Raw genomic sequence first — 112,941 nt, 5'->3', positions numbered from 1 at the left:
GTCGTGGCCGGCCGCGCGCAGCAACACCAGCTCGCGCATGGCGGTGCGCATCACCCACTCGCCCAGGTCGATGATCAGGCCCGAATACTCGGCGATGGGGATGAAGCGGTCCGGCGAGATGAACTTGCCGTCCGGCGTCTGCCAGCGCAGCAGCGCTTCCGCGCCCATCGGCCGGCGGGTGACGAGGTCGATCTGCGGCTGGTAGACGACGAACAACTGGTCCTGGCCGAAGGCCGTGCGCAGCGCGTGCATCATGCGCACCCGCTCGCGGATCTCCACGCCCATGCTGCGCGAGAAATAGAAGTGGCCGGCGCGCTGCTGCAGCTTGGCGCGCTTGAGGGCGATGTCGGCGTCCTTGAGCGCATCGGCGCCGCTGCCGTCATGCTCGTTCAGGCGCACCAGGCCCAGCGTGGCCGACAGCCGCACATCCTGGCCGTCGATGTTGAACGGGGTCTGGAACAGGCCGAGGATGCTGGCCGGATTGACCTGGGTCGAGTCGCCCAGCACGCAGAAGATGTCGCCGCCGATGCGCGCCACCGTCAGCTGGTCGCCCAGGCGCGACTGCAGGCGCTGGGCCACGGTCACCAGCAGCGTATCGCCAAACTGGTGGCCGAGCGCGTCGTTGGTTTCGGCGAAGTGGTCGAGGTCCACCAGCGACAGGGTGGACGTCTCGCGGGCCGGGCTGGCCAGCATTTCGTCCAGGATCTCAATCAGGCGGGTGCGGTTGGGCAGCTTGGAGAGCTGGTCGTAGAAGGCCGCGTTGTGCAGGTGCGAGACCAGCTCCACGTTGTCGAGGCCGACGGCCACGTTGCTGCAGAACACTTCCAGCAGGCGCTCGTCGATGTCGGTCATGGCGCGCTGCATGTCGAGGAAGGCGACGAAGTCGCGGCTGGCCTTGCCGGCGAAGTAGAGCGTGATGTAATCGGGGCCGTACAGGTTGCGCCGTTCCGTCAGCGACTGTTCCATCGCCGCGTACATGCGCGGGTCGGCCTTGGCCGTCAGCTGCAAGCCTTCCAGGTGGCAATAGTTACCGGCCGTGGCCATCACCAGCCACTCGTCGCAGCCATCCTCCGGGCACTCGCGCACGCACAGTGCGCCGCTCGCCTGCTGGCCCATCAGCGAGGCCGACTGGTGCAGCACGCCGGCGGCGAAATTGTGCACGCCGTGCAGCGTCATCAACTCGGTGCTGGCCTGCACGATCTGGCTCAGGCCGCGCCGGCTGTCGCTGATCTTGCGGATTTGCTCGTAGGAGCGGATGGCCGCCGTCACCGTCGTGTACAGCTTGATGCGGGTCAGCTCGGACTTGGTCTTGTAATCGTTGATGTCGAAATCGCGGATGGCGTCGATCTCGGGCGCGTAGCCGGGCTGGCCGGTGCGCAGGATGATGCGCACGTCGGCCAGTTTCAGCGTTTCGCGGATGTAGCGCACCAGGTGCAGGCCGGCGTCGTCCTGTTCCATCACCACGTCGAGCAGGATGACGGCGATTTCCTGTTCATGCTGGAGCATCTCGCGCGCCTGGCTGGCCGAATACGCGTGCACGAATTCGAGCGGCCGGTGCTGCATGTCGAGGTTGCCCAGGGCGAAGGTGGTGGTCGAGTGCACGTCCTCATCGTCGTCGATGATCATGACCCGCCAGACACTGCGCACACCGCCAGCTTCCGTCGTCGCCGGGTGCTCTTCTAAGAATACCAGATCGTCGTGATCGTCCTTGGATTGCTCAAGGGGGGTGATCGATGGGGGCATGTGTCGCATCTCCAGGATATCTTGGTGTTCTCGGATTAAGTATATAGCGAATTGTTCCAGAGAACGACGTTTTCAGCAGTTTCCGGGCGGCATAAAGTGTCAAAGTGCAAGTTTTGTCTGAAAGGCGACAACAAACGCGGCCGCGAATTTGGTACTGGTGCGTACCATGTTGTCAAAATGCCGCCTGGCGGGCACGTCCGGGGCTGTGGACTGGTAAAATGACCGCTTCCTACCTTCCACCATGACGATATCTATGTCCGGCAATACCTTTGGCAAGTTGTTTTCCGTAAGCACTTTTGGTGAATCCCATGGCCCCGCGATCGGCTGCGTGATCGACGGCTGCCCGCCGGGCCTGCCCCTGACCGAGGCCGACATCCAGCCCGAGCTGGACCGCCGCAAGCCCGGCACGTCGCGTCATGTGACCCAGCGCCAGGAGTCGGACACGGTGGAGATCCTGTCGGGCGTGTACCAGGGCGTCACCACCGGCACCCCGATCGCGCTGCTGATCCGCAACGAGGACCAGCGCAGCAAGGATTACGGCAACATCGCGGAAAGCTTCCGTCCCGGCCACGCCGACTACACCTACTGGCACAAGTACGGCGTGCGCGACCCGCGCGGCGGCGGGCGCTCGTCGGCCCGGCTGACGGCGCCCGTGGTGGGCGCGGCCGCCATCGCCAAGAAATGGCTGCACCAGCAATACGGCACCGTGTTCAAGGGCTGCATGAGCCAGCTCGGCGACATCGCCGTGCCGTTCCAGGGTTGGGAGCACGTGGCCGACAACCCGTTCTTCGCCGCCAGCGGCGACGCCGACCTGATCGCCCGCATGGAGGCGGCCATGGACGAGCTGCGCAAGGCCGGCGACTCGATCGGCGCGCGCATCGACGTGATCGCGCAGAACGTGCCGGTGGGCCTGGGCCAGCCGATCTACGACAAGCTCGACGCCGACATCGCCTACGCCATGATGGGCATCAACGCCGTCAAGGGCGTGGAGATCGGCGCCGGATTCCGCTCCGTGGCCCAGAAGGGCTCCGAGCATGGCGACGAGCTGACCCCGCAAGGTTTCATCGGCAACAACGCCGGCGGCGTGCTGGGCGGCATCTCCACCGGCCAGGACATCAGCGTCTCGGTCGCCATCAAGCCCACCTCGTCGATCCGCACCCCGCGCCGCTCGATCGACAAGGACGGCAATCCCGTGATGGTGGAGACGTTCGGCCGCCACGATCCCTGCGTCGGCATCCGCGCCACGCCGATCGCCGAGGCCATGCTGGCCCTGGTGCTGATGGACCACGCCCTGATGCACCGCGCCCAGTGCGGCGACGTGCACGTCACGACCCCGGACATCGCGCTGACGGCGCGCTAAGCGCCCCCCGAAACCGGGGTCAGGTCATGCCCTCGCGCAAGTTGCGCGAAGGCATGACCTGACCCCGGTTTTGGCTGCGCGCCGCGTAGGGCACTCCATGCCCGCACAAGCCATCAGCTTCGCCCTGTTCCTGTGCGCTTACTACGCGCACGCGGGCACCTTCTCCACCTACGCCACCCTGTTCTTCGCCGGCAAAGGCATGAGCGTGGGCCAGATCGGGGTGCTGATGTCGATGATCCAGGTGCTGCGCATCGTCGGTCCCAACGTGTGGGGCTACGTGGCCGACCACAGCGAACGGCGCGTGTGGGTGCTGCGCATGACGGGCGTGGCCGCGCTGACGGCGTTCTCCGGTTTCTTCTTCGGCCAGACCTTCGTCCAGTTCCTGCTGGCGATGGTGCTGCTCAACCTGTTCACCAGCGCCCAGGGGCCGCTGTGCGAGGCGCTGATGCTGTCGGAGATGCGCGGCGACCTGACCTATTATGGCCGCATCCGCCTGTGGGGCTCGATCGGTTTCATCGCCAGCGTGATGGCGGCCTCGTACGCGCTCGACGCGTTCGGCATCATGGCCCTGCCGTGGATCGCCGGCGGCCTGTTGGTGTGCGTGCTGCTGGCCAGCCTGCGCCTGAAGGACGTGCCGCGCCCGCGGCACAAGACGGTCCCGCCGCCGTTGAGGACCTTGCTGCGCCGGCGCGAGGTGATCGCCTTCTTCTGCTCGACGGCGCTGATGGTGTCGGCCCACACGGCGCTGTACACGTTCTACTCGCTCTATCTGGAACGGCTTGGCTACAGCAAGACCTTCATCGGCACCATGTGGTCGCTGGGGGTGGCGGCGGAAGTGCTGCTGTTCTATTTCCAGGCGCCGCTGTTCCGGCGCTGGGGCGCGCGGCGCCTGATGTATGTGGCGCTGGCCGTGGGGGTGCTGCGCTTCGCGCTGATCGGCGCCGCGCCGCGGCACGTGGCGCTGCTGGCGGGCGCCCAGTTGCTGCACGCGGCCACGTTCGCGCTGCACCACTCGGCGTCCGTGACCACCTTGCAGCGCTGGTTCTCCTGGCCGCTGCAGGCGCGCGGACAGGCGCTGTTCATCAGCCTGTCGTATGGGATAGGCGGCTCGCTCGGGGGCTTGTTCCTGGCCCAGTGCTGGCAGCGCATGGGGCCGCAGTCGGTGTACTACGTGGCGGCGCTGATGGTGATGGGGGCGGCGCTGGCGGCCACCCTGTCGTTCCGCTGGCAGCGCGTGGACGGTCCGCGTTAGCCGGGCCGGCCGCCGCGCCGCTCAGACGCCGCGGTTGATGACCACCGCTTCGAGCTTGTGGCGGCGCTCCACGGCTTTCACCACCAGCGCGCGCATGTCGTTGAGCAGCGCGAATTCCGTCTGGCTCAGCTGGATGGCCGGGAAGCTGTCGTCCCAGTCGCCGTACAGGAAGCCGGCCGGCTGGCCGTTCGACGACAACGGCAGGATGACGAAGCTGCGCGCGTCGGCCATGGTGTCCTTCCACCACTGCGGCAGCTTGGCGGCGAACTTGGCGTCCTTGGCGTTCTCGATGAAGATCACGCGGTCGCTGTTGAGCGCCGCGTGGAACACGTTGGGCTCGTAGCTGTCGGAGAAGGTCATGGCCGGCAGGCGTTCCTTGACGCCCTCGCCGAAGCAGATCTTGGCCGCGTACTGGCCTTCCCGGCGGTTGCGCACGAAGGCCACGGCGCGCGAGAAGTCCAGGCCCTGGTAGGCGGTTTCGAGCGCGATCGACACCATCTGGCCGGGGCTGGCCGTGTCGAGCACGTCGCGCATGTCGGCCAGGCCGGACATGAGGATCTTGTTGCCCTCGGCCCGCTGGCGGGTGCTGGCCAGCGCGCGGGCGCGCCGTTCGGCCGGGCGCGACAGGGGGGCGATGGTCAGGTCCTCGGCCGCCACGATCTTGGCCTGCTCGATGGCGGCCATCAGGTGGTCGGGCTCCACGCCGAGCATGCCGGAATAGCGTTCCGTCAGTTTCTGCACGGCGGCCGCGCCGGCCGCGTCGTCGTGCCACAGCGAGTCGGCGCACAGGGCCGACATGGTCGACAGGCCGGCGATCCAGTCGGTGGGACTCACGTCCGCGCCCGGTTCCACCGGCTCCAGCTTGCGCATGCCGTTGATCAGGCTTTGCGGCAGGCCCCAATGGCGGGCGGCCGCGTGGCCGATGTCCTCCAGGCTCAGGCCCAGCACCTCGGGCGCGATGTCGTCCACCGTCGAGCCTTCCGCGTCGGCCCGCTGTTGCAGGTCGTGCCAGCGCTCGGGCATGTAGAAGGTCAGCATCATGCGTCCCAGCGTGTGCAGCATCGAGCACACCACGGCCTCCTCGGCATGGCGGCTCTCGGCGCTGGTGGCGATCTGCTGGGCCACGATCCCGGCCAGCACGGCCTTTTCCATTTCGATGTGGGCGATGCCGGTGTCGGGCGAGGAGGCCGACAGCTCCTCGATCAGCTTGAGCCCCAGGGCCAGGTGGCCGATGGCCTCCGTGCCCAGCACCAGCACCGCCTTCGAGACGGTGTTGACGTGCTGGCCGAAGGCCGAATACATGCCGCTGTTGGCCAGCCGCAGCACCTTCTGGGTCAGGACGGGGTCCGACAGCACGGTGCGCGCCATGTCGAATTCCTGCTCGTCCTCGCCGCGCATGGCGCCCAGGATGGCCGTGATGGCCTTGGCGAAACCGGGCATGTCGCCCTGGCGGCGCGTGCAGTCCCACATCTCGGCCAGGGTTTTGTCGCCCAGCGGGGTGGGGGCCTTGAAACCGGCGTTCATTGGTGCACCTGGCGCAGTTCTTCCGGCAGCAGGTTGGCGTAGGTGCTCTCCTTGAGGGCAGTCATCGCCACGTTGGCCGGCATGGGCTTGCCCGTCAGGTAGCCCTGGATGTACTGGCAGCCGCGCTCGTCGAGGTAGTGCAGCTGTTCTTCCGTCTCCACCCCCTCGGCCACCACCGACAGGTCCAGGTGCTTGGCCAGATCGAGCACGGCGTTGCAGATGGCGCCGTCCTTCTGCGAGCCGGGCAGGTCGCGGATGAAGGTGCGGTCGATCTTGAGCACGGAGATGGGGAAGCGCTTGAGGTAGGCCAGCGACGAATAGCCGGTGCCGAAATCGTCGATCGCGATGCGCGCCTTGCGCAGCGCCATTTTCGACAGGATGGTCTCGGCATGGACCGGGTCCACCATCAGGGTGCCTTCTGTAATTTCTAAAACCAATTGCTCACCAGATAAGCCAGAGAATGCGAGCGCGTCATCGAGCACGTCAAGGAACTTGTCGTTGCGGAACTGGCGCGGGCTGATGTTGACGGAGATGTACAGGCGCCGCTTGGCCACTTCCTCGAACTGCTTGAGCTGCACGCTGGCCGCCTTCAGCGCCCAGGCGCCGAGCAGGTTGATCAGGCCATTGGTCTCGGCGATCGGGATGAAGCGGGCCGGCGGCACCATGCCCAGGGTCGGGTGCTTCCAGCGCATCAGGGTTTCGAACCCCTGGATCTCGCGCGTGCGGGCGTCCACGATGGGCTGGTAGTACAGCAGGAATTCGCCTTCGCGCACGGCCTGGAACATGGCCGCCTCCAGCGAAATGTCGTGTTCGGGCGGGCCGCTGTGCTTGGGGCTGTAGACCACGCAGCGGGCCTTGCCCGTCTCCTTGGCGCGCGACATGGCCGCGTCGGCCAGCGCCACCAGCCGCACTTCGTCCTCGGCATGGTGGGGATAGACGGACACGCCGACCGAGGCGCCCACGTAGATGGTGTGGCTGTCGACCTCGAACGGCGATTGCAGGGTGGCGATCAGGCGCCCCGTGACCAGTTTGATCTGGGCCTCGGTGCTGGTGCCGGGTAGCACGGCGACGAACTCGTCGCCGCCTACGCGGGCCAGGGTGTCGCTGTCGCGCAGCGTCTTGCGCAGGCGCGCGGCGGCCATGCGCAGCACGGCGTCGCCGACCGGGTGGCCGAGGCCATCGTTGACTTTCTTGAAACCGTCGAGGCCCACCGTGGCCACCGCGAAGCCCTGGCCGGAGCGGCGCGCGTTGGCGATCACCATGCGGATGCGGTCCGACAGCAGCAGGCGGTTCGGCAGTTCGGTCAGGCCGTCGTGGGTGGCCATGTGGCGCAGCCGTTCCTCGGTCGCGTGCTGGACCGACATGTCGCGGCCCACCACCAGCAGTTCGGGCACCTGGTCCAGATTGAGGAAGCAGGACACGCGCAATTCGAACCACACTTCATGTTCCGGCGTTTTCAGGCGCACTTCGACCAGGCTGGGGGCCAGCGATTGCAGCACTTCGGCCAGCGCCGCCTTGAGCGCCGGCTGGTCGGGGGACGCCACGTGGGCCGCCAGCAAGTCGCCGTGCAGGTCGTGCGGGCTGGCGATCAGGGTCACGGCCCGCTTGCTGGCGAACAGTACCTGACCCGGTTGATTGAGTCTGAAAACAACATCGCCTGCCTCTTCCATGAGGTGATCTAATTCATGCCGCAGATCGCGTTGGGGCAGGGATGGGGAACTGGAAAGCATCGTAACGATCTAATCTCTCATTTTGTCACGTAACAAATTTTACAACGTTTGGCTGCGTACCACCGGGCGGGCGGCACGGCTGACTTGCAAAACCAGAACGAAATGTATCACTGATGGGAACGCTTTCACATGAAAAAAGACAACATCTGCGCATGTTTTGATGAAATCGGCCCGCTTCTGCAGAAAAATCAGGCGCCAGAGGGGGAAGGGCTGAATATTTTTTAAAATTTCGTCCACTCTACGAGCAAATGCTCGGTATTTGCGCTGTGCCGGGGCTTGTCTAAAATCAAAGAAGCTGAAGGTCTTTTTTATTTATTCAAGCAAGCGCTTGATTCGTTTATTCTTCCGGGCTAGGCTGTCGACATCGCCACCCCGGCCCTGGTCCCTATTTTATTCTGGAGCAAAAGATGAATGCCTTCGACACCCACGCCGTCAGCAACACGGTTGCCCCGTTCGAGAACGTCAACCTGTTTGCCTGCGACCCCGCGTTGCGGGAGGCGCTGGAGCGCGAAGGCGGCGCCAGCCAGACCGCGTCGCTGCATGCGCTGGGCGAGCGGCTGGGACGGGCCGAGGTGCTGGACCTGGCCCGGCTGGCCAACCTGCACACGCCGCGCCTGCACAATTTCGACCGCGGCGGCCACCGCATCGACGAAGTGGAATTCCATCCCTCCTGGCATAGCCTGATGGCGCTGCTGATCGAAAACGGCGCCCATGCCTCGCCGTGGGAGGGGCAGGGCGCCGGCGGCCAGGTGGCGCGGGCGGCCCGCTACATGCTGTTCGGGCAACTGGAGAACGGATCGCAGTGCCCGGTGACGATGACCTACGCATCCGTGCCGGCGCTGCGCCAGGCGCCGAGGATCGCCGCCAAGTGGCTGCCCAAGATCCTGTCGCGCGAATACGATCCCCGTTCGCTGCCGATCGAGCAAAAGCGCGGCGCGCTGGTGGGCATGGGCATGACGGAGAAGCAGGGCGGCTCGGACGTGCGCGCCAACACCACGCTGGCCGAGGCCCTGCCGCCCGGGGAAGGCCGGTGCCTGTTCGGCGACGACGGCGAGGACGTCTGGCGCATCGTCGGCCATAAATGGTTCTTCTCGGCGCCGCAGAGCGACGCCCACCTGATCCTGGCGCAAACGGAGGCGCAGGGCAGCGCGGGCCTCAGCTGCTTCTTCGTGCCCCGTTTCCTGCCCGACGGCCAGCGCAACGCCATCCGCGTGCAGCGCCTGAAGGACAAGATGGGCAACCGCTCCAACGCCTCGTCCGAGGTGGAGTTCACGGGCGCCTATGGCTGGCTGGTGGGCAAACTGGGGCGCGGCATCCCGACCATCCTCGAGATGGGCAGCCACACGCGGCTCGATTGCGTGCTGGGCAGCGCCGGCACCATGCGCGCCGCGCTGACCCACGCGCTGCACCACGCGCGCCGCCGCCACGCGTTCGGCAAGGCGCTGTCCGAGCAGCCGCTGATGCGGAACGTGCTGGCCGACCTGGCGCTGGAATCGGAGGCGGCCACCGCGTTCGCGCTGCGCCTGGCGCGCTGCTACGACGAGGGCGCCGATCCGGCCCAGGCCCTGCTGGCGCGCGTGCTGACGCCGGCCGGCAAGTACTGGATCTGCAAGCGCGGCCCGGCGTTCGGCGCCGAGGCGATGGAGGTGATTGGCGGCAGCGGCTATGTGGAGGACTGTCCGCTGGCGCGGCTGTACCGCGAACTGCCGGTGAACTCGATCTGGGAAGGATCGGGCAACGTGATGTGCCTGGACCTGCTGCGCGCGCTGGGCAAGACGCCGGCCGCGCGCGACGCGCTGGCGGCCGAACTGGCGCTGGCCGGCGACGCCAACGCCGACTACGCGCGCTACACCGGCGCGCTGCTGGCCGACCTGGGCCGGCCGCAGACGGACGAATACGGCGCGCGCCGGCTGGCCGAGCGCATCGTGGTGGCGGTGCAGGCCGGGCTGCTGCTGCGCCACGCGCCCGCGTACGTCGCGCAAGCCTTCGTCGCCTCGCGCCTGGCGCATGACGTCGGCGGCGCCTTCGGCCGGCTGCCGGACGGCGTCGATTGCGCCGCCATCCTCGCGCGGGCGCTGGTGGAGGCGGCATGAATGGAATTAATTTTCATGAAACAGTTCCCTCGTGGCGTGCGGGCTGGGATAATGCGGCATACAACCGATGACGGCAACGCGCCGCCGTCCCGTACCCCTGGGCACGGCGGCCTCCGTCCACCTATTGCGAGCCCATAACAATGAAACAAGATCCGCGTTTCCCCAACCTCTACATCACCAACCATCCCCTGATCCAGCACAAACTGAGCCACATGCGGGCCAAGGACACGTCCACCCGCACGTTCCGCGAGCTGTTGAAGGAGATCACGCTGTTGATGGGCTATGAGATCACGCGCGATCTGCCGCTGACCACCCGCACCATCGAAACCCCGCTGATGACGCTGGACGCCCCCGTCATCGCCGGCAAGAAACTGGCCATCGTGCCCGTGCTGCGCGCCGGCATCGGCATGAGCGACGGCCTGCTGAACCTGATCCCGTCGGCCCGCGTGGGCCACATCGGCGTCTACCGCGACCCGGAAACCCACCAGCCGGTCGAATACCTGGTGCGGCTGCCCGACCTGGCCGAGCGCACCTTCATCCTGTGCGATCCGATGGTGGCGACCGGCAATTCGGCCGTGCACGCGGTGGACGTGCTCAAGTCGCGCGGCGTGAAGGACGAGCAGATCATCTTCCTGGCCCTGGTGGCCGCGCCGGAAGGCATCACCGTGTTCCAGAACGCCCACCCCGGCGTGAAGATCTACTGCGCCGCGCTGGACTCGCACCTGAACGACCACGCCTACATCGTGCCTGGCCTGGGCGACGCCGGTGACCGCATCTTCGGCACCAAGGGCTGACCGAGCGCCATGGCCACGCTGACCGACCAGGAGTTCCACGCCCGCATGCAGGCGCTGAGCGACAAGTTCGCCGCCACCGTCCCCGTCACGCTGGACAAGATCGCGCACGCGCTGGACGCCTGTCGCGCCGACGGGCCTGCGGGGCCCGGTGCCGGCCATTTGCATGCGTTGCACGAATTGCTGCACGGGGTGGCCGGCTCGGCCGGCACCTTCGGCTATGGCACGCTGGGCCAGTATTGCCGCGTGGTCGAGCAGCAGATGCGTGCCGTGCTGGCCGGACAGGCCGAGTGGCCGGTGGTGGCGGTTCAGGTGGAGGCGCTGCTGCAATGGGCGGCCCGCGATCCGCGCGCACCGTCGTGGTAATCCGGTCAAGTGTGGCGCGTTAGCCATTCTTTTTGATTCAGCTCAAACCTAACGCCGATTTTCGGGCTATAGTGACACTGTTACCTGTTAAAAGAGCAAGGCTGAGGTCGCTAAAGGGCGCGAAGTTGCTGGTCATCGACGCGCTAAGTGCCGGTTTTTACAGCTGTTTTTAGCCTCTTGCATTTATTTTTGCGAAAACGTGCTTTTCTCTTGTAATTGGGTATAATGCGGGATCGTTTAGATTCAAGAGTAGTGCAGTTTGTCTGTCATTTCTTTCTTGCCTCAAACGATATCACGGGCGCAAGCCCAACTTAACTGAAATAGGAATTGTAATGGCAACTGGTATCGTAAAATGGTTCAATGACTCGAAGGGTTTCGGCTTTATCACCCCTGACGAAGGCGGCGAAGATCTGTTCGCTCACTTCTCGGCGATTCAGTCGACCGGCTTCAAGTCGCTGCAAGAGAACCAACGTGTTTCTTTTGAAGTGACCGCTGGCCCTAAGGGCAAGCAAGCTTCGAACATTCAGCCACTGTAATACGCTGAGTCAAACGACATAAAGAAATCCTCGGTATCCGAGGATTTTTTTTCGTCTCAAGGTTTTGGTTTTGCCATCCCTCGCCATTATTTCCATGCCTTGCGCCAATAATCGGGCTGGGCATAGGTGTGGCGCAGGAAGTCAACGAAGGCGCGGATGCGCAGCGGCAGGTGACGGCGCTGCGCGAACACGGCGTAGATGTCGTTGCCCGGCGCCGAATACTGGTCGAGCACCGTCTGCAGCTGGCCCGACTCGATCTCGCTACCCACTTCCCACATTGAACGCCAGGCCAGGCCCTTGCCGGCCAGCGCCCAGTCGTGCAGCACCTGGCCATCGTTGCAGCCCATGTTGCCCGTCACCTTCAGGGTCACGATCTTGCCGGCGTCGCGGAAGGTCCAGCCGCGCTGGCTGCCCTCGCTGCTGATGGCCAGACAGTTGTGCTTGGACAGCTCGGCCAGGGTCTTCGGCTCGCCGTAACGCTTCAGGTAGCTGGGCGCGGCCACCAGCACCCGCTCGTTGTCGGCCAGTTTGACGCTGACCAGGTTGGAATCCGACAGGCTGGCGATGCGGATCGCCACGTCCACCCCTTCACCGATCAGGTCCACCACGCGGTCGTTCAGGTTCAGCGTGCATTGCACGTCGCGGTGCTCGGCCAGGAAGGAGGGCAGCAGCGGCGCCACGTGCTGGCGGCCGAAGCCGGCCGGCGCCGAGATCATCAGGTGGCCGCTGGCGCGCGCGCTGCGCTCGGCCACGGCCGATTCCGCATCCTCCAGTTCGGCCAGGATGCGCTGGCAATCCTCAAGAAAGGCCGCGCCCTCGTTGGTCAGGGCTAGTTTGCGCGTCGTGCGTTGCAAAAGTTTCACACCCAGACGGGCTTCCAGCGCGTCGAGACGGCGGCCTATCATGGCCGGGGCGATGCCCTCGGCACGGGCGGCGGCCGACAGGCTGCCCTTGGAAACGACTTCGACGAAGGTGGAGATTTGCCTGAACTGACCCATGGATGCCTGTTGCCTGTCACTTGTGTGAAAAACGCAAAGATGAAGTGATTTTTAGTCTTGTTTGCATAACTAAATAGTGAATATACTTGAAAACAGATCGTGATGTAACCGAGTCGGAATACTAAAAGAATCGGTGAGCAACAAGATTAGCAACGCTTATACTTTCGGATAGCAGTTCACTTTACCTTATACGGAGAGACATCCATGACGACCATCAACGTACCGGCTGGTATGCAAATTACGGGTGAGATCAAGCCCGGCTACGAACAGATTTTGACGCCGGAAGCGCTCGCCCTGGTGGTCAAGCTGTCGCGCGCGTTTGAACCGCGCCGCCAGGAACTGCTGGCCGTGCGCGTGGAGCGCGCCAAGCGCCTGGACGCCGGCGAGCGTCCCGACTTCCTGCCCGAGACGGCCCACATCCGCAACGGCGACTGGAAGATCGCCCCGATCCCCAAGGCGCTGGAATGCCGCCGCGTGGAAATCACCGGCCCGGTCGAGCGCAAGATGGTCATCAACGCCTTCAACTCGGGCGCCGACAGCTACATGACCGACTTCGAGGATTCGAACACCCCGAACTGGGACAACCAGATCACCGGCCAGATCAATATGTTCGACGCCGTGCGCCGCACCATCTCGCTCGAGCAGAACGGCAAGTCGTACAAACTGAACGACAAGATCGCCACCCTGGTGGTGCGCCCACGCGGCTGGCACCTCGATGAGAAGCACGTGCTGGTCGACGGCAAGCGCATCTCGGGCGGCATCTTCGACTTCGCCCTGTTCATGGTCCACAACGCCAAGGAGCAACTGGCCCGCGGCGCCGGTCCTTACTTCTACCTGCCGAAGATGGAATCGCACCTGGAAGCGCGCCTGTGGAACGACATCTTCGTCATGACCCAGAACGAACTGGGCCTGGCGCAAGGCACCATCAAGGCCACCGTGCTGATTGAAACCGTGCTGGCCGCGTTCGAGATGGACGAGATCCTGTACGAACTGCGCGAACACAGCTCGGGCCTGAACGCCGGCCGTTGGGACTACATCTTCTCGTGCATCAAGAAATTCAAGCTGGACAAGGACTTCTGCCTGGCCGACCGCGCCAAGGTGACGATGACCTCGCCGTTCATGCGCGCCTACGCCTTGCTGCTGCTGAAGACCTGCCACAAGCGCAACGCGCCGGCCATCGGCGGCATGGCCGCGCTGATCCCGATCAAGAACGATCCGGAGAAGAACGAAGTGGCGATGGGCGGCGTGCGCAACGACAAGGCACGCGACGCGACCGACGGCTACGACGGCGGCTGGGTGGCCCACCCCGGTCTGGTCGACCTGGCCATGGCCGAGTTCAAGAAAGTGCTGGGCGACAAGCCCAACCAGATCGAGAAACAGCGTCCGGACGTGAACGTGACGGCCGCCGAGCTGCTGGACTTCAAGCCGGAAACGCCGATCACGGAAGCGGGCTTGCGTTACAACATCAACGTCGGCATCCACTACCTGGGCAGCTGGCTGGCCGGCAACGGTTGCGTGCCTATCCACAACCTGATGGAAGACGCGGCCACGGCCGAGATCAGCCGCTCGCAAGTGTGGCAGTGGATCCGTTCCACCAAGGGCGTGCTGGAAGACGGCCGCAAGGTCACGGCCGAGATGGTGCGCGCCATGATTCCGGAAGAGCTGGCCAAGGTCCAGCGTGACGCGCCAGGCGGCGAAGGCCCGACCTACCCGCGCGCCGCGCAGATCTTCGAGGAAATGTCGACGTCCGAATCGTTCGCCGAGTTCCTGACCCTGCCGCTGTACGAAGAAATCTAAGGTCCCGAGCCTAAAGAAACCGGGGTCAGGTCATGCCGTCACGCAGCTTGCGTGAGGGCATGACCTGACCCCGGTTTTGCGTTTGGTGCCCGGATCCGCGCGGGTGGCCGTCAGAAGTCGTTCTTCCACAGCCGCAGGGCCGTGAACGTGGCCAGCGCCGTGTCGCCCGGGGACAGCCGGTCGGCCTTGACCAGTTGCGCGGCGATGGCCGGGTCGCGGTAGCGCAGGAAGGGGTTGGTGGCCTTCTCCACGCCGAGCGTGCTCGGCACGGTGGGCACGTCGTGCTCGCGCCGGTCCGTCTCCACCGCCACGCGCTCCTTCAGCGCTTCATTGTCCGGGTCCACCACGCGCGCGAAGCGCAGGTTGGACAGCGTGTATTCGTGGGCGCAGAAGATCTTGGTGTCGTCGGGCAGGGCGGCCAGCTTGCCAAGCGAGCTGATCATCTGTGCCGGCGTCCCTTCGAACAGCCGGCCGCAACCGCCCGCGAACAGGGTGTCGCCGCAGAACAGCCACGTCGGTTCGTCATCGACGGGCTCGCGCACGTAGGCGATGTGGCCCATGGTGTGGCCGGGCACGTCCAGCACGGACAGGCGCAGGTCCAGGCCGGGCACGTCGATGCGCTTGCCTTCGCCCACCGGCAGCGTGACGCCGGCGATGCGTTCGTTGCGCGGCCCGAAAACAGGAACCGGATAATGCTGCAATAATGCAGGCACACCTCCGATATGGTCAGCGTGGTGGTGGGTGAGTAAAATGGCAGTGAGCTTGAGGTCGTGCTCCTTCAGCGCCGCCAGGATGGGCTTGGCGTCGCCGGGATCGACCACGGCCGCATGCTTGCCATCATGTATCAGCCACAGATAGTTGTCTTGAAAAGCAGGGACCGTGAGGACGTGTAACGTGTGGGGAGATGAGATGGTCATTGGGTCACGAAAGGCTAGACATGGATAACGCTGCATCCGACCAATCCATTATAGCGCTGGACGGCTGGCTGCAAACCCCGGCAGGCAGGTACTTGTGTGCGTGGGAACAAACCTGCCTTGATAATCTGACGGCGGACATCTTCGGTTTCAATGCCCTGCAGATCGGCATGCCGCAAATTAATGCGCTGGCCGCCAACCGCATGCCTTACCAGTGGCTGGCCGACAACCGCGTGCGCCCGCGCAGCGTGGGCGCGGCGCCGGAGGACATGCCGCGCCAGGTGGCCGTGGCGCTCGACTACACCGAATTGCCGTTCGCCTCGCAAAGCATCGACCTCGTCGTGCTGCCCCACGTGCTGGAGTTTTCGACCGAGCCGCACCAGGTGTTGCGCGAAGTGGAGCGGGTGCTGATTCCCGAGGGCCAGGTCATCATCTGCGGCTTCAACCCGGCCAGCCTGTGGGGCGCGCGCCAGGCCGTGGGGCGGGTGACGGGCTCCGATTTCCTGCCACGGGCCGAGGAGCTGATCTCTATGCCGCGCATGCGCGACTGGTTGAAATTATTGAATCTGGGCGCCAGCCAGAGCCACTTCGGCTGCTATGCGCCCGCCTGCCGCACGGAAAAGTGGCTGCACCGCTACGCCTTCATGGATAATGCGGGCGCGCGCTGGTGGCCGTATCTGGGCGGGGTCTACATCGTGCAGGCCATCAAGCGGGTCAAAGGTATGCATTTAATCGGTCCGGTATGGACCAAACGAACGGCGGCGGCCCCGGTGGCCGTGCCGGTCACTAACAAGAGGCGGAAACAGCAGGATGGATAAAGTCGATATTTTTGCCGATGGCGCATGCAAGGGCAATCCCGGCACGGGCGGCTGGGGGGCGTTGATGGTGGCCGACGGGGCGGAAAAGGAAATTTTCGGCGGCGCGTTGAACACCACCAATAACCGGATGGAATTGCAGGCCGTGATCGAGGCGCTCAACGCGCTCAAGCGCCCGTGCGCCGTCACGCTGTACACGGACAGCCAGTACGTGCAGAAGGGCATCAGCGAATGGATCCACGGCTGGAAGGCGCGCGGCTGGAAGACGTCGGCCAAGGAGCCGGTCAAGAACGAGGATTTGTGGAAGGCGCTGGACGCGGCCCAGGCCGTGCACCAGGTCGAATGGCGCTGGGTGCGCGGCCACAACGGCCACCCCGGCAATGAACGGGCCGACATGCTGGCCAACCGCGGCGTCGATTCCGTGCGCAGCAAGCGCTAGGCAGGCGCCTTCGCGCCAGCACGGGGCCGCGCTTTGTTATACTGCGCGGCTCGCTTCAGCAACCGATCATTCAGGCAGACCTCATGCGTCAAATCGTACTCGATACCGAAACCACCGGCATCAATCCCAAACTGGGCAACCGCATCATCGAAATCGGCTGCGTCGAACTGCACAACCGCATGTTGACGGGCAATAACTACCACGTCTACATCAACCCGGAGCGCGATTCGGAAGAGGGCGCGTTGAACGTGCACGGCCTGACGACGGAGTTTTTGAGCGACAAGCCCAAGTTCCATGAGATCGTCGAGGAATTGCGGGCCTATGTGGCCGGGGCCGAGGTGATCATCCACAACGCGCCGTTCGACCTTGGCTTCCTGAACCATGAATTCAAGCGCCTGAACCTGCCGGACTTCACCGACCACGTGGGCAAGGTGATCGACACGCTGGTGCAGGCCAAGGAGCTGCATCCCGGCAAGCGCAACTCGCTCGACGCCCTGTGCGACCGCTATGGCGTGTCGAACTCGCACCGCAAGCTGCACGGCGCCTTGCTCGACGCGGAGTTGCTGGCCGACGTCTACCTGGCCATGACGCGCGGCCAGAACAGCCTGGGCATGGATGTGGAGGAGGAGGTGAGCGCCGGCGGCGCCAGCCTGGAGCCGGTGGCGCTGGCCGACATCATCGTCATGCCCGCGTCGGAGGCCGAACTGGCGGCCCACGAGGATACCTTGAACGGGCTGGACAAGGCCGTCAAAGGCAGTTGCATCTGGCGCGCCCTGAGCGCGCCGCCGGCCGCATGAATGAAATTTTCGGGAATTTTGGCGGCAGCCCTTCCATTTTCCTGAAGTTGTATGCGATAATTCGCCCCGCTTCGGGAGGTTAGCTCAGGGGTAGAGCACTGCATTCACACTGCAGGGGTCGCAAGTTCGAAACTTGCACTTCCCACCAGAATTCATGAAAAGGCTTACGGTTGATTCCGTAAGCCTTTTTTCATTTCCGCCGCCGTGCCGGGTTGGCTGTCGCGCGAGAAAGGATGAGAATTCGGCGCGCCCAATATGGTTATAATTGAAAAATTGAATTAACGATCAATCTTTTCCGTTCAACCTCACTGGGTAGCCGAGCATGACCACCATCGTCGCCATTCCCGCCGGCCGCACGGCCCCCTACACGCCATCCGCCGCCCAGGCGCTGGACCAGGCCGCGCCCGCGACTGCCGGTCCCGCGCCCGCCGGGGCGGTCAAGCTGAGTTCTGAAGGGCTTGCCGCCATCCGGCGCGACGCCGTTCAGGGGGCGGACCCGGACGCCACACCGCTGCTGTGGGAATCGCCGGCGCGCGACAAGGTCACTTCGCTCATCGCCCGCAACTTCTTCGCGCCTTCCGTGGCCGGACGCTTTCATGGCTTGGGCAGCGCCTTGCTGGAGCGCTTCTACGGCGACGGCGCCGATGTCGCGCAAGCGGCGCGCCAGCCCCGCAACGGCCCCGATCTGTATTCCCCGGCGGCGGCCGCCGCCCTGTCCCGGCCTGTTGCGCACGGGCAGGGCGACAACCAGGTCGCGCTCACCATCGCCACCACGAGCGGCGCGCAAGTGCAACTGATGCTCGACAGCGGCGACGATGCCCTGGCCGTGCAGATGAAGACTGCGGGCACCCTGAACCAGGCCGAGCGCGAGGCGCTCGCCAAACTGGCCGACGCCTTCCAGAACGCCATCGATGGCGTGGCGCAGAACCCGCCCCAACTGAAGCTGGGCGGTTTGCTCGAGTTCGATCCGACCGTGCTCGCGTCGGTGGACTTGCACTCGGTGGTCAAGGTGGCGACCGAGCCGGAAACCACGCAGACGCTGGCGTTGCACGCCGACAGCGCACACCGCAAAGTCAGTTTCAGCGGAACCGCCGGTGCCGTGAACGTCAACGTGGACATGAGCCAGGTGGCCGCCCTGGGCAACAAGGCGCAGCAGGCGAAGGCGGTCGGCAGCTACCTGCAACAGGTCGATCTGGCCGCCGTGCGCGGCCATGGTGATGCGGGGCTGGTGGCGATGTTCAAGGATGCGTTCGCGGAAATGAACAGCGGTTACGACGCGGCCAGCCTGCCCGTGGCCGACAGCGGCCGCGCCGGCAAGCTGACCCTGTCCGGCGAGGACCATGCGCTGCTGACGGGCCTGGCCGATTTCGACGCGGCGATCACGCAAACGTCGAAGTCCATCAACCGCATGCGCCCGACCGAGTATGACGGTTTTTCGTATCAGGTATCGCAAACCACCAGCATCGGCGGGCGCAGTCAGGGCGACCGTTTCATCGCCCAGCACCAGCGCGCGCAACTGAGCGCCAGCTACCACATGCCGGCCGTACCCGGCGGCCAGCTGCGGCTCGATGGCGGGGCGGAGGACCAGAACTACGATTACTATCAGATCAATGACAATGCCAGTTCGGACGCGCTGATGGCGTACGACCAGGGCAAGCTGAAAACGGCGTCGCTGCGCCAGTCGGCCACGCTGTCGTCCCACGTGATGAAGTACGCGATGGGGCACCTGATCGCGGACCGCACCACGCCGGGCCAGCGCAGCGTGCAGCGCGACCTGGTGGAGGCGCTGGCGCCCGATCTGAAGGGCGAGCGCCAGCGCTCGTTCGATGAGATCCAGCGTCGCCAGCAGCAGTTGCAGGAGGTGGCGGGCCTGGTGCCGTTGCAGGCTTACGGCGCCGAACCTGGCAACTAAGTAAGCGTGCAACATACATTTTTTCGGCAATGTTGAAAAATGGTCTTCCCAAGCTGCTCGATTATGTGTGATAATTCGCCCCGCTTCGGGAGGTTAGCTCAGGGGTAGAGCACTGCATTCACACTGCAGGGGTCGCAAGTTCGAAACTTGCACTTCCCACCAGAATTTAAAAAAAGGCTTGCGTGCGAACGCAAGCCTTTTTTCATTTCCACGGCCGCCAGCTTAATGCGCGGCGGTTGGCGCGCCCACCGTGTCCTTGATCAGTTTGACGAACTCGGGATCGACCGCGCCGATCTTGCCCGTGCGTCCCAGCACGCGGCCGTCGCTGTCGAGCAGCACCAGCACGGTGCTGTGGTTGTATTCGCCGCTTTCCAGCCGGCGGTACTGGATGTCGAGCGTGGCGGCGATCTTGCGCACGCTGGCCGCGTCGGTGCGGGCCACGGTCCAGTGGGCCGGGTCGAGCTCGCGCTGGCGCGCCACCTTCTTCAAGGCCTTGATGTCGTCGCGGGCCGGGTCGAAGGTGATCAGCAGCATCGCCAGGCGGTCGCGGGTGTCCTGGTCCAGCGCCTGCTGGGTCTGGCGCATGGTGTCGATCAGCATCGGGCAGACGAACTCGCACGAGTTGTAGAACATGCTCACCACGACCGGATGGCCGCGCAGGTCGCGCAGCTTGAACGGCTTGCCGTCCTGGTTGTTCAAGGTGGCCGGCAACTGGTAGAGCGAGGTGGCCGGCAAGGCCGCCGCGGGCGCCGCCGGCGCGTCCGTGGCCGACGCGGGCAGGGCCAGCGCGCACAGCGACGACAGCAGCAGGGCGGACAGATGGGTACGGACAGTGGGGTTCATTTTTCTTCCTTGGTCATGGTCAAGCTGCGGGCGCAGCGGAAGCCCAGGTCGTTGGTGCTGTCGGCGCCTTTGAGCGAGGACAGCAGCGCCACCCGCATCAGGATGGCGAAATTGTCGCGGTCTTGCAGGCTGATGGCGCCCGCGCCGCAGTATTGCAGTTTCTCCGGATCGCCCTGGTCGCGGCTGTCGGCGCTCACCAGCAGGGCGTTGAAGTCGTCCACCCATTCCCAGATCAGGCCGTGCACGTCGCGGATGCCGTAGTAGTTGGGCTGTCCGCCCACCGCACCATGGCTGCCGTTCGACGCCTGCGAATACCAGGTCAGGATGCGGGCCCGCCAGGCGGGATCCTTGCGCGCGTCGGGCCGGTGCTCGTCGGCCGCCGCCACGTATTCCCATTCGTACCATGTCGGCAGACGGGCCTGCTCGCTTTCGCAGAACGCCTGCGCCGCGAACCAGCTGACGTTGGTGACGGGCTGCCGGGCTAGCCCTGCACCCTCGCCGGCGCCATCGTACTGGCGCAGATAATTCGCGTCGACAAAGATGGGGGGCGCCGTGCCGCGTTGCCATTCGGGATGGCTGGCGATGAAGGCCTGGAACTCGCTGTTGGTCACCGGCTCGCTGCGCATGGCGAAGCGGTCCACCTTGACGGGCGGGTTGCCGGCGTTGCCGCCGGAGAGCACGGTTTCAAACCGGCCGGCCGGCACGGCCACGTAATCGGCCGCGCCACTATCGGCCCCCGGCGCCAGCAGCGATGCCGCCAGCGCCAGGGGGAGTGCCAGGTGCGAACGCAGGTTCACGGCGCGATCCCCATCAGTGGGCGGCCTGCGCCTTGGGCGCCGGCTTGGCCCGCACCGCCTTCACCTCGGCGGCCTTGATCTGGCCGCCCTTGTTGTCCCAGCTGTTGAGCACGTAGGTGAGGATGTTGGCCACCTCGTCGTCGTTCAACTGGTTCATCGGCGGCATGACGGAGTCATACTGCTTGCCGTTGACCTGCACCTTGCCCGTCAGGCCGTGCAGCACGATGCTCATCGCGCGCTTGGGGTCGGCGTTCAGGAAGTCGGACTTGGCCAGCGGCGGGAACACGCCAGCCAGGCCCTCGCCATTGGACTGGTGGCATACCGAGCAGGTGCCGGCGAACAGCGACTTGCCGGCGTTGATCTGCTCCTGCACGGTCAGGTTGCCGCTGGCGGCGGCGGCGGCGGCCGTCGTCACCGATTTCAGGTTGGGCGCGGCGCGGTCGCCGAGGTAGACGGAATCGACTTCCTTGCCGGAGTAGATGGTCTTGTCTTCCGGTCCGTCCACCTTCAGGATGGCCAGCGCGCCCTTGTTGAAGGCGCGGAAGATCGAGTGGTCGACCATCACATAGCTGCCCGGCACCTTGGTGGTGAATTCCGCGATGGCGGCGCCGCCGGCCGGAATCAGCGTGGTCTGCACGTTGGTCTGGCTGTTGGTGCCGCCCTCGAAGCGCACGCGGTCGAAGATGGCGCCGATCACGTGGAAGCTGGACACCATGTTGGGGCCGCCGTTGCCGATGAACAGGCGCACCGATTCATTGGTCTTGGCCTTGATCGCGTTGTCGCCCGTGAGCGCGCCCTCGGCGCCGTTGAACAGCACGTAGGTGGGCCGCTCGTCGATGGCTTTTTCCATGTCGAACGGCTGCAGGCCTTTTTCGCGGTACTTGCCGGTGGTGTAGAAGTCACCCTGCATCACGTAGTACTCGTGATCGACGGGCGGCAAGCCTTCCGGCGGTTCCACGAGGATCAGGCCGTACATGCCGTTGGCCACGTGCATGCCGACCGGGGCCGTGGCGCAGTGGTAGACATAGATGCCCTCGTTGAGCGCCTTGAACGTGAATTGCGATTCATGGCCGGGGGCCGTGAAGCTGGAGGCGGCGCCGCCGCCGGGGCCCGTCACGCCGTGCAGGTCGATGTTGTGGGGCATCTTGCTCGATGGATGGTTCCGCAGGTGGAACTCCACGGTGTCACCCTGGCGCACCCGGATGAAGCTGCCGGGCACGGAGCCGCCGAAGGTCCAGAACGTGTAGCTGACGCCTTCCGAGATTTGCATCTGCTTTTCCACCACTTCCAGGTTGACGATGACCTTGGCCGGGTAATGGCGGTTGGTGGGCGGCGGCACCATGGGCGGGCTGGTCAGCACCGCCGTGATGGGCGCGCCCTGCGGCGGGCCGAAGTCGCCCGGGAATTTGCCGGCTTCGGCCGCGCGGGCCGAGGGCAGGGCGGCCAGCAACGCCGCGCAAAGGCCGGCGGCGCGTAGCAGGGTGGACATGGACAAGATCGAAGTTTGCATAACGGTACCCCTTTTCTTATAGTGTCGGCCTGACCGCGCCGGTTACGTTGGCAAGCTTTTAAATATCATGTATACAACGTTGGTCTTGATGCGTGTCAAAGACTGCTACAGGTATACCTGATGGGTTGGTGGGAAAAGTTGACCCAGATCAAATCGGCAACAGATCGGCACGTCCGGGAGGGATTGCGCTGCGGCAAAGATACAATCTATTACATCTTTCAAATAAAACCTTGTCTACCTGAAATGTTTGGATTTCGTTTAGTCCATAACCAGACCGCACGCAGGGCACGCGCCCACGGCGGACTGGGCATGACCAACAATGGCCAATAGCCACAACATTGAAGAAATGGGAAAAGACATGATGAAAAATAAGAACATCGCCCTGGCGGCGCTCGCCCTGTGCGCCTCCTTCTCCGCCGCCGCCGCGGACGAAGCGATCAATCCCTCCTGGTACATCCAGCCCAGCGTCAACGCGATGAAGCCGGACGGCGATTTCGGCGTGGACAAGCACGGCTTCGGCGCCGGCCTCAAATTCGGCAAGGCCGTGAGCGACAACTGGGACGTGCAACTGGGCACCACCTACGCCCGTTCCCGCGACAACGGCCAGCGTTACCAGCAAAACACCTTCGGCGTGGATGGCCTGTATCTGTTCTCCCGCTCCGCCTTCCGCCCGTTCCTGCTGGTGGGTGCCGGCATGGAGCATGACAAGGCCAACCTGAACACGGTGGGCCAGTTGTCCAAGAATTCCCCGTTCCTGAGCGCCGGCCTCGGTTTCCAGGCGTCGCTGAACGACCAGTGGGCGATGCAGGCCGACCTGCGCGACGTGCATGGCTTCATCCGTGGCGATGAATTCGGCACCAGCAAATCGAACAACTACTACCTGACCGTGGGCCTGAACTACGCGTTCGGCAAGCCCGCCGCGCGTCCCGCGCCGGTGGCGCCCGTGGTGGCGCCGCAGCCGGTGGCTGAAGTGGCGCCGCCGCCACCAGCGCCGGTCGCGCCGCCGCCACCACCGCCAGCGCGCTTTGAGAAGGTGACGATGTCGGCCACCGAACTGTTCGACTTCGGCAGCGACAAGCTGCACGCCGGCCAGCCGAAACTGGACGACATGGCCCGCTTCCTCAACGATAACGCCAGCGTGGAGCACGTGGTGGTGACCGGCTACGCCGACCGCCTGGGCAGCAGCAAGTCCAATCACGCGCTGTCGCTGCGCCGCGCCGAAGCCGTCAAGGCCTACCTGGTGGGCAAGGGCGTGGCGGCCAGCCGCATCAACACGGCCGGCAAGGGTGAGGAACAGCCGGTCGTCAAGTGCGACAACAAGAAGCAGAAGCGCGCCGACCTGATCAAATGCCTGGAGCCGAACCGCCGCGTGGAGATCGAGCAGATCACCGTGGAACGCCGCGTCAACTAAGTAACACGGCCCGCGCCGCGCCACCTGGCGGCGCGGGCCGCCACCACCTCACCGAATCTGGAGTATCACATGAACAAGCAATCCATCCTGCTGGCGGCCATGCTGGCCACCGCCTTCGTCACCTCGCACGCTTCGGCGGCCAGCCAGGGCGCCAGGGACGCGGCGGCCCGCTATGACAGCGACAAGAAGCTGTGCGCCGATGAACGCGAAGCGTCGCTGCGCATGCAATGCCTGCGCGACGCCAAGGCCACCTACACCAAGGCGATGGAAGGCACCCGCGCCAACGGCCACGCCGTGTGCGCCGATTGCGGCAAGGTCACCTCGGTCCACGTGACGGAGCAGGCCGGCCAGGGCGGTGCGCTGGGCGTGGTCGCCGGCGGTGTGGCAGGCGCGCTGCTGGGGCACCAGGTGGGCGGCGGCACCGGCCGCGATCTGGCCACCGTGGCCGGCGCGGCGGGCGGCGCCTACGCGGGCAACAAGGTCGAGCAGAAGATGACGGCCAAGAAAGTGTGGACCGTCGCGGTCCAGTACGAGAACGGCCACCAGGCCCGGTTCACGTTCGAGAAGGACCCCGGCATGGTCGCCGGCGACAAGGTGAAGAACGCCGGCCACAGCATCGTGCGTTACTGATCGACCGCTACGCGCATCCCAGGGACAGCCCCTCGGGGTCTGTCCCTTTTGCCGGGCCATTCGTCCGATGCGACGATGTGCATGGCGACGCCTGCGGTTACACTGGTGGCACCAGTCAATCACCAGGGGACACAACGCATGGGCATACTGTCGGGCATACGTATCATCGAAATCGCCGGGATCGGACCGGCTCCCTTCTGCGGCATGCTGCTGGCCGACATGGGGGCGGAAGTGATCCTGGTCGAGCGATCAACCGGCAAGTCCGGCGATCCGCTCGACATGGGCGACAAGAACATCACCAACCGTGGCAAGCGCTCGCTGGCGCTGGACCTGAAAGACCCGCAGGCCATCGCCACCGTGCTGACGCTGATCGAAGGCGCCGACGCGCTGATCGAAGGCATGCGTCCCGGCGTGATGGAGCGCCTGGGCCTGGGCCCGGAAGCCTGCCTGGCCCGCAATCCCAACCTTATCTACGGCCGCATGACCGGCTGGGGCCAGGACGGCCCGCTGGCCAAGGCGGCCGGCCACGACATCAACTACATCGGCCTGTCCGGGGCGCTCTGGTATAGCGGGGCGCCCGACCAGGCGCCGCTGGCGCCGCCCACGCTGGTGGGCGACATCGGCGGCGGCGCGCTGTACCTGGCCATGGGCGTGCTGGCCGGCGTGCTCGGCGTGCGCAACGGCGGCGCCGGCCAGGTGGTCGACGCGGCCATCGTCGACGGCAGCGCCAACATGATGAATTTGCTGTTGTCGCTGCACGCGGCCGGCATGATGCCGATGCGGCGCGGCGAAGGTCTGCTGGACGGCCCGCACTGGTACGGCAGCTACGTCTGCCAGGATGGCCTGAGCGTCACCATCGGCGCGCTGGAACCGCAGTTCTACGCGCTGCTGCTGGAAAAACTGGGACTGGCCGGCGATCCCGAGTTCGCCCGTCCCTACGACAAGCGCTGCTGGCCGTCGTTGCGCCTGAAGCTGACGGCGCTGTTCCTGTCCCAACCGCGCCAGCACTGGAACGACCTGCTGGAAGGCAGCGACGCCTGCTACGCCCCGGCGCTGTCGCCGGTGGAGGCGCAGGCCCATCCCCATATGGCGGCGCGCGCCATCTACAGCGAACGCGATGGCGTGCTGCAGGCCGCGCCCGCGCCCCGGTTCTCGGCGGCGTCCCATGTGCCCGGCGCCGTGCCCCGGCGCGGCGAGCATGGCGCGGCCATCCTGCGCGAAGCCGGGTGCACGGAGGCGCAGATCGCCGGACTGCTCGCCCCGCGCGACTGACGGACCGGAACGCAGTGCAGCATCCGGCCCTGTGGATGGCCGCCAGCCGGTCATGAAATGGCAAGCCATCGTCATGAAATGGATGGGCGGGGCGGGGCGCGGGCCGCTACCATGGAGGGGATTTTCGCAACACCACACTGGGGAAAATTCGGTCTTCGGGCTGTAACATGGGTCGTAAAATTGACATCGGGCCGCGAAAGCCCCAGACTTCCTGTCGGAAATGACGCACTGCGGCATAATATGTCCGTCCCGGCGCCCGCGCGCCGGCGTGCACCAGCCCTTCGATTACCCGCTTTTAAGGAATTATCATGATTAAAGACGTAGTTGTACTGAGCGCCGCCCGTTCCCCCATCGGCACCTTCGGCGGTTCGCTGGCGGAGATGGAACCGGCCGAACTGGCGGGTATCGTGATGAAGGAAACCATCGCCCGCTCCGGCGTCGAGGCCGCGGCCATCGGCAACGCCGTGGTCGGCACCTGCATTCCGACCGATGGCCGCTATGGCTACGTGTCGCGCGTCGCCTCCGTGCAGGCCGGCATGCCGATGGACTCCATCGCCATGCAGGTCAGCCGTCTGTGCTCGTCCGGTCTGCAGGCGATCGTGACGGCCGCGCAGGGCGTGATGCTGGGCGATTTCGAATACGGCATCGGCGGCGGCGTGGAAGTGATGTCGCGTGGCGGCTACATGCTGCCGGCGCTGCGCTCGGGCGCGCGCATGGGCGACACCAAGGCCATCGACATGATGACCTCGATCCTGACCGACCCGTTCGGCGTGGGCCACATGGGCATCACGGCCGAGAACCTGGCCGTCAAATACGGCATCACCCGCGAGCAGCAGGACGCGTTCGCGCTGGAGTCGCAGCGCCGCGCCGCGCTGGCCCAGGCCGAAGGCCGTTTCAAGTCGCAGATCGTGCCCATCGTGCGCCAGACCCGCAAGGGCGAAGTGGTGTTCGACGCCGACGAGCACCTGAAGCCTGCCACCACGCTGGAATCGCTGGCCAAGATGAAGCCCGCCTTCAAGAAGGACGGCACGGTCACGGCCGGTAACGCCTCGGGCATCAACGACGGCGCCGCCTTCATGGTGCTGGCCGACGCCGCCCTGGCTGCCCAGCGCGGCCAGACCCCGATCGCCCGCATCGTCAGCTACGCCGTCGCCGGCGTGCCGAACGACGTGATGGGCGAAGGCCCGATCCCCGCCAGCCGCAAGGCCCTGGCCAAGGCCGGCCTGAAGATGGACCAGATGGACGTGATCGAGTCGAACGAGGCGTTCGCGTCCCAGGCGCTGGCCGTCGGCAAGGTGCTGGAACTGGATCCGGCCAAGACCAACCCGAACGGCGGCGCGATCGCGCTGGGCCACCCGGTTGGCTGCTCGGGCGCCTTCATCGCCACCAAGGCGATCTACGAGCTGCAACGCACCAACGGCCGTTACGCGCTGGTGACGATGTGCATCGGCGGCGGCCAGGGCATCGCCGTGGTGTTCGAACGCTGCTGATCGACGTTCGTTAGCGTCGGACCGGCGCCGCGCCGGATGTCCGCTTCAGGCGGCATCCCGCGCGGCGTCTTTTTTTTCCGTGGCTCGTGGGGTCGGCTATACTGCCCCGCAGGCCCGGCGCTCCACCCGGGCGACGTTCAACCAACTGAAGGAACCGCAGTATGAATTTGACTGACAAGGTAATCATCGTGACGGGCGGCGCCCAGGGTATCGGCCTGGCCATCGCCGAGCGCTGCGCCGTGGCCGGCGCCAGCGTGGCCATCTGGGACCTGCGCGCCGACGCCATCGAGGCGGCCGTGGACCACGTGCGCGCCAAGGCGGCGGGCGCGCAGGTGGCCGCGCAGGTGGCCGGTTACGCGGTGGACGTGTCGGACCTGGCCAGCGTGCAGGCGGCCGCCAAGGCCACGCGCGAACACTTCGGCCGCGTCAATGGCCTGGTCAACAACGCCGGCGTGGTGGCCGACGCCCAGCTGACCAAGATGAGCGAGGCCCAGTGGGACCGCGTGATCGACATCAACCTCAAGGGCGTGTTCAACTGCGCCAGCGCCAACGTGGACGCGCTGCTGGCCACGGCCGGCGCCATGGTCAACATCTCGTCCATCGTGGGCTTGTCGGGTAATTTCGGCCAGACCAACTACGCGGCCGCCAAGGCCGGTGTGCTGGCCATGACCAAGACCTGGACCCGTGAACTGGGCCGCAAGGGCGTGCGCTGCAACGCCGTCTGCCCCGGCTTCGTCAACACCCACATCGTCAAGGACATTCCGGCGCCCGTGGTCGAGGAGATGCTCAACATGATCCCCCAGCGCCGCATGGGCCAGCCGAGCGAGATCGCGTCGGCCGTCGTGTTCCTGCTGTCGGACGAGGCCAGCTACATCAACGGCGCCACGCTGGAAGTGGCGGGCGGCCTGACGCTGTAAGCCGCCGCACCGGCCCGCCGTTCTAGTCGGACTGGCGGGTCGGCAGCGGCGAGGCGGAAATGCGTTGCACCGTCATCACCAGGTCGGAATAGCTGCTGCGGTAGTTGTGGCCTTTCGCCTCCACCGACCTGGTGTCGATCAGTGACACATCCTTGCGGTGCACATAGCCCAGCCGTGGCGCCATGTAGAACTGCACCGTGCGCGGCACGGAGCGCACCACGTTCTGGGTCTTGCCTTCGCAATTGCTGGACACGCATTCGAGCGTCTCCACGTAATCGATCACCACGTCCACGTTCACGTTGTAGGTGCCCACGCTCAGGCGCACCGGGCTGCCGGGTAGTTGCGTGAGCATCAGCCGCAGCTTGCCGTTCTTCGAGGACTTGAGCTCGAACACGCCGAGCGCGTTGGGCTTCTCCTTGAAGCCGGCCTGGATCTCCGACAGCTTGAAAATCTGGAACAGGTTCTTCTGATACGACATCAGGCGCCGCGTCTCATCCTCCACTTCCTGTCTTTGCACGGCTTGCCGGGCCTTGCTTTCCTCCTCATCTTCCGTCGCCGGCTGTTGCGCGGGCTGCGGCGCCGGCGTAGGCGTGGCGGCGGGGGGGCGGCGCGGCACGTCGGCCGGGTTACGCGGCGGCAGGCGGGTAACCTGTGGCTCCTGCGTGGCGCAACCGGCCACCAGCACGGCCAGACTGATGCATGTTGTTCGATACAGGACGTTCATGGAGGCCTTTCTCGTTCGTCAGTTAGCCGTTGCCGGTGGGGGCGCGGATGCGGCGGGCGTTCTGGCCGCAGCGGGCGCGTTCCTCTTGCTGGATCGGGCGGCGCCGGGCGCACTGGCCGGGGCTGAGGCCGCAGTTGCGGCAGCGGAGGCCGGGCCAGCCGCCGCCGTCGCCGCGGCGGGCGACGATGCGGCCGATAGGACCGATGCGGCCGGTGCCGCGGATGCCGCGCTGGCCGTGACCGGCGCCGGCGCCGGTGCTGGCGGCGTGCGGGCGATGCGGAAGCCCACGCGCGGATCGGTGCTGGCGCGGTCGCCGAAGGTGCGCGCCACCGGGCGCACGTCGCCGGCGGTGGAGTCGAAGGCGCCGCCTTTCTGCACGCGCTTCTTGCAGGCCGCCGTGGACTGGGCCGGCGTCATCTTCGGATCATCGGCGTGGCTGGCATGCCAGCAATCGTCCACCCATTCGTAGACGTTGCCCACCATGTCGTACAGGCCGGCGTAGGCTTTGAAGCTGCCCACCGGCGCGGGCCGATGGAAGTCCAGGTGGCTGGCGCACTGGCCGCAATGGGCGTTGTCCTGGCCCGCGCGGTCGCCCCACGGGAACGTGGTGCCGGCGCCGGCCCGTGCCGCGTATTCCCATTCCGCTTCCGTCGCCAGACGGTAGCTGGCGCCTGTCTTCTTCGACAGCCAATCGGTGTAGCCCTTGGCCGCATCCCAGCTGATGCCGGTCACGGGCAGCTTGTCCAGGTCCGGGCCGGACATGCCTTGCGGCGCCGGGCAGGCCCGCTCCTTCACGCACAACTGCCACTGCGCATAGCTGATTTCCTGGGCCGACAGCTCGAAGGCGGCGACCGGGGCCGGTTTGCCGCCCAGTTCCTCGGGCAGCGTGCCCGGCTCGCCGGCCAGGGAACCCATGCGGTAGGTGCCGGCCGGGATGGCGACCATGGCCGGGCAACCGGGCGTGCCGTCGGCCAGCTTGAGCGGGCAGGGCGGCGGCGGCGGCGGGGCCGGCGGCGCCTCTACGACGGGGGCCGCCGCTTCCGCCGGGGTGGACGCGGCGGCGACGGCCGGTTCGGCCGGCGCGGGCTCGGGGGCCGCTGCCACCACGGGCGGCGGCGGGGCGACCGCCGCCACCGGCGCGGGCTTGGCGCCGGGCGGCGGGGGCAGGTAGGGGATGTCGAACGGCAGCGCGTTGTTCCACCACAGCCAGCCACCACCGCCGCCGGCGCCGAGGACCGTCAGGCCGAATACGCTGAGCAGCACCGCCTTCCAGCGGCTTTTGCGCGGCGGCGCGGCCGGCGGCGCCTCCGTGGCTGGCAGGCCCGTGGTGCGGGATTGGGTGGGGCTGCCCGTGCGACCGGCGCCGCCCTGGGTGGCCACGCCCGGTTGCGTCACGGCGCCCGACTGGGTGGACAGGGACCGTGGCGCGGAGGCCCGTTGCGGCTGTTCGATGCCCAGCAGCGTCCGGAACTCGCCCACGTTCTGCGGCCGCTGTTCGGGCCGCACGCCGAGCGCCACGTCGATGGCGCGCAGGAATTCCGGGCTGTAGCGGTCGGCGGCGCTCTCGGACAAGGGCGTCAGCGAGTCGGACACGAGGCGGGTGAGGGCGGCCGGCGGCACCTTGTCGGTGATGATGAAGTAGACCACCGAGGCCAGCGCGTAGAAGTCGGTCCACGGCCCCTGCGACATATTGGTCATGTCGCCGTACTGCTCGATGGGCGCGTAGCCGGGTTTCAGGATCACGGTCAACGCCTGCGTCATGTCGCCGATCACGCGCCGCGCGGCGCCGAAGTCGAGCAGCAGCGGGCGGTCGTTCTCCAGCATCAGGATATTGTCGGGCGCGATATCGCGGTGGTAGCACTGTTTCGCGTGCAGCACCTCCAGCGCGTCGAGGATGTGGGCCAGGAAGTTGCGCAGCCAGTCCTCCTGCGCCAGCATCTGGTGGTCTTCCTTGAGCAGCTGCTTGAGCGTGGGCGCCTGGTAGAACGGCATCGCCATGTAGCCGGTGCCGTTGGCTTCCCAGAAGCGGTAGACCTTGACCAGGCACGGATGGTCGAACTGGGCCAGCAATTGCGCCTCGTTGACGAAGCTGTGCAGCCCGACCTGGAACGTCTCGGCGTAGTGCTCCGACAGCATGGTGACCTGGGTGCCGCCCACGCGGCCGGCGAAAGCGGCCGGCATGTATTCCTTCACCGCGACGTCGCGTCCCAGCGAATGGTCCTTGGCGTGGTAGACGATGCCGAAGCCGCCCTGTCCGACCACGCAGGTGATCTCGAATTCGCCCAGCTTGGTGCCCGGCTGCAGCGCATTGGGGAATGCGGAGCCGGAGGCCAGGACGGTGTGGTCATTGTCACTGTTAGGTGGTGGGTTCATATGATACTTAACCGTGTGAAGGTTGAATTCATCGCCACCGCGCCGGCCAGTGCCACTGTGCCCGTACGATGGAAAAACCGGCGCTACCAGTACCAATTGCTTGCAGACTGCGAGCATGCTGTTCAAATGCTCATATGGTCCGTTAGGCACGAGTATAAACGAAGACTTGCCCGCCCAAACGAGTTGTGCGCATAATTGCTGCGAATATAAGAAAAGCAATGGCGCAGGCCAGCCTCCCGCCCGGAAGCGGCTTACCATCCTCAAGTCACACGGACCGATTGATGCCCATTACATTGACCGTGCAAACCCATCGTGCCGCGCCTCCGGCGGAGCCCTTGTCGGCCGTTTTCGACCGGCTGGGCGGCACCATTGGACGGTCGCCCGGCAATGGCCTGGTGCTCGAAGATCCGGGAAAGTACATCTCCCGCAATCACGCCAAGATAGAGTTCCAGGATGGCGCTTACTGCCTGGCCGATATCGGCGCCAATCCGAGCCTGGTCAACGGCCGGCCAGTGGGCAACGGGCGCCAGGCGCCTCTCAACGACGGCGACACGGTGGTGATCGGCCCTTATCTGCTGGCGGTGGTCGTCACGCCGGAGCCGGGCATGGCGGGGCAGGGCGCGGCCGGCGGTGCGACCATGTACGGCGCCGCCGCCTCATCCGCCGCGCCGGCGCTCGATGCGCTGGCCGCTTCCAGTCTGCTCGACTGTGCGGTGACGCCGGGCGCCGATCCACTGAACGTGGATTGGCTGGCGCCGCAGGACGCGGTGACGCGTCAGGTGACTGTGGCCAGACCCGTGCCCAGGGTGGAGGTGCGGCCCGCGTTTCCGGCTGCCGACAGCCCTGTGGCGCCGGCCCAACAACTGTACCCGCAGCCGTCGCCGGTGGCCGCATCCCCCGCGCCGTCGTTCGCCATTCCCGACGATTATGATCCGCTGGCGGATCTGCTGCGGCCCGCCGCGCCGCCTGCGCAGGTCGCGCCGCCTGTGCCGCCTGTGTCGGTCGCGCCGCCGGTGCCGCCTGTGCAGGTCGCGCCGCCAGTGCCGCCAGTGCTGCCAGTGCAGGTCGCCCCTCCCGCAGCCGTCAGTGTGGTAATGGATGAGCCGCCCGATCTGCCGGCCGCGCCCCCAGCGGCCCCCTTGGCAGGAGAACAGACGCCGGCCGTCGGCACCGCACCGCTGCCACCAATAGAAGCGTCGCGCGTTGTGGAGGCGCCGGCTGCCACCAGCGTCGCGCCGCCGGTGCCTGCACCAGCATCGGCATCTGCGCCGGTATCTGCACCGACACCGGCCGCTGCGCCGGCATCTGCGCAGGCACCGGCCGCTGCGCCGCCGGGCGCCGCGCAGCAAAGCGCCGCCGATGCCGTGCTGCTCGACGCGCTGCTGCGTGGTCTGGGCATGACGGGGATGAAAGTCGAGCGACCGGCCGCCGAATTTGTCGAACTGGTGGGCGCCATGCTGCGCGCGGCCACCACCGGGACCATGGGCGTGCTGCTGGCGCGCACCATGACCAAGCGCGAAAGCCGCATGGCCGTCACCATGATCGCCAGCCAGGCCAACAACCCGCTCAAGTTCTTCCCCGACCCCACCAGCGCGCTATTCCAGATGCTGGGCAAGCCGGGCAAGGGCTATATGCCCCCGGTGGCGGCGTTCGAGGGCGCCTTCGACGACATGAAGGCGCACGAAATGGCGCTGCTGGCCGGGATGCGCGGCGCGCTGGAGGGCATGCAAGCCCATTTCGATCCGGCCGAGATCGAGCGCACCATGGCGCTGCCGTCCGTGATGGACAAGATGTTGCAGGCGAACCGCAAGGCCAAACTGTGGGACCGCCACGTCGAATCCTACCGCCAGTTGGTGCAGGACGCCGACGAGGAATACCAGCGCCGCTTCAGCGAGCAGTTCGCGCGCGCTTACGAGGAGCAGATCGCGCGCATGCGCAAGAGCCGGACCTGAACACCACAACCGAACGTCGTGCCGTCATCCGCTTACCGGAGGTCATGTCATTGTGAGTACCAACGATCCGCAGCCGCCGTCGCCCGACGACGAGCGCACCATCCTGATTCCCAGCCCCGGCGGCAAGCGCGGTGCCGCCGCCTCCGCGCCCGCGCCGCAAGCGCCACCACCCCAGGCCGCGATGCCGTCACCGGGTTCGGCACCCAGCGCGGCGGCCGGCATACCCGCCATGCCCCGCATCGGTGGTTATGGCCTGAATCCGCTGGTGGCGGCGGCCAGTCCCCTGCTCGACCTGGTGCTGCCGCTGCGGCACATGGCCGCCTATCCGCAGGTGGAGCACCTGCGCCAGCAACTGGTCGCCGGCATCAAGAGCTTCGAGCAAACCGCCAAGGCGGCCAAGGTGCCGACCGACGCGATCGCCGTGGCCCGCTACTCGCTGTGCACCTTCCTCGACGAGACCATCTCCGCCACGCCGTGGGGCAGCGGCGGCGTGTGGTCGAGCCGCAGCCTGCTGGTGACGTTCCACAACGAAGCCTCGGGCGGCGAGAAATTCTTCCTCGTCCTGCAGAAGCTGTGCCAGGACCCCGGCACCCACATCGACGTGCTGGAGCTGATGTATTTGTGCCTGTCGCTGGGCCTGGAGGGCCGCTACCGCGTGCTCGATGGTGGCCGGGGCCAGCTCGAAATCCTGCGCGAACGGCTGCTGGAACTGATCGCGAGGCAGCGCGGCGCCGTGGAACCGGCCCTGTCGCTGCACTGGCGCGGGGCTGGCGGCAAAGGCGAGGCGTTGTGGCGCATGCTGCCCGTGTGGGTGGTGGCGGCCATCGCGCTGTCGGTGCTGGTGCTGCTGCACATGGCCTTGAGCTTCAGCCTGAGCCGCGCTTCCACGCCGGTGCACGCGCGGCTGCACGGCATCGCCGTCGCGGCCTGGCCGGCCACGGCCGCCGCCGCGCCATTGCCCGCGCCGGCACCGGCCGCGCCGGCCAGGGTGGCCAAGTTCCTGGCGCCCGAGATCGAACAGGGACTGGTGAGCGTGAGCGAGCTGCCGGACCGCTCCATCATCACGTTGATGGGCAATGGCGTGTTCGCGCCCGGCAGCGCGGAAGTGACGCCCAGCTTCGTGCCGCTGCTGCAGAAGATCGGCGACGCGCTGCGTCCCGTCGATGGCAAGGTCAAGGTGGTGGGCCACACCGACAACACCACCGGCTTCTCCACCCGCTATCCGTCGAACTGGGATTTGTCCAAGGGCCGCGCCGCGACGGTGGCGCGCATGCTGGGCGAGCGGGCCGGCCCGCCCGAGCGCTACAGCGTGGAAGGGCGCGGCGACACGGAGCCGGTGGCCCCCAACGACAGCGCGGCCAACCGCGCGCGCAACCGGCGCGTGGTGATCATGCTGCTCGTGCCGCCATCGGCCTGACCCTTCCCGCAACCGAAAACTGGACGAATACAACGATATGAAGCGTATCTTTTCCTGGTTGTTGCGGCCCGCGCCGCTGTCGCTGATCGGCGTGCTGCTGTTGTCGCTGGTGATCTGGTTCGAGGGGCCGCTGCTGGCCTTCAACGGCAAGGAGCCGTTCGCGTCGACCGGCGTGCGGTGGTTCTGGATCGTCCTGCTGCTGTTGATCTGGGCCGGCTACTTCCTCTACAAGTGGATCGCGGCCCGCCTGGCCAACGCCAGGCTGGCCGCCGGCGTGGCGGGCGCGCAGCAGGCTGCGAGTCCGGAAACGCTGGAATCGCAGGCCGAGGTCACGCTGCTGGGCAAACGCCTGCAGGAGGCGATGGAGATCCTGCGCAAGAGCAGTGGCCGGCGCGGCGGCCAATACCTGTACCAGCTGCCCTGGTATATGTTCGTCGGCGCACCGGGCGCGGGCAAGACCACGGCGCTGGTCCAGTCGGGCCTGAACTTCCCGCTGGCCGACGCGCTGGGCAAGAACGCGCTCGGCGGCGTGGGCGGCACCCGCAATTGCGACTGGTGGTTCACCGACGAGGCGGTGCTGCTCGACACGGCCGGCCGCTACACCACGCAGGACAGTCACGAGGAGGTCGACCAGGCCGCGTGGCGCGGCTTCCTGCAACTGCTGCGCAAGCACCGGCGGCGGCGGCCGATCAACGGCGTGATCCTGGCCGTCAGCGTGGCCGACCTGCTGCAACAGGGCGAGGCGGCCCGCAAGCAGCAGGCGCTGGCGATCCGCGCCCGCCTGCAGGATTTGCATGAGCAGCTGGGCATGCGCTTCCCCATCTACGTGATGGTCACCAAATGCGACCTGCTGGCCGGCTTCACGGAATTCTTCGGCGAGATGGGCAAGGAGGAACGGGGCCAGGTGTGGGGCATGAGCTTCCCGCTGGTGGAACCGGAGCAGGTGATGGCCTCGCTGAACGCGTTCCCGGCCGAGTTCCAGTCGCTGGAGCGGCAACTGCAGGCGCGCCTGCTGCAACGCATGCAGGGCGAGCGCGACATCCAACGGCGCGCCCTGTTGTACGGCTTCCCCCAGCAATTCGCCGGCCTGGGCGACGTGCTGCAGGCCTTCCTGACGGACGTGTTCCAGTCCACGCGCTACGAAACGGCCGCCTTGCTGCGCGGCGTCTACTTCACCAGCGGCACCCAGGAAGGCCACCCGATCGACCGCGTGATGGGCGCCATGGCGGCCGCCTACGGGCTCGAACGGCAAGCCTTGCCGGCCAACGCCGCCAGCGGCCGCAGTTACTTCCTGACCCGGTTGCTGCGCGAGGTGATCTTCGCGGAAGCCGAGGTGGCGGGCGTGAACCGCCAGTTCGAGCGCCAGCGGCGCCGGCTGCAATGGGGCGCCACGATCGCGATCGGCCTGGTGCTGGTGCTGGGCGCGGCCGGCATGGTCACCAGCTACGCGCGCAATAGCCGTCTGGTGAGCCAGGTCGACCACAAGGTGCCGGAGATCGCCAAGCTGGCGCAAGCCGTCACGCCAGACACCAGCGCCGCGCAGACCTTGCCGCTGCTGGACGCCGTGCGCGACCTGCCGGCCGGTTACGCGGCCCAGGGCCAGGACGTGCCGTTCCTGATGACGCTGGGCCTGTACCAGGGCGACAAGCTGGGCGCCGGCGCACAGTCGCTGTACCTGCGCACGCTGCGCGCCACGCTGTTGCCGCGCATCGTGCACCGCATGGAGCAGCAACTGCGGCGCGGCAGCGCCAACAACCTCGACTACCTGTACGAAGTGCTGCGGCTGTATCTGATGCTGGGCGACACCCGGCACTACGACGCCGCCTCCATCGCCGGCTGGGTGGAACTGGACTGGCTGCGCAACATGAACGACGCCAGCCCGGCCCAGCGCGAGGCCCTGATGGGCCACGTGGCCGCGCTGTTGAAAGCCTATCCCAGCTTCGAGCTGCCGCAGCAGCTGGATGCCCAACTGGTGGCCGACACACGCCTGGCGCTGGCCCGCATGCCATTGGAGCAGCGCCTGTACAACGGCCTGAAACGATCGCTGGCCCGCGCCCAGCTGCCTGAATTCAGCGCGACGGCGGCCGGCGGGCGCGACGCGCCGCAAGTGCTGGTGCGCCGCAGCGGCGAGGCGCTCACGCGCGGCGTGCCGGGTATGTTCTCGGTGGCCGGCTACGCCAAGTTCCTGGAACTGAGCGGGCAGGCGATGGATGACGTGAGCCGCGACAACTGGGTGCTGGACCGTCAGGAGGCCGTGACGGGCAAGGCCGGCGACGAGCAAATCCGGGCCGCGCTGCTGCAGCTGTACTACAACGACTACATCGCGGCATGGGACCGTTACCTGGCCGACCTCAGCATCGTGCCGTTCGCCTCGCTCGACCAGGGCGCGCGCGTGACGTCGATCCTGTCGAGCGTCGATTCGCCGCTGCGCAAGGTGCTGGTGGCGGCGGCCCGCGAGACGACACTGACCACCAGCGCGGCCAAGAAGCCCGAATCGTCCGTGCTCGCCTCGCTCAAGGACAAGAGCGACAGCTACAAGAAGCGCCTCGAAGGCGTGCTTGGCATGGGCGAAGGCGACGGCGCCCCGGCCGCCGCCGCCCAGCAAAATCCCGTCGACGCCCATTTCGACGACCTGCACCGCATGGTGGCCGGTTCGCCCGCCCCGCTGGACGGCTTGCTGGCCATGCTGCGCGACGTGGCCACCTATTTCGACGCGGCGGCCGCCGCCAAGCGGGCCGGCCAGCCGCCGCCGCCGGGCGACGCGCTGGCCAAACTGAAGCGGGAAGGGGACGGCAAGGCCGCGCCGCTGGGCCAGATGCTCAAGAATATCGACAGCGGCGGCGCCGGCCTGACCATGGGCAGCGAGCGCGAACGCCTGAACGCCTTGTGGACGGCCAGCGCCGCCCAGTTCTGCCGCCAGGCCATCGCCGGCCGCTATCCGCTGGTGCGCCGCGCCGCGCAGGAAGTGACGCAGGACGACTTCGGCCGGTTCTTCGCGCCCGGCGGGATGGTGGACCAGTTCTTCCAGCAAAACCTGCTGCCCTACGTGGACATGGGTGGCCGTCAGTGGCGCTGGCGGCCCAACGGCGACAAGGTCACGCTCGGCATTCCGCAGGACGTGCTCGACAACTTCCAGCGCGCGGCCCAGGTGCGCGACGCCTGGTTCGCCAGCGGCGGCAAGCAGGCGTCGATGCGCTTCGACCTCAAGTTGCTGAGCGCCGATCCGGCGCTGAGCCAGGTGACGCTGGAGATCGACGGCCAGCCCGTGCCGTTCGGCCCGCCGGCCACGGTGCGCGGCGCGTCATTGCAAGTCCCGAGCGGCAAGGGCAGCGGCCTGGTGCGGCTGGAGACCACGCCCGCCGGCCGGACGTTGCGCACGGAAGGCGCGTGGTCATGGTTGCGCATGGTCGATCAGGGCACGCTGGAGCCGACGCCGCAGGGTGAGCGCTTCAAGCTGACCTACGATCTGGACGGCCACAAGATCAGCTACAGCCTCACGGCCAGCAGCGTGATCAATCCGTTCCGGCGCGAGGCGCTGGAGGGCTTCCGCTGCCTGGACCGGCTGTGACGGCGCCCGGCGTCGAGGCTTCAGGGCGGACAGCCGCCGTCGTCGCACGGCAGGCCGTCGCGCCCGTACTGGTTGCGGGGGTTCCACAGCATCCAGCCGTTGCTGCCGGCCGCGCGCGCCGCCTCGATCTGGGCTTGCACTTCGTCGGCGTCGAACTTGCGGCGGTCGAACGCGTAATCGGTGAAATCCTGCAACCACGGGCGGAAGTGCGCGCCCGGCAGGCCGGTGCGCTGCTTGGCCTTTTGCAGTGAACGGAACACGATGTCGTACGGATGCTCGACCGGGTTGGGCGTGCCCGGCAAGCCCCACGTGAAGCCGGACGGATACAGCATCGGGCAGACATAATCGACCGCCTGCACCAACTGGGTGATTTCCTGCCCGATGGCCGTGTCGTCCGGATTCCATAGCACGTAGCCGAAGATGTCGGCGGCCACGAACACGTTGTACTGCGCCAGCCGCTTGCGGGCCGCGTTCAGGAAGCCCGTGATGGCGGCCACCCGGTTGGCCTGCGTGTTGGGCTGGGCGAAGCGCAGGCCGGGCGCGTCGGGGAAGCGGACGTAATCGAACTGGATCTCGTCGAACCCCAGCCGCGCCGCCTCCTCGGCCACGTCCAGGCTGTAGCGCCAGCCTTCCTCGCGCATCGGGTCCAGCCAGGCCAGGCCTTCGCGGTCGTGCCACAGCGCGCCGTCGGCGCCATGCAGCGCCAGTTCGGGACGGGCCGTGGCCAGCAGGTCGTCTTTGAACACGACGATGCGGCCGATCAGATAGATGTTCTTCTGCCGCAGCAGCTTGATCATGGCCGGCATGTCGGCGATGGTGCGCACCTTCTGCGCCCCTATCGTGCTGGCCAGCGGCAGGGCGCTCAGGTAGGGAATCAGGCCCCGGTCGCCCTTGATGTCGATCACCAGCGCGTTGAGCGCGGTCTGCTCCTCCAGCTTGAGCGCGGCGTCGCGCAGCACGCCGCTGCCGATGCCGTACACCGACAGGTACACGGCCTTGGGCTGGAACGGCGCCAGCACGATGCGCTGCGGCTGTTCCGGGCCGGCCGGCACGGCCAGCTGTCTGCGCTCGTAGCCGGCGGCCCGCACGGCCAGCGCGCCGGCCGACAGCGGCAGCTGGAAGTGACCCGCCGCGTCGGTGCGGGTGGTGAGCGCGCCGGAGGTGACGATGGCGCCCGCCAGCGGCGCCTGATCCACCTTGCTGAGCACCGTCCCTTCAATGGCCAGCGCCGGCTGGCCGATGGCGAGCATGGACAGGACGAGGGCGGCCAGACGCAACGCGCGCCGCCGCCTCATCGAGGCACCGGCGGTGGGTGGCCAGCATCGGACCCCGCGCCGGCGCCCGCACTGGCGTCGGCGCCGGCATGGACAGCGGCGGCGGCAGCCGGTTTAGCACCCGGTTCGGCGTTCGGTTCGGCACTGGTGCGCGCGCCGTTGCTCTCCAGGAGCGCCGTCAGCGTGCCGCGTTCGACCACCTCCGTCTCCAGCAACCGCTTCGCCAGCGCGTCGAGCACGGGGCGGTGCTGCTCCAGCGTGGCGCGCACGCGCGTGCGCGCGTCGGCCAGCAACTGCGTCACTTCCGCGTCGATCATGCGGGCCGTGCGTTCACTGTAGCCCTTGTGCGCGCCGGGCATGCCGCCCATGCCGTTCCACCAGCCGTTCTGGCCGGGCTGCTCATACGTGGCCAGGCCGATCCGGCTGCTCATGCCGTACTGGCTGACCATCTGCACGGCCAGTTCCGTGGCCCGTTGCAGGTCGTTCTGCGCGCCGGTCGACACGTCGCCATACACCAGTTCCTCGGCCACGCGTCCGCCCAGCAGCACGTCCAGCCGTTCCAGCAGCTCGCTGTAGCGCATCAGGTAGCGGTCCTCGGTCGGCGTCTGCTGGGTGTAGCCGAGCGCCGCCACGCCGCGCGGGATGATGGAAATCTTGGCCACCCGGTCGGCATGGGGCCGCAATTCGGCCACCAGCGCATGGCCCGATTCGTGGTAGGCGACGGTTTCCTTCTCCGTCCGGTTCATCACCCGCGTCTTCTTCTCGATGCCGCCGACGATGCGGTCCAGCGCCTGTTCGAAGTCGGTCATGTCGATCTGGTCCTTGTCGGCGTTGGCCGCGTGCAGGGCCGCCTCGTTGACCAGGTTGGCCAGGTCGGCGCCCGCGAAACCGGCCGTGGTGGCGGCCAGCCGTTCCAGGTCCACGTCCGGCCCCAGCTTGACCTGCTTGACGTGCACGCCGAGGATCTGGCGACGCCCGTTCAGGTCCGGCCGGTCCAGCGCGATGTGGCGGTCGAAGCGGCCGGGCCGCAGCAGGGCCGGGTCCAGCACCTCCGGGCGGTTGGTCGCGGCCATGATGATGACGCCCGTGTTGGCGTCGAAGCCGTCCATCTCCACCAGCAGCTGGTTGAGCGTCTGCTCGTGCTCCTGGTGGCCGCCCATCGAGGCCAGGCCGCGCGCCTTGCCCAGCGCGTCCAGTTCGTCGATGAAGATGATGCACGGCGCCTGTTGCTGCGCCTGCTCGAACAGGCTGCGCACGCGGGCCGCGCCCACGCCGACGAACATTTCGACGAATTCCGAACCGCCGATCGAGAAGAACGGCACGCCGGCCTCGCCGGCGACGGCCTTGGCCAGCAGCGTCTTGCCCGTGCCCGGCGCGCCGACGATCAGCACGCCCTTCGGTATGCGTCCGCCCAGGCGCCGGTAGCGTTCGGGATGCTTGAGGAATTCCACGATCAGCATCAACTCGTCGCGCGCCTCGTCGATGCCGGCGATGTCCTTGAACGTGACGCCGGTATCCTTCTGCATGTAGACGCGCGCCTTGCTCTTGCCCACTTCCATCAGCCCGCCGATGCCGCCGCCGGCCGGCATGGCCAGGCGCCAGAACAGCAGCAACAGCAAGCCGGGCGCCAGCCACGACAACAGCATGGGCAGGCGGCTCTCCTCCTCGGCCGTGTAGCTGATGTGCGACGCCTCCAGGTCTTTCACGAGGTCGGGATCGGCCACGCGCAGGGTGGTGAAGCCGGGCCGGGTCTTGGCGGCGGCCCGCACCGCGTTGGCGCGCTCCTGGCTCAGCGGCGGACTGAGTGGCCCGTCGACCAGCGCGCCGCTGACCTGGCGTTCGCTGACGGACAGGTCGCGCAGCTTGCCCGCGTGCAGCAGGGCCTTGAACTCGCTGTAGGGCACAGGCACGCCGGGCGGCGCATTGCCGAACATGAGCCACAGCGACATGACGAGCAGGCCGATGGCCCAGTACCACGAGGCGCGCGGTATGCGGTTGGCGGGTGGCGGCACGGGGGAGCGCTTGGGTGGCTGGTCGGTCACATTCATTTCCTGTGTGGCAAGAGTTCTACACCTGTCGAAGTTAGTGTATCCGCAAGCGGCGCAAAGTGACGCAAATCATGCGTGACGCGATCAGAATTGTTGTCTTGGTAAGATATGCTGCTATTTGTGAATTTGATACAGGTCAATGCAATATCATTTTCATCAGTCCACCATGGGCGGACGACTTGACAAGAACGGGACGTGAAATCGCTCCCGTCCAACCCAGCCAAGAGGAGAGATGCGATGACCCATCAACCCGGCAACGGCCACGCGGCCGCCCGTCAGCACCATGGCCGCTGAACGCGAAGCGCTGTCGGTGGTCGATCATGCGTGGCTGCGCATGGACCGTCCGACCAACCTGATGATGATCTGCGGCCTGATGACGTTCGCCGGCCGCATGGACCTCGCGCGGCTCAAGACCGTGGTGCGCCAGCGCATGCTGTGCTTCCACCGCTTCCGCCAGCGCGTGGTGTGGGATCGCGGCGACGCGTACTGGGAGACGGACCCCGGCTTCGACCTCGACTGGCACGTGCGCCAGCTGGCGTTGCCGCGCGGCGCCGGTCAGCGGGGGCTGGAAAAGCTGGCCGGAGAGCTGGTCAGCACGGCGCTCGACCCCAGCAAACCGATGTGGCAGATGCACATCATCGACATGGACGCCAACCACAGCGCGATGCTGCTGCGCATCCACCACTGCTACGGCGACGGTTTCGCGCTGGCGCACGTGATGGGCGCGCTGACCGACAGCAGCGCCACCCACCATGCGTTGCCGTCGCCGGACCTGGACGGCACGCCGCCGCCCCGGGCCGCATGGGAGAAGGTGCTGGGCCAGGTGACGGAGCTGGCCGGCGACGGCGTGCGGCTGGCCCGTTCGGCCTATGGCCTGGCGGCCGACTGGAGCGGCCATCCCGAACATGCGCTGGCGGCCGCCCGCCGCGGCATCGACCTGGCCGCCGAACTGGGCGTGATCGCCGCCATGGAACCCGATTGCCCCACGCGCTTCAAGGGACCGCTGGGCGTGATGAAGCGCGTCGCCTGCGCGCGCACGCTGGCGCTGGACGAGGTCAAGGCGGTGGCCAACGCCCTGTCTTGCTCCGTCAACGACGTGCTGCTGTCGTGCGTGACGGCGGCGCTGCGCGGCTACCTGCTCGACCAGGGTGATCCCGTGGACGGCGTGGAGATGCGGGCGCTGGTGCCCGTCAACCTGCGTCCGCCGGGCCCGGTGCAGGAGCTAGGCAATCGCTTCGGACTGGTCTTTATGGGCCTGCCGCTGGGCGAACCGGACGCGCTGCGCCGCACGCGCGAGGTGCACGCGCGGATGGAAGCGCTCAAACATTCGCAGCAGGCCACGGTGGCGTTGGGCATCCTGGCCTGCATGGGCGCCGCCCCCGACGGGCTGCGCGAGACGCTGGTGCAGGCGCTGGCCGCCAACGCCAGCGCCGTCGTCACCAACGTGCGCGGCGCGGAGCAGGCGCGCTACCTGGCCGGCCAGCGCATCGAGCGCCAGGTGTTCTGGGTGCCGCAGTCGGGCGGCATCGGAATGGGCATCAGCATCCTCAGTTATGCCGGCCAGATCAACCTGGGCGTGATGACCGATGTGCAGCGCGTGCCCGATCCCGAGGTGTTGGCCAGCCACATCGTGACCGAATTCGAATCGCTGCTGCTGCGCTGCCTGACCATGCCGTGGCCGGGGCGCCTTGCCGCCGATGTGGGCAGGGCGTCCGTCACCACGCCGCCACGGCGCAAGCGCGGCGGCGCGAAAACACCGAGGACAGAAACCGAACGCACCCCATGAACAAGAAAAAACTGACCATCGCCAGCGGCGCCGTGCTGCTGGTGTCCGCGTTGTACTTTGGCGGCGCTTTGCCGCAGTGGCACCGTGAACACGCGGGCCAGGCCATCCACCTGTCGGGCAATATCGAGGCGCATGAGAGCGTCCTCAGTTTCAACGGCCTGCAGGCGCGCGTGGTGCAACTGCCGTTTAACGAAGGGCAGTGGGTGGGCAAGGGCACGGTGCTGGCCGTGGTGGACCAGCGGGAATTGAACCAGCAGGTGGCCGTGGCCGCCGCTGGCGTGGCCGTCCAGCGCAGCCAGCTCGACATGGCGCTGGAAAACGTGGCCGCCAGCCGCAAGACGGTGGAGGCGGACGCGGCCACCGTGGCCCAGCGCAAGCTGGACATGGAGCGCAGCCAGGCCCTGCAACGCCAGGGCTTCCTGGCCACGGCGGCGCTCGACAACGCGGCCACGGCGCTCAAGCAGGCGCGCGCCCAGCTTGAACGCGACCGGGCGTTGGAGCTGGTCGCGCAGCGCAGCGTCAAGGTGGCGCAGGCCGGCGTGCACAGTGGCGAACAGACCGAGCAGCTGAGCCGCATCATGGCCGGCTACGCCACGCTGGTGGCGCCGTTCGACGGCGTGGTCCTCACGCGCCAGGCCGAACTGGGCGAGGTGGTGGCGCCCGGCACCCCCGTCATCACGCTGGCCGACCTCGATCACGTCTGGCTGCGCGCCTACCTCAACGAGACGGACCTGGGACGCGTGCGCCTCGGGCAGGAAGTGGCCATCACCAGCGACAGCTTCCCCGGCAAGCGCTTCACCGGCAAGCTGTCGTTCATCGCGCCCAAGGCCGAGTTCACGCCGCGCAGCGTGGAGACGCACGCCGAGCGCGTCACACTGGTGTACCGTGTGAAGATCGACATCGACAACCGCGACCGCAAGTTCGTGCCGGGCATGCCGGCCGATGCCGTGCTGGCGCCGGCCCAGCCATGACGGAGCCGTCCGCGCAAGGTTCACCGCCATCACCGCCGCCACTGGCGCTCGATGTGCGCGGCGTGAGCAAACGCTTCGGCGCGCTGACGGCCGTGGACAACGTGAGCTTCTCGGTGCGCCAGGGCGAGATCTTCGGCCTGGTGGGGCCGGACGGGGCGGGCAAGACCACCACCATGCGCATGCTGGCCAGCGTGATGCGGGCCGACGCGGGCGCCATCCGCATCGACGAGGTGGATGTGGTGGCCGATCCCGAACGCACCAAGCGCCACGTGAGCTACATGCCGCAGCGCTTCGGCCTGTACGACGACCTGACGGTGGACGAGAACATCCGCTTCTTCGCCGACCTGTTCGACGTGCCGCGCAAGGTGTGGGAGGAGCGCGCCGTGCAGCTGCTCACAGCCTCGCGCATGATGCCGTTCCGCCAGCGCCTGGCCGGCCAGCTGTCGGGCGGCATGAAGCAGAAGCTGGGCCTGACCTGCGCGCTGGTGCACGCGCCGCGCGTGCTGCTGCTGGACGAGCCCACCACCGGCGTCGATCCCGTCTCGCGGCGCGAGTTCTGGCAGATCCTGTATTCGCTGCGCGCCACCGGCGTGGCCATGGTGATCTCCACCGCCTATCTGGACGAGGCCGAGCGCTGCGACCGGCTGGCCCTGTTCGACGAGGGCAGCATGATGTACTGCGACACCCCGCAGCAGCTCAAGCGCGAACTGCCCGGCGCCATCGTGCGCGTGGCGAGCGCGCGCCCGCGCGAGGCGGCGGCCGCCATCGAGCCCGTGGCCGGCGTGCGCGGCGTGCTGCTGGTGGGCGACGGCGTGCACGTGCACGTGGACGACGCGCAGGCCTGCCGCGAACCGCTGAGCCGGGCCTTGCAGGCGGCGGGCGTGGAGGCCGGTCCGGTGGAACAAATCGAGCCGACGATCGAGGACCTGTTCGTGGCCCTGCTCGAACGCAAACACAGGGGCGCATGATGGACACCCAGCCAGCCATCCAGGTGGAGCGCCTGAGCAAGCATTTCGGCGACTTCCACGCGCTCGACGAGGTCAGCTTCGACGTGCGCCGGGGCGAGATCATGGGCTTCCTCGGCCCCAACGGCGCCGGGAAATCGACGCTGATCCGCGTGCTGTGCGGCCTGCTGCGCCCCAGCGGCGGGCGGGCCGTGGTGGACGGCATCGACATCGCCAGGGACCCGGAGGCCGTGCGCCAGCGCATCGGCTACATGTCGCAGAAGTTCTCGCTGTACGGCGACTTGAGCGTGACCGAGAACCTGCGCTTCTTCGGCGGCATCTACGGCGTGGCGCGCAACGCCATCGACGAGCGGGTGGCGTATGCGGTGCGGATGGCGGGCCTGGAGGGCAGGGAGGATGCCCTCGTCACCACGCTGGCCGGCGGCTGGAAGCAGCGGCTGGCGCTCGGTTGCGCCATCCTGCACCGGCCGCGCGTGCTGTTCCTCGACGAGCCCACGTCCGGCGTCGATCCCGGCTCGCGGCGCCGCTTCTGGAACCTGATCCACGACCTGAGCGCGGACGGCGTGAGCGTGCTGGTGTCCACCCACTACATGGACGAGGCGGAGTATTGCATGCGCATCGCCATGATCGAATCGGGCAAGCTGGTCGCGCTGGGCACCCCCAACGAATTGAAGCACCAGTCGATCGGCGGCGCGCTGGTGGAGCTTGAATGCGCCAATCCCGGCGCGGCGCTGGAAGTGCTGTCCGATGCACCCGGCGTGCACGACGCGGCCGTCTTCGGCAATGCGCTGCATCTGCTGGTGGACGACGCCGCGCGCGACGGCGCCGCCATCGTCGCCCTGCTGGAGCGGCACGGCCAGCCCGGCGCGCGCTGGCGCGCCATCGAGCCGGGCATGGAGGACATGTTCGTGCATCTGGTGCGCCAGTCGCGCCAGCGCAATGGCAAGGCGGCGGCGGGAGCGCAGGCGGGAGCAACGTCGTGAAGCTGCGCCGCATCGCCGCCATCGCCCGCAAGGAGACGTTGCAAGTGCTGCGCGACCCGCGCAGTCTGATGATCGCCTTGCTACTGCCGCTGATGCAGATGTTCATGCTCGGCTACGGCGTCAACCTCGACGTCGACGCCATCCCCATCTGCGCGTTCGACCAGGAGGGCAGCCAGCAAAGCCAGGACCTGCTGGCCCGCTTCGCCAGCTCGCGCTACTTCCAGCCGCCCGTGACCGCCCGCAGTCATGCCGACGTCACGCGCGACCTCGACGCGCGCGTCTGCACGGTGGCGCTGGTGATCCCGTCCGGCTTCTCGCGCAACCTGGCCGACCAGGGCGCGGCCACCGTGCAGCTGCTGGTGGACGGCACCGACTCGAACACGGCCAACATCGCCGCCAACTACGCGCGCCTCGTGGTGGGCGGCTACGCCAGCGAAGTGCAGTTGAAGGCCATCCAGCGCCAGGGCGGCCGCATCCAGACCCAGACCCCGGTGCTGGTGCAGGCGCGCGTGTGGTTCAACGAGGAACTGGAGAGCCGCAATTTCATCATTCCCGGCGTGGTGGCGCTGGTCATGGCCATCGTGGGCGCCCAGCTCACGTCGCTCACCATCGCCCGCGAGTGGGAGCGCGGCACGATGGAGCTGCTCGTCTCCACCCCGGTCAAACCGATGGAACTCATGATCGGCAAGCTGGCGCCGTACTTCGTGCTCGGCATGCTGGACGCGGCCATCTGCCTGGCGCTGGCCGTGGGCTGGTTCGAGGTGCCGTTCCGGGGCACCATTGTCACGCTGATGCTGACCACGGCCCTGTTCCTCACGGTGGTGCTGTGCATCGGCTATTGCGTGTCCGTGGCCCTGCGCAGCCAGGTGGGGGCCAGCCAGGTGGCGCTGGTGCTGACCATGCTGCCCACCACGCTGCTGTCGGGTTTTTCCTTCCCCATCGACCAGATGCCGGCCGTGGTGCGCGCCGTGACCTATCTGGTGAGCGCGCGCTACTACGTCACCATCCTCAAGGCCGTGTTCCTGAAGGGTTCCACGCTGGCCGAGCTGGCCGTGCCCGTGGCCTGCCTGGCCGTGTACGCGGTGGCGCTGGTGGTGCTGGCCGCGCGCGCCTTCCGCAAGACTTTGGACTGAGCCCATGTTCCGACGCGTCGCCCAACTGCTGATCAAGGAGTTCCTGCAACTGAAGCGCGACAAGTCGGCCCGCTTCCGTTTGCTGATCCCGCCCATGATCCAGATGCTGTTGTTCGGCTATGCCGCCACGTTCGAGGTGTTCAACGTGTCCACGGCCATGCTGGACCAGGACCACACGCCGGAGAGCCGCGCGCTGGTGGCGGCCTTCGTCCACAGCAGCCGCTTCGAGTTGACCACGGTGGCCAACACCCGCGCGGAAGCCGAGCAGGCCGTGGCCAGCAGTTCGGCCCAGGTGGCCATCGTGCTGCCGCCCGGATTCGCCGAGCTGCTGCGCAAGGGCCAGAGCGCGCCCGTGCAAGTGCTGCTCGACGGGACCAATTCGAACACGGCGCTGATCGCGCTCGGCTACGTGAGCGACATCGCCAACACCTTTGGCCAGAGCATGGCGCTGGAGCTGGCGCAGCGCACCGGCCATGCGCTGGCGCGGCCGCTGGTGCACGTGGACGTGGCCCAGCGCTACTGGTACAACCCGAATCTGAACAGCCGCTGGTTCTTCGTGCCGGGTGTGATCGGCACGCTAACCCTGATCACTATTGTCAACCTGACCGCGTTCGCCATCGTGCGCGAACGCGAGGTCGGCACGCTGGAGCAGTTGCTGGTGACGCCGATCCGCCCGGCCGAGTTCATCCTCGGGAAGACGCTGCCGTTCTTCCTGATCGGCCTGGTGGAAGTGGGGCTGGTGGCCGGGGTCGGCATGTTCTGGTTCCACATCCCGTTCGTCGGCAATCCGCTGCTGCTGTTCGCCGCCACCTGCTTGTTCCTGATCAGCATATTGTCGATCGGGCTGTTCATCTCCACCATCTGCACCACGCAGCAGCAGGCCTTCGCGTCGAATTTCTTCGTGCTCAATCCGATGTTCATCCTGTCGGGCTTCAGCTTCCCGATCGCCAGCATGCCGCATTTCCTGCAGTGGCTGACGTTGCTCGACCCGCTGCGCTACTACCTGGTCATCATCCGCGGCACCTTTCTCAAGGGCGTGGGACTGGACGTGCTGTGGCCCCAGATGGCGGCGCTGGCCGCCATCGGCATCGTGCTGCTGACCGTGTCCGTGCTGCGCTTCCGCAAGGCGCTGGACTGATAGACGATCAGCGGTAGACCAGCACCGGCACCGTGCTGTGGGTGGTCACGAGGCGGGTCTGGCTGCCCAGCAGCAGCTGGCCCACGCCGCGCCGGCCGTGGGTGGCCATGCAGATCAAGTCGCAGTGATAGAGGTCGACGGCCTTGAGCATTTCCTCGTACGGGCTGTACGAGTCGACCACGTGGACGGTGCAGGGCACGCCCGCTTCGGCCGCGTCGTCGGCCACGCGCTGGGCCGCCTGTTCCGCCTCGGCCAGCATCTGCTTGCCGTAGGCTTCCACGTCGAGCACCGCGCCGAACTCCGCGTACGGCGAATAGGGATAGGACTGCCACACGGCCAGCACTTCCACTTTGGCGCCGCAGTCGCGGGCGAATTGGATGGCGGCGTGGGCGGCGCGCTCGGACAGCTCGGAGCCGTCGGTGGGGACGAGGATGGTGGTGAACATGATGGTCTTCGCTTTGCTTGAGGTGAAAAAAAAGGGATGGCCGCCGTTACAGCACGACCACCTTGTCGGGTAATTCGTTCGGCCGCCCGGTCACGGGCGGGTAATGGCGGGCCAGCATGCGCGTGACCATGCGCACGGCGGTCACCGCGCCGCGCTCATAGCAGCGATGGCCGAACGCGCGCTGCATGCGCCGGCAGACGCGGCCCCAGTGCGGGGCGCCGGCCAGCGCGTGCACGCCACGGTCGGCCACGATTTCCACGGCGTGATCGGCCAGCAGCAGGTAAATCAGCACGCCATTGCGTTCGCTCGTGTCCCACATGCGCAGCGACCCGAACAGGTCGACGGCCCGCTCGCGCGCCGTGGTGCCTTGCCAGAGCGCCGCCAGCGGCAGCGCGTGTTCGATGGCGAAGCGCACCTCGCCGCCGTGCAACTGCTCGCTGGCGCGGATCTCGCGCTCGATGGCGTGCAGCGCCGACGCCGGGAACGCCCGCCGCACCGTCCAGCGCGGCGTGCACAGGTGGCGCATCAGCCGGTTCAGCATGCCCATCGCTACCACCTGCCGGAAGCGCCGCCGCCGCCGAAGCCGCCGCCGCCACCGCCAAAACCACCACCGCCGCCGCCGCCGAAACCACCGCCGCCGCCAAAGCCGCCGAACGGGCCGCCGTAGCGCCGGCCCGGTGTGCCGCGCATGCCGCCCAGCAGGGTGGACATGAGGCCCGCCACGCCCACCAGCAGCGCGGCCGGCACGGTGGCCAGCACGGCCCAGGCCAGCCAGCCGCTCAAGCCGCCGGCCACCAGCGCGCCGGGAAAGCGTCCCAGCAGGGCGCGCAGCACAGTGCCGATGACGAATGCGGCCAGCAGCAGGCCAGGCAGGGAAACCGAGGCGGCGCCCGCTTCGGCGTCCTGCGCGCGCGGGGGCGCGGGCAGCGGCTCGCCATCGACCACCGCCATCATGGCGTTGGTGCCGGCCACCAGTCCGCCGTAGAAGTCGCCCTGACGCAAGTAGGGCGTGATGATGTCGCTGATGATGCGCTTGCTGACGGCGTCGTTCAGCGCCCCTTCGAGGCCGTAGCCCACCTCGATGCGCAGCGCGCGGTCGTCCTTGGCCACCAGCAGCAGCGCGCCGTCATCGACCTTCTTGCGTCCCAGCTTGGTCTGCTCGGCGGCCTTGAGTGCGTACTGTTCGATGCTGTCGGGCGCCGTGCTGTTGACCATCAGGACGGCGATCTGGCTGCCCTTGCGCGCCTCGAAGTCGCGCAGCGACGCTTCCAGCGCGGCCGTCTGCTGCGCGCTGAGCGTGCCCGTCTGGTCGGTCACGCGCGCCGTCAGCGTGGGCGCGGCCAGTGCGCTGGCGGTGCACAGGACCAGCAGGGCCAGCCAGCGCAGCAGGCGCGCCATCGGTTTCACTTTGACGCCCCGGGTGTGGCGGCCGCACCCTGCGCAGCCGGCGCCGGGCCAAACTGCACGCGCGGCGGGGTGGCGATGGCGTTCGCGTTCTCGACCGTGAAGTTCGGTTTGACGTCGAACGAGAACATCTTGGCCGTGAGGTTGGACGGGAAGGTGCGTACCGTCGTGTTGTAGGTCTGGACCGCCGCGATGTAGCGGTTGCGCGCCACGGTGATGCGGTTCTCCGTCCCTTCCAGCTGCGCCTGCAGGTCGCGGAAATTGGCGTCGGCCTTCAGTTGCGGATAGTTCTCCGACACGGCCAGCAGCCGCGTCAGCGCGCCATGCAGCTCGCCCTGGGCGCGCTGGAAGTTGGCCAGCGCGGCCGGGTCGCTCAGGGTGGCGGGGCTGGCCTGCAGCGCGCCGACCTGGGCCCGGGCCTGGGTCACGGCGGTCAGCACGTCCTTTTCATGGCTGGCGTAGCCCTGCACGGTGCTGACCAGGTTGGGGATCAGGTCGGCCCGCCGCTGGTACTGGTTCAGCACTTCGGACCAGGCGGCCTTGATCTGCTCATCCTCGGCCTGCAGCGTGTTGTAGCCGCAGCCGCCCAGCAGCGCCAGCAGCGACAACATGCCCAGCATTTTCAGTAGTTTCATCTGCGGCCTCTCATGGTTCGGTGGAGTATTACCTCATCTTGCACTATGGTCGTTTGGGCAATCAAAATCTTTGATTTGAATCAAAACGGGCGCACAAGTTTGGGCGCTGGACAGTCCCGATCGCGCTGCCCGCCGCGCCCGCTATTTGATCGGGTCTATTGACTTGGATCAAACATCTGACGTGATTAAAAGCAAACACCACGCTACTGTGGGCGGGTTGGCGCGAACGCGCGCGGATTCACCGTGAAGGAGCGTAACATGCGAGTCAATTTCCGTAGTTTGATCCTGTCGTCGCTGGTGGCGCTGGCGGCCACCGTATGCGGCGCGCCCGCCATGGCGGCCGACGCGCAGAGCGTGCCGTTTCTGAATGGCGGCGTGGGCGAGGACCAGCAGCAGGAGATGCTGGCCGCGCGCAAGGACTACAACCTGTTGCTGACCTTCGCCACGCGCGGCAGCGGCGAATTCGTGGCCGACGTGCACCTGACCATCACCGACCACGACGGCAAGGCCGTGCTGCAACTGAACGGCGCCGGCCCGCTGGTCTACGCCCGCGTGCCGGCGGGCAATTACAAGGTGGAGGCGGTGGCGCGCGGCGTGACCCAGACCCAGGCGGCCTCGGTCGCCAAACAAGGCGCGCGCGAGCTGTATTTCTACTGGGCGCCCGACGCGCCCGCTGCGCAGTGATCAACGATGAAAGCCCCACGCGACGGAGGATGCGATGAACAAACCCCATGAAACCCAGCCCGCGCTACAGCTGATCGCGCCGTCGTCGCTGGAACTCGACGCCGACATCACGCCGCTGAGCATGTCGTTGATGGAGGTGCTGCGCAAGCGCAAGTCCAGCCGCGAATTCAGCACGCGCGCGCTGTCGATCTACAAGCTGTCGCGGCTGCTGTGGTGCGCGTACGGCATCAACCGCGAGGAGGGCAGCCACCGCACGGCGCCGTCGGCCAAGGACGCGCAGGAGATCGATATCTACGTCGCGCTGGCCAGCGGCCTGTACCGCTTCGACCCGCGGCAATTGCTGTTGCAGCCCGTGCTGCCCGACGACATCCGGGCCGACACCGGCTGGCAGGATTTCGTGGGCGGCGCGCCCGTGAACCTGATCTACGTGGCCAACCTGGAGCGCATGAGCGCCGCCTCGCGCGTGGAGCAGAAGTTCTACGCCGCGCTCGACACCGGCTTCATCAGCCAGAACGTCTACCTGTTCTGCGCCGCCGAGGGGCTGGCCACGGTCACGCGCGGCTGGGTGGACCGGCCCGCGCTGGCCAAACGGATGGGACTCGGCCCCGGGCAGCGCATTGTACTGGCCCAGACCGTCGGCTACCCGCGTGAATGAGGTTGGTCTGGTGGCCGTCACCGTCGGAAACCATGAGGAAGTGCAATGAATGACCGTTCCGACCTGGCCCAGCAGGCTTCGCTGGTGCAGCGACTGGCCAGCGCCCTGACGGCGCAGGGCCAGCCATGCCGGCTGTTCGAGACCCACATCTCGTGGGTGCTCGTCACGCCCGCCTATGCCTACAAGGTCAAGAAGGCCGTCAAGTTCGACGTGCTCGACTACAGCACGCTGTACGCGCGCCGCCGCCTGTGCGAGGAGGAGGTGCGCCTGAACCGGCGGTTGGCGCCCGGCATCTACATCGACATGGTGCCCGTCACCGGCACGTTCGCCCAGCCCGCGCTCGGTGGCGATGGCGCGCGCATCGAATACGCGGTGCGCATGCATGCCTTCCCGCAGCAGGCGCTGTGGACGGCCCGCCTCGACCAGGGCCTGCTCGGCATGGCCGACGTGGAAGGACTGGCCGACAAGCTGGCCGCCTACCACGCCGCGGCCGCCGTGGCGCCGTCCGGCACGCCGTGGGGTGGCGCGCGCCAGATCGACCGCGCCGCGCGCCAGGATCTGGCCACCGTGGACGCGCTGGCCGGCACGGGCGAGATGCGCACCCGGGTGCACCTGCTGAGCGTGTGGCAATCGACCCAGGACCGGGTGCTGGACCTGATCGGCCAGCGCAAGGCCCAGGGCTTCGTGCGCGAGTGCCATGGCGACCTGCATTGCGGCAATATCCTCACCTTGGACGGCAAGGTGGAAGTGTTCGACTGCATCGAGTTCAACGACGACCTGCGCTGGCTCGACGTGATCGACGACCTCGCCTTCGTGGTGATGGATTTGCGCTTCCACGGCCAGCCCGGCTTGGCCGCCTATCTGCTCGAACGGTATCTGGAAGCGAGCGGCGACTATTCGGGCCTGGCCGTGCTCGGCTATTACGTCGTGATGCGGGCCGTGGTGCGGGCCAAGGTGTGCCTGTTGCGGGCGCGCGCGCTGTCCGGCGCCGAGGCGCAGGAACAGGCGGCGCTGGCCCACCGCTATCTCTACTTCGCCGCCGCCTCGGTGCAGACGCCCAAGGCGCCGCTGGTGATCGCGCATGGCTATTCGGGCAGCGGCAAGACGTATTATTCGGGCCGCATGGCGCGCGCGCTGGACGGCATCCGCATCCGTTCCGATGTCGAGCGCAAGCGCCTGCACGGCCTGGCGCCGAGCGCGCGCATGGCGGCGCCGGCCGGGGCCGGCATCTACTCGGCCGACAGCAGCCGCGCCACCTACGCGCGCCTGCTGGAGCTGGCCCGCTATGGCCTGCGGGCCGGCCTGCCGGTGGTGGTCGACGCCTCGTTCCTGCAGCGCTGGCAGCGCGAGCCGTTCGAGCGCATCGCCCGCGAGCGCGACACGGCGTTCCGCATCCTGCACCTGCGGGCCCCCGCGCGCATCTTGCGCGCGCGCCTGGCCCAGCGCGTGCGCGAGGGGCGCGACGCGTCCGACGCGGGTCCGGAACTGCTGGAGCGCCAGGCCGCCATGAGTGAGAAGCTGAGCGCGCGCGAGCGGCGTCAGACCTGCGCCATCAACACGGCGTCGGCCGGGGCGGACGACGCGCTGATGGCGCTGGCCGCCGCGCTGCGCGAAGGCTGAGTGGCCGGCGCGGTGCCGGCGGCCGTTCAGGCCAGTTGCAGCACCGGGCCGTTCGCCACCCGCGCGGGGGCGGCCGGGGCCGGGTGCGCGGTGCCGGTGGCGATGCGGGTCAGCATGGCCTGGTCGAGGATGATGATGTTGCGGCGCACGGCCTTGATGCAGCCCTGGCCCTTGAAGTTGCAGATCAGCCGGCTGATGGTGGCGGCCGTCAAACCGAGGAAGTCGCCGATCTCCTGGCGCGACATCGGCAGCTGGAACAGGTTGGGCGCGCTGCCGCGCGCCGCGTAGCAGCGCGACATGCGCAGCAGGAAGTTGGCGAACTTCTGGTCGGCGTGGCCGTTGCGCAGCAGTAACGTCGTGTCCTGCTGGCGCGCCAGTTCCTTGCTCAGCAGGTTGTGGAACAGCTGCGACAGCGGCTCCATGCGCTGGGCCGCGTCGGCCAGGCGGTGGTACGAGAACTCGCACACCTCGGCGTTGGACAGGGCCACGGCGCTGCCGCGGTGCACGTGCAGGCCGATCGCGTCCAGGCCGAGGAATTCGCCGCTCATGTGGAAGCCGGTCACGCGCTGCTCGCCTTCCGGGGTCAGGTGGTAGGTCTTGAACTGGCCGCTGCGGATCGCGTACAGGTGGTCGCTCAGCGGTTCATTCATCTGGTACAGGTGCTCGCCGCGCACCAGTTGCACGCGGCGTTCGACCAGCTGGTCGATGGCGGCGCAATAGGTGTCGTTCATGCCGGTGGGCAGGCAGTGGGCGCGCGCGGGGCAGGTGCCGCAATTGGCGGGCTGGGCGGCGTGGCGCGACAGGAGCGAGCCGGATGTGAGGCGGTTCATGATGGCATGCCTTTCCATGATTAGAGCTCCCCTCTGGGCAGGGGCAAGGTCTGCGGCGTGGCGTCGAGCGTGGGGCCGGATGTGGCGCCGGCGTTGGCGGCCAGCTGTTTGAGGCCGATCGCGTCGACCAGCGTGACATCGCGTCCCGTGACGTTGATCAGGTTCTGGTCCTTGAACTGGAACATCAGCCGGCTCACGCTCTCGGGCGTCAGGCCCAGGAAGTCGGCGATGTCGCGGCGCGACATGGCGAGCCGGAAGCGGGCCGGCGAGAAGCCGCGCACGCCGTAGCGCCACGACAGGTTCAGCAGGAAGGCGGCCAGCCGCTGCTCGGCGCGCGTGTTGCGCAGCAGCAGGGCCACGTTCTGCTCGTCCGTGATCTCCTTGCTCAGGATGCTGTGGAAGAACGGCAGCAGCGGCTTCATGCTGCCGCACGAGATCTCGCACACTTCGCTGTCCTCGAGCGCCACGGCGGTGCAGTTGTGCTGTTGCAGGCCGATGGCGTCGAGCGCCAGGAACTCGGCGCTCATCTGGAAGCCGGTGATGCGCGGCTGGCCGGCCGCGTCGGCGCGGTAGTTCTTGAAGCTGCCGTAGCGGATGGCGTAGAAGCGGTTGCCGACCAGGTCGCCGGCCTTGTACAGGTTGCTGTCGCGGGCCACCTTGATGCGGCGGCCCACCAGTTTGTCGACGTTGCGGTGGTCGGTCGCGCCGGCCGGCAGGCACAGTTGGCGGGCACGGCAGGACGAGCATTCAACGGGAGCGGAAAAGCGGGCGGCATCACGGTTGCCATGGCCAGCGGAGAGATAGTTTAACAAGTTCGCCTCGCGTCAAAGGTGGCTGGGCCGGTGGGGCGCACAGCGGGGTTGTTCAGGGCGCCGCGGGGAAGGGCGGCGGGATGCGGCAAATCTGCCAGCTGATTCCGGCGTCCGGGCCGGGCAAATTTGCGCTGTCGACAGGTTCATGGTCGTAGCGGAGCGCTGCATCATGCTTGGTAAGCAGCATCAATATCAATATACGCGAAGCAATGTGCAAATTTGCTTGATCTGGATCAAAGAACCTGAACTTAGCCGTGCTAAGCGACATGTGGTTGGTCTCGTCTTTGTCGTTAGGGAAAGATTTGATCTAGGTCAATGATTTTTGGCTTGGCGGCGCTCATAGTGGTTTGCATCAACCCACCCAACGCAGGAGAACCGTATGTCGTTTCAACACGCAGTCGCATGGATAGACCACACCGAAGCCCACGTCATCCACTTCAATCCCGAGACCTCCACCACGGCCGTGATCCGCTCGCACGCCGGCAACCCGCACCTGCACACCAAGTCCGCCGGCGGCACCGGCCGCGCGGCCGAGAACGCCCAGTATTTCGAGGCCGTGGCCGACGACCTGAAACAAGTGGCGGAGATCCTGCTGGTCGGCCCCGGTTCGGAGAAGCTGGAACTGATGAAGCATCTGCTCAAGCATCAACCGTCCGTGGCCGAGCGCGTGATGAGCGTGGAGACGGTCGACCATCCGACCGACGGCCAGCTGCTCAAGCATGCGCGCAAGTACTTCCTGCGCGCCGACAAGATGCTGTGAACCACGGCGCGCGGCCCCGCGGCCGCGCCGTCCCACCCTTGCCCACCGGGAGTGCCACATGAGCAATCAGACACCGAACGGCCAGGATCCGGATCAGGACGACCTGGAGCCGTTCGTGTTCCAGGGCCTGAGCCGTTTCGAGCGCCAGACCCAGATCCGGCAGATATCCTATTATCTGTCGGGCGCGATCCAGCAATCGTCGTATTACACGGAGCTGTTCCACACGCTGCGCACGGCCAGCGACGTGGACCTGATCTACCTGCACCTGAACACCTCGGGCGGCGACTTCGACACGGGCTTGCAGATCATCAACAACATGCAGGCGTCGAACGCCCACGTGATCACCGTGCTGGAGGCGCGCGCCTATTCGATGGGCGCCTTCATCTTCCTGGCCGGTGACGAGTTGCTGGTGCATGACAACTGCCAGCTGCTGTTCCACATCTATTCCGGGGTGTTCACGGGCAAGGGCAACGAGCAGCAGGCCGAGTCGCTGGCGCTCAGCAACTGGTTCGAGAAGTTCATGACGCGCACCTGCCAGCCCTTCCTGTCGGCGACCGAGATCAAGAACATCCTCAAGGGTTCCGACCTGTGGATGGACTCGGACGAGATCCAGCGCCGGCTGGCGCGGCTGCAGCGCGAACGGGCCAAGCTGAGCCTGCCGCGCAAGCTGAAGGCGGCCGCCGACGCGGCCAAAGGCTGAGCGCATGACCTGTCTCAGATCAATCGGGGGCGCAAAAATGGCCGGTGCGCCTTGCCGCTTCCATTAAGCTGCAAGGGCAAACATCGCTGATGCCCGCCGCGCCGGCGGTCGCCGGGGCAGGGGCTGGCAACAATTTTTATAATGTAACGGGAGCTGATGATGCAAACGAACGTAGGAAACATCGACCGGGTGATCCGCATCCTTGCGGGCTTGCTGTTGATTGGCGGCGCGCTCACGGGCGCCATCGGGGCATGGGGCTGGATCGGCGTGGTGCCGCTGTTGACCGGTATCTTCCGGTTCTGTCCGGCCTACCTGCCATTCCACTGGAACACGTGCGAGAAGAAATGAGCGGCCCCGCCATGACAGGAACGAGCATGGACGAGCCGGTCTGGACCCCGGACATGGCGCTGGGCGTGCCCCAGATGGACGACGCCCACCAGGCGCTGGCGCAGCAGATCTCCGCCTTGCAGAAGACGCCCGACGAGGGCGACTTCGACGCCGGCCTGGCCCGGCTGACCGACGCGCTGGAGGCCGACTTCCGGGCCGAGGAGGCGATCATGGAGGCGATCAACTACCAGGCCATCCGCAGCCACCGCGAGCAGCACGCGCGCGTGCTGGCCACGCTGCACAGCCTGGCCGACGGCGACCACGGGGCGCGGCGGCGGGCCGTGGAGTTGCTGTTGCCGTGGTTCCACGTCCATCTGGAGACGGCCGACACGGCCCTGGCCGCGGCGCTGCAGGTGGCCGGGGTGCGTTTCGACACGGGGCCGGAAGCGGCCGCCGGCGGCAACGCCTGAGCCACGGGGGCGCCATGTTCCGCCACATCCTGCTGGCCACGGACGGTTCGCCGGCCGCGCGCGCGATGGTGCAGAAATGCATGCGCATGGCCTCCGAGTCGGGCGCGTGCGTGACGGCCATGCATGTGTTGCCGCCGATCCATGAGATCGGCATGCAGACGGCGATGCTGCGCGACAGCGGCGCCGAGGTCCAGCAGCGCAACGTCGAGCTGGCGCGGCGCTACCTGCACGAGGTGCTGGAGGCGGCCAGGGGCTACGGCGTCACGTGCGACACGCTGTACGTGGTCCACGAGCAACCCTATGAGGCCATCATCCAGCACGCCAAGCTCTACGGCTGCGACCTGATCTGCGTCGCCTCGCACGGGCGCAAGGGCGCGCGCAGCTTCCTGCTGGGCGGCGAAACCCAGAAGATCCTCACCTTCAGCCCGGTTCCGGTGCTGGTCTACCGCTGAGCGCCAAAAAGAACGGGACGCGACACGGTGCCCGTGTGGCGTCCCGGCGCGCTGCCCGGCTGGTTCAGCCGAGCTTGCGCATGCGGTGCGGCTGGCGTTCCAGTTCCTCCTGACAAGCCAGGCACATCTGGGCACTGGGCTGGGCCCGCAGCCGGTCGAGCGCGATCGGCACGCCGCAGGCCGCGCATTGGCCGTAGCTCTCGTTGCCGACCCGGCCGATGGCCAGGTCGATGGCGCGCAGCTCGGCCAGTTCATGGCCGAGCTGGGCCACGTCGCAATCGGCCAGCTGGCTGGACGTGGCCGCGTCGTCAAGCGAGGCGAAATAATTGAACAAGGCCATTTCCACCTCGTCGTCAGCCTGATGCAGGCGCTGGCGCAGCGTGGCGACCAGCTCCTGACGGCGCTGGCGCAGGCGTTCGCCCAGGTCCGCCAGATCGGCGCTCGACAGCTGGCTCATGGCGCTCCCCCGGGGACGGTGGACGCGGTTGTGAATGGCATGGTGCTTCCTTCGATGTGGGTGCGGCTTTACAATGGCGCCATGGACGGACGATCGGCCCGCAAACAGGCGTCTGATGCTATGTCCCCAATTTAACTGTGATCTTGCAGCGCGTCACTGACCCGAGTTGATCTAGGTCAAAATCGGGTGGAATCGAACGCTGCGCACAAGTGGCCGGCCGGCTTTAACTTTCGGTGGCAACGGGTGTGGCGGTCATGGTATTGTTGCAACTTGATGTAATCTGCCACCAGGAAACAAGTCGTTGAAAAACCTCGTCATTGAAGGACAGAGTCTGGAATGGCTGCTCGTCGCGGCCACCGACCCCATGCTGATCGTCGACCGCGCGGGCCGTATCGTGCTGGCCAACCCGGCGCTCGAACGGCTGTTCGGCCATAGCCGGGATGCGTTGCTGGGGCAGTCGCTGGAAATGCTGGTGCCCGAACGTTACCGCCACCGCCACGGCGCCTTGCGCTCCGACTTCTTCTCGTCGCCGCGCCCGCGCGCCATGGGCGCCGGCGCCGAATTGCTGGGCTTGCACGCCGACGGCCGCGAATTTCCCGTCGAAGTCAGCCTGTCGCCGCTGCGCACGGCCCAGGACTTGCCGCTGGTGCTGGCCACCATCCACGACATCAGCAGCCGCCGCGCGGCCGAGATGGCCTTGCAGGAGAGCGAGGCGCGCATGCGCGCCGTGTTCGAGACGGCCGTCGACGCCATCATCACCATCGACGAGCGCGGCCGCCTGGAGCGCCTGAATCCGGCCGCCGAGCGCCTGTTCGGCTACACCGAGGCGGAGGTGGCGGGCCGCAACGTGTCCATCCTCATGCCCGAGCCGCACCGCAGCCAGCACGACCACTACCTGGCCAACTACCTGGGCACGGGCGAGAAGAAGATCATCGGCAAGGGCCGCGAGGTGGAGGGCATGCGCAAGGATGGCTCGCTGTTCCCCATGGACCTGGCCGTGGCCGAGATGCGGCTGGGCGAGCGCCGCATGTTCACCGGCATGGTGCGCGACATCAGCGACCGCAAGCTGAACGAGGAAAAGAACCGGCTGCTGCTGCAGGAACTGAGCAGCGCCAACGAGGAGCTGACCAATTTCGCCTACGTCGTCTCGCACGACCTGAAGGCGCCGCTGCGCGGCATCGGCTCGCTGGCCGACTGGCTGGCCACCGACTACGCCGAGCAGTTCAACGACGAGGGCCGCGAGCACATGCGGCTGCTGATCAACCGCGTGCACCGCATGAGCAGTCTGATCGACGGCATCCTCCAGTACTCGCGCGTGGGCCGGGTCAAGGAAGCGCTGCTGCCCGTCGATTTGAACCGCTTGCTGGCCGACGTGGTCGATTTGCTGGCGCCGCCGCCCCATATCCGGGTCACCGTGGCGCCCGGCCTGCCGACCATCATGACGGAGCCGACCCGCATCCAGCAAGTGTTCCACAACCTGATCTCCAACGCCATCAACTACATGAACAAGCCGCAGGGCGAGGTCGAGGTGGGCGTGACCGACGCCGGCCGCCACTGGCGCTTCCACGTGCGCGACAACGGCCCCGGCATCGAGGAGCGCCATTTCGAGCGGATCTTCCAGCTGTTCCAGACGCTGGCCTCGCGCGACCGGGTCGAGAGCACGGGCGTCGGCCTGGCGCTGGTGAAGAAGATCGTCGAGATGTACCACGGCCAGGTCGGCGTGGAATCGGCCGTAGGCGCCGGCACAACATTCTGGTTCACGCTGCCCAAGTCGGGTCAGCGCAATACCTTTGACAACAGGAGCCGTAATTAAATGAAAATTAACAACAAGCCGATCTTGCTGGTGGAAGACGACCACGTTGACGTGATGACGATCCTGCGTGCGCTGAAGGAAATTCACGTCGTCAACCCCGTCGTCAGCATGGAGAACGGCGAGGCGGCGCTCGAGCACCTGCGCGATCCGTCCAAGGAGCGGCCGTGCATCATCCTGCTGGACCTGAACATGCCGATCATGAACGGCATCGAGTTCCTGCAGATGATCAAGCAGGACGCCGACCTCAAGCGCATCCCCGTGATCGTGCTGACCACGTCCGAGGAGCAGCAGGACAAGGTGCACAGCTTCGACCTGGGCGTGGCCGGCTACATGGCCAAGCCCGTCGACTACCGCCGCTTCGTCGAGATGATGCGCTCGATCGACCTGTACTGGACCATCAGTGAGATGCCTTAATTGCACGGGGCGGCCATGAACAGTCCACGGGTACGGGTGCTGATCGTCGAGGACGACGTGGTCGACCGCATGGCGTGCCGGCGCGCGTTCGCGGCCGACCCCGACAGCAATTTCGAGCTGATCGAGGCCGACAGCGGCCAGCAGGGTCTGCTGCAGGCGCGCGACGCGGCGCCCGACTGCATCCTGCTCGACTACCACCTGCCCGACGTGACGGGGCTGGAATTCCTGGCCCGGCTGTCGGTCGATGGCGGCGGCGCGGCCATCCCCGTGATGATGCTGACCGGCGCCGACAGCGCCACCGTGGCGGCCGAGGCCATGCGGCGCGGCGCGCGCGACTACCTGGTCAAGGACGTCGACGGGCGCTACCTGGAGATGCTGCCGACGGCCATCCACCGCATGCTGCGCGAGCAGCGGCTGCTGGTCGACAAGCGCCAGGTGGAGGCCAAGTTCCGCACCCTGGTCGAGCAGATCCAGGCCATCACCTACATCGCCGCGCTGGACGCGCCGCAGACGCTGCTCTACATCAGCCCGCAGATCCAGACGCTCGGCTACACCCCGGCCGAGTGGCTGGCCGATCCCAGGCTGCACGCGTCGCGCATGCACCCGGCCGAGCGCGGCTGGGTCCAGGCCGCCATCGAGGAGAGCCGCATGGCCGGCGCCGCGCTGCGGCTCGAATACCGGCTCACGGCCCGCAACGGCGACGAATTGTGGTTCCGCGACCAGGCCGAGGTGGTGCGCGACGACGCTGGCCAGCCGCTGTTCATGCAGGGCATCCTGATCGACATCACGCCCAACAAGCTGGCCGAGCAGGCGCTGCAGCAGTCGCAGGACGAGCTGCGCCGGCTGGCGGCGCACCAGGAGAACATCAAGGAGCACGAGCGCAAGCGCATCGCCCAGGAGATCCACGACGAGCTGGGCGGCCTGCTGACGGGCATCAAGGCCTATATTTCCGTGGCCATGGAGCGGACGGCGGCGGCCGGCAGCCCGGCCGAACCGTTGCTGGCCGACGCCTCGGCGCTGGCCCAGGACGCGATCCAGACCGTGCGCCGCGTGATCACGGATTTGCGCCCCAGCGTGCTCGACCAGCTGGGCGTGTGGGCCGCGCTCGAATGGTACGCGGGCCAGATCGAGCAGCGCTCGGGCCTGCACTGCATCTGCCACGTGACGCCGGCCGCCGCCGCGCTGGAGCTGGGACCGGAGCGCAGCACCATGCTGTTCCGCATCGTGCAGGAGGCGCTGACCAACGTGGTGCGCCACGCCGAGGCCAGCACGGTGCAGCTGGACGTCGACTTGCGCGATAATACCCTCCTGCTCAGCATCATCGACGATGGCAAGGGGATCGACACGGAACGCCTGCTTAACCGCGAATCGTGGGGCATCCTGGGCATGCATGAGCGCAGCCGGCATTTCGCCGGCGAATTGAAAATTACCGGCAAGCCGGGGCAGGGCACGAGCCTGCTGCTGCGCTTGCCGTTGGAGGGAAGTAATGAGCGGTAAGCAGATCCGGGTGTTGCTGGTGGACGATCACGCGATCGCCCGCAACGGCGTGCGCCTGATGCTGGGCACGGCCGACGACATCGTCGTGACGGGCGAGGCCGGCAACGCGCAGGAGGCGCTGCAACTGGTGCAGCAGCAGGAATTCGACGTGGCCCTGTGCGACATCACCATGCCGGGCAAGAACGGGCTCGACTTGCTCAAGCAGTTGCGGGCCGACCGGCCGCGGCTGGCGGTGCTGATGCTGAGCACGTATTCGGAGGAGATCTACGCCGTGCGCGCGCTCAAGCTGGGCGCCTCGGGTTATCTGACCAAGGACGCGCCGACCACGGTGCTGGTGACGGCCGTGCGCAAGGCGGCCGCCGGCGGCAAGCATGTCAGTCCGGCCCTGCTGGAAAAGCTGGCCTCGCTGATCGGCGGGGGCGGCGGCATGGCCAACCACGAAGCCTTGTCGAACCGCGAGCTGGAGGTGTTCAAGCTGATCGCGGCCGGCGAATCGCTGGTGCGCATCGGCGAACTGCTGCACCTGAGCCCCAACACGGTGACCACCTACCGCACCCGCATCCTCGACAAGATGGGCTGCACCAGCAACGCCGAGCTGACCCGCTACGCGCTGGAGAACGGCATCATCTGAACCGGTGTGTCGAAGCGGCGGGCCGCGCGCGGCCCGCTGTCACGGATCCCCTACACGATTTCATCCGCGAATCCCCTACACGACGCGGCGGCCTTGCCCGATAACGAAAAGGTCGCCCGTCGGTGATACTTGTCGTATGAACAAATCACGCCCCGTCCACGCCCAAGGACGGGCGACATACGAACAGGGAGCTTTGCCATGACATCCACCATCTTCGCCATCGCCCCGTCGAGCGCGCAAACGGCCCCCAGCCAGAACAAGTGCGCCGTGTGCAGTTTCAAGAAGCTGTGCCTGCCCGTCGGCCTGGACGATCACGCCGTCTCGCGGCTGGACAAGATCATCGGCCGCCGCCGCCGCATCGCGCGCGACGAGCACCTGTACCGCATGGACCAGCCGTTCAACAGCCTGTACGCCGTGCGCTTCGGCCACTTCAAGACGGCCCAGGTCAACCTGCGCGGCGAGCAGCAGATCACCGGCTTCCAGATGGCCGGCGACCTGCTGGGCATGGACGCCATCGGCGCCGGCCGCCACGCCTGCAGCGCGGTGGCGCTCGAGGACGCGGAAGTGTGCGAGATCCCGTTCGCCCGCCTGCAGGAGCTGTTCGGCGAGATGCCGCAGCTGCTGCAGCACTTCCACCGCATCATGAGCCAGGAGATCACGCGCGAGCAGAACGTGATGCTATTGCTGGGCAATATGCGCGCCGAGCAGCGCTTCGCCGTGTTCCTGCTCAACCTGTCGGCCCGCTACCAGGCGCGCGGCTATTCGGCCTCCAGTTTCCAGTTGCGCATGTCGCGCGAGGACATGGGCGATTACCTGAGCCTGACCATCGAGAGCGTGAGCCGGCTGCTGTCGCGCTTCCGCAAGCAGGGCTGGATCAGCATCGAAAACCGCGACCTGACCATCCTCGACCGCGCCGCGCTGGAGGCGCTGTCGACCGGCGCGGCGCTGGAAGTGGCCGAACAAAAGGCGGCCCGCGCCGAGGAGGCGATGCGCGGCAAACGCGGCCTGACCCTGTGCGCCGCTTGACCCTGGCCGGTGTTATCGTATTGTTCAAGTTCTTGATGTCGATCACAAGCCCCGGCTGACACGGCCTGCGCGGCCATTTACAGTGGGGTGACAGGGACGCGGTTGCCGGCGCGTCCCCACACTTCAAACCGGCATATTTTTGCATGGGAGTTGAAAATGGCTAATCAACTACGACACTTCGACCCGTTTGGCGATCTGGCCCGTATGGAACCGCTGCGCAGCGTGGAGGACTTCTTCCGCGACTTCGGCCTCAAGCACGCGATGCGCGATATGCAGAAGGAAGCACTGATCAAGCTGGACGTGACGGAAACCGACCAGGCCTACAACGTCAAGGCGGAAATGCCGGGCATGAAGAAGGAGGACATCAAGGTCGATGTCGACGGCAACCGCGTTTCGATCTCGGCCGAAACCAAGCGTGAAACCGAAGAGAAGAAAGGCGAGACCGTGGTGCGCAGCGAGCGCTACTACGGCCAGCAATACCGCAGCTTCTCGCTCGAGCACGATATCGACGACAGCAAGGTCGAGGCCAAATACCTGGACGGCGTGCTGGAGCTGACGCTGCCCAAGCGCGCCAACGGCAGCGCCAAGAAGATCGTCGTCAACTGACGCTTGCGCCGGGGCCGCATCGAGTCCGCAGCGCCATGCGCAGCGCCGGGGCGGCCGACGTCACCGAAATGAAGAGAGTTATCCGAAGTTAACCGCAGCCACCCTAACCGAGACTACATCATGTTCAAGCATATCCTGTTGCCCACCGACGGTTCCTCCATCGCCTCCGCCATGATCAAAAAGACGCTGGCGTTCGCCAAGGAATCCGGGGCCAAGGTCACCGGCATCCATGTGATGGCCGATTACCAGATCTTCACCTATCAACCGGAAATGCTGGCCGACACCCGCGAGCAGTACGCGCACGACAGCGCCGAACATGCGCGCGTGTTCCTGGCCGAGATCGAGAAGGCCGCCAAGGAGCTGGGCGTGAGCTGCGACACCATGCTGGTGACGGATGAGCAACCGTACGAGGCCATCTGCAAGGCCGCCACCGACGCCGGCTGCGACCTGATCTGCATGTCGTCGCACGGCCGGCGCGGCGTGAAAGGCCTGTTGCTGGGCAGCGAAACGCAAAAAGTGCTGACCCACGCGACGGTGCCCGTACTTGTGTTGCGCTGATGCCATGAACGGGCTGGGGACGGCGCCGGCCACCATGCTGGCCATGCTGCTGGACCAGCCCGGCACCGCGCTGCGGGCGGCCCAGGTGCCCGTCCCCCGGCCCGGTCCCTGGCAAGTGCTGTTGCGGGTCGCCGCGTGCGGCGTGTGCCGCACCGACCTGCACATCGTCGACGGTGAACTGCCGCCCCATCGTCAACCCGTCATCCCCGGCCATGAAGTGGTGGGGCGCGTGGTCGCCCTTGGCCACGAGGTGCGGGACGTCGCGCTCGGCGAACGGGTGGGCGTGGCCTGGCTGGGCGCCAGTTGCGGCGCCTGCCCCTATTGCGCGCGCCACACGGAGAACCTGTGCGGCGACGCCCGTTTCACCGGCTACGATCTCGATGGCGGCTATGCCCAGTACATGGTGGCCGACGCCCGCTACATCTTCCGCCTGCCGGCCCGCTACGACGACGTGGAGGTGGCGCCGCTGCTGTGCGCGGGGCTGATCGGCTACCGCGCCTACGCGCTGGCCGGCGACGCCCGGCGCATCGGCCTGTACGGCTTCGGTGCCGCCGCCCATCTGCTGGCGCAGCTGGCCAGCCAGCAGGGCCGCGAGGTGTATGCGTTCACCCGGCCCGGCGATGAGCGCGGCCAGCGCTTCGCGCGCGCGCTCGGCGCCGTGTGGGCCGGCGCGTCGGACCAGGCGCCGCCGGTGGAACTCGACGCGGCGCTGCTGTTCGCGCCCGATGGCGCGCTGGTGCCGCGGGCGCTGCGCGCCGTGCGCCGGGGCGGCAGCGTGGTCTGCGCCGGCATCCACATGAGCGACATTCCCTCGTTCCCCTACAGCCTGCTGTGGGGCGAACGCACCATCCGTTCCGTGGCCAACCTGACCCGGGCCGACGGCGAACAATTCTTCGCGCTGGCGCAGCAGTACCAACTGAACGCCAGCACCACCGTGTTCTCGCTGCGGGAAGCCAACGCGGCGCTGGCGGCCTTGCGCGCCGGCGCCTTTGACGGCGCGGCCGTGCTCGTGCCATGAACCCGCGCATACAGGAACTGCTGGAACGCATCCGCGCGATCGAGGAGGAACTGGAACAGGAGGTGCAGCGCCGGCGCCAGGAATTGCACGCCGATTTCTCCAAGCGGCGCGTGATCTTCGCACGCGAGGTGGTCGAGCAGCAGCGCCGCTTCAAGACCGGCTTGCTGACCTATGTGCTGCACGCGCAATGGCGCCACATGGTGTCGGCGCCGTTCATCTACGCCGTGTTCGTGCCGCTGGTGCTGATGGATCTGTTCGTCTCGCTGTACCAGCTGGTGTGCTTTCCGCTGTACCGCATCCCCCGCGTGCGGCGCGGCGACTACTTCGTGTACGACCGCTCGCACCTGGCCTACCTGAACGCGCTCGAACGTTTCAACTGCCGCTATTGCGCCTACGCCACCGGCCTGATCGGCTATTGCCGGGAGGTGATAGGGCGCACGGAGAAGTACTGGTGCCCCATCAAGCATGCGCGCAGGGTGCTGCACGCGCACGAGTATTATCATGGTTTTGTCGACTTCGGCAACGCCGCCAGCTACCGGGCGGAACTGGCCAAATTGCGGGCGGAACTGGAGCGCCTGCAGAACGAGGAATCGCCATGACCCACATTGTTTCGAGCACGCTTGCACCGTCGCGCACGGCGCTGGCGGCGGCCGTGTTGTGCGCCCTGGTGGCGCTGACCGGCTGCACGGCCTTCAAGCAGGTGCCGCCGCCGCCGGCGCCGGCGCCGTTCGTGCCGCCGGCCGGCTGGTCCGGCGCGTCCGGCACGCAGGATGCGGCACTGGCCCGGGCCAGCCTGGTGGACTGGTGGCAGCGCTTCCACGATCCCGTGCTCGATCGCCTGATCGGGCAGGCGCTCGACGCCAACACCTCGGTCGCGGTGGCGCGCGCCGCGCTGCTGCAGGCGCGCGCCACGCGCGACGCGGCGGCGGCCGGCCTGGGCACGACGGTGTCGGTGTCGGCGTCGGCCCAGCGCAGCAAGACCGATGGCGCCAACGCGTCCAACAGTTACGCTGCCGGCTTCGACGCCAGCTGGGAACCGGACGTGTTCGGCCGCAACGGCTACGCGCTGGCGGCCGGCGTGGCCACGGTGCGCGCCAGCGAGGTGAGCCTCGGCGACGTGCGGGTGACGGTGGCGGCCGAGGTGGCGCGCAACTACATCGATCTGCGCGGCGCCCAGGCCCGGCTGGCCATCGCGCGCGACAACGTGGCCAGCCAGGAGGCGACCATGCAGATCACGGACTGGCGCGTGCAGGCCGGCTTGCTCACCACGCTCGAACAACAGCAGGCCTTGTCGCAGACGGAACTGGCCAAGGCCCAGTTGCCGCTGCTCGAGAGCAGCGTGGCCCAGCTCACCCACAGCCTGGCCGTGTTGTGCGGCGAGGCGCCCGCCACGCTGGACGCCATGTTGGCGGCGTCCGCGCCGATCCCCGAGGCCGGCCCCGACCTCGCCCTGAGCCTGCCGGCCGACACGCTGCGCCAGCGGCCCGACGTGCGCGCCGCCGAGTTCCAGGTGCAGGCCGCGCTGGCCCGGGTGGGGCAGGCCGACGCGGCCCGCTATCCGTCGTTCCGGCTGGAGGGCTCGATCGGCCTGCATGGCCTGGGCATAGGCGGCACCGGCTCGACCATCCTGCGCGCCTTGCTGGGTAGCGTGTCGGGCAACGCCTTCGACGGCGGCGCCAGCGTGGCCCAGCTCAGATTGCAGCAGGGCGCGATGGCCCAGGCCCACGCGGCCTACCGGGCCACCGTGCTGGCGGCCTTGCAGGATGTGGAGGACGCCCTGAGCGCACTGGCCGGCGACCGTCGCCGCCTCGACCATCTGCGCAGCGCCGCCGCGGCCGCCAACAACGCGGCGCTGCTGGCGCGCCAGCGCTACGCCAGCGGCCTGGTGGACTTCCAGACCGTGCTGGAAACCCAGCGCACGCAGTACTCGGCCCAGGACAGCGTGGCCGCCACCAGCGTGAGCCTGAGCGACGATCTGGTGCGCCTGTACAAGGCGCTCGGGGGCGGCTGGCAGCCCGATGGCGCACCACCGGCCGCGCCCGCGCCGGCCGCCGCATCCAAGGCCGGCGCCAGCGCGCCGCCACAACCTTCGCATGGATCGAACGCATCATGAACCTCGCAGCAACCCCCACGCCGCCGGCCGGCGCCCCATCGGCCGCCGCGCCGGCTGATCCGTCCGCCACGTCCGCCACGTCCGCCGGCGCCGATCCGGCCGGCGTCGCGCCCATCGGCGAGCGCGGCACGGCCGCCGCCCCACCGGCGTCCGATCCGTTCGGGGACGCGGAGGGCGGCCAGCGCTGGCGCCAGGTCCTGATGTGGACGCTGGCCGGCCTGGTGCTGCTGGCGGTCGCCGGGGGCATCTACACGTGGCGCAGCCACCGGGCCGCCGGCCAGACCAGCGCCTACGTGACCTCGCCCGTCAAGCGCGGCAACCTGGTGCTGAACGTGACGGCCAACGGCACGCTGCAACCGACGCGCGCCGTCAACATCGGCAGCGAGCTGTCGGGCACCGTGTCGCGCGTGCTGGTCGACATCAACGACCAGGTGCGCAAGGGGCAGGTGCTGGTGGAGCTGGACACGGCCAAGCTGAACGACCAGATCGTGCGCTCGCGCGCCGCGCTGGCGGCGGCCCGCGCCGCCGTGGCCGTGGCCGAGGCGACCCGCTCCGAGGCGAAGACGGCGCTGGCGCGGCTGGAGGAAGTGGCCCGCCTGTCGGACGGCAAGGTGCCGTCGCGTGCCGAGCTGGACACGGGCCGCGCCACGCTGGCGCGCGCCGAGGCCAATGTGCTCAACGCCAAGGCCGCCGTGGACAGCGCCCAGGCGGCGCTGTCGACCGACATGACCAACATGGCGCGCGCCTCGATCCGCGCGCCGATCGATGGCGTGGTGCTGAGCCGCAGCGTCGATCCCGGCAACGCCGTGGCCGCGTCGCTGCAGGCCGTCACGCTGTTCCAGCTGGCCGAGGACCTGCACCACCTGCGGCTGCTGGTCAACGTGGACGAGGCCGACGTGGGCGCCGTGCGGCTGGGCCAGACGGCCATGTTCACCGTCAGCGCCTACGCCAACCGGCCATACCCGGCCACCATCACGCGCGTGGCCTACGGTTCCACCATCACCGACAACGTGGTGACCTACGTCGCCTATCTCGACGTCGACAACGCCGACCTCACGCTGCGCCCCGGCATGACGGCCACGGCCACCATCCGCGCCGCCCAGCGCGACCAAGTGCTGCTGATCCCCAACAGCGCGTTGCGCTTCGCGCCGCGCGACGGCGGCAAGGCGGCGTCGGGCGGCATCGTCGCCTCGCTCATGCCGCGCCTGCCCGCGCGCGCGCCGCGCCAGGCCGGCGTGGCCAACGGCGGCGGCCAGACGCAGCGCCAGGTGTGGGTGCTGCGCGGCGACACGCCCCAGGCCATCACGGTGCAACTGGGGATCAGCGACGGCCGCAACACGGAAGTGAGCGGCGACGCCATCCAGGAAGGCATGCAGGTCATCACGGACCAGCGCGCCGCCGCGCAATGAACGCGCCACGCGACATGGCCGGCGCCGCCGCCGCGCCCCCCTTGATCCGGCTGCGCGACGTGTGCAAGCGCTACGGCAGCGGCGCCACGGCGCTGATGGCGCTCGACCATGTGAACCTCGAGATCGCGCAGGGCGAGTTCGTCGCCATCATGGGCCCCAGCGGCTCGGGCAAGTCGACCGCCATGAACATCCTCGGCGCGCTCGACACGCCCACCAGCGGCCACTATCTGTTCCGTGACGTGGACGTGGGCGCCACCACGCGCGACCAGCGCGCGCGGCTGCGGCGCAGCTCGCTCGGTTTCGTGTTCCAGGGTTTCAACCTGCTGGCCCGCACCTCGGCGCAGGAGAACGTCGAATTGCCGCTGCTGTACCGGGGCGAGAGCGCCGGCGTGCGCCATGCGCTGGCCGCGCGCGCGCTGGCGGCCGTCGGGCTGGCCGGCTGGGAGGACCACACGCCGGCCGAACTGTCGGGCGGCCAGCAGCAGCGGGTGGCCATCGCCCGCGCCATCGTGACCCAGCCGGCCCTGTTGCTGGCCGACGAGCCGACGGGCAACCTGGACAGCCAGCGCAGCCGCGAGATCATGGAACTGCTGGCGGCGCTCAACCGCGATCAGGGCATCACCGTCGTCATGGTCACGCACGAGCCGGACATGGCCCTGTACGCGCAGCGCATCGTGCATTTCCGCGACGGCAGGATAGACAGCGACAGCGTCAACACCGAGCAGGTGGGCGCGGCGACGGAGGCCGGCTGATGTTGCTCAATACTTTGCTGCTGGCGCTGCGCTCGATCCGCCGCAACCTGCTGCGTTCCTTCCTCACCATGCTGGGGATCGTGATCGGGGTGGGCGCCGTGATCACCATGGTCACGCTGGGCAATGGCGCGACCCAGGCCGTGCACGACCAGATCGCCAGCCTGGGCAGCAACCTGCTGATGGTGCGGCCCGGCCAGCGCATGGGCCCGGGCAGCGGCGGGGCGGGCGCGCCCGCCTTCAAGGAGGCCGACGCGGAAGCGATCTCCGCCCAGATCGGCGGGATCCGGGCCGTGGCGGCCGAGTCGCGCAGCGGCCAGACCATCATCGCCAACGGCCGCAACTGGTCGAGCAGCGTGATCGGCGGCAGCGCCGACTGGCTGACGGCGGCCAACTGGACGCTGGCCGCCGGCCGCCCGTTCGACGATGGCGAACAGCGCGCCGGCGCGGCCGTGTGCGCCGTGGGCGCGACCGTGGCGCGCGAGCTGCTGGGCCAGCGCGACCCGCTGGGCGAGCGGCTGCGCATCAAGCAGTTCTCGTGCGTGATCGTGGCCGTGCTGGCGTCCAAGGGCCAGGGCGCGATGGGCAACGACCAGGACGACCTGGTGCTGGTGCCGCTGCACACCTTGCAGCGGCGCGTGACGGGCAACCAGCGCGTGGGCACGCTGCTGATCTCGATGGAGGAGGGCAGCGACAGCATGGCCTTGCAGGCGCGCCTGACCCAGTTGCTGCGCGAACGGCGCAAGCTGAGCGTGACGGAGGAGGACAACTTCAACATCCTCGACACGCGCCAGCTGGCCGACACCATGTCCGGCGCCACCCGCGTGATGACGACGCTGCTGGGCGCGGTGGCGGCCGTCAGCCTGCTGGTGGGCGGCATCGGCATCATGAACATCATGCTGGTCAGCGTGACCGAGCGCACGCGCGAGATCGGCCTGCGGCTGGCCATCGGCGCGCTGGAGCGCGAAGTGCTGCTGCAGTTCCTGATCGAGGCCATGGTGCTGGCCGCGCTGGGCGGCCTGACGGGGGTGGTGCTGGCGGCCGGCGCCACCGCGCTGGCGGCGCGCGCGATGCAGCTGCCCTACCTGTTCAATCCCGGCATCAACCTGCTGTCGTTCGTGTTCTCGGCCGGGATCGGCGTGGTGTTCGGCTACGTGCCGGCGCGGCGCGCGGCCCGGCTCGACCCGATCGAGGCCCTGCGCCACGAATAGCGGGCCGGCCCCGTCATTGCTGCCACAGCAGGTAGGGCAGCCACATGGCCGCCAGCATCAGCAGCAGGCCCGGGCCCACGGCCAGGAAGAAGCGCCAGCCGCCGCTGGCGGCCGCCAGCAGCTTGCTCACGCTGTTGGCCGACACGGTCAGCAGGAAGGTCGGCACCAGTTGCGGCGCCTGCACGGTGCCGCTGGCGGCCAGCGACAGGATGGAGCTGGCGGCGGCATGGACGTCGGCCAGCGCGGCCAGCATGGCGCCGGCCTTGGCGGCCGTGGGGCCGAGGTAGGCGTTGGCGTACGAGACGATACCGGTGGCGCCGCTCAGCAGGGCGGCGAAGATCAGCGCCTGGCGGATGCTGAACGCGCGGCCGATGCGCTGGCCGCGCCGGGTCGCGCCGTCGGACGCGGTGCGCAGCCGCCACGCCGAGAGCAGCAGCGTGGCCAGCAACGCGCTGCCCAGGCTGGGCGCCAGGTGCTGCAGGTGGTCGGGCGCGATGGTCAGCGTCACCACCAGCAGCAGCACGTAGGTGCCGAGGTTGGACAACGTGGCGGCGCTGGCCGTCACGCCCAGCAGCACCGGTTCATGGCGGTAGCGCTGGCCCATGGTGGCGATGGTGGCCGTGCTGGACACGAAACCCGAGGCCAACCCCGTCAACGCCAGGCCCATGCGCGGACCCGCCATGCGCAGCGCGATGTGGGCCGCGCCCTGCATCGTCATGATCACCAGCACCAGCCCCCACATGCGGCGCGGATTGGCGCCCAGCAGCCAGGCGTTCTCCTTGTCGGGCAACAGCGGCCACACGATGAGGGCGGCGCCGGCCAGGATCAGGGCGTCGCGCAGTTCGCCGCTCTTGAGCGTGACGCGCACGAAATGGTGCAGCGGCCCGCGCAGATTGAGCAGCGAGGCCACGACGACGGCCGCGCCGGCCGAAACGGCGGGGTTCACGATGGCGTTCACGCCGAGCAGAAAGGCCAGGAACAGCGCCAGTTCGGTCGTCACGCCGGGGTCGTCGGAGCGGTCGCGCCAGTGCGAGATCGCGCTCAGCGCCAGCACCAGCAAGGCCGCCGCCAGCACCAGGCCGGGCGACAGGGTCTGCGCCAGTCCGCCCATGAACGACACCAGCGCGAAGCTGCGCACCCCGACGAAGGCCCGGGTCGGGCCGCTGCCCTTGCTGCGCTCGCGCTCGACCCCGATCAGCAAGCCGCAGCCGAAGGCGACGCCGAGTCCTGTCAGAGTGGTGGCTTCGAAGATCATGGCGCGATTCTGCCAGCCATTGCCGGTGGCCGCAATGGCAGGGCCGCATTTTTGGCGCACGGTTCCAGCGCACGACGGTCGATGATCGAAATGTTTTGCTCTTTCTCGCGCGTTGCTTGAGAATTATCAACAACTTGATCCAGCGCAAGGTTTTGACGTGTAAATCCGCTCATATTGCTCTGCATGGCCGGGCACGCCGGCCAGCATTTGCGACAAGAAAGAAGGCCAAGATGAAACTGACATTCCTCGGAGCGACCGGCACTGTGACCGGCTCCAAATACCTGCTGCAATCGGGCGCCAAGCGCATCCTGGTCGACTGCGGCCTGTTCCAGGGTTACAAGCAGCTGCGGTTGCGCAACTGGGAGGAATTCCCCGTGCCGCCGGACGAGATCGACGCCGTCGTCCTGACCCACGCCCACCTCGATCACAGCGGCTACCTGCCGCTGCTGGTCAAGAACGGTTTCCGCGGCAAGATCTACTGCAGCGAGGCCACCCGCGACCTGTGCAAGATCCTGCTGCCCGACAGCGGCCACCTGCTCGAGGAGGAGGCCATGCACGCCAACCGGCACGGCTACACGGGCCACGCGCCCGCGCTGCCGCTGTATTCGGAGGCGGACGCCGTGCGCGCGCTCGATTACTTCCATCCGGTGCCGTTCGACCAGTCGTTCGACGTGGTGCCCGGCCTGACGGCGCAACTGACGCTGGCCGGCCACATCCTCGGCGCGGCCATCGTCACGATACGCTCGGCCACCAGCCGGATCACGTTCTCGGGCGACCTGGGACGGCCGCACGACCCCATCATGGTCGCCCCTGGCATCATCGAGGAGACCGATTACCTGGTGCTCGAATCGACCTATGGCGACCGGGTGCACGATCCGGCTGATCCTGCCGTCCTGCTGGGCCAGACCATACGCGAAACGTCGAGCCGCGGTGGCGTGACCATCATCCCGTCGTTCGCCGTGGGCCGCGCGCAATCGCTGTTGTATGAGATCTACAAGCTCAAACAGAAGGGTGAGATTCCGGACGTGCTGCCCGTGTACCTGAACAGCCCCATGGCCACCGACGCCACCGCGCTGTACATGCGCCACCGCGATCAGCACCGCCTGAACCGCCACGACACGGAAGCCATGTGCCACGCCGCCAAGATCGTCAACAGCGTGGAGGAGTCGATCGCGCTGAACCAGCGCCAGGTGCCGATGGTGATCGTCGCCGCCAGCGGCATGGCCACCGGCGGGCGCGTGCTGCACCACCTGAAGGCGTTCGCCTCCGATTCGCGCAACACCATCCTGTTCGCCGGCTTCCAGGCCGGCGGCACGCGCGGCGCGGCGATGCTCGAAGGCGTGCCGGCCATCAAGATCCACGGCGAGTACGTGGCCCTCAACGCCCAGGTGCGCCAGATCGACAACCTGTCGGCCCATGCGGACGGCAATGAGCTGATGGCTTGGCTGCGCCACTTCCGCAAGGCGCCCAAGCGCACCTTCATCACCCACGGTGAACCGCCGGCCGCCGACGCGCTGCGCCGCCGCATCAAGGAGGAGCTGCACTGGGATTGCCGGGTGCCCGAGTACCGCGACCAGGTGGAGCTGCCATGAGCCGTGCCCACGAAGCGTTGCAACTGCACCGGCTCGGCATCGACACCTACCAGGAGCCGGTGGTGTATCTGCGCTCAGACTGCCCGATCTGCCGCTCGGAGGGCTTCGAGGCCCAGTCGCGGCTGGAGGTGTGGCGCGGCGACCATCACATCGTGGCCACCCTCAACGTGGTGCACGGTAACCTGATCGAACGCTGCCAGCTCGGCTTGTCCGAGGCCGCCTGGCGCGCGCTGGGCGGCGCCAATGGCGACCCGGTGCGGGTCAAGCACGCGCCGCCGCTGCTGTCGTTTTCCGCCGTGCGGGCCAAGATCTACGGCCGCCCGATCGGCGCCGAGGCGGCCGGCAGCATCGTGCAGGACATCGTCGAGGGCCATTACTCCGACATCGAATTGGCGGCCCTGATCACGGCCTGTTCCGGCAACCGCATGGACGTGGCCGAGACGATCGCGCTGACCCGCTCCATGATCGGCGTCGGCCAGCGCCTGCACTGGGACAGCGAGATCGTGGTCGACAAGCATTGCGTGGGCGGCCTGCCCGGCAACCGCACCACGCTGATCGTGGTGCCCATCGTGGCCGCCTGCGGCCTGACGATACCGAAGACGTCCTCGCGCGCCATCACCTCGCCGGCCGGCACGGCCGACACCATGGAGACGCTGGCGCCGGTGGGCCTGGACCTGGCGAAGATGCGCTCGGTGGTGCAGCAGGAGGGCGGCTGCATCGCCTGGGGCGGGGCCGTCTCGCTCAGTCCGGCCGACGATCTGCTGATCCGGGTCGAACGTCCGCTGGGGCTCGACAGCGACGGCTTGCTGGTGGCCTCGGTGCTGTCCAAGAAGATCGCGGCCGGCTCCACCCACGTGGTGATCGACATCCCCGTCGGCCGCACGGCCAAGGTGCGTTCGGCGGCCGCCGCCGAATCGCTGGCCAAGCGACTGGTGGACGTGGGGCAGGCGCTGGGCATCGCCGTCAGCACGGTGCTGACGGACGGCTCGCAGCCGGTCGGACGCGGCATCGGTCCGGCGCTGGAGGCGTGGGACGTGCTGGCCGTGCTGCGCAACGAAGTGGGTGCGCCCGACGATCTGCGCCAGCGCGCCTTGCTGCTGGCCTCGCGCCTGCTGGAACTGGGCGGCAAGGCGGCGCCGGGGCAGGGCATGGCGCTGGCCGAATCGGTGCTGGCCAGCGGCGCGGCCTACAAGAAGCTGGAGGCGATCTGCGCCGCCCAGGGCGGCATGCGCGAGCCGCCGCGCGCGGCGTACACGCACGAGCTGGTGGCGCTGCACCAGGGCCATGTGGTGGCCATCGACAACCGCAGCCTGGCCCGGCTGGCCAAGCTGGCCGGCGCGCCGCTGGCGCCGGCGGCCGGCGTCACCATGCATGCGGCCCTGGGCAGCCGGGTGGCCGTCGGCCAGCCGCTGCTGACGCTGCACGCCGAGTCGCCCGGCGAACTGGCCTATGCGCTGGCCTACGCGGAGACGCAGGAAAACCTGTTCACCATCGAGGAGCCGCAATGACGCCCATGTTACTGGCGCTGCCGGGCGCGCAGGCGTTCGCGGCGCGGCTGGCGGCCTGCCTGCCGTATGAGGCGGGCGAGCTGGAAATCCACCGTTTCCCCGACGGCGAATCGTGTCCGCGTTTCCCGTCCGGCGTGGCGGGGCGCGACGTGCTGCTGGTGGCGGCGCTGGACCGGCCGGACGAGAAGTTCATGGCGCTCTATCTGGCCGCCGGCGTGGCGCGCGAGCTGGGCGCGCGCAGCGTGGGCCTGGTCGCGCCCTACCTGCCCTACATGCGGCAGGACGCCGTGTTCGCGCCCGGTCAGGGCGTGACGGCGCGCCACTTCGCGCGGCTGGTGTCGGGTTGTTGCGATTACATGGTGACGGTCGATCCGCACCTGCACCGCATCCACAGTCTCGATGAGGTCTATAGCATCGCGACGGAAGTGGTGCCGGCGGCGCCGGCCATCGCCGCCTGGATCGCGGCCAATGTGGCGCAGCCGGTGGTGGTGGGGCCGGACGAGGAGAGCGGTCAATGGGTGGCGCAGGTGGCCGCGCTGGCCGGCTGCCCGTCCACGGTGCTGAGCAAGGTGCGCAGCGGCGACCGCGCGGTGGAAGTGTCGGCGCCGGCGGCCCAGCTGCTGGCCGGCCGCACGCCGGTGCTGGTGGACGATATCGTCTCCACCGCCCGCACCATGATCGCCGCCAGCGGCCAGTTGCAGCGGGCCGGCGGCAACGCGCCCGTGTACATAGGCGTGCATGCCTTGTTCGCGGACGACGCCTATGCCGCGTTGCAGGCGGCGGGGCCGGGCCGTATCGTGACGTGCAACACCGTGGCCCACGCCAGCAACGGCATCGACGTGGCGCCCGGTCTGGCGGCGGCCGCTGCCCGCTTGCTGGCGGCGCGCGGCTGATTAATTGGAGCAGAGTCCGGGGGCAGAGTCCGACCCGCCAGGTTCGGACTCTGCTGCCTGCTTGCGTTCCATGGGTTCCCGCTTGCGCGGGAACGACGGTCAGTGGGCCATCAGCACCGGCAGCGTCATCTCGGCCAGGATGGTCTTGGTGACGCCACCCAGCACCACCTCGCGCACGCGCGAGTGGCCGTAGCCGCCCATCACCAGCAGGTCCACATCGATGTCGGCCGCCAGCGACAGCAGCGCGTTGCCGATATCGAGGTCCGTGGCCTGCTGCAGCACCTCCACCTTGATGCCATGGCGGGCCAGGTACAGCGCCATGTCCGCGCCCGGCTGCGCGCCGTGGGTGTTGTACTCGGCGTAGGGATTGAACACGGCCAGCGTGACCTTGTTCGCCCTGCGCAGCAGCGGAATGGCGCAGGTGATGGCGCGGGTGGCTTCGGCGCTGCCATCCCAGGCCAGCAGCACGTGCTCGCCCAGCTTGTCGAACTTGCCCGCGTAGGGCACCACCAGCACCGGACGCGCGCTGTGCAGCATCACGTACTGCGGCAGGTCGCCGTTGATGTTCGGGGTCGGTTCGTCCGGGTCGGTCTGGCCCACGATCACCAGGTCGGCGTAGCGCGCCTGCAGCGTCAGGCCGCTCTCCGATTCGTCGTCGATGCGGCGGTGTTCGAACGACTTCACGCCCAGCCGCGTCACCTCGGCCTCGAAGGCGGCCAGCGCGGTGTCGGCCCGTTCGTTGAGGAAGCTCAGGTCGGCCGGCGCCACGGCCGCTTCCGGCGCCATCGAGGCGCACTGGTAGATGAACTGCGACAGCCCCGTCATGGCCGCGCCCACCAGGTGGGCCTCGTCACGGTTGGCCAGCTGGGCGGCCAGCGCCACGCGGCCCGCCAGGTGCTTCGATTTTTCGACGTGCACCAGGATCGTTTTGTACGACATATGTTTTCCCCTTTTGGAGGTGGTTGTTGGGGGGGCTTACTTGGGTGCCGGCGCCTGGTCCATGCGGTCCATCATCATTTGCATCATATTCTGCATCATGTCCATGCGCAGCTCCAGGTCGCGGCCCGGACCCTGGCGGCCGCCCATCATCCTGCCGGGACCGCCCTGGAGACCACCCTGGGGACCGCGTGGGCCACCTTGGGGTCCACCCTGCGGCCCGCCGATGGGGCAGCCCTGAGGTCCGCCCATCATGCCGCAGCCGCCCATGTGATTCATCATCGTCATGCTTTCCTGCATGAGTTTCATGTGCTCACCCATCAGCGCGCGCCGTTGTTCGGGGGTGGCGCGCAGCATTTTTTCGTGCATGTCGCGCATGGCCTTGATCTGGGCGTCCACCTCCGGCGCCGGCGTGGCCGCTTGCGGGGCGGGCTTGGCCGGCGGCGCGGAAGCGGGCGTGGCGGCTTGGGCGGCGGCAGCGCCCAGCATCAGGGACAGGACGAGTGGGAGAACGTGAATATTTTTCATGATGGCTCCAGGTGAGGAAAGCGCATGGCGCGCTCGGCAATATTGATGGTAGTGATATGGCTCCAAAAGTTGATTGATCCAGATCAAATCGTTAACGATAGACACGGGAAAGCCACGTGCGGGCTAGCGCATGCCGAAGCGGCGGCTGAGCCAGCTTTTGATGGTTTGGGTCAATCCGAGGTAGCCGGCCAGAATCAGCGGCAACAGCATCCAGTAGCGTGCCGGCATCGGCACGAAGCCCAGCGCCGGCCCGAGCGGCGAGGACGGCAGCCACAGGCCCAGCAGGCAGATGCCCGAGGTGGTCATCAGCAGCGGCAGGCTGGGGCGGCTTTGCAGGAAGGGGACGCGGGCCGTGCGCAGCACGTGCACCACCAGCGTCTGCGACAGCAGCGACTCGAGGAACCAGCCGGTCTGGAACAGGGCCGGCGCGCCGGCCGCGCCGCAGGCATACCACAGCGCGCCGAAGGTCACGTAGTCGAACAGCGAGCTGATGGGGCCGAGGCTGAGCATGGCGCGCCCGATGTTGGCGATGTCCCAGCGCCGCGGCCGCTTCAGGTATTCGGCGTCCACATGGTCGCTGGCCAGCGTCGTCTGCGACACGTCGTACAACAGGTTGTTGAACAGGATCTGCACCGGCGCCATCGGCAGGAACGGCAGCAGCACGCTGGCGCCGAGCACGCTGAGCATGTTGCCGAAGTTGGAGCTGGCGCTCATGCGGATGTATTTGCTGATGTTGCCGAACACCTTGCGGCCCTCCACCACGCCGTCCTTCAGCGCCAGCAGGTTCTTTTGCAGCAGGATGATGTCGGCCGATTCCTTGGCGATGTCGACCGCGCTGTCGACGGAAATGCCGACGTCGGCCGTCTTCAGGGCGGCGCCGTCGTTGATGCCGTCGCCCAGGTAGCCGATCACGTGGCCGCGCGCCTGCAGGGCGCGGATCACGCGCGCCTTCTGCTGCGGGTTGAGCTTGACGAACAGCGAGGCGTGCTCGGCCTGCGCGGCCAGTCTGGCGTCGTCGAGCGCGTCGATGTCGGCGCCGTGCAGCACGTCCTGCACGGGCAGGCCCACGTGGCGGCACACGTTGCGCGTGACGGCCTCATTGTCGCCGGTCAGCACCTTGACGGCCACGCCGTAGTGCTTGAGTGCGCGGATGGCGTCGGCCGCGCTGTCCTTGGGCGGGTCGAGGAAGGCGATGTAGCCGACCAGCGTCAGGCCGGCCTCGGCGCTGGTGTCGAACGTGTGTTCCTCGGGCGCCAGTTCGCGGCAGGCCACGGCGATCACGCGGAAGCCATCCTCGTTCAGGTCCTGCACCACGCGGTCGAGCGCGGCGCCGTGATGTTCCTGCAGCGGGATCACGGCGCCCTGGCGTTCGGCCTGCGAGCACACGCCCAGCACCTCCTCGACCGCGCCTTTGCAGATGAGCACGCGGCCGCCATCGGCGCGCTGCACGATCACGGACATGCGGCGGCGCTCGAAATCGAACGGCAGCTCGTCCACCTTGCGGAACGCCGTGTCGGCCTGCAGGTGTTCGTGCACATCCACATACTTGAGCACGGCCACGTCGAGCAGGTTCTTGAGACCGGTCTGGTAGAAACTGTTGAGGTAGGCGTATTCCGTCACCCGCGAGGAATCGGCGCCGTCGATGTCCACGTGCTTCTCCAGGATCACGCGGTCCTGGGTCAGTGTGCCGGTCTTGTCGGTGCACAGCACATCCATCGCGCCCACGTTCTGGATCGCGTTCAGGCGCTTGACGATCACCTGCTTGTCCGACATGGCCAGCGCGCCCTTGGCCAGGTTGATGGTGACGATCATCGGCAGCATCTCCGGCGCCAGGCCCACGGCCACGGCCACCGCGAACAGCAGCGCCTGCAGCCAGTCGCCCTTGCTGTAGCCGTTGATCAGGAACACCAGCGGCACCATCACCAGCATCACCCGTATCATCAGCCACACGAATTTGTTGACGCCCAGGTCGAAGCTGGTCAGTTCGCGGGCCCCGGCCAGCTCGTCGGCGATCTGGCCGAAACAGGTGCTGGCGCCGGTGGCCACCACCAGCGCCGTGGCGCTGCCGCTGAGCACGGTGCAACCCATGAAGGCGACATTGCCCAGTTCCAGCGGCGGCACGCTGGCCGGCACGGCTTGCGACAGTCTCTCCACCGGCATCGATTCGCCCGTCAGCGCGGCCTGGCTCACGAACAGGTCGCGGCAGCTCAGGATGCGCACGTCGGCCGGCACGATGGCGCCCACAGACAGTTGCACGACATCGCCGGGCACGATTTGTTCCAGCGGCAAGTCCACGGCCTGGCCGGCGCCGTCTTCGCTGCGCAGCACACTGACGGTGGTGCGCACCATGGCGCGCAGCTTCTCCGCCGCCAGATTGGAGCGGTGCTCCTGCACGAACGCCAGCAGCGACGACAGCACCACCATGCCGGCGATCAGGCTGGCGCTCCACGCCTCGCCGGTGGCGAAATTGATGGCCGCCAGCGCCAGCAGCAAGAGCGACAGCGGACTGGCCAGCAATTTGAGGAAGCGCACCATGATGCCGCGCCGCGTCGCGTGCGCCACCACGTTGGGGCCGTGTTGCAGCAATCGTTCGCGCGCTTGCTGCGCCGTCAGGCCGGCGGGGCCGCTTTGCAGGCGGGCCAGGGCGGCCTGCGGGGTGTCGGCGGCCACGGCCAGCAACACGGCGCTGGCGGCGGCATCGGCGGCCATGGCGGCCCTGGTGGCGGGCGCGGGTGACGGGGACACGGGGGCGGGCTCTCTCGTTGGATAGGGTGGCCGGAGGAGTGCGGGCGAACTCAAGCACGGTAACGCAGAATAACAATGTCAACGCGAAATATGTTTGATCTGTGTCAAATATGGCAAGTTGGCATCGCGCACAGCCGCGCCAGGCCAAGACAAGGCCGTGGCCGGTATGGTATCGCTATCGCATATTGCCAGCCGGGGAGGGCAGCTCAGATGGCGGATGCGATGAAGGCCGGCGCCCAGGAGCGGCAAGCGCCGCTCGATTTTGATGCCGTCAAAGCCGAGGAGCACGCGGCGCTCGGGTTGGCGGCGGAGGCCGCCGCGCGGGCCGGCGCCACCGCGGGCACCGGCCTGGCCCTGTCCGGCGGCGGGATCCGCAGCGCCACCTTCGGGCTCGGCGTGTTGCAGGCGCTGGCCGCGCGCGGCGCGCTCAGCCAGTTCGATTACCTGTCCACCGTCTCCGGTGGCGGCTATATCGGCGCCTGGCTCAGCGCCTGGATCCACCGGACCGGACTGGCGCAGGTCGAGGCGGCGCTCGCCAGCGCGGGCAGCGGAGCCGGCGCCGCGCCGCGCACGCTGGAACCGGAGCAGGTGAGCTGGCTGCGCCGCTACAGCAATTACCTGACGCCACGGGTCGGCCTGTTCTCCGTCGATTCCCTCACCCTGATCACGATCTGGACCCGCAATGTGACGCTGAGCCTGATCATCGTGCTGGCCTTCTTCGCCGTGCTGCTGTTGCTGCCGCGCCTGGCGTTGCTGTCTGTGGTGGGCGTGATCGACACGCCGCCCGCCGCGCTTGGCTATCTTGCCGGTTTGATGGGCGCGGGCGTGTTTCCGGCCGTGCTGGTGGCCAACATGGTGGAACTGGAACGGCCGCCCGGCGTGGCCCGGTTCCGGCTCGGCACCACGCCGGCGGTCTGGTGGACGGTGCTGCTGCCGGGCGTGCTGGCCGCGCTCAGCGGCAGCTTCTGGCTGTTCGGCCCGGACCAGGCCGATGGCGCCGTCAACCGTGACCTCGCGCTGTGGTCGGCCGCGTTGTTGCTGCTGGTGGGACTGGTGTGGCTGTTGTGCAAGCTGTACCACGCGCTGCGCTACGCGCCGGTGGCCGCGCGTGCGCGCACCGTGCGCGCGGCGTTGCTGGAATCGGCCGTGTTCCTGCCCTCGGGCGCGGCCGGGATCGCGGCCGGGATGGGGGCGCTGGCCGTGGTGCATGGCCGGCTCGGCTCGGAGACGGGCACGGCCCACGCGGCCGCCGTCCTCACGTTCGGGCCGGCGCTGTTCCTGCTCGTGTTCGGCGCCGGCGGCGCCATCTTCGTGGGCCTGGTGGGCCGCAATTATGATGAGCGCTCGCGCGAGTGGTGGAGCCGCATGAACGCCTGGTTCCTCATCATCGGCGTCGGCTGGCTGGTGCTCAATGGATGCGCGTTCTACGTACCGGCGCTGATGCAATGGGCCGATGGCAACGCCGGACCATGGCTGCGCGGCGTGGTCGGCGCCGGCTGGGCGGCCAGCATCGTCGGCCTGCTGCGCACGCCGCGCCAGGGTGGCAGTGATCCGCGCCGCGCGCCGCGCCTGCTGACCGTGGCCAAGCTGGCCGCCGCCCTGTTTCTGCTGGGCTTCGTGGCGGCCGCCGCCAGCCTCACGGACTGGATGCTGGCGTGCGCGGGCCGTCTGACGCCGATGGCCGTCCCGTTGCCGGCCGGCGTCGCCGGGACGGACTGGCGCATGCCCGGGCCGGGCGCGGCGTTGCGCCAGCACGTCGATATCGCCGTCACCACGCCGGGGCTGGACGCGTACGTGGCGGCCCGGATGGCCGACCTGCATGGTCTGCTGCTGGCGCACGCCGGCCCGTTGCCGTTGCCGTGGCTGGCGTTCGGCGGGGCGCTGGCCGTGTTGCTGGTGTTCGGCCTGCGGGTCGATGTCAACAAATTCTCGCTGCACAATATGTACAAGACGCGGTTGATCCGTTGCTATCTGGGCGCCAGCAACCCGCACCGGCGGGCCCAGCCGTTCACGGGCTTCGACGATGGCGACGACATCGCCCTGTCCAGCCTGGCGGACGGCGCGCTCGTGCAGCGGCCCCTGCATATCGTCAACGCCACGCTGAACCTGTCGCAGGGCAAGAATCTGGCGTGGCAGGAACGCAAGGCCGCGTCGTTCACGCTGACCGCGCTGCACGCCGGTTTCGCGCTCGGCCACACGCAGGGCGTGTCGTCCGAACAGCAAGCCAAGGCGCGCCTGGTGCGGCCGGGGCAGGCGCTGGCCGACGGCGACGACGGGCTGGCGGCGCTGGCCGGGTATCGGCCCACGCGGTTGTATGCGGCCAGCAATGGCGAGACGCGCGCATTCACGCTGGGCATGGCGGCGGCCACGTCCGGCGCGGCCGCCAGCCCCAACATGGGCGCCGCCACCAGCCCGGCGCTGGCTTTCCTGCTGACGCTGCTCAATGTGCGCATCGGCCGCTGGAGCCCGAATCCGGCGCGCCGGCAGTGGCGGCGCGCCAGCCCCCGTTTTGGCCTGCTGTGCCTGCTGCAGGAGTTGTTCGGCTATTCCAACGACGAATCATCGTTCGTCTACCTGTCCGATGGCGGCCATTTCGACAACACGGGCATCTACGAGCTGGTGCGGCGTCGCTGCCGCCTGATCGTGCTGGTGGACGCCAGCGAGGATGGCCGGCGCGGCTTCGACGATCTGGGCCGGGCGATCCGCCAGTGCCGGATCGATTTCGGGGTCGAGATCCGCATCGACCTGGCCGCCTTGCGCGCCAGCGGGAGCGACCTGCCGGCCTGCGGCCATGCGCGCGGCGAGATCCTGTACGGTTCCGGCGCGGGCGAGGGCGAGTTGCTCTACATTAAGCCGACCTTGTGCGCGGCGCGCCGCGAGCCGGTCGACGTGCTGAACTACAGCGGCAACCATCCGAGCTTCCCCCACCAGTCCCCGGCCGACCAGTTCTTCGACGAGAGCCAGTTCGAAAGCTACCGTCAACTGGGCCTGCACATCGGCGGCGCCTGCCTGGACCAGCATGCGCACCTGCTGTCGAACGCGCGCCGCTGACGTTGCCGCACGATACGACGCTGGCGCATTTTGCACAGCGGGCGTTTTGATCTAGACTGAATCCATGACATCGGTTTGGACAGTCGGGCGGCGGGGCGTTTGCCGCCGGGAGGAGATGGCCATGGAACTGCATATGCATTCGCACCGCTGGGAAGCGCGCTTGCCGGACTGGGCGGCGGCCACGGCGGCGGGTTTCGGGGCCGGCGGCATCCTGATGCTGCTGGAGATCGCCATGGCGGCCGTCATGGGGCGCGACCCATGGCTCATGTCGCACATGATCGCGGCCATGGCGCTGGGCTGGGACGCGCTGCAGACCAGCGGCTACAGCCTGGGCATCGTCACGTGGGCGCTGGTGATCCACTATGTGCTGGGCATGGCGTTCGGGGTCATGCTGGCGGCGTTGATCGCGCCGTTCCATTTCGACTCCAGCGCCGGCATGGCCTTGCTGGCCGGCGCCGTGTTCGGCCTGCTGCTGTATGTGCTCGACTTCTACGGCATGTCGGGCGCATTCACGTGGTTCCGCGAGCTGAGGGGCTGGTCCACCGCGATCGGCCATGTCGTGTTTGGCATGTCGGCGGCGTTTATCTATCTGAAGCTGGAGCGGCCCGACCAGGTCCGCTAGCAGGACGGCATGGCGCCGCCGGGTGGCGGCGCGCCGGGGCGTATTCGTCGGGCCGCCGCCTTGGCGTGCCGCGATGTTGTGCTGGGATGCTGACATGGCGCTCCCTTGGGTGTTGATCGTGATCGTGGTGGGCGCCGTGGCGTTCCATCTGGCCAGCCCGTGGTGGCAAACGCCGGTCGCGTCCAACTGGCAGCAGATGGACGACGCGCTGATGCTCACCCTGTTCATCACGGCGGCCGCGTTCATCGTCATCAACCTGTTCTTGGCCTATGTCATCGTGCGCTTCCGCCACCGCGACGGGGTGCGCGCGGCCAGCGAACACGGCAACAAGGCGCTCGAGGCATGGCTGGTCGGGCTGACGACGGTGGGGATCGTCGCGCTGCTGGCGCCGGGCCTGTCCGTGTACGCCAAGCTGATCCATCCGCCGGCCGACGCCATGGTGTTCGAGGTGCTGGGCCAGCAATGGCAATGGCACTACCGGCTGCCGGGCAAGGACGGCAAGCTCGGCGTGACCGATGTGCGCTACATGAGCGCGGCCAATCCGTTCGGCATCGATCCGGACGACCCGAACGGCCAGGATGACGTGCTGGTCGGCGGGCAGGAGATCCATCTTCCGATCAACCGGCCCGTGAAGGCGATGCTGCGTTCGCAGGATGTGCTGCACGACTTCTTTGTGCCCCAGTTCCGGAGCCGGATGAACATGGTGCCGGGCATGGTCACGTCGTTCTGGTTCACGCCGACCAGGGCCGGCAGATTCGAGGTGATGTGCGCGCAGTTGTGCGGCATCGGCCACTTCAATATGCGCAGCTATGTGGTGGTGGAGGGCGCCGACGCCTACGCGACGTGGCTGGCAGCCCAGCCGCTGTTCGGCGCGCGCGCGGCCGCGCCTGCGGGCGGCGGCGTCGCGGCCGCCGCTGCTGCCGTCGATCCCGTCCACCAGGGCCGCCTGCTGGCGCAGTCGCGCGGCTGCGTGGCCTGCCACAGCGCCGACGGCGGCGCCGGCGTGGGGCCTAGCTGGAAGGGCTTGTACGGCAAGCTGGAGACGATGGCGGACGGCGCGCAAGTAAAGGTGGACGAGGCCTATCTGCGGCAATCGATCACGGACCCCAAGGCGCGCGTGGTGCGCGGCTACGCGCCCGTGATGCCGCAGCAGCAGTACAGCGACACGGACCTCAGCGCACTGCTGGCCTACATCAAGTCGCTGGGCGGGCCGGCCGCACCATAGTCGCGGGCACGAGGGAGGATGGCATGGCATACGGCAGCGAACATGAACCGCATAGCTTCTGGACCCGCTATGTGTGGAGCCAGGACCACAAGGTGATCGCGGTCCAGTACACGGCCACGGCCATCGTGGTCGGCCTGGTCGGCATGGTGTTGTCGGACCTGATGCGGTTGCAACTGGGCTTCCCGGGCCGGTTCGCCTTCATCGACGCGCCGCGCTACTACCAGTTCATCACCATGCACGGCATGATCATGGTGATCTATCTGTTGACGGCGCTGTTCCTGGGCGGCTTCGGCAACTACCTGATCCCGCTGATGCTGGGCGCGCGCGACATGGTGTTCCCCTTCCTGAACATGCTCAGCTACTGGGTCTACCTGCTGGCCGTGCTGATCCTGCTGGGCAGCTTCTTCGTGCCCGGCGGCCCCACGGGGGCGGGCTGGACCCTGTATCCGCCGCAGGCCATCCTGCCCGGCACGCCGGGCGTGGAGTGGGGCATCGTCGTGATGCTGATCTCGCTGCTGGTGTTCATCGTGGCCGCCACCATGGGCGGGCTCAACTATGTGACGACGGTGCTGCAGGCGCGCACCCGGGGCATGACGCTGATGCGCATGCCGCTGACCGTGTGGGGCATCTTCGTCGCCACCATCCTGGCGCTGCTGGCGTTCCCGGCCCTGTTCGTGTCTGGCGTGATGATGCTGCTCGATAAGACGCTGGGCACCAGCTTCTTCATGCCCGCCATCGTCTCGATGGGGCAGCACCTGACGCACCAGGGCGGCAGCCCCTTGCTGTTCCAGCACCTGTTCTGGTTCTTCGGCCACCCGGAGGTCTACATCGTGGCGCTGCCCGCGTTCGGCATCATCTCCGACCTGATCAGCGTGCACGCGCGCAAATGCATCTTCGGCTACCGGATGATGGTGTGGGCCATCGTCGCCATTGGCGGCCTGAGCTTCGTCGTCTGGGCCCACCACATGTACGTGAGCGGCATGCATCCATACTTCGGTTTCTTCTTCGCCACCACCACGCTGATCATCGCCGTGCCCACCGCGCTCAAGGTCTACAACTGGACGCTGACGCTGTGGCGCGGCGACATACACCTGACGGTGCCGATGCTGTTCGCCATCGGCTTCATCAGCACCTTCCTGATCGGCGGCCTGACGGGCTTGTTCCTGGGCAATGTGAGTGTCGACATCCCCCTGTCGAACACCTATTTCGTCGTGGCCCACTTCCACATGGTGATGGGGGTGTCGCCGGTGCTGGCCGTGTTCGGCGGCATCTACCACTGGTATCCGAAGGTGAGCGGGCGCATGTTCAACGAGGCCCTGGCGCGGGTGCACTTCTGGGTGACGTTCATCGGCGCCTACCTGATCTTCTTCCCGATGCACTACCTGGGCATCCTCGGCATGCCGCGCCGCTACTACGCGTACGAGAATTATGCGTTCATTCCCGCGTCGGCCCAGTCGCTGAACGCGTTTATCACCGTGGTGGCGCTGGTGGTGGGCGCCTTTCAATTGCTGTTCGTGTTCAATCTGCTGTGGAGCGCGCGTCATGGCAAGGTGGCCGACGGCAATCCATGGCGCGCAGCCAGCCTGGAGTGGCAGACACCGGACACCCCACCCCGGCACGGCAACTGGGGGCCGGCCCAGCCCGTCGTTTACCGTGGCGCCTACGACTATGGCCACCAGGATGGTGCGAGCGACTTCATCGCCCAGAACGTCGGGCCGGAGACGCAGGAGATGTCGGACCCGGCGGACACGGCGGGCGGAATCGCCGTGCGCGCGCCCGGACGGCCAGACGGGGAGGTGCCGACATGACGACCATGCATCCTCGCGCCTCCGACGCGGCGGTATGGCCGGACCCGGACCGGCAAGTCATCCGCCAGACCGGCTTGTGGGTACTGATCGGCGTCGTCTCCGCGCTGTTCCTGCTGTTCGGCGCCGCCTACGTGATGCGCATGTCCGCGGCGGACTGGCGGCCGTTGCCGGTCGTGCCCTGGCAGCTATGGTGCGGCACGGCGTTGCTGGCCGCCGCCAGCCTGGCTTGGCAACTGGCCGCCCGGGCTGCGTCGCGCGGCATCGAACGGGAAGCCGGGCTGGCCGTCGCCATGGCTTGTGGCAGTTCCGTGCTGTTCCTGGGTGTCCAGTTATGGGCATGGCAAGCCCTGAACGCGCTCAATCTGACGGTGGCCGGCAACCCGGCCAACAGCTTCTTCTATCTCATCACGGGCTTGCACGGCTTGCATGTGATGGGCGGCCTGGTCGCGGCGGCGCTGGCGGGCCGGCACTTGTTCCGCGCGGGCCGGTTCGGCTCTGGCGGCGGAGCGGGCAGTGCGGGCCGCGCCGGCGGCGCCACGATGGCCAGCGGCGCCATCGCTTTGTGCGCGCGTTACTGGCATTTTTTATTGTTGCTGTGGCTGGCCATGTTCGCCATGTTGTACCTGGTGACGCCAGCCGTGGTACAGGCGATCTGCGGTCGTCCGTAATCCGGGCTGCTGGCGAGGTGAACCATGAATCAGCAAACGCAAGCGGACATTCCCGCCGGATCAGGCTGGCGCGGCATGGTGGCAGACTGGTCCGGCGACAAGGTGGCGTTCCACGTGCCGTGGGGCAAGGCGATGATGTGGATCTTCCTGCTCAGCGACACCTTCATCTTCGGCACCTTCCTGACCGGCTACATGTCGGTGCGCATCGCCGCCACGGCCGCCTGGCCCAATCCGGGCCAAGTGTTCGAGTTGACCATCGGCCACACCACCTTCCCGCTGCTGCTGATCGCCATCATGACGTTCATCCTCATCAGCAGCAGCGGCACAATGGCCATGGCCGTCAACTACGCCTACCGGCGCGACCGGGTGCGCTGCGCGGCCCTGATGCTGCTGACGGCCGGGTTCGGCGCCACCTTCGTCGGCATGCAGGCCTTCGAATGGACGGAACTGATCATGAAGGGCGTGCGGCCGTGGGGCAATCCCATGGGCGCGGCGCAGTTCGGCGCGTGCTTCTTCATGATCACGGGATTCCACGGCCTGCATGTGTCGGCCGGCGTCGTCTACCTGTGCACCATCGCCCGCCGCGTCTGGCGCGGCCGCTATGAACGCGGCGGCAACTACGACGTGGTGGAGATCGCCGGCCTGTATTGGCACTTCGTCGATCTGGTGTGGGTGTTCATTTTCGCGTTGTTTTACCTGTGGTAGGAGCATCATGGATAAAACCGATAGCCAGCAGCATCCGATCGGCCTGTATCTGAAGGTGTGGTTGCTGCTGTTCGTGCTCAGCACGTTTTCCTACCTGGTCGACGTGTTCCGCTTTACCGGCTATGTGCGGTGGACGCTGATCGTGGCGCTGATGATCGCGAAGGCCGGCCTGATCGTGGCAGTCTTCATGCACATGCGCTGGGAACGGCTGGCGCTGATCGGCGCCATCCTGCTGCCGCCGCTGTGCCTGCTTGTGCTCAGCGGCATGATGGTGGTGGAGTCGGACTACACTTTGCTGACGCGACTGGCCAACTTCCGCTAGGCCGCTAGCGCTTGAGCCAGCGCGCGAACGGCTGCAGGTCGCGTCCCGGCGGCACGAACCAGGCGCGCCGCGTCAGGTCGTATTCGGCGCCCAGTGCCTTGACCTGTTCCTTCTCGTGGAAGGTGGCGGTCAGGTAATGGCGGGTGGGGACGGCGGCCGGCGGCGCCTCGTTGCGTAGCAGGGCCGCGTCGGCGGCGGCCGCGCTGCTGGCCAGCTTCATCTGCGCGATGAACGGGCTGCGCCGCGCCGGCTCCTCCGGCGACAGCAGGGTCAGGCGCGATTTGGCGCGCGTGGCGGCCACATAGAACAGGTTTTCCTCCTCGCCGCGTTCGCACAGCGGCTGGGGGAACTCGCCCGTCTCCAGCAACGGCAGGATAACGTGGGCAAATTCCTTGCCCTTGGCGTTGGCCACGCATTCGATCAGCACGAAGTCGCGCTCGCGCTTGCGGCTGGCGAACGCCTCGCCGGCGTTCAGCGCGCGCCAGAACTCACCCAGCGTCTGGCCCGACTGGGCGGCCGCGTCCACGAACCCGGCCACCGAGCGGGCCACCACGCTGGCATCGTACGGCCGCACGAAGATGCGTTTGGCGGCCGTCTCCAGCGCCATGCGCTCGCACACCGTGCGCAGCACGTCGGCCGCGCCGGCATCGGGCCCCACACCGTTCAGGTAGGCGACCGTGTCGGTGACCAGGCGCTGGGCCGAACCCTGCTGGTCGCGGTCGATGTAGGCGCTGAAGAAGTCGCCCAGGATCTGCGGGTCCTTGCCGATCGCGTACTTGGCCTGTTCCATTTTCTGGGGCGACAGCTCGACCTCGGCGAAGACGGCCAGCGCCTCGACGATGGCGGTGCGCACTTCATAGGACTTGACGGCGGCCAGGTCCTTGAGCGCGATCGCGATCATGCCGCGCAGGAACAGGATCTCGTCACGCTGCAGATAGCCGGCCATGTCCGGCGTGCGGTAGCCGATGCTGGCCTGCATCAGCGCGTTCTCGATGGCGATCGACTGGTGGCGGTCGCGGATCAGCACGGCGCATCCATCGAGCGGCAGGCCATCGCGCTTCCATTGCGCGACGGCGGCCACCACCCTGGCGGCGCAATCGGCGGCGCCGGCGCTGTAGTGGGCCTGGCGGATCTCCGTGTGCAGCGGCAGGCGCGAATCGACCGGCTTGTGCTTGAATTCGGCCATGGCGTAGGCCAGGTGCGGGCCGTGCCGGTAGCTGTAGGTGAGCGGATAGCGCACCAGTTGCGGATACGCCTCCTTGAAGCGGCGGTTCAGGAAGCTGTCGCTGGCGCCCAGTTTGGCGTGGATGACCTGGTCCTTGTCGCCGGCGCCCACGAAGAAACATTGCGGCTGCGCGATCAGCGCGTTGAGGATGCGGAACGCGGCCTCGTTCAGGTCGTGGAGCTCGTCGCACACCACCACGCGGTAGGCGGGCAGGTCCTCCGCCGCCGCGCCGCCGGCGCCCAGCGCGCACGCGAGGTCGTAGGTGGCGTCGAACGGGCCGCGGAACTGGGCGCCTTCGCCGCTGCCCAGGCGCAGCCGCTCGTATTCGGTCGTGATCAGGTAGTCCGTGACGGTCACGTCGAGCAATTCGGCCGCTTCCTCCACGCCCAGGAACTCCACGTCGGCCTCCAGCGCCATGGTCGCCTTCAGGGTGAGCTGGACGTCGAGGAACTGGCTGAGCGCGATATTGTGCGTGCGCAGGTCGAGGCCGTCGATGCTGCCCGCGTACCGCTCGCCGACGCGCTCGATCGCTTCCAGCGCGTATTTCCGCAGTTGCCGCGGCTGGGGCCAGGACTTGACGTCGTCGAAGTCGCTGCGCGCCAGCAACTGCCCGGCGAAATCCTCGAAGGTCATGACGGCGATGCGGCTGGCCGTCGCGTGGGGGATGCCGACCTCGCGCAGGCGCTGGCGCATCACGTCGCGCGCCTCGGGCGTGAAGGTGAGCGCCAGGATCTGCTCGGGCGCCAGCTTGCGCGCCAGCGCCTCGCCGATGCGGATGGCCAGGGTCGTCGTTTTGGCGGCGCCGGCGTTGGCGTCGATCAGGACCACCTTGTTCTGGGCCAGCTGGATCGCGGTCTGTTCCGGCGTGGGGAGCAAGCCTTGCGGGGTGAAGCGGGGAGCGTTGGTGTCGTTCATCGCCCGCATTATAGCCGCCGCGCGCCCGTTCCCCGGCGCGTGCGGATGGCGCGGACTGGCTTTTCAACAAGATTATTCTTGCGGCATGATAAATGGCAAAGCAACATTATCGTAATAATATGTTATACTTTCGCCAAGTAGCGATTTGTCACTATTATATTCCGGCATGTTGCCACTGTTACAGAATTCATTTCCACGTAGAACCTATGAAGACATCGACTTTCACCCACATCGCCGCAGCGGGTTTGCTGATGGCAGGATTGTTCGGTGCCGGGGCCGCGTCGGCCGCCGCCACCACACTGGACCTGAGCGGTGGCTACGCCACCTTCGGCCACAATTATTCCGCGTCCACCGCCGGCTTCATGGATGAATACCTGTTCAACATCGATGCGGGCACGCTGGCTTACCTGGCCGGCACCTACACCGAAGGCAACAGCAACATTGGTGGTCATGTGCAGACCAACGCGGCCATCCGGAATATCAGCTGGTTCAAGATCAACGACGACCAGACCCGCACCGGCCTGGGCGGCAACTTCGGCAGCGGCAGCTTTGGCCTGTCCGCGCCGTTGACGGCCGGCCATTATGGTTTCGATGTGATGGGCGGCACCCTGTTGGCCAACCGTGGCGGCAACTACTCGGGCACGTTGAGCGTGGACGTGTCGCCCGTGCCGGAACCCGACTCCTTCGCCATGGTGGCCTTGGGCGTGGGCCTGATCTGCTTCCGGCGCCGCCCCAGCGTCAACCCCAAGCTGGGCTGAGCGCACCCGCTTCCCCGCAGGCTGGCCGTGTGGCCAGCTTTTTTTTCGCCGTCAGGCGGCCAGCATGTCGGCCGGCAATGGGGCGAGGCGGGCGGTGGCGCCCTCGATGAACTGGGCGCTGAACAGGCGGATATTGGCCTCCGTGCCCGGACTGTCGATCTGGGCGGCGAGCAGGTCGGCGGCGGCGGCGGCCATTTGCTGCATCGGCTGGCGCAACGTGGTCAGGTTGTAGCTGAGCCAGTTCGACGGTTCCACCGCGTCGAAGCCGGCCACCGAGAGCTGGCCCGGTACATCGATGCCCAGTTCGTGGCGCGCGCAGTCCAGGCAACCGATGGCCATCACGTCGCTGGCGCAGATCACGGCGTCGGGCACCCGGCCCAGCTGGCCGATGATGTTGCGCAGGCCCGTGCCGCCGCTCGCGTAATCATATTGCCCCGTCACCACAAGCGGTGCGGGCAGGCCCAGCTCCGTCAGCCGCTGGCACGCGCCGCGCCTGCGTTCCTGGGAAATCACGGAGTCGGTCGGCCCCTCGATGATGGCGAACTGCCGGTGGCCGGCGGCGGCCAGGCGCGACACGAGCGTGCGGGCGGCATCGACCTGGTCGCAGGCGACGGTGGGCGCCACCTGGCCCGGCGTGCGGCGGTTGAGCAGCACCAGCGGCACCCCCCGGCGGCGAAACTCCATCAGCTGCGCATCGCTCAAGCTGGCGACGGCAATGGCGCCGTCCACCTGGTATTGCCACACGTCGGCCAGCGCGTGGCCGACGTCCGTCTCCTGGGCCAGCGAAAACAACAGCAGCCGTTTGCCGTGCCGGGCGATCTGCTGGCTGAGGGCCGACAGCACTTCCGGATAGTGGAGGTTGGAGGTGTTGCTGATCAACACGGCCACCATGTTGCTGCGCCGGGTGATCAGGCTGCGCGCGGCGGCGTTGGGGATGTATTCGAGGGTGGCGGCCGCCTTCATGACGCGCGCATACGTGGCCTTGGAGACGCTGGCGCCGGGCTTGAAGCAACGCGACACGGCCGACTGCGACACCCCGGCCAGCAGCGCCACGTCGTAGGACGTGACCCGTCGCGCCGGCGCGTGTGGCGTGCCGGACGGCGGAATGGTGTCGGTGGGGGCGGGCGCGGTGGTCTTTGCCATAGTCTCGTTATGGTCGGCCGGGCAGCGCGGCAGACGCGTGAACCCGGACCGGCGGCCTGTAGGGCCAAATATTTCTCTTAAGCATAACTTAAACCATTACCGCATGGCAATGGGCTGGAGCCCCGTTGAGATCAAGTGGCGCCGCATTGCGGGGGGGCGCCCGGCGCGCGCGGCGGCCTTCGATCGTCGGCGACACCCGGCGTGGCGCAAAGAATCCGACCGGCGCCGCCAGTTCTGATAGAATGACGCCCCTTTATTATCGGGAAGGGTCGACATGGCCATTGCTTGCGGTGTCGATTTTGGCACGTCAAATTCCACTGTGGGCTGGGTACGGCCCGGCCACCCCGTCATGCTGGGGCTGGAGGATGGCAAGGAGACGCTGCCGTCCGTGGTCTTTTTCAACGCCGAGGACGAGGATGTGAGTTTCGGCCGCGCCGCGCTGAGCCAGTACCTGGCCGGTTACGAGGGCCGCCTGATGCGTTCGCTCAAGAGCCTGCTCGGCACCAGCCTGATCGACGGCCAGACGGAGGTGGGCGGGCGCGCCTTGCCGTTCCGCATGCTGCTGGCCCAGTTCATCGGCGAGCTCAAACGGCGCGCCGAGCTGGCGGCCGGGCGCGAATTCACGTCGGCCGTGTTCGGGCGCCCCGTGTTCTTCATCGACGACAGCGCCGCCAACGACCAGCAGGCGCAGGATACGCTGGCCGAGGTGGCCCGTTCCGTCGGCTTCAAGGACATTTCCTTCCAGTTCGAGCCGATCGCCGCCGCGTTCGATTATGAATCCCAGATCGACCGCGAGGAGCTGGTGCTGATCGCCGACATCGGCGGCGGCACGTCCGACTTCTCGCTGGTGCGCCTGTCGCCGGAACGGGCCGCGCGCGCCGAGCGGCGCGACGACATCCTGGCCAACGGCGGCGTCCACATCGGCGGCACCGACTTCGACAAATACCTGAGCCTGTCGTCCGTGATGCCGCTGCTCGGCTATGGCAGCCGCCTGCGCAACAACAGCGAAGTGCCATCGAGCTACTACTTCAACCTGGCCACCTGGCACACGATCAACCAGGCCTACACCAAGAAGATGTGGCTGCAGCTGGCCGACCTGTGCCGCGACGCGGCCGAGCCGGACAAGCTGGGCCGGCTGCAAAAGCTGATCGACCACCGGGCCGGCCACTGGCTGGCCATGCGCGTGGAGGAGGGCAAGATCGCCCTGTCCGACGCGGCCAGCGTGGCGCTGGAACTGGACCGGCTGTCGCCGGCCGCCACCTTGCAACTGGAGCGCCAGCAGTTCGACGCCGCCATCGACCATCTGGTCGGTTCCGTCGAGCGCACCGTGCTCAAGCTGCTGGGCGACGCGGGCGTGGCGCCCGACGCCGTGGACACGGTATTCTTCACCGGCGGCTCCAGCGGCGTGCGCCTGCTGCGCGAGCGCATCGCGGCCTTGCTGCCGGCTGCCCGCAAGGTGGAGGGCGACCGCTTCGGCAGTATCGGCGCCGGCCTGGCGCTGGACGCCGTGCGCAAGTTTGGCTGAATTTCTTACCTGGGGAACGCGATGCAAGTGTTTGACAAACCGATCGTCATGATCGACTTTGAAACGACGGGCCTGTCGCCCGACATGGGCGACCGCATCACGGAAGTGGCGGCCTTGCGCATCGCGGGCGGGCGCGTGGTTGAGCGCTATGTCTCGCTGATCAACTGCAACGTGCGCATCCCGTCGTTCATCACGGGCCTGACCGGCATCACCCAGGCCATGGTCGACAACGCGCCGCCGGTGGCGCAGGTGGTCCCCGAACTGCTCGATTTCATCGGCGGCGACACCTTGTCGGCCCATAACGCCAGCTTCGACGAGAAATTCCTGCGGGCCGAAAGCGCGCGGCTGGGCCTCGCGCCGGCCCATACGGGCCTGGTCTGTTCGCTCAAGCTGTCGCGCCGCGTGTTCCCGCAACTGGCCAGCTACAAGCTCGGCAATCTGTCCGAACAATTGGGCATCCGCTTCAGGAGCGCCGCCCACCGGGCCGAGTCCGACGCGGAAGTGGCGGCGGAAGTGCTGCTGCACATCGGGCGGCACCTGGAACGCAGTTATGGCCTGAGCCCCGTCGATCCGGCGCTGCTGGTGTCGGTCAACAAGCTGGCCGCCGCGAAGGTGCACGCCTTCCTGCAGAAACAAGCGCCGGCCGCGTGACCGGCCATCCGATACAAAAAAACGCGCAATACTCGGGCTGATCGCATTACAATACGGCCATCGTTTCCCGTCAGTTGATTATTTGTGAACGTACGCCGCACCTTTGCTTTTGTGATGCTGTCGCTTCTGCTGGTTCTGTCCCAGCAGATGGGGATCGCGCACGCGCTGTCGCACTGGTCCGGCAATGGCAATGGCGGCGCCCGGGTATCCTCCGTCGGCAAGGGCGAACGGCAAGTCCGTGCCGGCAAGTCGCTGGCGCTGGACCAGAGTTGCGAGCAGTGCCTGGCGTTCGCCCAGATCGGCTCCGCCCTCGACACCGCCTTCCACTCCTTCCCCGCCACGCGCACCAACGCCACGGCCGTCGCTGGCGGCGTTGAAACATCGTTCCGGCCGCGCACCGTCTGCGTCTTCCATTCCCGCGCACCACCCGTCCTGGCCTGATTGAAGCCCATCGTCCCGTCGCCTCGGCCCCGTGCCGCAGGCGGCGGCACGCACTATTTCATTCGGAAAAGGACCATCATGCTGAAACGCAGTGTTATGGCGCTCGCCGTGAGCGCCGCCGTGGTTGCGCCCGCCGCGCACGCCGCCGACAAGTCGGAAAAGAAAGAACTGGCGGCGATCCGCGCCCAGATCGCCCAGATGCAAAAGGATTACGAAGCCCGCCTGCAATCGTTGGAACAGCGGCTGCAACAAGCCCAGGCCGCCAATGCGGCGGCCCAGGCCCAGTTGACGACGCTGGCGGCCACGCCAACGGGTAAGCCGTCCGGCCCGGAGGTGGCCCAGCAGACAGCGGCGCCAACATCCGAGCCGGCAGCGACCACGGCGCCGGCCGCGCCCGTCGGTGGCGCCGCGCCGCCGGCCAACCTGTTCAATCCCAATATTTCCATGATCCTCGGCGGCACTTTGCAGAACCTGTCGCAGGATCCCGCGCAATACCGTTTGCAAGGCTTCATTCCCAGCGGTGGCGAAGTGGGACCGGGCAAGCGCGGCTTCAGCCTCGGCGAATCGGAACTGACGATGGCCGCCAACATCGACCCGCAATTCGCCGGCCAACTGACGTTCTCGCTGGCCGGCGACAATACGCTGAGCGTGGAAGAAGCGTTCATGCAGACGCGCGACCTGCCCAACGGGATGAACCTGAAGGCAGGGCGTTTCCTGTCCTCGATCGGCTACCTGAACAATCAGCACGCCCACACATGGGACTTCGTGGACGCGCCACTGGCCTACCAGGCGTTCCTCGGCGGCCAGTACAAACCGGACGGCGTGCAAGCCAAATGGCTGGCGCCGCTCGACCAATTCCTGGAATTCGGCGTGGAATTGGGCGACGGCGCCGCCTATCCGGGCAATGACCGCAACAAGAACGGCGCCGGCGCCTGGAGCGTGTTCGCGCACCTGGGCGACGACATCGGCGACTCGGGCAGCTACCGGGCCGGGGTGTCCTACCTGCACACGGGCGCGCAGCAGCGCGGCTACGAGGACGGCGGCCTGAACTACGCGTTCAGCGGCAAATCGGCCACCTGGATCGCCGATGCCATCTATAAATGGGCGCCCAATGGCAACCCCACCCGCACCAACTTCAAGCTGCTCGGCGAATACTTCCGCCGCAAGGAAGATGGCAGCCTCGGCTACGCGGCAGGGACGGCCGACGCGGCCGGCGGCGACTACAGCAGCGTGCAATCGGGCTGGTATGCGCAGGGCGTCTACCAGTTCATGCCGTACTGGCGCGTGGGCGCCCGTTACGACCGCCTGTCGTCGGGCACGCCGCGCATCGGCCTGGTCGACAGCGGCGCGCTGGCGCTGGCCAGTTTCCCCGTGCTGGAAGGCTACAACCCCTCGCGCAGCAGCGTGATGGTCGATTACAGCCCGTCCGAGTTCTCGCGCCTGCGGCTGCAACTGGCGCGCGACCGCTCGCGCCCCGGCGTCACCGACAACCAGATTTTCCTGCAATACATCATGAGCCTGGGCACGCACGCGGCCCACGCTTTCTAAGGAGTAGCCATGCTGAAACAACGTCAATTCCTGCTGCGGGCCGCCTTCGCGTGCGCCAGCGTCCTGTTCTGCCTGCCGTCCCATGCCACCGTCAACGTGCTCGCGTGCGAGCCGGAATGGGAAGCGCTGACCACCGAACTGGGCGGCGACAAGGTCAAGGTGTCCAGCGCCACCAACGCGCTGCAGGATCCGCACCGCATCGAGGCGCGGCCCAGCCTGATCGCCCGCACCCGCAACGCGAATTTGCTCGTCTGCACCGGGCTGGAATTGGAGGTGGGCTGGCTGCCCGTGCTGATCCAGCAGTCCGGCAACGGCAAGATCGTGACCGGCCAGCCCGGCAACTTCGAGGCAGGCGCCTATGTGCCACGGCTGGATGTGCCGGGCAAGGTCGACCGTAGCGAAGGCGATGTGCACGCGGCCGGCAATCCGCACATCCAGCAGAATCCGCACAATATCGCGCTGGTGGCCGTGGCGCTGTCCAAGCGGCTGGCCGATCTCGATCCGGCCAACGCCGCCTACTACCAGGCCCGCCAGAAGGATTTCGCCACCCGCTGGGACGCGGCCATGCAGAAATGGGAGAAGCAGGCGGCGCCGCTGAAAGGCGTGGCCGTGGTGGAGCACCACAAGAACATGGAATATCTGATGAGCTGGCTCGGCCTGCGCCAGGTCGGCACGCTGGAGCCGAAGCCGGGCGTGGAGCCGAGCGCGGCCCATTTGTCCGGCTTGCTGAACCAGTTGCAGCGTCAGCCGGCCCGCATGGTGCTGCGCGCCGCCTACCAGGATGGGCGCGCTTCGCAATGGCTGTCCGAGCATGCGAAGATTCCCGCCGTCGTCCTGCCGTTCACGGTGGGCGGCGACGACCGCGCCAAGGATTTGTTCGGCCTGTTCGACTCCACCGTGCAACGTTTGCTGGAAGCGAATAAATGACGGCCGCTTCGTTTGACCTGATGATCATCCTGCCGGCGCTGCTGGCGGGCCTGCTGGTGCTGGTCACCCACATTCCGCTGGGCGCCCAGGTGCTCAAACGCGGTATCGTCTTCATCGACCTGGCCATCGCGCAGATCGCCGCGCTGGGCGTGATCATCGCCGGGGTGGCCGATCTCGATCCGCAGGGCTGGGCCGTGCAGGCGGCGGCCGCGCTGGCGGCCGTGCTGGGCGCCATGCTGCTGACGTGGACCGAAAAGCGCTGGCCGGAAGTGCAGGAGGCGCAGATCGGGGTGATGTTCATCCTGGCGGCCACGGCGGGCTTGCTGCTGGTGGCGCACAACCCGCATGGCGGCGAGCATCTGCAGGACTTGCTGGCCGGTCAGATCTTGTGGGTGCGCTACGACCAGTTGCTGGTGCCGGCCATCGGCACGGTCGTCATCTCCGCGCTGCTGTTCCTGTTCCAGAACCGGCTCAGCCGGCTGGGCTTCTACCTGATCTTCGCGCTGGCCGTGACGGCCTCCGTGCAACTGGTGGGCGTCTATCTCGTCTTCACCAGCCTGATCGTGCCGGGCCTCGCCGTGCGCCACTACGCGGGCAGGAAACGGCTGGTGCTGGCCTACCTGATCGGCGCGGCCGGCTATGCGAGCGGCTTGGTGCTGTCGACCCTATTCGATCTGCCGTCCGGCGCGCTGATCGTCTGGTGCCTGGCGGTATTGGCCATGCTCGTGTACGCCGCCGGGCCTAAGCGCCAGGGTGGCCACGGTGGGGCGCGCGGCCACCACATCTGAGCGGCCGCCGCACTGCCAGGATGGTCCGGCCAGCCCCGTTCGGTGGCGGCCGGTCCATCTTCTCGTCAAATAAATTTCCCCTGGAACAGCAAACGATAACAATTTGCCATGACGTTTGAGCTGGCTCAAGGCCAGCCGCATATGTCGATTTACAATTTAGGCAACATTGTTACGCTTTGCCGGTGCGCGTTCCCTGAGCGCGGCCGACGGCGGCAATCCAGATTGGTCAGCTGGAGGCGTCGTATGAAGAACCAGAACTCAGCCAAGGACAGCTACGACAGCTACGTCTGGTTTCGCGACGCGGCCGAGCAGGGCAATCCCTACGGTCAATTCAACCTGGCGCTGATGTACAAGACGGGCCAGGGCGTGCCGCACGACGACGAGCGCGCGTTCCATTGGATGCTGCTGGCGGCCCAGCAGAAGCTGGCGTTCGCGCAAAACCACCTGGGCGCCATGTACTACAACGGCCGGGGCGTGGCGGCCAGCGACCTGGAGGCGGCGCGCTGGTTCCGGCGCGCGGCCAGGCAGGGCGACGCCTCGGCCCAGCAAAACCTGGGCATGATGTACAAGCGCGGACGCGGCGTGCCGCGCAGCGACGAGATGGCGCTGGCCTGGTTCTGCCGCGCGTCCGAGCAAGGGGTGGCCAGCGCCCAGACCTTGCTGGGCGAGGCCTATGCCCAGGGGCTGGGCACGCGGCGTAATTACGCGCTGGCGCTGGCCTGGTTCCGCAAGGCGGCCGTGCAAGGCGACGCGTCGGCCCAGCTCAGTCTGGGACTGATGTACAAGCGCGGCCAGGGGGTGACGCCGAGCGACGCCCAGGCGCTGGCGTGGTTCCGCCAGGCCGCGTCGCAGGGCGATGCGGTGGCGCAGCGCCAGGTGGGCGTGGCCTATGCGCAGGGGCGCGGCGTGGCGCAGGACGCCACGCGCGCCTATGCCTGGCTGTCGCGCGCCGCCGAACAGGACGATGCGGACGCCCAGTTCAACCTCGGCATCATGCTGGCGACGGGCCGGGGCGTGGATCAGGACGAGGCCCGCGCCTGTTCCTGGTACGAGCGTGCGGCCGACGCCGGCCATGCGCTGGCGCAGTACAACCTGGGCGGCATGTACGCGCACGGACGCGGCGTGGAACGCGACCAGGCGCGCGCGCTCGCGTGGTATCAGCGGGCGGCGGAGCAGGGCACGGCCAATGCCCAGTTCAACGTCGGCGTGATCTACGCCCACGGCCACGGCGTCCCCAAGGACGAGGAGAAGGCCGTGGTCTGGTATCGCACGGCGGCCGAGCAGGGCGACGCCAGCGCCCAGAACAACCTCGGCGTGATGTACGCGAACGGCCACGGCGTGGCCCAGGACGACGTGCAGGCGGTGCTGTGGTACCGCAAGGCGGCCGACCAGGGCCATCCGCTGGCCCAGTACAACCTCGGCGGCATGTACAACGGCGGACGCGGCGTGCCGCGCGACGTGGTGCGGGCCCACATGTGGGTGTCGCTGTCGGCCGAACATGGCGACGAGACGGCGCACAACCAGCGCAAACTGATCGCCCGCGCCATGTCGCCGGCCGAGCTGGCGTCGTCCCACGAACTGCGGCGCCGCTGGCGGGCCGAGCACGGCGCATGATAGTGGACGACCCGGACAGCGCGGCGCCACATGCGGTTCGCGTGGCTGGCGCACCCGGTTCGCTCGGCTGGAGAACCCGGGCCGCGCGGCTGGCGCTGCCGGACCCGCCGGTTGCTCAGGCTTGCCGTTGCCGGCGGTCGAGGAACAGGCTGTTGCCGTGGATTTTCTTGGCCTGCTTCTTGGCTTCGGCCGCCGCCGTGGCGATCTGGTGGTGCGAGTAGTACTGGTGCGGTTCGACTTTGATGGCGCCCAGCGACAGGCTCATCAGCGAATAGAACACCTTTTTGCCCTGGCGGTCTTCGCTCAGGTAGCCGCCCCGGTCCCAGTCCTCCAGGCTGTAATAGTCGCGCGCGCCCAGTTCGAACTGGGCCAGCATGGCCTGGCAGCGCGCCTCCCAGTCCTCGCTCTGGAACAGGATCATGAAATCGTCGCCGCCGATGTGGCCGACGAAGTCGCGGTCGGGATCGCAATGGTCGGTCAGGATCTTGCCCGTGCGCTGGATCACGTCGTCGCCGCGCCGGTAGCCGTACACGTCGTTGAACGGTTTGAAGTGGTCGAGGTCGCAGTAGCAGACCCAGAACCGCGTGCCGCTCGCCAGCAGGCGGTCGATATGCTCGTTGATCGGCACGTTGCCCGGCAGCTGGGTGAGCGGGTTGGCGTAGCGCGCCGCCGTGATCTGCATCTGCGTGATCTCGCGCATCAGGTCGTGGCCCGTGCCCATGCCCAGGTACTTGCCGTGCTCGGTGATGATGAAGCCGTTGAACAGGTGGTGGGCGTCGGCCTGCACCATGGTGAAACTCAGGTCTTGCAGGCTGGTGTCCTTGTCGGCGATCAGCGGTTTGCTGTCCATGAAGATGCGGCACGACTTCTTGCCGTACAGCTCACGCTGGTAGGGGCGGGCGAAATGGTCGATCATGTCGAAGCGGCTGATCAGGCCCAGCGGCTGGCCATCCTCGACCACGGGAATGATCAGCAACTTCGGTTCGCGCATGAAGATTTCATACACGTCGTTGTTGCTCATGGACGGCGCCACGGCCGCCACCTTGTGCAACAGCTTGAGGATGCTGGCGCCGTTCTTCTCGTTGCCGCGCTGCGGGTAGACGGCCACGCCGTTGCGCGCCAGCGCCTTGGCCACTTCGGCCGGCACGGCCTTGGCCGGCTGGCTGTGCGGCCGTCCCAGGTGGTAGCCCTGGCCGAACGCCACGCCGAGGTCGCGCAGCACCAGCAGTTCCGCCTGCGTCTCTATGCCTTCGGCGATCACCAGCGTGTCGGACTTGTCGGCGATCTCCTGGATCGAGCGGACAAACTGCAGCTTGACGGGATCGTTGTTGATGCCCTGGATAAAGTGCATGTCGATCTTGACGTACTCGGGCCGCAATTCCGACCATAGCCGCAAGCTGGAGAAACCTTCGCCCAGGTCGTCGATGGCGATCTGGAAGCCCATGTTGCGGTAGTGCAGCACGGCCTCGCGCATCAGTTCGTAATCGTAGGTGGGCTGGTTCTCCGTCAGTTCGATGATGACGCGGCTCGGGTCGATGCCGGCGCGCTGGATGTATTCCAGCGTCTCGCCGTGCGGCGCGTCGCGCTGCAACAGACATTCCGGGCTGACGTTGAGGAACAGCTTGCCCGGCAGGTTCAGTTCCGCGAAGCGTTCGAGCACGATCTTGCGGCACAGGTGCTCGACCTGCACGGTCAGGTTGTTGGCGCGCGCCACCTTGAACAAGTTCATCGGCGCGTGCAGCGGGCTGTCGGACGGGCCCCGGATCAAGCCTTCGTAGGCGATGATCTCGCCCGTCTGCATCTTGACGATGGGTTGGAACAGGGCGCTCAGCTGGCGTTGCGTGATGATGTCGTGCAGGTGACGGCGCAGCATTTCATCCTCATCGTTCGCGTCCGTCGTCGGCGGCGCCGGTGGTTTCAGGTAAGTGACGGTGGCGGAAGGTGGTGCGGGACGGGTGCCGGGGAGCGCCAGGGGTAGGGGATTCACGATGCTTGCCATGGACGGGAGATTGCCGAACATGCTAACCGGCAAATGTGACAGGGGTGTGAAATGCAGGAAACATCCTGTGCAGCGTTTGTTGCCCGTTGGAAGCGGTTTTTTGCGGAAATCGCTAGGGGGAACTTTTTCGCTGGCGCTACAATGGCAGTTCCGTGTACTCATCAGGCCGCCCGATGTCCGTGAAACTTGCCCTGTCATCCGCCATGCTGGCGTTCTCGTGTGCCGGCCACGCCGCCGCCCTGACGGTGCAGGTGCAGGACGCCGGCGGCGCCGCCCTGGCCGACACCGTCGTCTACGCCGAGCCCGAGGGCGGGGCGCCGAAACCCATGGCCGCCGGGGAAATCGCCCAGAAAGGCCTGAAGTTCATCCCGCTGGTGACCGTGGTACAAACCGGCAGCAAGATTTTTTTCCCGAACCGCGACAAGGTTAGGCACCACATCTATTCGTACTCGCCGGCCCACAAGTTCGACCAGAAGTTGTATTCGGGCGAGGCGGCGCCACCGCAACTGTTCGACAAGGCCGGCACGGTCGTGCTTGGATGCAATATCCATGACAAGATGCTGGCCTTCGTGAAAGTGGTCGACACGCCGTACTTCGCCAAGTCCGACGCCAGCGGCACGGTGCGCCTGGACCTGCCCGCCGGCAAGTACACGGTCAAGGCCTGGCATTACAACACGGCCGGTGGCCTGACCCCGGAGCAGGCGGTCCAGATCAAGGCCGGGGACACCCCGGCGCCGCTCGAATTCAAGCTGACCATGAAGCCGGGTGTGATCGATCCCGACGCGGCCAGCCGCCCCTATCCCTGACCGGAGCCCGCATCATGCACTTCCGCAGCCTGGAAAGCCGTATCGTCACCCTGTTCCTGGCGCTGATCGTGGCCGTGCAGGTGATCGGCCTGCTGGTGATCCAGCGCGGCATCGACAGCAACGCCCGCCAGTCCATCAGCAGTGAACTGAACAACGGCGCCAAGGTGTTCCGCCGCCTGCTCGACCAGAACGCGCAAAGCCTGCGCTTCGGCGCCCGGCTGCTGGCGCGCGACACGGCGTTCGTGGCGGCCATCGGCGACAACGACGAGGGCGACCGGGCCACCATCGAATCGGCGCTGGTCAACAGCGGGCGCCGCATCAAGGCCACCATGACCATGCTGGTGAGCGCCGAGCGCCGCGTCAGCGTGTCGACCAACAACGCGCAGGCGGCGGCGCTGGAGCCGCTGGTGCAGCACATGCTCGACGCGGCCGAGCAGGGCGACGGCGCGAACGGCATCGCCATCGTGGAGCGGCGGCCGTACCAGATCGTCGTCATGCCGGTCAAAGCGCCGATCACCATCGGCTGGATCGTAATGACCTTCCCGATCGACCGCCAGCTGGCGACCGACATGCGCGAAGTATCGTCGCTGCACACGACCATCCTCACCCACGACCCTAAAAACGGCTGGCTGGCCGTCGGCTCCACCTTCCTGGCGCCGTCGGTGACGGCGGCCGTCGAGCAGCTGCAGGCCCTGCCCAAGGTGCCGACCGGCCCGTTCGACCTCACGGTGGAGGCCAGCAAGTACAGCGCCCGCCTGCTGCTGATCGGCCAGGATGGCCAGCAAAGCGCCAGCGTGATGCTGGCCCGGTCCATGGACGAGGCCACCGAAGACTATCAACGGCTCGAGCGCTGGCTGATCGGGCTGACACTGGCCGGCATCGCCGTCTCCGCGATCGCCAGCGTGTTGACGGCCAAGCGCATCGCCCAGCCGCTGAGCGAACTGGCCGTGACGGCCAAGCGGCTGGAGCAGGGCGATTACCAGGGCCGGATCGACACCACGCGCCAGGACGAGATCGGCGCGCTGGCGCACGCGTTCAACAGCATGCGCGACGGGATCGCGCGCCGCGAACAGGAGATCTCCCGGCTGGCGTACCGCGACACGCTGACCAACCTGCCCAACCGCGCCCAGTTCCTGCGCCTGCTGAACGAAGCGCTGGTCGAAGCGCGCAAACAGGGCGGTTGCGTGTTCGTGCTGATGATGGACCTGGACCGCTTCAAGCACGTCAACGACGTGATGGGCCAGAGCTTCGGCGACGCGTTGCTGCGCCAGGTGGCCGACCGCTTGCAGAAACTGCTGGCCGGGCAGCGCCACGTGTCGCCGCAGGTGGCGCGGCTGGGCGGCGACGAATTCGCCGTGCTGCTGCCGGAGGCGACGCTGGAGCAGGCCAGCAACCTGGCGGCGGACATCGCCAAGGCGCTGGAGACGCCGCTGTCGCTGGACGAGCAGATGGTCGACATCGGCGCCGGCATCGGCATCGCCGGCTATCCGGCCCACGGCGAAGACGCGGAAGCGCTGCTCAGCATGGCCGAGGTGGCGATGTACGCGGCCAAGCAGCGCAACGATGGCGCCGTGGTCTACGACAGCGCGATCGACAAGGGCAGCGAACAAAGCCTGTCGTTGCTGACGGAGCTGCGCACGGCGCTGGAGCGCGACGAGTTCCGCCTGTTCGTGCAACCGAAGATCCATTTCGACACGGGCAAGGTGGTGGGCGCGGAGGCGCTGGTGCGCTGGGTCCATCCGGAGCGCGGCAACGTGTTCCCGGACGAGTTCATCCCGTTCGCCGAGCAGACCGGCTTTATCCGCAAGCTCACGCGCTGGGTGCTGGAGCAGTCGGCCGCGCTGTGCCAGAGCCTGGACGCCGCCGGCATCCAGCTGAAGGTGTCGGTCAACCTGTCCACGCGCGACCTGATGGACCAGAATTTGCCGACCAAATTCCGCGACATGCTGGAGCGCCGCCGCCTGTCGGCCTCCTCGTTCTGCTTGGAGATCACGGAGAGCGCCATCATGGACGACCCTGTGCGCGCCGAGCAAACGCTGGCGCGCCTGCACGCGATGGGCGTGGAACTGTCGATCGACGACTTCGGCACCGGCTACTCGTCGCTGGCCTACCTGAAACGCCTGCCGGTCAACGAGCTGAAGATCGACAAATCGTTCGTGCTGAACATGGAGAGCGACGCCGGCGACGTGATGATCGTCCGTTCCACCATCCAGTTGGGGCACAACCTCGGATTGCGCGTGGTGGCCGAGGGCGTGGAGAGCGAGGCCGTGTGGCACCAGCTCAAGAGCATGAACTGCGACCAGGGGCAGGGCTACTACATGAGCCGCCCCATTCCGGCCGACCAGCTGCTGCTGTGGATGCAGCAATGGCGCGCGCCCGAAGCCGTGCACCCGCCCGCGCCGGCCGCCGCCAGCCTCACGCTGGCCAAATAAAACACGACTTGCCAAGTCTTCTAACGTTTCAAATTTGCATCGAAGCACGCTATCATCGGCGGGCGCGCGGGCCACGGAGCCCGCGCCGCCACGTTCAACGACGATACGGAACCCCACATGCAAATACGACGCGCGTCCCTGATTTTCTCCCTGATCGCCAGCCTGGGCAGCAGCGCGATGGCGCAGGACTGCCCCGCCAACGGCCACGGACTGCAATACCCGCTCACCCGCACGGTGGACCAGCAGGACAACTACCACGGCACCACCGTCGCCGATCCCTATCGCTGGCTGGAGGATGCCAACAGCGCCGATACCCACGCCTGGGTGGAGGCGCAGAACCGTCTCACGCAAAGCTATCTGGCACAGATCCCCGCGCGCGACGCGATCCGCCAGCGTCTGACGAAGCTGTGGAATTTCGAACGCTTTTCCGTGCCGTTCAAGGAGGGCGGCCGGTACTTCTACAGCCGCAACGACGGCCTGCAGAACCAATCGGTGCTCTACACGATGAAGACGCTGGCCGACACGCCGCGCCTGCTGCTGGACCCGAACACGCTGGCCGCCGACGGCACCGTGGCGCTGGCCGGCCTGGCCGTGAGCCCGGACGGTAAATACCTTGCCTACAGCACGGCCGCCTCGGGCTCGGACTGGAACGAGATCCGCGTGCGCGACATCGACACCGGCAAGGACACGGCCGACCATATCCAGTGGGTCAAGTTCTCGAACACGGCGTGGCTGCGCGACGGCTCCGGCTTTTTCTACAGCCGCTACGACGCGCCCAACGAAGCGACCAAGCTGGCCGACGTCAACTACTTCCAGAAGCTGTACTTCCACAAACTCGGCACGCCGCAAAGCAGCGACACGCTGGTCTATGAGCGCCCCGACCACAAGGACTGGGGCTTCAGCGGCGACGTGACCAACGATGGCCGCTACCTGATCATCACCGCCTCGCAGGGCACGGAGCGTAAGAACCGCCTGTACTACAAGGACTTGAGCGCCAAGGACGGCAAAGTTGTGCCGCTGCTGGAAGACTTCGATGCGGCCTACAACTTCATCGACAACGACGGCCCCGTGTTCTGGTTCCGCACCGACCTGAAAGCACCGCGCGCACGCATCATCACCATCGACACGCGCAAGTCGCAGCCGGCCAACTGGAAGGAGATCGTGCCGGAGAGCGCGCGCACGCTGGTCGCGGCCAACATCGTCAACCAGCAGTTGGTGGTCGATTACCTGAGCGACGCGCACAGCCAGGTCACCGTGTATGACCTGAACGGCAAGCGCCTGCATGACGTGGAATTGCCCGGCATCGGTTCCGTCGCCGGCTTCGGCGGCAAGCGCGGCGACAGCGAGACGTTCTATTCCTACACCAGCTTCACCACGCCATCGACCATCTACCGCTATGACCTCAAGAGCGGCAAGAGCAGCGTGTATCGCCAGCCCAAGGTCGACTTCGACCCATCGGCCTACGAAACGCGCCAGCAGTTCTACACCAGCCGCGACGGCACCCGCGTGCCGATGTTCATCGTGTCGAAGAAGGGCATGAAGCTCGACGGCAGCAACCCGACCTACCTGTACGGCTACGGCGGCTTCAACATTTCGCTCACGCCATCGTTCTCGGTGGCCAACCTGGCGTGGGTGGAAATGGGCGGCGTGTACGTGATGGCCAACCTGCGCGGCGGCGGCGAGTACGGCGAGGAATGGCATGCGGCCGGCACCAAGCTGCGCAAGCAGAACGTGTTCGACGACTTCATCGGCGCGGCGGAATGGCTGGTGCAGAACAAGGTCACGTCGCCATCCCGGCTGGCCATCGGCGGCGGCAGCAACGGCGGCCTGCTGGTGGGCGCCACCATGACGCAACGCCCCGACCTGTTCGCCGCCGCCATCCCGCAAGTGGGCGTGCTGGACATGCTGCGCTTCCACAAATTCACCATCGGCTGGGCCTGGACCTCCGACTACGGCTCGTCCGACAACGCGGACGAATTCAACGCGCTGGTCAAATACTCGCCGCTGCACAATCTGAAGAAGGGCGTGTGCTACCCGGCCACCATGATCACCACGGCCGACCATGACGACCGCGTGGTGCCGGCCCACAGCTTCAAGTTCGCCGCCACGGCGCAGGCCGACCAGGGCGGCGCCGCGCCCATCCTGATCCGCATCGACACCAAGGCCGGCCACGGCGCAGGCAAGCCCACGGCCAAGCAGATCGACGAAGTGACGGACCGCTGGGGCTTCCTGACCCGCGCGCTGAAGATGGACATGCCAACGCAAGTGGCCGGCAAATAGGGAAGGGCGCTGACGCCCGTGCACCGGCAAGTCGCATGTCTGACGAACAAGGCCGCCGGTGCACCAATTTGACTCGTTCACGGACGTGTTGCGCGGCCGCCTGGCGATCCGCACAACCTGGTTTTTGCGCCAATTCCGTACGCGCCGCACAAAGTTGGTGCCACCCCGTTCGCCACCTCCCATTGCGGCGCCTCCTTTTGGTGCGTTAAGTTACTGCTCAAGCAACTTGTTTTACACATCTTAATAAAATCAATTACTTACAAAACTGCACCAAAATGGTACGGTTATTGCTTAACAGAATACATCTGCAATTTTTGATGCATTCTTTTGGGGAGTAGTTTGATGGGTGGATACAAAGAAGGCGCCGACGCACTGTTTATCTTGCTCGGCGCAATCATGATTCTGGCGATGCATGCCGGCTTCGCATTCCTGGAGTTGGGCACGGTCAGAAAGAAGAACCAGGTCAACGCGCTGGTCAAGATCCTGGTCGATTTTGCGATCTCGACCATCGCCTATTTCTTCGTCGGCTACAGCATCGCCTACGGCATCAACTTCTTCGCCGCCGCCGACGTGCTGGCTGCCAAGAATGGCTATGAACTGGTCAAGTTCTTCTTCCTGCTCACGTTCGCCGCCGCCATTCCCGCCATCATCTCGGGCGGCATCGCGGAGCGCGCGCGCTTCCATCCCCAACTGATCGCCACCGCCTTGCTGGTCGGCCTGGTCTATCCGTTCTTCGAAGGCATGGTCTGGAACCACCGCTTCGGCCTGCAGGAGTGGCTGGTGCAGGCGTTCGGCGCCGAGTTCCACGACTTCGCCGGTTCCGTCGTGGTGCACGCGGTGGGTGGCTGGGTCGCGCTGCCGGCCGTGCTGCTGCTGGGCGCGCGCCGCGGCCGCTACCACAAGAACGGCGCCATCGCCTCGCACCCGCCATCGTCGATTCCCTTCCTCGCGCTGGGCGCGTGGATTCTGACGGTGGGCTGGTTCGGCTTCAACGTGATGAGCGCGCAGGCGCTGGACAAGATGAACGGCCTGGTCGCCGTCAACTCGCTGATGGCCATGGTGGGCGGCACGCTGGTGGCGCTGCTGATGGGCAAAAACGACCCCGGTTTCGTGTACAACGGCCCGCTGGCCGGCTTGGTGGCCGTGTGCGCCGGTTCGGACCTGATGCATCCGATGGGTGCGCTGGTGACGGGCGCCATCGCCGGCGCCATCTTCGTGACCATGTTCACGCTGGCGCAGAACAAATGGAAGATCGACGACGTGCTGGGCGTGTGGCCGCTGCACGGCCTGTGCGGCGCCTTTGGCGGCGTGGCGGCCGGCATCTTCGGCCAGAAGGCGCTCGGCGGTGTGGGTGGCGTGTCGTTCGGCGCGCAATGCGTGGGCACGGGCCTCGGCGTGGCGATCGCGCTGACCGGCGGCGCCGTCATCTACGGCGTGTTGAAGGCCACCTTGGGTCTGCGCTTGGATCCGGAGGAAGAATTCCAGGGCGCCGACCTGTCCATCCACCGCATCTCGTCCACGCCGGAGCGTGAATCGAACTGGTAATGCAATCGCCGCCGCGCATCGGGCAAAGCTGGTGCCCGATGCGCGGCGGTGCTGGCATTAGATTTTCGGCATCTTCCGAAAACCGACGCTGAATCGGTTCCAGCCATTGATGGCGATGATCGCCAGCGTCAGGTCGGCCATCTCCTTCGCATTGAAGTGCGTCGCCAGCTGGTCGTAATCGGCGTCGGGCGCACGTGTGTCGGCGACGCGTGTCAGCGCCTCGGTCCACGCCAGCGCCGCGCGTTCGCGCTCGGTGAAGAATGGCGCTTCCTTCCAGACCGACACTGCGTACAGGCGGCGTTCCGATTCGCCGGCCTTGCGCGCATCGGCGGTATGCATGTCGACGCAGAATGCGCAGCCATTGATTTGCGATGCGCGCAATTTGATCAGTTCGAGCAACGCTGGCTCGATACCGAGTCCGTTCACGGCTTTTTCCAGATTGAGCATGGCCTGCAGCGCCTCTTTTGAGGCGGTGTAGAAGTCGATGCGTTCCTTCATTTCATTCTCCTGTGAGGTATGGGTGCCGGCGATCCGTTGCGATCCGCCGTGAGCTCATTTTGGGCGCGATATCGCGCTTTGCCGTACCATCTTTCCGATAGACTCGTTCGAAGGAGTTGCACATGTTGTCGGTTGAAGAACTGGAATTGCTGGAAGCCATCCATGCGAGCGGCAGCCTGTCGCGCGCTGCGGCCCGGCTCGGCAAGGCGCCGTCGACCGTGTCGCACGCCGCGCGGCAACTCGAAGAACGATTCGACGCCTTGCTGTTCGACCGTCGCCGCTACCGCTTGCAGTTGACCCCGGCAGGTTTGCTGCTGGCGCAGGAAGCCAAGCGGCTGATCGACGACGTGTCGCGGCTGACGCAACGCGTGCGCCAGATCGCCAGCGGCTGGGAAGACCGTCTGTGGATCGTGACCGATGAGATTTTCGAGTTCGAGACGCTGCTGCCGGTGATCGCTTCATTCGACGCGCTCGGTTCCGGCGTCAGTCTGCGGGTCACCCATGAAGTGCTTGGCGGGACGTGGGAAGCGTTGCGCGACGGCCGCGCCGATATCATTGTCGGAGCCACCGGCGAACCGCCCGCGATCCCCAACCTGCGCTGGTTCGAGCTGGGCAACATGGAATGGGTGTTCGCCGTCTCACCCAGACATCCGCTGGCATCGGTCGACGAGCCGTTGACCAGGGACGCCATTGCCAGGCATCGCGCGATTGCCGTCGCCGACTCGTCGCGTGGTCCCAGTGCGCGGGCATATGGTGTCGTCGGCGGGCAGGCCGCGCTCGCCGTGCCGTCCATGCATGCCAAGATATTGGCCCAGCGCAACGGCATCGGCGTGGGATGGCTCCCGCGCCATCGTGCGGCCGCGCTGCTCCAGCGGGGCGAACTGGTGGAAAAGCAGACTGCCGACCCGCGTGAACCCAACAATCTGTATGTCGCATGGCGCGGCGACCAGGAAGGTCGCGGCCTGACATGGTGGCTAGACCAGTTGCGGCAACCGCGTCTGGCCGACCGGCTGGTGCGCGGGATTGATGTCTTCGAATGAGTCGCCCGGGATAAGGCAGGCAACCAACATGTGCGATTCCGTCGAACGAGTTCGTCGGAAACATGGCACGGCAAATACGCTTCGAACCTTCAACATGGCGTTACGGTCATTCACCGGATACCCAATGGAGAAAGTCATGAAACGTTTTGAAGGAAAGTCCGTACTCGTCACCGGCGGCAACAGCGGCATCGGCTTCGCGGCAGCCAAGGCATTCGCCGCTGAAGGTGCGCGCGTCGTCATCACCGGCCGCGACGAAACGACGTTGGCGAAGGCGCAAGCCGAACTTGGCGCGGTGGCCATACGCAACGATGCGGGCACCGTGGCATCGGCCAAGGCACTGGCCGATGCGCTGACGGAGCGGGGCATCAAGCTCGACGCGGTATTCATCAACGCCGGGGTCGCGAAGTTCGCAGGCCTCGCGGATGCGGAAGAGGCGCTGTGGGACGAGATCTTCGACATCAACGTCAAGGGTGTCTTTTTCCAGCTTCAGGCCTTGTTGCCCGTGCTGAATCCGGGGGCATCGATCGTCCTGAACGGCTCGATCAACGCGCACATCGGCATGCCCGGAACGTCGATTTACGGCGCCAGCAAGGCCGCGCTGATCTCATTCGCGAAGACCCTGTCGGCCGAGCTCGTTCCACGCGGTGTGCGCGTCAACGTCGTCAGCCCGGGGCCGGTCACGACACCGATCTACGGCAAGCTGGGGCTGGATGCGCAGACGCTCGAAGCGACGGCTGCTCAGTTGCAAACCCAGATTCCGCTCGGTCGCTTCGGCACTCCGCATGAGATCGCCTCGACGGTGCTGCATCTGGCAGCGCCCGAATCGGCCTTCATCGTCGGCACTGAGATCATCGTTGACGGCGGCATGAGCCAGCTTTGATCGTTCCGGCCGTCGCGTGCTGCGGTACAGTTGCGGACGCGACGGCGGAGCGTTCTGGAAGCTGCGGAAACGCTTTCAGGGCGTAGACATAATGATCCTAGCCGGAATCATTGACTTAACGCTGGATCATCACCAGCAAGGCACTGGCTTCCGTCCGGCCCACGTTGCCAATCGCAGAAGGTACATCCTCCGCATAGCGCACCTTATCCCCAGTTTCATCTTCTTTTTGCGGTTCCCGTTTCCACTTCCACTAAACCATGCAGCAACGGCAGGTGTCTGCTCGCGTTGGATTGTGCGGCTGCGATAGGCGCTCACCACCTACCGTCCAGTCATTGACCGCAAACGCCCCGAAGCCGCCATTCGAGGGCTCTAAATTTATGCGGAGGCCATAGAAATTCTTAATTTGTCCACAAGCTGATTAAATGGGGCTCTATGCCGTTTCGTGTGGAATTTGACGTCAGGCGACATGCCGTGTAACGCCGAAATCGCGTGGCACGGCAGCG

The 112,941-nt window shown here is 67.2% G+C and carries 98 protein-coding genes and 2 tRNA genes (1 of these 100 only partly in view); 72 read left to right on the top strand and 28 right to left on the bottom strand.

What is annotated here, in order from left to right; genetic code table 11:
* A protein-coding gene (locus AC1RQG_RS15110) for an EAL domain-containing response regulator (protein ID WP_493132732.1) crosses the window boundary here: on the bottom strand, positions 1-1,743 show its 5' portion. Its footprint begins 519 nt before the window's first position; 1,743 of the gene's 2,262 nt are visible here — the first part of the coding sequence; the start codon lies at positions 1,741-1,743; its stop codon lies beyond the left edge, outside the window.
* Between the two features lie 253 nt (positions 1,744-1,996).
* Between AC1RQG_RS15110 and aroC the strand changes: the two genes are divergently transcribed.
* Positions 1,997-3,103, top strand: coding sequence for a chorismate synthase (gene aroC, locus AC1RQG_RS15105; protein WP_493132730.1), 1,107 nt, complete (start codon positions 1,997-1,999; stop codon positions 3,101-3,103).
* A gap of 97 nt (positions 3,104-3,200) precedes the next feature.
* Positions 3,201-4,355, top strand: coding sequence for an MFS transporter (locus AC1RQG_RS15100; protein WP_493132727.1), 1,155 nt, complete (start codon positions 3,201-3,203; stop codon positions 4,353-4,355).
* A 21-nt stretch (positions 4,356-4,376) separates the two neighbouring features.
* Here the strand turns inward: AC1RQG_RS15100 and AC1RQG_RS15095 are convergent, their stop codons facing one another.
* Both AC1RQG_RS15095 and AC1RQG_RS15090 read right to left on the bottom strand, forming a co-directional pair.
* Positions 4,377-5,879 (bottom strand): HDOD domain-containing protein, encoded by a 1,503-nt coding sequence (locus AC1RQG_RS15095; RefSeq protein ID WP_493132725.1) that lies wholly within the window; start codon positions 5,877-5,879, stop codon positions 4,377-4,379.
* Positions 5,876-7,609 (bottom strand): putative bifunctional diguanylate cyclase/phosphodiesterase, encoded by a 1,734-nt coding sequence (locus tag AC1RQG_RS15090; RefSeq protein WP_493132723.1) that lies wholly within the window; start codon positions 7,607-7,609, stop codon positions 5,876-5,878. Before AC1RQG_RS15090 ends, AC1RQG_RS15095 begins: the two co-directional genes overlap by 4 nt.
* Positions 7,610-8,016: 407 nt before the next feature.
* Here AC1RQG_RS15090 and AC1RQG_RS15085 point away from each other — a divergent pair, with 407 nt between their 5' ends.
* The 4 genes from AC1RQG_RS15085 to AC1RQG_RS15070 all read left to right on the top strand — a co-directional run bounded on the left by AC1RQG_RS15085 (position 8,017) and on the right by AC1RQG_RS15070 (position 11,395).
* The gene (locus AC1RQG_RS15085) at positions 8,017-9,702 is read left to right on the top strand and encodes an isovaleryl-CoA dehydrogenase (RefSeq protein WP_493132721.1); all 1,686 of its coding nucleotides are present in this window, start codon (positions 8,017-8,019) and stop codon (positions 9,700-9,702) included.
* Between the two features lie 140 nt (positions 9,703-9,842).
* Complete coding sequence (gene upp / locus AC1RQG_RS15080) at positions 9,843-10,496, top strand: uracil phosphoribosyltransferase (RefSeq protein WP_182164802.1); 654 nt, start codon at positions 9,843-9,845, stop codon at positions 10,494-10,496.
* 9 nt (positions 10,497-10,505) lie between these two features.
* Positions 10,506-10,859, top strand: coding sequence for an Hpt domain-containing protein (locus AC1RQG_RS15075; protein WP_493132718.1), 354 nt, complete (start codon positions 10,506-10,508; stop codon positions 10,857-10,859).
* Between the two features lie 332 nt (positions 10,860-11,191).
* Positions 11,192-11,395, top strand: coding sequence for a cold-shock protein (locus tag AC1RQG_RS15070; protein WP_134383344.1), 204 nt, complete (start codon positions 11,192-11,194; stop codon positions 11,393-11,395).
* Positions 11,396-11,481: 86 nt separating this feature from the next.
* Here AC1RQG_RS15070 and AC1RQG_RS15065 read toward each other — a convergent pair whose 3' ends face one another.
* Positions 11,482-12,393 carry a LysR family transcriptional regulator gene (locus AC1RQG_RS15065; RefSeq protein ID WP_493132716.1) on the bottom strand — a complete coding sequence of 304 codons (912 nt, stop codon included), beginning with the start codon at positions 12,391-12,393 and terminating at the stop codon, positions 11,482-11,484.
* 204 nt (positions 12,394-12,597) lie between these two features.
* Here AC1RQG_RS15065 and aceB point away from each other — a divergent pair, with 204 nt between their 5' ends.
* Positions 12,598-14,190, top strand: a complete 1,593-nt coding sequence (aceB, locus tag AC1RQG_RS15060) for a malate synthase A (protein WP_493132714.1) — start codon at positions 12,598-12,600, stop codon at positions 14,188-14,190.
* Between the two features lie 110 nt (positions 14,191-14,300).
* Here the strand turns inward: aceB and gloB are convergent, their stop codons facing one another.
* Entirely contained in the window at positions 14,301-15,107 is an 807-nt protein-coding gene (gene gloB, locus AC1RQG_RS15055) for a hydroxyacylglutathione hydrolase (RefSeq protein WP_493132712.1), read from the bottom strand.
* Between the two features lie 20 nt (positions 15,108-15,127).
* On the opposite strand from gloB, the gene AC1RQG_RS15050 reads away from it, so the two are divergent.
* The 6 genes from AC1RQG_RS15050 (at position 15,128) to AC1RQG_RS15025 (ending at position 19,229) form a co-directional block, all read left to right on the top strand.
* Positions 15,128-15,922: a class I SAM-dependent methyltransferase gene (locus AC1RQG_RS15050; RefSeq protein ID WP_493132710.1), complete on the top strand. Its 795-nt coding sequence runs from the start codon at positions 15,128-15,130 to the stop codon at positions 15,920-15,922.
* Complete coding sequence (rnhA, locus tag AC1RQG_RS15045; RefSeq protein WP_493132708.1) at positions 15,915-16,358, top strand: ribonuclease HI; 444 nt, start codon at positions 15,915-15,917, stop codon at positions 16,356-16,358. Before AC1RQG_RS15050 ends, rnhA begins: the two co-directional genes overlap by 8 nt.
* 83 nt (positions 16,359-16,441) lie before the next feature.
* Positions 16,442-17,155 (top strand): DNA polymerase III subunit epsilon, encoded by a 714-nt coding sequence (gene dnaQ, locus AC1RQG_RS15040; RefSeq protein ID WP_493132706.1) that lies wholly within the window; start codon positions 16,442-16,444, stop codon positions 17,153-17,155.
* A gap of 73 nt (positions 17,156-17,228) precedes the next feature.
* Positions 17,229-17,303 (top strand) — tRNA-Val (locus AC1RQG_RS15035).
* Positions 17,304-17,477: 174 nt separating this feature from the next.
* A complete protein-coding gene (locus AC1RQG_RS15030; RefSeq protein ID WP_493132704.1) occupies positions 17,478-19,067 on the top strand; it encodes a hypothetical protein in 1,590 nt (529 codons plus the stop codon).
* A gap of 87 nt (positions 19,068-19,154) precedes the next feature.
* Positions 19,155-19,229 (top strand) — tRNA-Val (locus tag AC1RQG_RS15025).
* A 60-nt stretch (positions 19,230-19,289) separates the two neighbouring features.
* Here the strand turns inward: AC1RQG_RS15025 and AC1RQG_RS15020 are convergent.
* Genes AC1RQG_RS15020 through nirK form a run of 3 tightly spaced genes read right to left on the bottom strand, consistent with a single transcriptional unit; the run spans position 19,290 to position 22,196 of the window.
* Positions 19,290-19,910 carry an SCO family protein gene (locus AC1RQG_RS15020; RefSeq protein ID WP_493132702.1) on the bottom strand — a complete coding sequence of 207 codons (621 nt, stop codon included), beginning with the start codon at positions 19,908-19,910 and terminating at the stop codon, positions 19,290-19,292.
* Positions 19,907-20,707 carry a formylglycine-generating enzyme family protein gene (locus tag AC1RQG_RS15015; protein WP_493132699.1) on the bottom strand — a complete coding sequence of 267 codons (801 nt, stop codon included), beginning with the start codon at positions 20,705-20,707 and terminating at the stop codon, positions 19,907-19,909. The genes AC1RQG_RS15020 and AC1RQG_RS15015 overlap by 4 nt, the downstream gene beginning before the upstream one ends.
* A gap of 13 nt (positions 20,708-20,720) precedes the next feature.
* Positions 20,721-22,196: a copper-containing nitrite reductase gene (nirK, locus tag AC1RQG_RS15010; protein WP_493132697.1), complete on the bottom strand. Its 1,476-nt coding sequence runs from the start codon at positions 22,194-22,196 to the stop codon at positions 20,721-20,723.
* Positions 22,197-22,575: 379 nt separating this feature from the next.
* Here nirK and AC1RQG_RS15005 point away from each other — a divergent pair, with 379 nt between their 5' ends.
* The 5 genes from AC1RQG_RS15005 to AC1RQG_RS14985 all read left to right on the top strand — a co-directional run bounded on the left by AC1RQG_RS15005 (position 22,576) and on the right by AC1RQG_RS14985 (position 27,937).
* Complete coding sequence (locus tag AC1RQG_RS15005; RefSeq protein ID WP_493132695.1) at positions 22,576-23,628, top strand: OmpA family protein; 1,053 nt, start codon at positions 22,576-22,578, stop codon at positions 23,626-23,628.
* A 69-nt stretch (positions 23,629-23,697) separates the two neighbouring features.
* On the top strand, positions 23,698-24,258 hold the full coding sequence (locus AC1RQG_RS15000) for a glycine zipper 2TM domain-containing protein (RefSeq protein WP_493132693.1): 561 nt from the start codon (positions 23,698-23,700) through the stop codon (positions 24,256-24,258).
* Positions 24,259-24,396: 138 nt separating this feature from the next.
* On the top strand, positions 24,397-25,530 hold the full coding sequence (locus AC1RQG_RS14995) for a CaiB/BaiF CoA transferase family protein (RefSeq protein WP_493132691.1): 1,134 nt from the start codon (positions 24,397-24,399) through the stop codon (positions 25,528-25,530).
* Positions 25,531-25,838: 308 nt separating this feature from the next.
* Positions 25,839-27,020, top strand: a complete 1,182-nt coding sequence (locus AC1RQG_RS14990) for an acetyl-CoA C-acyltransferase family protein (protein WP_493132689.1) — start codon at positions 25,839-25,841, stop codon at positions 27,018-27,020.
* Positions 27,021-27,181: 161 nt separating this feature from the next.
* Positions 27,182-27,937, top strand: coding sequence for an SDR family oxidoreductase (locus tag AC1RQG_RS14985; protein ID WP_493132687.1), 756 nt, complete (start codon positions 27,182-27,184; stop codon positions 27,935-27,937).
* Positions 27,938-27,959: 22 nt separating this feature from the next.
* Here the strand turns inward: AC1RQG_RS14985 and AC1RQG_RS14980 are convergent, their stop codons facing one another.
* Both AC1RQG_RS14980 and AC1RQG_RS14975 read right to left on the bottom strand, forming a co-directional pair.
* Entirely contained in the window at positions 27,960-28,661 is a 702-nt protein-coding gene (locus tag AC1RQG_RS14980; protein ID WP_493132685.1) for a hypothetical protein, read from the bottom strand.
* 18 nt (positions 28,662-28,679) lie between these two features.
* Positions 28,680-31,034, bottom strand: a complete 2,355-nt coding sequence (locus AC1RQG_RS14975; RefSeq protein ID WP_493132683.1) for an SUMF1/EgtB/PvdO family nonheme iron enzyme — start codon at positions 31,032-31,034, stop codon at positions 28,680-28,682.
* Between the two features lie 281 nt (positions 31,035-31,315).
* Between AC1RQG_RS14975 and tagH the strand changes: the two genes are divergently transcribed.
* Genes tagH through tssM form a run of 3 tightly spaced genes read left to right on the top strand, consistent with a single transcriptional unit; the run spans position 31,316 to position 37,971 of the window.
* Positions 31,316-32,986, top strand: a complete 1,671-nt coding sequence (gene tagH, locus AC1RQG_RS14970) for a type VI secretion system-associated FHA domain protein TagH (RefSeq protein ID WP_493132681.1) — start codon at positions 31,316-31,318, stop codon at positions 32,984-32,986.
* Between the two features lie 52 nt (positions 32,987-33,038).
* Positions 33,039-34,403: a type IVB secretion system protein IcmH/DotU gene (gene icmH, locus AC1RQG_RS14965; RefSeq protein WP_493132678.1), complete on the top strand. Its 1,365-nt coding sequence runs from the start codon at positions 33,039-33,041 to the stop codon at positions 34,401-34,403.
* 37 nt (positions 34,404-34,440) lie between these two features.
* Positions 34,441-37,971 (top strand): type VI secretion system membrane subunit TssM, encoded by a 3,531-nt coding sequence (gene tssM, locus AC1RQG_RS14960; protein WP_493132676.1) that lies wholly within the window; start codon positions 34,441-34,443, stop codon positions 37,969-37,971.
* A gap of 20 nt (positions 37,972-37,991) precedes the next feature.
* Here tssM and AC1RQG_RS14955 read toward each other — a convergent pair whose 3' ends face one another.
* Together AC1RQG_RS14955 and ftsH are read right to left on the bottom strand one after the other, a co-directional pair.
* Positions 37,992-39,266, bottom strand: a complete 1,275-nt coding sequence (locus AC1RQG_RS14955; protein WP_493132674.1) for a putative glycoside hydrolase — start codon at positions 39,264-39,266, stop codon at positions 37,992-37,994.
* Entirely contained in the window at positions 39,263-41,209 is a 1,947-nt protein-coding gene (gene ftsH / locus AC1RQG_RS14950) for an ATP-dependent zinc metalloprotease FtsH (RefSeq protein WP_493132971.1), read from the bottom strand. Before ftsH ends, AC1RQG_RS14955 begins: the two co-directional genes overlap by 4 nt.
* A 367-nt stretch (positions 41,210-41,576) precedes the next feature.
* Here ftsH and AC1RQG_RS14945 point away from each other — a divergent pair, with 367 nt between their 5' ends.
* From AC1RQG_RS14945 to AC1RQG_RS14920, 6 genes are read left to right on the top strand one after another with little or no spacing between them, the layout of a single operon-like run.
* Positions 41,577-43,079: a WS/DGAT/MGAT family O-acyltransferase gene (locus AC1RQG_RS14945; RefSeq protein ID WP_493132671.1), complete on the top strand. Its 1,503-nt coding sequence runs from the start codon at positions 41,577-41,579 to the stop codon at positions 43,077-43,079.
* Positions 43,076-44,050: an HlyD family secretion protein gene (locus AC1RQG_RS14940; protein WP_493132669.1), complete on the top strand. Its 975-nt coding sequence runs from the start codon at positions 43,076-43,078 to the stop codon at positions 44,048-44,050. The genes AC1RQG_RS14945 and AC1RQG_RS14940 overlap by 4 nt, the downstream gene beginning before the upstream one ends.
* Positions 44,047-45,018 (top strand): ABC transporter ATP-binding protein, encoded by a 972-nt coding sequence (locus AC1RQG_RS14935; protein ID WP_493132667.1) that lies wholly within the window; start codon positions 44,047-44,049, stop codon positions 45,016-45,018. Before AC1RQG_RS14940 ends, AC1RQG_RS14935 begins: the two co-directional genes overlap by 4 nt.
* On the top strand, positions 45,018-45,998 hold the full coding sequence (locus AC1RQG_RS14930; RefSeq protein WP_493132666.1) for an ABC transporter ATP-binding protein: 981 nt from the start codon (positions 45,018-45,020) through the stop codon (positions 45,996-45,998). Before AC1RQG_RS14935 ends, AC1RQG_RS14930 begins: the two co-directional genes overlap by 1 nt.
* Positions 45,995-47,131, top strand: a complete 1,137-nt coding sequence (locus AC1RQG_RS14925) for an ABC transporter permease (RefSeq protein ID WP_493132663.1) — start codon at positions 45,995-45,997, stop codon at positions 47,129-47,131. Before AC1RQG_RS14930 ends, AC1RQG_RS14925 begins: the two co-directional genes overlap by 4 nt.
* 4 nt (positions 47,132-47,135) lie before the next feature.
* Positions 47,136-48,269, top strand: coding sequence for an ABC transporter permease (locus AC1RQG_RS14920; protein ID WP_493132661.1), 1,134 nt, complete (start codon positions 47,136-47,138; stop codon positions 48,267-48,269).
* Positions 48,270-48,276: 7 nt separating this feature from the next.
* Here AC1RQG_RS14920 and AC1RQG_RS14915 read toward each other — a convergent pair whose 3' ends face one another.
* Genes AC1RQG_RS14915 through AC1RQG_RS14900 form a run of 4 tightly spaced genes read right to left on the bottom strand, consistent with a single transcriptional unit; the run spans position 48,277 to position 50,753 of the window.
* Complete coding sequence (locus AC1RQG_RS14915; RefSeq protein WP_493132659.1) at positions 48,277-48,714, bottom strand: universal stress protein; 438 nt, start codon at positions 48,712-48,714, stop codon at positions 48,277-48,279.
* A gap of 46 nt (positions 48,715-48,760) precedes the next feature.
* Positions 48,761-49,261, bottom strand: a complete 501-nt coding sequence (locus tag AC1RQG_RS14910; RefSeq protein ID WP_493132657.1) for a TPM domain-containing protein — start codon at positions 49,259-49,261, stop codon at positions 48,761-48,763.
* A gap of 2 nt (positions 49,262-49,263) precedes the next feature.
* Positions 49,264-50,112, bottom strand: a complete 849-nt coding sequence (locus AC1RQG_RS14905) for a TPM domain-containing protein (protein WP_493132970.1) — start codon at positions 50,110-50,112, stop codon at positions 49,264-49,266.
* Between the two features lie 5 nt (positions 50,113-50,117).
* The gene (locus tag AC1RQG_RS14900) at positions 50,118-50,753 is read right to left on the bottom strand and encodes a LemA family protein (RefSeq protein WP_493132655.1); all 636 of its coding nucleotides are present in this window, start codon (positions 50,751-50,753) and stop codon (positions 50,118-50,120) included.
* 258 nt (positions 50,754-51,011) lie between these two features.
* Here AC1RQG_RS14900 and AC1RQG_RS14895 point away from each other — a divergent pair, with 258 nt between their 5' ends.
* From AC1RQG_RS14895 to AC1RQG_RS14885, 3 genes are read left to right on the top strand one after another with little or no spacing between them, the layout of a single operon-like run.
* Positions 51,012-51,437, top strand: coding sequence for a carboxypeptidase regulatory-like domain-containing protein (locus AC1RQG_RS14895; protein WP_493132653.1), 426 nt, complete (start codon positions 51,012-51,014; stop codon positions 51,435-51,437).
* Between the two features lie 34 nt (positions 51,438-51,471).
* Positions 51,472-52,092 (top strand): SagB/ThcOx family dehydrogenase, encoded by a 621-nt coding sequence (locus AC1RQG_RS14890; RefSeq protein ID WP_493132651.1) that lies wholly within the window; start codon positions 51,472-51,474, stop codon positions 52,090-52,092.
* Between the two features lie 45 nt (positions 52,093-52,137).
* Entirely contained in the window at positions 52,138-53,712 is a 1,575-nt protein-coding gene (locus AC1RQG_RS14885; protein ID WP_493132649.1) for a bifunctional aminoglycoside phosphotransferase/ATP-binding protein, read from the top strand.
* 26 nt (positions 53,713-53,738) lie between these two features.
* Here AC1RQG_RS14885 and AC1RQG_RS14880 read toward each other — a convergent pair whose 3' ends face one another.
* Both AC1RQG_RS14880 and AC1RQG_RS14875 read right to left on the bottom strand, forming a co-directional pair.
* Complete coding sequence (locus AC1RQG_RS14880; protein WP_493132647.1) at positions 53,739-54,542, bottom strand: helix-turn-helix domain-containing protein; 804 nt, start codon at positions 54,540-54,542, stop codon at positions 53,739-53,741.
* A gap of 20 nt (positions 54,543-54,562) precedes the next feature.
* The gene (locus tag AC1RQG_RS14875; protein ID WP_493132645.1) at positions 54,563-55,354 is read right to left on the bottom strand and encodes a helix-turn-helix domain-containing protein; all 792 of its coding nucleotides are present in this window, start codon (positions 55,352-55,354) and stop codon (positions 54,563-54,565) included.
* Between the two features lie 379 nt (positions 55,355-55,733).
* Between AC1RQG_RS14875 and AC1RQG_RS14870 the strand changes: the two genes are divergently transcribed.
* The 5 genes from AC1RQG_RS14870 to AC1RQG_RS14850 all read left to right on the top strand — a co-directional run bounded on the left by AC1RQG_RS14870 (position 55,734) and on the right by AC1RQG_RS14850 (position 58,063).
* A complete protein-coding gene (locus tag AC1RQG_RS14870; RefSeq protein ID WP_493132643.1) occupies positions 55,734-56,114 on the top strand; it encodes a translational machinery protein in 381 nt (126 codons plus the stop codon).
* A gap of 58 nt (positions 56,115-56,172) precedes the next feature.
* On the top strand, positions 56,173-56,814 hold the full coding sequence (locus tag AC1RQG_RS14865; RefSeq protein ID WP_493132641.1) for a Clp protease ClpP: 642 nt from the start codon (positions 56,173-56,175) through the stop codon (positions 56,812-56,814).
* Between the two features lie 156 nt (positions 56,815-56,970).
* The gene (locus AC1RQG_RS14860; protein ID WP_493132639.1) at positions 56,971-57,162 is read left to right on the top strand and encodes a YgaP family membrane protein; all 192 of its coding nucleotides are present in this window, start codon (positions 56,971-56,973) and stop codon (positions 57,160-57,162) included.
* Positions 57,159-57,611 (top strand): bacteriohemerythrin, encoded by a 453-nt coding sequence (locus tag AC1RQG_RS14855; protein WP_493132637.1) that lies wholly within the window; start codon positions 57,159-57,161, stop codon positions 57,609-57,611. Before AC1RQG_RS14860 ends, AC1RQG_RS14855 begins: the two co-directional genes overlap by 4 nt.
* A 14-nt stretch (positions 57,612-57,625) precedes the next feature.
* Positions 57,626-58,063, top strand: a complete 438-nt coding sequence (locus AC1RQG_RS14850; protein WP_493132635.1) for a universal stress protein — start codon at positions 57,626-57,628, stop codon at positions 58,061-58,063.
* A gap of 64 nt (positions 58,064-58,127) precedes the next feature.
* Here the strand turns inward: AC1RQG_RS14850 and AC1RQG_RS14845 are convergent, their stop codons facing one another.
* Positions 58,128-58,520, bottom strand: coding sequence for a TraR/DksA family transcriptional regulator (locus tag AC1RQG_RS14845; RefSeq protein ID WP_493132633.1), 393 nt, complete (start codon positions 58,518-58,520; stop codon positions 58,128-58,130).
* A gap of 301 nt (positions 58,521-58,821) precedes the next feature.
* Between AC1RQG_RS14845 and AC1RQG_RS14840 the strand changes: the two genes are divergently transcribed.
* The 13 genes from AC1RQG_RS14840 (at position 58,822) to AC1RQG_RS14780 (ending at position 71,565) form a co-directional block, all read left to right on the top strand.
* Positions 58,822-60,333: a sensor histidine kinase gene (locus AC1RQG_RS14840; protein ID WP_493132631.1), complete on the top strand. Its 1,512-nt coding sequence runs from the start codon at positions 58,822-58,824 to the stop codon at positions 60,331-60,333.
* Positions 60,334-60,747, top strand: coding sequence for a response regulator (locus tag AC1RQG_RS14835; RefSeq protein ID WP_493132629.1), 414 nt, complete (start codon positions 60,334-60,336; stop codon positions 60,745-60,747).
* 15 nt (positions 60,748-60,762) lie between these two features.
* The gene (locus AC1RQG_RS14830) at positions 60,763-62,244 is read left to right on the top strand and encodes a hybrid sensor histidine kinase/response regulator (protein ID WP_493132627.1); all 1,482 of its coding nucleotides are present in this window, start codon (positions 60,763-60,765) and stop codon (positions 62,242-62,244) included.
* A complete protein-coding gene (locus AC1RQG_RS14825) occupies positions 62,234-62,875 on the top strand; it encodes a response regulator transcription factor (RefSeq protein WP_493132624.1) in 642 nt (213 codons plus the stop codon). Before AC1RQG_RS14830 ends, AC1RQG_RS14825 begins: the two co-directional genes overlap by 11 nt.
* Positions 62,876-63,073: 198 nt before the next feature.
* The gene (gene fnr, locus AC1RQG_RS14820) at positions 63,074-63,901 is read left to right on the top strand and encodes a fumarate/nitrate reduction transcriptional regulator Fnr (RefSeq protein ID WP_493132622.1); all 828 of its coding nucleotides are present in this window, start codon (positions 63,074-63,076) and stop codon (positions 63,899-63,901) included.
* A gap of 156 nt (positions 63,902-64,057) precedes the next feature.
* Positions 64,058-64,507, top strand: coding sequence for an Hsp20/alpha crystallin family protein (locus AC1RQG_RS14815; RefSeq protein ID WP_493132620.1), 450 nt, complete (start codon positions 64,058-64,060; stop codon positions 64,505-64,507).
* Positions 64,508-64,627: 120 nt separating this feature from the next.
* Positions 64,628-65,065: a universal stress protein gene (locus tag AC1RQG_RS14810; protein WP_493132618.1), complete on the top strand. Its 438-nt coding sequence runs from the start codon at positions 64,628-64,630 to the stop codon at positions 65,063-65,065.
* 34 nt (positions 65,066-65,099) lie between these two features.
* Positions 65,100-66,083 (top strand): zinc-dependent alcohol dehydrogenase family protein, encoded by a 984-nt coding sequence (locus tag AC1RQG_RS14805; RefSeq protein ID WP_493132969.1) that lies wholly within the window; start codon positions 65,100-65,102, stop codon positions 66,081-66,083.
* Positions 66,080-66,682 carry a hypothetical protein gene (locus AC1RQG_RS14800; RefSeq protein WP_493132617.1) on the top strand — a complete coding sequence of 201 codons (603 nt, stop codon included), beginning with the start codon at positions 66,080-66,082 and terminating at the stop codon, positions 66,680-66,682. Before AC1RQG_RS14805 ends, AC1RQG_RS14800 begins: the two co-directional genes overlap by 4 nt.
* Positions 66,679-68,196 carry an efflux transporter outer membrane subunit gene (locus AC1RQG_RS14795; protein WP_493132615.1) on the top strand — a complete coding sequence of 506 codons (1,518 nt, stop codon included), beginning with the start codon at positions 66,679-66,681 and terminating at the stop codon, positions 68,194-68,196. The genes AC1RQG_RS14800 and AC1RQG_RS14795 overlap by 4 nt, the downstream gene beginning before the upstream one ends.
* A 113-nt stretch (positions 68,197-68,309) precedes the next feature.
* On the top strand, positions 68,310-69,605 hold the full coding sequence (locus AC1RQG_RS14790; RefSeq protein ID WP_493132968.1) for an efflux RND transporter periplasmic adaptor subunit: 1,296 nt from the start codon (positions 68,310-68,312) through the stop codon (positions 69,603-69,605).
* Positions 69,602-70,357 carry an ABC transporter ATP-binding protein gene (locus AC1RQG_RS14785; RefSeq protein WP_493132613.1) on the top strand — a complete coding sequence of 252 codons (756 nt, stop codon included), beginning with the start codon at positions 69,602-69,604 and terminating at the stop codon, positions 70,355-70,357. Before AC1RQG_RS14790 ends, AC1RQG_RS14785 begins: the two co-directional genes overlap by 4 nt.
* Positions 70,357-71,565, top strand: coding sequence for an ABC transporter permease (locus AC1RQG_RS14780; protein WP_493132611.1), 1,209 nt, complete (start codon positions 70,357-70,359; stop codon positions 71,563-71,565). The genes AC1RQG_RS14785 and AC1RQG_RS14780 overlap by 1 nt, the downstream gene beginning before the upstream one ends.
* Before the next feature lie 13 nt (positions 71,566-71,578).
* Here AC1RQG_RS14780 and AC1RQG_RS14775 read toward each other — a convergent pair whose 3' ends face one another.
* Both AC1RQG_RS14775 and AC1RQG_RS14770 read right to left on the bottom strand, forming a co-directional pair.
* Positions 71,579-72,820: an MgtC/SapB family protein gene (locus tag AC1RQG_RS14775; protein ID WP_493132609.1), complete on the bottom strand. Its 1,242-nt coding sequence runs from the start codon at positions 72,818-72,820 to the stop codon at positions 71,579-71,581.
* Positions 72,817-73,005: a hypothetical protein gene (locus tag AC1RQG_RS14770; protein WP_493132607.1), complete on the bottom strand. Its 189-nt coding sequence runs from the start codon at positions 73,003-73,005 to the stop codon at positions 72,817-72,819. Before AC1RQG_RS14770 ends, AC1RQG_RS14775 begins: the two co-directional genes overlap by 4 nt.
* A gap of 45 nt (positions 73,006-73,050) precedes the next feature.
* On the opposite strand from AC1RQG_RS14770, the gene AC1RQG_RS14765 reads away from it, so the two are divergent.
* From AC1RQG_RS14765 to AC1RQG_RS14755, 3 genes are read left to right on the top strand one after another with little or no spacing between them, the layout of a single operon-like run.
* A complete protein-coding gene (locus AC1RQG_RS14765; protein WP_493132605.1) occupies positions 73,051-74,412 on the top strand; it encodes an MBL fold metallo-hydrolase RNA specificity domain-containing protein in 1,362 nt (453 codons plus the stop codon).
* Positions 74,409-75,920, top strand: coding sequence for a thymidine phosphorylase family protein (locus AC1RQG_RS14760; RefSeq protein ID WP_493132603.1), 1,512 nt, complete (start codon positions 74,409-74,411; stop codon positions 75,918-75,920). The genes AC1RQG_RS14765 and AC1RQG_RS14760 overlap by 4 nt, the downstream gene beginning before the upstream one ends.
* The gene (locus AC1RQG_RS14755) at positions 75,917-76,813 is read left to right on the top strand and encodes a ribose-phosphate diphosphokinase (RefSeq protein ID WP_493132601.1); all 897 of its coding nucleotides are present in this window, start codon (positions 75,917-75,919) and stop codon (positions 76,811-76,813) included. Before AC1RQG_RS14760 ends, AC1RQG_RS14755 begins: the two co-directional genes overlap by 4 nt.
* A 99-nt stretch (positions 76,814-76,912) precedes the next feature.
* On the opposite strand, the gene AC1RQG_RS14750 is transcribed toward AC1RQG_RS14755, so the two are convergent.
* The 3 genes from AC1RQG_RS14750 to mgtA all read right to left on the bottom strand — a co-directional run bounded on the left by AC1RQG_RS14750 (position 76,913) and on the right by mgtA (position 80,986).
* Complete coding sequence (locus AC1RQG_RS14750) at positions 76,913-77,752, bottom strand: universal stress protein (protein WP_493132599.1); 840 nt, start codon at positions 77,750-77,752, stop codon at positions 76,913-76,915.
* Between the two features lie 36 nt (positions 77,753-77,788).
* On the bottom strand, positions 77,789-78,277 hold the full coding sequence (locus AC1RQG_RS14745; protein ID WP_493132597.1) for a hypothetical protein: 489 nt from the start codon (positions 78,275-78,277) through the stop codon (positions 77,789-77,791).
* A 123-nt stretch (positions 78,278-78,400) separates the two neighbouring features.
* Positions 78,401-80,986: a magnesium-translocating P-type ATPase gene (gene mgtA / locus AC1RQG_RS14740; protein ID WP_493132967.1), complete on the bottom strand. Its 2,586-nt coding sequence runs from the start codon at positions 80,984-80,986 to the stop codon at positions 78,401-78,403.
* A 246-nt stretch (positions 80,987-81,232) separates the two neighbouring features.
* Here mgtA and AC1RQG_RS14735 point away from each other — a divergent pair, with 246 nt between their 5' ends.
* The 7 genes from AC1RQG_RS14735 to AC1RQG_RS14705 all read left to right on the top strand — a co-directional run bounded on the left by AC1RQG_RS14735 (position 81,233) and on the right by AC1RQG_RS14705 (position 89,423).
* Positions 81,233-84,073, top strand: a complete 2,841-nt coding sequence (locus tag AC1RQG_RS14735) for a patatin-like phospholipase family protein (protein ID WP_493132595.1) — start codon at positions 81,233-81,235, stop codon at positions 84,071-84,073.
* 121 nt (positions 84,074-84,194) lie between these two features.
* Positions 84,195-84,695, top strand: coding sequence for a hypothetical protein (locus AC1RQG_RS14730; RefSeq protein WP_493132593.1), 501 nt, complete (start codon positions 84,195-84,197; stop codon positions 84,693-84,695).
* A gap of 94 nt (positions 84,696-84,789) precedes the next feature.
* Positions 84,790-85,920: a c-type cytochrome gene (locus tag AC1RQG_RS14725; protein ID WP_493132591.1), complete on the top strand. Its 1,131-nt coding sequence runs from the start codon at positions 84,790-84,792 to the stop codon at positions 85,918-85,920.
* 23 nt (positions 85,921-85,943) lie between these two features.
* Positions 85,944-87,728 carry a cytochrome c oxidase subunit I gene (gene ctaD / locus AC1RQG_RS14720; protein ID WP_493132589.1) on the top strand — a complete coding sequence of 595 codons (1,785 nt, stop codon included), beginning with the start codon at positions 85,944-85,946 and terminating at the stop codon, positions 87,726-87,728.
* On the top strand, positions 87,725-88,396 hold the full coding sequence (locus tag AC1RQG_RS14715; RefSeq protein WP_493132587.1) for a cytochrome c oxidase subunit 3 family protein: 672 nt from the start codon (positions 87,725-87,727) through the stop codon (positions 88,394-88,396). The genes ctaD and AC1RQG_RS14715 overlap by 4 nt, the downstream gene beginning before the upstream one ends.
* A 24-nt stretch (positions 88,397-88,420) precedes the next feature.
* A complete protein-coding gene (locus tag AC1RQG_RS14710; protein WP_493132586.1) occupies positions 88,421-89,101 on the top strand; it encodes a heme-copper oxidase subunit III family protein in 681 nt (226 codons plus the stop codon).
* 7 nt (positions 89,102-89,108) lie between these two features.
* On the top strand, positions 89,109-89,423 hold the full coding sequence (locus tag AC1RQG_RS14705) for a cytochrome C oxidase subunit IV family protein (RefSeq protein WP_493132584.1): 315 nt from the start codon (positions 89,109-89,111) through the stop codon (positions 89,421-89,423).
* 4 nt (positions 89,424-89,427) lie between these two features.
* Here AC1RQG_RS14705 and AC1RQG_RS14700 read toward each other — a convergent pair whose 3' ends face one another.
* Entirely contained in the window at positions 89,428-91,563 is a 2,136-nt protein-coding gene (locus AC1RQG_RS14700) for an ATP-dependent helicase (protein WP_493132582.1), read from the bottom strand.
* A gap of 206 nt (positions 91,564-91,769) precedes the next feature.
* Here AC1RQG_RS14700 and AC1RQG_RS14695 point away from each other — a divergent pair, with 206 nt between their 5' ends.
* Positions 91,770-92,321, top strand: a complete 552-nt coding sequence (locus AC1RQG_RS14695) for an FxDxF family PEP-CTERM protein (protein ID WP_493132580.1) — start codon at positions 91,770-91,772, stop codon at positions 92,319-92,321.
* 51 nt (positions 92,322-92,372) lie between these two features.
* Here the strand turns inward: AC1RQG_RS14695 and AC1RQG_RS14690 are convergent, their stop codons facing one another.
* A complete protein-coding gene (locus AC1RQG_RS14690; protein ID WP_493132578.1) occupies positions 92,373-93,464 on the bottom strand; it encodes a LacI family DNA-binding transcriptional regulator in 1,092 nt (363 codons plus the stop codon).
* 274 nt (positions 93,465-93,738) lie between these two features.
* Between AC1RQG_RS14690 and AC1RQG_RS14685 the strand changes: the two genes are divergently transcribed.
* The 7 genes from AC1RQG_RS14685 to AC1RQG_RS14655 all read left to right on the top strand — a co-directional run bounded on the left by AC1RQG_RS14685 (position 93,739) and on the right by AC1RQG_RS14655 (position 100,958).
* Positions 93,739-94,989 carry an Hsp70 family protein gene (locus AC1RQG_RS14685; RefSeq protein WP_493132576.1) on the top strand — a complete coding sequence of 417 codons (1,251 nt, stop codon included), beginning with the start codon at positions 93,739-93,741 and terminating at the stop codon, positions 94,987-94,989.
* Positions 94,990-95,010: 21 nt separating this feature from the next.
* Positions 95,011-95,640 carry a 3'-5' exonuclease gene (locus AC1RQG_RS14680; protein WP_493132574.1) on the top strand — a complete coding sequence of 210 codons (630 nt, stop codon included), beginning with the start codon at positions 95,011-95,013 and terminating at the stop codon, positions 95,638-95,640.
* Between the two features lie 84 nt (positions 95,641-95,724).
* Positions 95,725-96,081 carry a hypothetical protein gene (locus tag AC1RQG_RS14675; protein ID WP_493132572.1) on the top strand — a complete coding sequence of 119 codons (357 nt, stop codon included), beginning with the start codon at positions 95,725-95,727 and terminating at the stop codon, positions 96,079-96,081.
* 78 nt (positions 96,082-96,159) lie between these two features.
* Positions 96,160-97,629 (top strand): hypothetical protein, encoded by a 1,470-nt coding sequence (locus AC1RQG_RS14670; RefSeq protein ID WP_493132570.1) that lies wholly within the window; start codon positions 96,160-96,162, stop codon positions 97,627-97,629.
* 9 nt (positions 97,630-97,638) lie between these two features.
* Entirely contained in the window at positions 97,639-98,556 is a 918-nt protein-coding gene (locus AC1RQG_RS14665; protein ID WP_493132568.1) for a metal ABC transporter substrate-binding protein, read from the top strand.
* Positions 98,553-99,344, top strand: a complete 792-nt coding sequence (locus AC1RQG_RS14660; protein ID WP_493132566.1) for a metal ABC transporter permease — start codon at positions 98,553-98,555, stop codon at positions 99,342-99,344. Before AC1RQG_RS14665 ends, AC1RQG_RS14660 begins: the two co-directional genes overlap by 4 nt.
* Before the next feature lie 243 nt (positions 99,345-99,587).
* On the top strand, positions 99,588-100,958 hold the full coding sequence (locus AC1RQG_RS14655) for a tetratricopeptide repeat protein (RefSeq protein WP_493132564.1): 1,371 nt from the start codon (positions 99,588-99,590) through the stop codon (positions 100,956-100,958).
* A 115-nt stretch (positions 100,959-101,073) separates the two neighbouring features.
* Here AC1RQG_RS14655 and AC1RQG_RS14650 read toward each other — a convergent pair whose 3' ends face one another.
* A complete protein-coding gene (locus tag AC1RQG_RS14650; protein ID WP_493132966.1) occupies positions 101,074-102,831 on the bottom strand; it encodes a GGDEF domain-containing protein in 1,758 nt (585 codons plus the stop codon).
* 299 nt (positions 102,832-103,130) lie between these two features.
* On the opposite strand from AC1RQG_RS14650, the gene AC1RQG_RS14645 reads away from it, so the two are divergent.
* From AC1RQG_RS14645 to AC1RQG_RS14630, 4 genes are all read left to right on the top strand, one after another.
* On the top strand, positions 103,131-103,763 hold the full coding sequence (locus tag AC1RQG_RS14645) for a methylamine utilization protein (RefSeq protein ID WP_493132562.1): 633 nt from the start codon (positions 103,131-103,133) through the stop codon (positions 103,761-103,763).
* A 14-nt stretch (positions 103,764-103,777) separates the two neighbouring features.
* A complete protein-coding gene (locus AC1RQG_RS14640) occupies positions 103,778-106,195 on the top strand; it encodes a putative bifunctional diguanylate cyclase/phosphodiesterase (RefSeq protein ID WP_493132561.1) in 2,418 nt (805 codons plus the stop codon).
* Positions 106,196-106,312: 117 nt separating this feature from the next.
* The gene (locus AC1RQG_RS14635; protein ID WP_493132559.1) at positions 106,313-108,475 is read left to right on the top strand and encodes a prolyl oligopeptidase family serine peptidase; all 2,163 of its coding nucleotides are present in this window, start codon (positions 106,313-106,315) and stop codon (positions 108,473-108,475) included.
* Between the two features lie 342 nt (positions 108,476-108,817).
* The gene (locus tag AC1RQG_RS14630; RefSeq protein WP_493132557.1) at positions 108,818-110,020 is read left to right on the top strand and encodes an ammonium transporter; all 1,203 of its coding nucleotides are present in this window, start codon (positions 108,818-108,820) and stop codon (positions 110,018-110,020) included.
* A 57-nt stretch (positions 110,021-110,077) separates the two neighbouring features.
* Here AC1RQG_RS14630 and AC1RQG_RS14625 read toward each other — a convergent pair whose 3' ends face one another.
* The gene (locus tag AC1RQG_RS14625) at positions 110,078-110,518 is read right to left on the bottom strand and encodes a carboxymuconolactone decarboxylase family protein (RefSeq protein WP_493132555.1); all 441 of its coding nucleotides are present in this window, start codon (positions 110,516-110,518) and stop codon (positions 110,078-110,080) included.
* 122 nt (positions 110,519-110,640) lie between these two features.
* Here AC1RQG_RS14625 and AC1RQG_RS14620 point away from each other — a divergent pair, with 122 nt between their 5' ends.
* Both AC1RQG_RS14620 and AC1RQG_RS14615 read left to right on the top strand, forming a co-directional pair.
* Entirely contained in the window at positions 110,641-111,558 is a 918-nt protein-coding gene (locus tag AC1RQG_RS14620; RefSeq protein WP_493132553.1) for a LysR family transcriptional regulator, read from the top strand.
* 136 nt (positions 111,559-111,694) lie between these two features.
* Positions 111,695-112,438, top strand: a complete 744-nt coding sequence (locus AC1RQG_RS14615; RefSeq protein WP_493132551.1) for an SDR family oxidoreductase — start codon at positions 111,695-111,697, stop codon at positions 112,436-112,438.
* The last annotated feature ends 503 nt before the right edge of the window (positions 112,439-112,941 follow it).

The sequence above is a fragment of the Rugamonas sp. GW822-FHT03B10 genome, assembly GCF_058801745.1.
The sequence above is the reverse complement of the archived record's forward strand: the minus strand, read 5'-3'. Positions and strand labels throughout refer to the sequence as shown.

What these genes read in the sequence shown, in the direction of transcription:
- aroC (WP_493132730.1), top strand. Translation starts at nt 1,997, where the DNA reads ATGTCCGGCAATACCTTTGGCAAGTTGTTTTCCGTAAGCACTTTTGGT.
- AC1RQG_RS15100 (WP_493132727.1), top strand. Translation starts at nt 3,201, where the DNA reads ATGCCCGCACAAGCCATCAGCTTCGCCCTGTTCCTGTGCGCTTACTAC.
- AC1RQG_RS15095 (WP_493132725.1), bottom strand. Translation starts at nt 5,879, where the DNA reads ATGAACGCCGGTTTCAAGGCCCCCACCCCGCTGGGCGACAAAACCCTG.
- AC1RQG_RS15090 (WP_493132723.1), bottom strand. Translation starts at nt 7,609, where the DNA reads ATGCTTTCCAGTTCCCCATCCCTGCCCCAACGCGATCTGCGGCATGAA.
- AC1RQG_RS15085 (WP_493132721.1), top strand. Translation starts at nt 8,017, where the DNA reads ATGAATGCCTTCGACACCCACGCCGTCAGCAACACGGTTGCCCCGTTC.
- upp (WP_182164802.1), top strand. Translation starts at nt 9,843, where the DNA reads ATGAAACAAGATCCGCGTTTCCCCAACCTCTACATCACCAACCATCCC.
- AC1RQG_RS15075 (WP_493132718.1), top strand. Translation starts at nt 10,506, where the DNA reads ATGGCCACGCTGACCGACCAGGAGTTCCACGCCCGCATGCAGGCGCTG.
- AC1RQG_RS15070 (WP_134383344.1), top strand. Translation starts at nt 11,192, where the DNA reads ATGGCAACTGGTATCGTAAAATGGTTCAATGACTCGAAGGGTTTCGGC.
- AC1RQG_RS15065 (WP_493132716.1), bottom strand. Translation starts at nt 12,393, where the DNA reads ATGGGTCAGTTCAGGCAAATCTCCACCTTCGTCGAAGTCGTTTCCAAG.
- aceB (WP_493132714.1), top strand. Translation starts at nt 12,598, where the DNA reads ATGACGACCATCAACGTACCGGCTGGTATGCAAATTACGGGTGAGATC.
- gloB (WP_493132712.1), bottom strand. Translation starts at nt 15,107, where the DNA reads ATGACCATCTCATCTCCCCACACGTTACACGTCCTCACGGTCCCTGCT.
- AC1RQG_RS15050 (WP_493132710.1), top strand. Translation starts at nt 15,128, where the DNA reads ATGGATAACGCTGCATCCGACCAATCCATTATAGCGCTGGACGGCTGG.
- rnhA (WP_493132708.1), top strand. Translation starts at nt 15,915, where the DNA reads ATGGATAAAGTCGATATTTTTGCCGATGGCGCATGCAAGGGCAATCCC.
- dnaQ (WP_493132706.1), top strand. Translation starts at nt 16,442, where the DNA reads ATGCGTCAAATCGTACTCGATACCGAAACCACCGGCATCAATCCCAAA.
- AC1RQG_RS15030 (WP_493132704.1), top strand. Translation starts at nt 17,478, where the DNA reads ATGACCACCATCGTCGCCATTCCCGCCGGCCGCACGGCCCCCTACACG.
- AC1RQG_RS15020 (WP_493132702.1), bottom strand. Translation starts at nt 19,910, where the DNA reads ATGAACCCCACTGTCCGTACCCATCTGTCCGCCCTGCTGCTGTCGTCG.
- nirK (WP_493132697.1), bottom strand. Translation starts at nt 22,196, where the DNA reads ATGTCCACCCTGCTACGCGCCGCCGGCCTTTGCGCGGCGTTGCTGGCC.
- AC1RQG_RS15005 (WP_493132695.1), top strand. Translation starts at nt 22,576, where the DNA reads ATGATGAAAAATAAGAACATCGCCCTGGCGGCGCTCGCCCTGTGCGCC.
- AC1RQG_RS15000 (WP_493132693.1), top strand. Translation starts at nt 23,698, where the DNA reads ATGAACAAGCAATCCATCCTGCTGGCGGCCATGCTGGCCACCGCCTTC.
- AC1RQG_RS14995 (WP_493132691.1), top strand. Translation starts at nt 24,397, where the DNA reads ATGGGCATACTGTCGGGCATACGTATCATCGAAATCGCCGGGATCGGA.
- AC1RQG_RS14990 (WP_493132689.1), top strand. Translation starts at nt 25,839, where the DNA reads ATGATTAAAGACGTAGTTGTACTGAGCGCCGCCCGTTCCCCCATCGGC.
- AC1RQG_RS14985 (WP_493132687.1), top strand. Translation starts at nt 27,182, where the DNA reads ATGAATTTGACTGACAAGGTAATCATCGTGACGGGCGGCGCCCAGGGT.
- AC1RQG_RS14980 (WP_493132685.1), bottom strand. Translation starts at nt 28,661, where the DNA reads ATGAACGTCCTGTATCGAACAACATGCATCAGTCTGGCCGTGCTGGTG.
- AC1RQG_RS14975 (WP_493132683.1), bottom strand. Translation starts at nt 31,034, where the DNA reads ATGAACCCACCACCTAACAGTGACAATGACCACACCGTCCTGGCCTCC.
- tagH (WP_493132681.1), top strand. Translation starts at nt 31,316, where the DNA reads ATGCCCATTACATTGACCGTGCAAACCCATCGTGCCGCGCCTCCGGCG.
- tssM (WP_493132676.1), top strand. Translation starts at nt 34,441, where the DNA reads ATGAAGCGTATCTTTTCCTGGTTGTTGCGGCCCGCGCCGCTGTCGCTG.
- AC1RQG_RS14955 (WP_493132674.1), bottom strand. Translation starts at nt 39,266, where the DNA reads ATGAGGCGGCGGCGCGCGTTGCGTCTGGCCGCCCTCGTCCTGTCCATG.
- AC1RQG_RS14945 (WP_493132671.1), top strand. Translation starts at nt 41,577, where the DNA reads ATGGCCGCTGAACGCGAAGCGCTGTCGGTGGTCGATCATGCGTGGCTG.
- AC1RQG_RS14940 (WP_493132669.1), top strand. Translation starts at nt 43,076, where the DNA reads ATGAACAAGAAAAAACTGACCATCGCCAGCGGCGCCGTGCTGCTGGTG.
- AC1RQG_RS14935 (WP_493132667.1), top strand. Translation starts at nt 44,047, where the DNA reads ATGACGGAGCCGTCCGCGCAAGGTTCACCGCCATCACCGCCGCCACTG.
- AC1RQG_RS14930 (WP_493132666.1), top strand. Translation starts at nt 45,018, where the DNA reads ATGGACACCCAGCCAGCCATCCAGGTGGAGCGCCTGAGCAAGCATTTC.
- AC1RQG_RS14920 (WP_493132661.1), top strand. Translation starts at nt 47,136, where the DNA reads ATGTTCCGACGCGTCGCCCAACTGCTGATCAAGGAGTTCCTGCAACTG.
- AC1RQG_RS14915 (WP_493132659.1), bottom strand. Translation starts at nt 48,714, where the DNA reads ATGTTCACCACCATCCTCGTCCCCACCGACGGCTCCGAGCTGTCCGAG.
- AC1RQG_RS14910 (WP_493132657.1), bottom strand. Translation starts at nt 49,261, where the DNA reads ATGGGCATGCTGAACCGGCTGATGCGCCACCTGTGCACGCCGCGCTGG.
- AC1RQG_RS14905 (WP_493132970.1), bottom strand. Translation starts at nt 50,112, where the DNA reads ATGGCGCGCCTGCTGCGCTGGCTGGCCCTGCTGGTCCTGTGCACCGCC.
- AC1RQG_RS14900 (WP_493132655.1), bottom strand. Translation starts at nt 50,753, where the DNA reads ATGAAACTACTGAAAATGCTGGGCATGTTGTCGCTGCTGGCGCTGCTG.
- AC1RQG_RS14895 (WP_493132653.1), top strand. Translation starts at nt 51,012, where the DNA reads ATGCGAGTCAATTTCCGTAGTTTGATCCTGTCGTCGCTGGTGGCGCTG.
- AC1RQG_RS14890 (WP_493132651.1), top strand. Translation starts at nt 51,472, where the DNA reads ATGAACAAACCCCATGAAACCCAGCCCGCGCTACAGCTGATCGCGCCG.
- AC1RQG_RS14885 (WP_493132649.1), top strand. Translation starts at nt 52,138, where the DNA reads ATGAATGACCGTTCCGACCTGGCCCAGCAGGCTTCGCTGGTGCAGCGA.
- AC1RQG_RS14880 (WP_493132647.1), bottom strand. Translation starts at nt 54,542, where the DNA reads ATGAACCGCCTCACATCCGGCTCGCTCCTGTCGCGCCACGCCGCCCAG.
- AC1RQG_RS14870 (WP_493132643.1), top strand. Translation starts at nt 55,734, where the DNA reads ATGTCGTTTCAACACGCAGTCGCATGGATAGACCACACCGAAGCCCAC.
- AC1RQG_RS14865 (WP_493132641.1), top strand. Translation starts at nt 56,173, where the DNA reads ATGAGCAATCAGACACCGAACGGCCAGGATCCGGATCAGGACGACCTG.
- AC1RQG_RS14860 (WP_493132639.1), top strand. Translation starts at nt 56,971, where the DNA reads ATGATGCAAACGAACGTAGGAAACATCGACCGGGTGATCCGCATCCTT.
- AC1RQG_RS14855 (WP_493132637.1), top strand. Translation starts at nt 57,159, where the DNA reads ATGAGCGGCCCCGCCATGACAGGAACGAGCATGGACGAGCCGGTCTGG.
- AC1RQG_RS14850 (WP_493132635.1), top strand. Translation starts at nt 57,626, where the DNA reads ATGTTCCGCCACATCCTGCTGGCCACGGACGGTTCGCCGGCCGCGCGC.
- AC1RQG_RS14845 (WP_493132633.1), bottom strand. Translation starts at nt 58,520, where the DNA reads ATGAGCCAGCTGTCGAGCGCCGATCTGGCGGACCTGGGCGAACGCCTG.
- AC1RQG_RS14835 (WP_493132629.1), top strand. Translation starts at nt 60,334, where the DNA reads ATGAAAATTAACAACAAGCCGATCTTGCTGGTGGAAGACGACCACGTT.
- AC1RQG_RS14830 (WP_493132627.1), top strand. Translation starts at nt 60,763, where the DNA reads ATGAACAGTCCACGGGTACGGGTGCTGATCGTCGAGGACGACGTGGTC.
- AC1RQG_RS14825 (WP_493132624.1), top strand. Translation starts at nt 62,234, where the DNA reads ATGAGCGGTAAGCAGATCCGGGTGTTGCTGGTGGACGATCACGCGATC.
- fnr (WP_493132622.1), top strand. Translation starts at nt 63,074, where the DNA reads ATGACATCCACCATCTTCGCCATCGCCCCGTCGAGCGCGCAAACGGCC.
- AC1RQG_RS14815 (WP_493132620.1), top strand. Translation starts at nt 64,058, where the DNA reads ATGGCTAATCAACTACGACACTTCGACCCGTTTGGCGATCTGGCCCGT.
- AC1RQG_RS14810 (WP_493132618.1), top strand. Translation starts at nt 64,628, where the DNA reads ATGTTCAAGCATATCCTGTTGCCCACCGACGGTTCCTCCATCGCCTCC.
- AC1RQG_RS14805 (WP_493132969.1), top strand. Translation starts at nt 65,100, where the DNA reads ATGCTGGCCATGCTGCTGGACCAGCCCGGCACCGCGCTGCGGGCGGCC.
- AC1RQG_RS14800 (WP_493132617.1), top strand. Translation starts at nt 66,080, where the DNA reads ATGAACCCGCGCATACAGGAACTGCTGGAACGCATCCGCGCGATCGAG.
- AC1RQG_RS14795 (WP_493132615.1), top strand. Translation starts at nt 66,679, where the DNA reads ATGACCCACATTGTTTCGAGCACGCTTGCACCGTCGCGCACGGCGCTG.
- AC1RQG_RS14785 (WP_493132613.1), top strand. Translation starts at nt 69,602, where the DNA reads ATGAACGCGCCACGCGACATGGCCGGCGCCGCCGCCGCGCCCCCCTTG.
- AC1RQG_RS14780 (WP_493132611.1), top strand. Translation starts at nt 70,357, where the DNA reads ATGTTGCTCAATACTTTGCTGCTGGCGCTGCGCTCGATCCGCCGCAAC.
- AC1RQG_RS14775 (WP_493132609.1), bottom strand. Translation starts at nt 72,820, where the DNA reads ATGATCTTCGAAGCCACCACTCTGACAGGACTCGGCGTCGCCTTCGGC.
- AC1RQG_RS14770 (WP_493132607.1), bottom strand. Translation starts at nt 73,005, where the DNA reads ATGCAGAGCAATATGAGCGGATTTACACGTCAAAACCTTGCGCTGGAT.
- AC1RQG_RS14765 (WP_493132605.1), top strand. Translation starts at nt 73,051, where the DNA reads ATGAAACTGACATTCCTCGGAGCGACCGGCACTGTGACCGGCTCCAAA.
- AC1RQG_RS14760 (WP_493132603.1), top strand. Translation starts at nt 74,409, where the DNA reads ATGAGCCGTGCCCACGAAGCGTTGCAACTGCACCGGCTCGGCATCGAC.
- AC1RQG_RS14755 (WP_493132601.1), top strand. Translation starts at nt 75,917, where the DNA reads ATGACGCCCATGTTACTGGCGCTGCCGGGCGCGCAGGCGTTCGCGGCG.
- AC1RQG_RS14750 (WP_493132599.1), bottom strand. Translation starts at nt 77,752, where the DNA reads ATGTCGTACAAAACGATCCTGGTGCACGTCGAAAAATCGAAGCACCTG.
- AC1RQG_RS14745 (WP_493132597.1), bottom strand. Translation starts at nt 78,277, where the DNA reads ATGAAAAATATTCACGTTCTCCCACTCGTCCTGTCCCTGATGCTGGGC.
- mgtA (WP_493132967.1), bottom strand. Translation starts at nt 80,986, where the DNA reads ATGGCCGCCGATGCCGCCGCCAGCGCCGTGTTGCTGGCCGTGGCCGCC.
- AC1RQG_RS14735 (WP_493132595.1), top strand. Translation starts at nt 81,233, where the DNA reads ATGGCGGATGCGATGAAGGCCGGCGCCCAGGAGCGGCAAGCGCCGCTC.
- AC1RQG_RS14730 (WP_493132593.1), top strand. Translation starts at nt 84,195, where the DNA reads ATGGAACTGCATATGCATTCGCACCGCTGGGAAGCGCGCTTGCCGGAC.
- AC1RQG_RS14725 (WP_493132591.1), top strand. Translation starts at nt 84,790, where the DNA reads ATGGCGCTCCCTTGGGTGTTGATCGTGATCGTGGTGGGCGCCGTGGCG.
- ctaD (WP_493132589.1), top strand. Translation starts at nt 85,944, where the DNA reads ATGGCATACGGCAGCGAACATGAACCGCATAGCTTCTGGACCCGCTAT.
- AC1RQG_RS14715 (WP_493132587.1), top strand. Translation starts at nt 87,725, where the DNA reads ATGACGACCATGCATCCTCGCGCCTCCGACGCGGCGGTATGGCCGGAC.
- AC1RQG_RS14710 (WP_493132586.1), top strand. Translation starts at nt 88,421, where the DNA reads ATGAATCAGCAAACGCAAGCGGACATTCCCGCCGGATCAGGCTGGCGC.
- AC1RQG_RS14705 (WP_493132584.1), top strand. Translation starts at nt 89,109, where the DNA reads ATGGATAAAACCGATAGCCAGCAGCATCCGATCGGCCTGTATCTGAAG.
- AC1RQG_RS14700 (WP_493132582.1), bottom strand. Translation starts at nt 91,563, where the DNA reads ATGAACGACACCAACGCTCCCCGCTTCACCCCGCAAGGCTTGCTCCCC.
- AC1RQG_RS14695 (WP_493132580.1), top strand. Translation starts at nt 91,770, where the DNA reads ATGAAGACATCGACTTTCACCCACATCGCCGCAGCGGGTTTGCTGATG.
- AC1RQG_RS14690 (WP_493132578.1), bottom strand. Translation starts at nt 93,464, where the DNA reads ATGGCAAAGACCACCGCGCCCGCCCCCACCGACACCATTCCGCCGTCC.
- AC1RQG_RS14685 (WP_493132576.1), top strand. Translation starts at nt 93,739, where the DNA reads ATGGCCATTGCTTGCGGTGTCGATTTTGGCACGTCAAATTCCACTGTG.
- AC1RQG_RS14680 (WP_493132574.1), top strand. Translation starts at nt 95,011, where the DNA reads ATGCAAGTGTTTGACAAACCGATCGTCATGATCGACTTTGAAACGACG.
- AC1RQG_RS14670 (WP_493132570.1), top strand. Translation starts at nt 96,160, where the DNA reads ATGCTGAAACGCAGTGTTATGGCGCTCGCCGTGAGCGCCGCCGTGGTT.
- AC1RQG_RS14665 (WP_493132568.1), top strand. Translation starts at nt 97,639, where the DNA reads ATGCTGAAACAACGTCAATTCCTGCTGCGGGCCGCCTTCGCGTGCGCC.
- AC1RQG_RS14660 (WP_493132566.1), top strand. Translation starts at nt 98,553, where the DNA reads ATGACGGCCGCTTCGTTTGACCTGATGATCATCCTGCCGGCGCTGCTG.
- AC1RQG_RS14655 (WP_493132564.1), top strand. Translation starts at nt 99,588, where the DNA reads ATGAAGAACCAGAACTCAGCCAAGGACAGCTACGACAGCTACGTCTGG.
- AC1RQG_RS14650 (WP_493132966.1), bottom strand. Translation starts at nt 102,831, where the DNA reads ATGCTGCGCCGTCACCTGCACGACATCATCACGCAACGCCAGCTGAGC.
- AC1RQG_RS14645 (WP_493132562.1), top strand. Translation starts at nt 103,131, where the DNA reads ATGTCCGTGAAACTTGCCCTGTCATCCGCCATGCTGGCGTTCTCGTGT.
- AC1RQG_RS14640 (WP_493132561.1), top strand. Translation starts at nt 103,778, where the DNA reads ATGCACTTCCGCAGCCTGGAAAGCCGTATCGTCACCCTGTTCCTGGCG.
- AC1RQG_RS14635 (WP_493132559.1), top strand. Translation starts at nt 106,313, where the DNA reads ATGCAAATACGACGCGCGTCCCTGATTTTCTCCCTGATCGCCAGCCTG.
- AC1RQG_RS14630 (WP_493132557.1), top strand. Translation starts at nt 108,818, where the DNA reads ATGGGTGGATACAAAGAAGGCGCCGACGCACTGTTTATCTTGCTCGGC.
- AC1RQG_RS14625 (WP_493132555.1), bottom strand. Translation starts at nt 110,518, where the DNA reads ATGAAGGAACGCATCGACTTCTACACCGCCTCAAAAGAGGCGCTGCAG.
- AC1RQG_RS14620 (WP_493132553.1), top strand. Translation starts at nt 110,641, where the DNA reads ATGTTGTCGGTTGAAGAACTGGAATTGCTGGAAGCCATCCATGCGAGC.
- AC1RQG_RS14615 (WP_493132551.1), top strand. Translation starts at nt 111,695, where the DNA reads ATGAAACGTTTTGAAGGAAAGTCCGTACTCGTCACCGGCGGCAACAGC.